The sequence below is a fragment of the Kitasatospora sp. NPDC038210 genome, assembly GCF_055600605.1.
This window is the reverse complement of record NZ_JBVJYK010000016.1, coordinates 1-114,417: the sequence shown is the minus strand read 5'-3', so window position 1 is coordinate 114,417 and position 114,417 is coordinate 1. Positions and strand designations below refer to the sequence as shown.

The following is a 114,417-nucleotide window of genomic DNA, read 5'->3' as shown; positions in this document are numbered from 1 at the left end:
TGTGGACGGCGCCGTCCACGTCGACGTCGATCAGGTCGAAGTCGGTCTCGTCCAGGTTCAGCAGGCCGTTGCGGATCGCGGGGGCGGTGGGACCGGGCGCGGCGAAGAAGTCGTCGCCGTCCCAGACCGCGCTCGTGGTGGGCGAGACGTCGACCGTCGGGTCCGATGGGTCGGCCGGCTGCCGACGGGGCAGCACGCGCAGTCGGCGAGCGGTCGACGCGTCGGGGATCCCGGCAGCCGGGAGTTCGAGGTCGATGATCAGGCCCAACCGGCGCATCAGCGCCGGGTAGTCGCCCAGGCAGGCCACGCACTGGTGGAAGTCCAGCAGCCCGGGCAGCTGGTCCGCCGACGGCAGCGGGGCGTCGGGGCGGGCCGGCCGGTCGTGGAAGTCTCGGAACGCGGCGACGGCATCGGCGGGCGCCGTGGGGGCCGTCGCCGCCGCCGTCGCCGCCGCCGTCGGCGCGCTCGGCCCCGGTTCGGCGGAGCGCAGAGCGATGCGCGGTTCCCGCTGCGGTTGCTCCGGCGGTGGCGACGGTGCCGGTGAGAAGCCGCAGGCGTCCAGGACCGGCAGCAGCCCGTTCGCTCCGTTGTCGGACACCGGCGGTGGCCCCGAGACCGAGTCGAGAGCGACATCCGTGTACAGCCGCCGGACCTGCTCCCGCAGCGCCCTGGCCGGGTACGAGCTCAGCCGGTGACCCGCGTAGTCGCGAAAGCCGGGGGTGGAGCTCACGGGCGTTTCGGGCGCGAACAGGGCGTCCCACAGGGCGGGTTGGAGCCGGCCGAGGGCCTTTAGGCCGTCGGCCACGACCGCGCCGTCGAGCTCCAGCGCGAAGGTGGTCGTCGTCAGACGGGACGGCCAGTTCTGCGCCCCCGTACCGCCGAGGTCGTGGAACGCGCCGAGTGTGCCGCGCGTTCCGTCCGCGGTGGTCAACCGGGGCGAGGCCACCACCGACAGGCGCAGCCGACGGTCGCCGCCCTCGCCGACGACGCCGTCGGGGACCGCGGTCCAGATCACTCGCTCGGGCACGGTGTGCCTCCTCACGCGAAGGCGTCGGCGTAGCTACGCCAGTCCGCTTCGGCGATCACGTCACCGAAGTCCGGGTCGCCCGCCGGGTCGGCGCCGCCGACGAGGACGCGTCGGACGGTGAGTTCCACCGACTCGCTGAACAGGGTGAGGTCGACCTTGATCGTGAGGGTGGCCGTGCCCTCCAGCCGGTCCGGGTTCGTCGCGTAGGTCAGGCCCAGGTAGAAGTCGATCGAGGCACTGACCAGGCCGAGGACCTCGACTTCGCCGCTCTGCCGCTGGTAGCCCGTCACCGAGGCCGCGCCGACCGGGGGAGCGTCGTAGCGGGCGTAGACGCCGATCATCATCGCGACGTTGCCGCCGGCCACCCCGAAGTCCAGGGCGACGGCCGCACCGACCTCCAGACTGGCCTCGACCGTCTCGATGCCGTCCAGCCCCAGGGCCAGTGCGAAGAAGCCTCCGCCGCCCAGGCCTTCGACGGTGACCAGGAACTCGTCGTGGCGGTCGCCGAAGGCGAACCGCAGGCTCGGCCGGTCGTCGGTGAAGGGCAGGTTCAGGCTGATGCCCAGTCGCACGTTCTCCAAGAGGAAGACGCCGAGGGGGACGGGTGGCAGCGGCAGGGAGTAGGAGGCCCGTACGCCCGCGGGGCTCACCTCGACGGCGGGTGCGGCGCCCACACCGCTGCCGCCGATGAGGTCTCCCAGGGCGGAGAAGAAGGAGAGTTCCGAGAACAGACGTACGGCGTGGTCCGGCAGTTCCACGCTCACGCCGGGCTTGCCGCCGTTCTCCGACCGGAACGTGAGGGCGTCGAACCGGACCTCCAGGACGCCCGCGAAGCCGACGGTGAAGTTGCGCAGTGTCGTGTGCACCGAGGTCCGGGGCGGGTCGGGGTTCGGCCCCAGTGACTGCTCGATCCGGGTGTGCAGCGAAAGGGAGATGGGTGCGCCGTCTTCCGACGGGCGCAGCAGCGGGCTCGTGCTCTCCACCTTCGGTTCCCAGTCCAGAGTGGTGACCACCGACGTGGCGGTGGTGCGGCTGAACATCTGCGGGAACTGCCGTGGTTCGAAGACGCCGGAGATCAGCCGGGCCAACGGCAGGGCGCCCATGAGCTTCGCGCTGTCGGCGAAGAACGCGGCCGGGTCGAACGTCCCGGCCGTGAGCGCGCCCGGGTCTCCGGCGACCGGACCGAGTGTCGACGACAGGCCAGTCACGGCCATGTTCGGTCTCGCCAGCACGGCCCCGCGCTCGGCGGGCAGCCGCACCTCCAGCGGCGGGGCGAGTTCGGCGAACAGGTGCGCGGGGTTGCCACCGGTGTCCGCCAGGAACGTCGGCGACGGCACGACGGTTGCCGGATCGGCGTTGCCGAGCAGCCGGTCGACCGCCGGGATCCGGACCTGCGCCGAGTCGAGGACCGGCAGGAACGGCGGCCGGCCGTGGCCGATGACCACGTCGAAGTCCAGCGAATCCGTGGTCAGCGTCGTGTCGCCGGGCCGGGCCGGGTCGCCCGGTGGCGCGAACGCGACCGGTGCGCCTCCGACGCGGGTGCGCCGCTGCACGGACGGGTCCGTCGGGTCACCGCTGCGGTAGTCGGCGCGGATCCTGGCCAGGGTGTCGGGGTCGTCGGCGAGTTCGAGGGGGACGAAGATCAGGGCCGCGTGGAAGTCGGTGTCGGTGTGCGTCCTGTCGGTCCCGATCAGGTGGAACGGGACGGTTCCCGGCGGTGTGGCATTCATGATCCAGAAGGGCGGGTCCGCGCTGTCGGGGGAGTCGCTGCGCCGGTCGATGTCGGGGAGCACCCGCGGGCTCGCCGGGGTGAACTGGGTCGCGATGCGCACGTCCGTGAACGGCATCTCCCTGCCGCCGTGGTCGTAGTCGTCGTCCGCGTAGTGCTTCACCGGTTCGCGGACCAGGAGGAAATGATGCTCCCGCAGCGCCGCCACAGGCCGGCCGGCGTTCTCGTCGATCGCACGGTCGGTGACGTCGATCCACGCGGCGCGGTGCCTGAACGGGAACAGCACTCCCTCCTGCGTGATGCGCACGAACTGGTCCCGCCCCAGGGTCGCCACGTGCTGCCACGTGCTGAGCGCGGGGTCGGGCCACTGCCCGTGCGCCCGGAGCCAGCCGCCCCGCGCGGAGAGCATCAGCTGGTCGATCTCGACGGGCGCGGTCACCGAGAGCCCGACGATGGTCCGGCGCTGGGCGGGCGTGGGCCGCAGGGCGGCGGCCAGGTCCGGCGGCGTGCCGGCCGGGTCTGGCGAGAACACCGCCCGCACGTAACGGTCCGCCGCCTGCTCCTCGTCGACGACCGGACGGCCGTCGGTGTCCACCGTCCTCACGCCGAGGCGGGTGTGCCACAACTCGGTGCGCCCGGCACGGGTGACCGGCTCGACGTCGTGGGCCCACCCACCGCCGGGGTGGGGGGAGAGCACCAGGTGGTACGGGAGTTCCAGCGCGGTCTCGGTCGGCTCCGGGGCAGCGGCACCGTGGTCGCCGGCCACGACGGCACCCCTCGGCTGCCGGGCCGCGGGAGGCAGGCTCGGCTCCAGGGACCGCCAGTCGAGCAGCGCCTCCAGCGTGAACGGGATCCGGTCGGTTCCCGGCGGCAGCCGGAAGGCGAGCCTGCTGGGCCCGGCGAGCCGGCCGAGCTGGGGTACCGGGAGCACCGCGCCGTCCGGGAGCACCGGCTCGGCCGCGTGCTGCGGCGGGAAGTGGACGACGACGAAGGCGTCCTGACCGGCCTGTTCCCGGACGAGCCACCCCGCCGACGGCCCGTCGGTCCGCAGCGTGAGATTGATCAGCTCGAACCGGACGGCCAGCAGGTCCCGGGAGCGCACCACGCTTCGTGAGAAGGGGGCCATGGGGTCCACCCCCGTCCGGGGGACGATTCCGAGTCGACAGCCCATTCGGAACGGCACGGCAGTTCCTGGGAAGAGGGCCGGTGTGCCGACGCACGGTTCCGCAGGCCCCGCGTCGACCCGGATGTCAGCCGACGGAGCGTGCGGCGGTGCTCACTCTCATGGTATCCACCGGCAGGCTTCGACGCACACGGGTGGACCGACGGCGGTGTCCTCCTTCCGCACCCGACCCCGCTCGGCCGCTCGGGTGTCAGCGGTGGGCGAGGGCGCGGGCGATGGCGCGGGCGATGGGTTGGCCGGTGTGGGACTCGAAGTAGGTGAAGGCCGGGCTGGGGTTGACCTCGAAGCAGTAGACGTCGCCGTCGTCGGTGAGCATCAGGTCGATGCCGGCCAGGTCCAGGCCCAGGGAGTCGGCCAGGCGCAGGCACCGGTGGGCCAGGTCCTCGGGCGGCTGCCAGGGGGAGAGTTCGGCGCGGCCGCCGTCGTGGTGGGCGTAGCGGTAGTCGACGCGGTCGGTGGTGATGCGGGTGGCGAACACCTCGTCGCCCACGGTGTGCACGCGGATGTCGGTACCGCGGACGCGCTGCTGGAACTGGACCGGGCAGGAGCGGATGAGGGGCAGTCGGGCGGTGGCCTCCCGGTCGAGGGCGTGCACGACGGACCGCTGGCAGCTGATCGACTTGTAGACCAGCTCGCCGTGGCGCTCCCCGAAGTCGTGGACCAGCTCGGGGTCGTTGGTGACCAGTGTCTCCGGCACCAGGAAGCCGGTCCGGCGGATCAGTTGGGCCTGGTGCGGTTTGGAGGCGTTCGACGCCGACGCGGCCGCCCGGTTCATCACCCGGCCGGGAGCGACTTCGATCCAGGTGCCCAACGCCTCGTGCCAGGCCCGGCACCGCTGCAGGACGTCCTCGTCCGGGCGGCGGGCCTCGGGGAGCCGCCGCCAGTCCATCAGCCGGGCGTAGATGCCGGTCACCTCGGCGCAGTCGACGGTTCCGCCGTCCGCCGTCAGCCGGCCCCGGACGCCCGCGTCGGTGGCTTCCAGCTCGAACGGCTGCTCCAGGAAACGCCGTTGGTGGAGGACGGTGTAGGGCAGGCCCAGGTCGTCGAGCGCGGCGATGACCCGGGCGATCGGCGTCTCGCTCGCGATGCCGCAGACGGCGATCATCGGGCCACCTCGGGGAGGGCGGGGAGCGCGGTGAGGTGGTCGAGCAGGCGGTCGAGGAACGGCTCGCCGCCGGAGCGGAGGTCGGGCAGTGGGCTCGCGCCGCCGAAGACCAGGCGGTGTCCGCCGTCCCGGTGCAGGTCGAGCCCGAGCAGGTCCGTGCCGGCGAGTCGTGCGAGGCGTACGCACGCCTGCTCGTCCTCGGCCGGGAGTGAGAGTGCACCGAAGACCCGGTCGCCGAGCACCAGGACAACGTCCGAGTCGGGCGCGGCCCGGTCCGGCTCGGGATCGGGGCTGCTGGAGATCCGCGCCGGCGGCACCGGCAGCCCGGCCCTCGCCGCGAGCACCGTCCACTCCGCCATCGAGCGCCAGGCTCCGCACAGGCCGGTCGCGCAGGGCCGGTTGACCGCGACCGGGGCGAGGCAGGTGAGCAGGCTGAGCAGCAGGGCGCTCAACTCCTCCTGGGCGTACAGCGCGTCGCCGTGCGTGTCGAAGGGCAGCAGCCCGAAGGGCGCCGCCGCCACCCGGTTGAGCACGCCCGAGACCTCCCGGCTGTCGAGGAGGCGGCCGTCCGGCAGGACGATCTCGAAGTCCGCCCCGCGCCGGCCGACGCGGTGCGCCGAGCGCGTGGAGCCGAGCAGCGCCTGCGGGGAGAGCAGCTCCAGCGGCTCCAGTCCGCGTTCGCACAGTCCCTCGTGGGCCCACAGCGCCGCCCGGTCGGCGGGGTCGCTGAGCACCAGCCACATGCGGGGCCTACCTCCGGCCCGGGTCGGCGTCGGGGTCCTCGTTCCCGAGGGCGCTGTCCGCGAGGTCGGGCCGCTGGTCGGCGGGGATGAAGTGTCCGGCGCCCGGACTGAACCCGGGAACGAAACCGCGACCGGACACCGGGTCGGATGGCGCGGGCGCGTGCGCCTCCAGTTCCTTGCCGACGTGGTCCTTGTGGCCGTCCTTGTCCTTGACGTCCTTCTCCTTGTCCTTGAAGTCCTTCCCTTCCTTCGTCACCTTCCGCCGTTCACGCGTGAGCTGGAACGTCTTGTCTCCCGCGACGGTGTCGTTGCAGTTCAGGGTGAAGGTCGCGGTCGCGGTGGGCGTGGCGAACTGGCCGCCGCCGGCGATCCTGATCACGATCCGGTCGCAGGTGTTGGTGGCCAGGCTGGCGGGGAAGCTGTGAAGCAGGAACCCGGCGCCCATGTCCGTGTCGGCCGATCCGCCGAACGTGAGCGTTCCCGGCCCGATGTTGGCGACGGGCACCACTTGGTCGGCCGTCGTCTCCAGGACGTTCACGTGCAGCGACGTGGCCATCTGGATCCGGGGCTGCCGGCCTTCGGCGTCGGACGGGGCCGAGGTCCAGACGAAGCCGAGCTCCTGCGGGTCGTTGTTGGTGATGCGCAGGTTCCAGGCGGAGACCCCGGGGTCGGAGACCTCCAGCTGCACCGTGAAGACGTCGGCGGCGTCCCTGGTCCAGGACGCGGTCGCGACGGTCTTGCCGGTCTCGTCGGGGACGGCCGCCTCGGCGGGTTTCTGCGGTACGGCCGTGATCAGCCCCTGGCCGGCCCGGAGTTCGATGTCCGGTGCCCTGCCGCGCAGCGGCTGGCAGTTCGGCCCGACGGCCACCACGTGCAGGAACCACGGTGACACCGTCGGGTCCACGTCGAAGGTGACCAGGCCGGTGGTGGCCTGCTTCGCGAGCCTGACCTGGCCGGTGTCGGGAAACATCTGGAATACCACCGTGATCGCCTTCTCTTGCTCTCTGACTGTCTGAAGCTCTGCGGCCCGGGGTGGCGACGGCGTCGGGCCGCTTCACCACGTGCCGAGCGGAACGATGTCGAGGAACACCGGTCGTCCGGTTCCGTCGCCGCCCGCCGGGACGGGCTGGGTCTCGAACTCCCGGACGACCAGGCGCTGTGGCCGTTGCCCGGTGTCGGGGAGGCTGACGGGGGCCGTGTGCCCGAGGACGGCCGTGGTCGTCAGGACGGTGGACCAGCCCGCGACGTCGGCCGTCGCCGGCACGCCCGCGTCCAGGACCTGGAGCTCGGTCCGGACGGTGTTCCCCGCGCCACCGGGGCCGAGGCCGTCCAGGACCACGGTGGCCTGCCCGGGGCTGCGGGTGACCGTCAGCCGCCGGTCGGGCGGCAGCTGGACGGGGTCGGTCAGGGCCACCTGCGACACGGCCGGCACATCGGTGACGGTGTGCGGCTGGTAGCGGGCCAGCGCGAGCCGGACGAACGGGAAGTAGGACGAGGACACCACCGGGGCGAGGTCGAGGTCGGCGTACCAGCGGTCCTCCTGGTCGTCGAACTCGACCTGGTACAGCCCGGCGTCGAGGACCCGCTGCAGCTCGGGGAGCGTCACCTGTGCCCACTGCGGTGCGTTGACCTGGGCGCGGGTGAGGGTGCCGGGCGGCGCCCCGGTGCCGCGGATCGGGTCGCGCCCGGCGACGCCGACGTAGCGCAGGGCCTCGGCGGGGGCCGGCGCGGTGGGGAAGGCGAGCAGTGCCAGGGCCTCGTCGTCGCCCGACGCGTACCAGGGCCGTTCGAGGAAGACCCGCAGACCGCCGCCGCGGCGCAGCCGGGTGAGCGAGCGCTGCCCGTCGACCGTCCGGCTCCAGCGGAACGTCGGCATGCCGTAGAGGAGTCGGGGTGCGGGGGGCCGGGCCGAGCTCGGCACGTCGGTGTCCGCGAGCGCACCGGTGGCGAGGCAGGCGAGGGGATCGGCCGCGAGCTGGCGCCCGAAGCAGTCCTCGAAGCGCGACACCGCCGTGACGGTGTAGCTCACCTTGTGGTGGCGGGTGTCGCCGAACTCCTGGCGGATCACCGGGAAAGCGTCCTTCGGCGGCAGGTGCTGGACCTCGTACGAGCCGACGTGCGCCATCCGTTCGTGCACCGCCGGCGGGGCGGGCGGGGCGTCGTCGTGGTCGGACCACTCGGCGTGGAGGTCGATCCGCCCGGTGCTGGGGATGTCGATCGCGAGGCCGCCCGTGCCGAGGACGGCGTCGTGGTCGCCGGGCTTGCGCTGGACGGTCAGCTGTCCGCCGGGGTCGGTCAGCGGCCGCTGCACCGCGTGGACCATGGTGACCGTGCGCGGCGGGGTGATCAGGCGGTTCTTCCCGTGCACGACGTCCTGGAAGGTGGCCGGGTTCACCGGGTCGACGCCCAGCCACAGGGCGATGCCGAGGTAGTTGACGTGCTCGTACGGCATGCAGGACGGGATGTCGAAGGTCACCTGCTCCGCGGGGCCGAGCCCGACCGAGAGGTGGCGGCGGTCGAGGTTCCGCACCGTGCAGCCGCTCGCGGCGGCCTCCAGCTTCACGGTCGCGGTCTGGCGGTCGGGCCAGTCGCCCTGCCAGACGGCGATCACCGACCGGTCGGAGGGGACGACGGGCCCGGGCTGCCCGTTGGGGCCCAGCGGCCGGGGCCGCGCGTTCAGGGCGATGAAGGCGCCGCTCGGGTCGGCCAGCCAGGGCAGCACCACGTCCGTCTCGGGCAGGGTGACGTACGGTGACGGAGCGCCGGATGCCGGGTCGGTTCCGACGGTCTGCGCACCCGGGACGTCGGTGAGCCCGCGGTCCGCCCGTTTGGCGGTCCCGAAGAGCCGGGTCACGTCGGCGGCGGACGCGGTGGGGCCGAGGGCCTGGTCGAAGGCGCCGTCGTACTGCAGGGCCAGGGCGAGCGAGCACTTCGGGGGCAGGAGGTGCCGCAGGTCGTAGGCGCGGTACCCGTGGTGGGCGGCGTAGTCGGCCACCGACACCCCGCGGTCGCTGCGGATGACCATGCGGTCCTGGCCGTCGCCGTCGTCGAACGCCCGGGTGGGCACGAGTTCCGGCGGGGGCAGCGGCTCGAAGCGCCGGTAGACGAGGTCGTCGCTCTGCTCCTCGACGGCGCCGACCTCCTCGGCGCGCAGGCCGCCTCCGGCCAGGTCGGCGATCCTGACCCGCAGCCGGTAGGAGCGGCCGAAGCGCAGCCGGGGCAGCGAGCCGAGGTCGCACGTCACGACCGCGTCGAGGGCCGGGGCGGCCGCCGCCGGCCGGGTGTCGCCGGTGGCCACGATCCGCTCGGGCCGCTGGGCGACCAGGCTCCAGCCGTCCCAGCGGGCCACCGTCTGGTGGAGGTACAGCACGTCGGCCGGGCCGGCGCCGGTGGCTGCCCCGCCGGGCCTGAGGTACCCCTCGTCCGGCAGCCCCGCCACGGTGGCGGGCCCGAGCGGCACGCCGCCGACGGTGTAGTGCACCCGGCGGCGGCACAGCGAGTGCCACGTCCTGCTGGTGCCGTCGTACACGTCCAGCCGGTAGCCGCCGAGGAGGGAGTCCGCCAGCAGCGCGGACGCCTGCAGGCCGGACGGCGTCGCCCGCTGCCGGGCCCGCTGGAGCTGCTTGCCGTGCTCCGTCTCGCGGCTCCGGTCGACGAGCGCGAACCCCATCGAGTGCAGGGCGGGCAGCGCGCCGGGCGGAGCGGTGTCGGCGACGGACGGCGGCGCGGACGCGGCGTCCGAGCGGGCGGCGCTCACCAGGCGCAGCGCGGCGCCGTCCACGTCGAAGGGCACGACCTCGAACCGGGCGTTCCCGGCGGGCGCGGCCTCGGCTCCGGTTCCCATGCCGGTTCCGGACAGGGGGAGCAGCCCCTGGCTGAAGCCGGTGGAGGTCGGCCCGTCGACGGAGGCCGGCAGGAAGCGCGCCCCGTTCAGCGTGTAGGCCGTGCGCGGCGACAGGTCGGTCTGGGTGGCGCCGGTCCAGCCCGGCGGCGGGTTCGGGTCCGGGCTCGGCCACCGCGGCACCGCCCGCAGCTCCGCCGGGTCGGCTCCGCCCAGCCGGGACGCCGGCACGGCGAGGTCCGTCAGCAGGCCGAGCGCACGCAGCACGACGGGGTGGTCGGCGAGGTGCGCGACGGTGTCGTGGAACTCGCGCTCGGGCGGCGCCGCGAGGCTCTCCGGTGGGCTGAACTCGGCGGCGCTGCGCCGGTAGAAGGCGTACGCCCGGGCGAGGGCCGGCTGGTCCTCGGCGGCGCGTGGCGCCCCGTCGCCGGGCGGCAGCAGGCCGGTCTGCCACAGGTCGGTGATCTCCCGCAGGTCGGCCCGGAGCCCGGCGTCGCGCTCCGGCGCCACGCCCCGGTGCACGGCGTGGGCCCGGGCGGTGGCGGTGTAGATGCCGCGCACCTCCGCGCCGGCCTCGCCGGTGGGGAACGCCCGGGTGTCCCGGCCGTCGTAGAAGGCGGCCCGGTACGGCTCGACCAGCGTGCCGCCGCCGAACAGCGCCTGCCAGGCGGCGAGTTGCTCGGCGGTCGAGAACCGCACGACCGTCCCGTCCAGCGCGGTGTACGGGACCGGCGACGCCGGTACGGACGTCCCGGCGCGGAACACGTCGAAGTGCAGGGCGGCGGACCGCTCCGGCCAGCGCTGCATCCCGAAGTCCGCCACCGTGAGCCGGGCCGTTCCCGGGCCGATCAGGCGCGGTGTCAGCAGCACCGAGAACACCGCCATCGGCTCGGACCCGCCGGCCGCCGGCGTCACCCGGCCGGCCGGGATCACCGTCCAGACGAACTGCCGCTCCAGGCCGGTCGACGACATGCGCTACTCCCCTGCGAACGCCTGGCAGTACGTCTGCCAGGGGAACGACGGCCCCTGCGGCCCGAGCGCCGCCTCGACCGACGACGGGTCCGGGCCGGCCGCCAGGGCCGGACCGGCGTGGGCCGCCGGGGCGGCGAGGTGCGGGGAGCCGCCGAAGCTCTTGTGGCACTCCAGCGTCACGGTCTTGGAGAAGAACGTCAGGTCCACCGTGATGACGAGCCTGGCCGAACCGCTCAGCACATTGGTGTCGGTGTCGTACGTCAGGCTGAGCGTCAGCTCGATCGACACGCTGATCAGCCCCAGCACGGAGACGCTGCCGCCGATCCGCAGGTAGCCGGTGATCTCGGTGTCGCGGCCGTTCTTGGCGAAGACGACGCCGCCGAAGACATGCACCTCCGCCGACGCGATGGCGAAGTCCATGGTGACGGCGGCGCCGAACTCGATCCCGCCGGTGAGCCGCTGCAGCCCGCTGTCCGGGCCACCGGCGCCGATTCCGAGTTCCAGGTACCCGCCGCCGCCGAAGCCGGAGACCGTGACCAGGAACGGCTTCTCCCGGGTGCCGAAGGCGAAGTCCACCGCGATCGGCCGGTTGGTCAGCGACAGCGTGACCGCGATCCGGATGGTGAGGTTCTGCAGACTGAACACCATCAGGCCGGCCGTCGGCACGGCCAGGGTGTACGACGCCGTGATCGCCGTGGCCGACACGTCGATCCGCGGGCCGCCGCGTCCCGCCTGCGGGATCAGGTCCTGCAGGGTGCGGAGGAACTTCAGCGTCCCGTCGAGTTCGACATCGGACAGGGTGACGTCGAGGTGCAGGCTCCGGCCGGCGTCGGCGGTGAAGACGACGGACGCGAAGGTGAGCGTGACGAGCGCGCCCGGGCCCTGCGCGGGGATCACCAGCCTGAACTTGTCGATCGTCCCGGTCGCGTGCATCTGCGGCTTGCCGCCGACCAGTTGCGCCAGCGCCTCGATGGACACCGACGACCCGGCGTCGGGGTAGAACGGCGCGACGGCCTTCTCCAGGGGCTGGCGCCAGGTGAGCTTCGCGGACGGGGTGTCCGTCCCCTCGCCGAGCCACAGCAGCTTCGGCTGGTCCTTGACGACGGCGATCAGGTCGCGCAGCGGGACGACGCCGAACAGCGTCGCGTCCGCGGCGAACAGCTTCGTGGGATCCTGCGGGAGCGCGTTTCCGACGGTGGGCCCGAGCGTGCGCGAGATCTGCGTCACGGTCATGTCGGGGGCGGCCAGCGACCCCGCGCGGGCCCCGGCGGCGCCGAAGTCGAGCGGCTTCGGGGTCACCAGGTCCAGCAGCGCGTCCGCCGGCGGCCGGCCCGGCGGGGTGTCGACGAGCGCCTTGGAGAGCGTCGCGGGCAGCGCCGGCGTCGGGCCCAGCAGTTGGCGGGCCGCCGGCAGCCCCACGGCCAGCTGGGTCACCTGCGGGTAGAAGCCCACCCCGGTGGGGGAGTGTCCCGCGCCGAGCCCGCCGAAGGTCATCGACTGCACCTCCTGCACCGCGCCCGCCGCGGCCTCGGTCCGCGACACCATGGCGAGCGGGATACGGCTGCCGACGTCCGAGACCGGCCGCCCCGGGCCCGCGAAGGCGCCCGTACCGGGACCGCCGCCGTAGATCCCGTCGAGGGCCGCGGCGTGCGCGGCGTCGGCGGCCGCGTCCTCCACGAACAGCAGCGGCAGGTGCAGTTCGACCTCCTGCTGCCCCGCGCCGGCCCGGAGGGTGAACACCACGGGTCCACCGCTGCGCCGCGGCCAGAAGCACCGCGGGGCGCCGGGCGACGCGCCCAGCGGGATCCAGGAGGCGTCGTCCAGCTCCGAGGCCTGACCGGGGTCGATCGTGACCCGCTGGAACGGGAAGCGCCGCTCGTGCGAGCCGCCCGCGCCGATGCCGTAGTCGTCGCGGACGGGCTCGGTGACGATCAGGAAGCTCTGTCGGTGCAGCGCGGCCACGGCGGGATCGGTGCCGTCGAACCGCCGGTCGGTGACCTCCACGTAGACCGCGCGGTGGCCGAACGGGAACAGCGCGCCCGTGGCGGCGACCTTGACGTGGAAGTCCCGGCCCAGCGCGGCGTCGTGGGCCCACTCCAGGTGGGGCCAGTGGGCGGAGGCGGAGAACCGGGCACCGTAGGCGCTCAGGATCAGCCGGTCGACCGCGACCGGGATGCCGGGGTTCTGGACCGCGGCCGCCACGATCTGGTCCAGCCAGGCGTCCAGGGGCGTGCCCAGGTTCGTAGCGCCGGGGACGGCGCGCAGGGGGCGCGCCGTCAGCCCGCCGGCCGGGTCGTGGACCCGGCTGTGCCAGAGCTCGGTGCCGCCACCGGTGCCGGTGGCTGGCCGGCTGCGGTGGGCGCAGCGCGGCTGCCCCTGCAGGGCGAGGACGAGGCGCCAGGGGAGTTCCAGTCGGGTCACCTCGTCCGCCGCCGAGGCCGCGGTGGTGACCAGGGGGAGGCGCTCCATCGCGTCGAGCAGGCCCTCCACGGTGAGGACGACCGGGTCCGGGCCGACGGCGAAGGACAGGGTGGACGGACCGGAGAGGTAGCCCTGGGGCGGCATGCCGGACTCCACCACGGTCTCGGCCAGGTGCTGCGGGGGCACCCCCACGATCAGGCGGCCGCCGCCCGGGTCGGGCACCAGCTGCACCGTGCCGTCGGGCCGGGTCTGCTCGTGCAGGCCCCGGCCCCGGAGGGTCAGGGTGACGAGGTCGTCCGGGCGCAGCACGGCGTAGCTGCTCGGGGCTGCGCTCGGCGCGGTGCCCGGGGCGGTGCCCGGTGTCGCGCCCGGTGTCGCGCCCGGCAGGTCGACCAGGTGCCACGCGGACCACGCGGTGTCGAACCGTCGGTGCATGAGGGCGGCCCCGGCCCAGACGGCGAGCACGTCGATCCGGCCGTCCCCGGACTCGACGGCGGTCAGCAGGGGGAGCCCGGTGCCGGGGGCGGAGAGGTCGCCGCCGAGGTGCTCCCAGCCGAGCCACGGGTCGAGGGCGGAGTGCCACAGGCCGCGGTCGCCGCCGAGGAAGACGTCGTGCTCCGTCGCGGCGATGCAGGTGGGGGAGTGGTCGAGCCCGTCGGGCAGGTCCCCGAGGCCCTCCCACGTCGGGGCTTCGTAGGCCGGGGCTTCGTCGGTCGGTGGTCCGTCGGCCGGTGGTTCGGTGACCGTGAAGTGGCCGCGGAGCAGGTGCCGTTCGCGGGTGTCCGCGACCAGGAGCACTCCCCGCGCGGCCTCCGCCACCGCTGCCTCCGCCACTGCGGCGACCAGCCCGGAGGCCCGGCCGCCGACGGGCAGCACGATCGCCCGGCCGGACGGCCGCCAGTGCACGACCTGCCGGTCCGGCGCGCCCGTCCACAGGAGGACGTGGACGTCGCTGCCCCCGGTCGTCACGACGGTGAATCCGGTCGGCGCGGAACCCTGGGGGAGCACACCACGGGGCAGTACGCCGCATGACGTCCACTCCGGCCGCTCCCCGCCCCGCCCCTCGCCGTCCAGGCGCAGGCGTAGCAGGTCGCCCTCGGCGCCGAGGGCGAAGACCTCGACCGCGCCGCCCTCGACCGCCGTCGCGTCCAACCAGCCGGATCCGAAGCCCGCGGGCGTCCCGGGAACCCCGGGACGCGGCTCCCCGGGCGAGGACCAGGGACTGCCGAGATCGCGCCACGCGCTCCAGGCGCCGTCGAACGTCCGGTGCCGCACCACGCCGTTCTGCGCGCCGACGAAGAGGTGCAGGTCGCCGTGCCCCGGGGAGCACAGGGCCAGGGCCCGCGCCGAGTGATCTCGCATGGGGTGCCCCCAGCATCCGACCGGCGACGGTCGGGGGTGCCGAACCTTCCGGCACCCGCCGGCCCTCGGTCTTTCCAGGCTATTCCTGCTTCGCCCACGCATCAATGTCGGTGACCGTGCGTAGGCTCCCCCCGCGATCGGCCCGTTCTTCCTGACAGACCGTAGTGGGACCGGCGTCGGTCGGGGGCGGACGGCCTCAGGTGCGGGTGTGGGTGCGGCCCCGGGCCGTGCCCGCCGGTGCCGTCCGCCCCCGTTCGGTGTACTCTCGCCCGAGAAGGAAACGGGGAGCATTCCCCGTTTCGTGTGGTCGGAGAGTCGGGGAGAGGAACGCCATGCGTGGGACGGCACTGGTACTTGGCGGCGGCGGACCGGTCGGCGGGGCGTGGCTGACCGGCGTCCTCGCGGGCCTCGCCGACGGCGGGATCGACCCGACCGCCGCCGACACCGTCATCGGCACCTCGGCCGGAGCCGTCTTCGGCGCCCGGCTCACCGGCGGCGAAGCCGCCCGCGAGCTGTACGAACGTCAACTGGCCCGGCTCGACCGGGTCGAGATGGGCGTCACCGTCGCGCAGACCCTGCGCTACCTGTGGGCGGCCCTCGGCACCCGCGACCCGGAACGCTCCGTACGGCGCCTCGGCCACGCCGCCCTGACCGCCCGGCCGGCCCCCGCCCACGACCTCCACGACACCGTGCGCACCCTGCTGCGCGACGCCACCGCCTGGCCCGCGCAGGCGCTGCGGATCACCGCCGTGGACGCGGAGACCGGACGCGTCGAGGCCTTCGACGCGCACTCCGGGCTCGACCTCGTGGAGGCCGTCGCCGCCAGCTGCGCCGTCCCCCTGGTCTGGCCGCCCGCAGCCGCCCTCGGGCGGCGGTGGATCGACGGCGGCACCCGATCCACCGGCAACCTCCAACTCGCCGCCGGCCACCGGCAGGTGCTGGCGCTCTCGCCCGTCCCCGCGGCCGTCGGGCCGCACCCCGGCGCCCGGCAACAGGCAGCGGAGCTCCGCGCCTCCGGCACCCATACCACCCTGATCACCCCGGACGCCGACGCCCGCCGCGCGATGGGACGCGACCTGACCGCCGACACCCGGCGCCCGGCCGCCGCCCGGGCCGGCCACCGGCAGGGCGCGGCCCTCGCCGCCGCGGTCGCCCGCACCTGGCCGGTGCAGGGCACGGCCGGAGGCTGAGCAGCGGTCAGGGGCGGGCCGTCACCCCTCTGTGCCCCACCCGCCCTGCCGTCGCCCACCCCACCCGCCCTGCCGTCGCCCACCCTGTCGCCGCCCGACCGTGATCGGCGAACCCAGCCGCCGTGTCGTCACCGACCGCCGTCGGTACCGGAAACCGGCCCGGGCCGTCCCCGGCACTGGGCAACGGCCCGGTGCTGCCCTACCGTCGGCCCCATGACGCCTCCCCTGCTCCACCGGCGCTGGCCGGAGCTGACCGGGACACTGCCGTACCTCCGGCTGGGCGACGCGCCGACTCCGGTGCGCCCGCTGGCCGGGCTCGGCTGCCGGTCCGCGGTGTGGCTGAAGGACGAGAGCGGGTACGGGCGCGGCGGCTGGGGCGGGAACAAGGTCCGCAAGCTGGAGTGGCTGCTGCCCGAGGCCCGCCGCCGGGGTGCCCGCACGGTCCTCACCGTCGGCGGGCTCGGCACCAACTGGGGCCTCGCGGCCGCCCTCTACGCCCGCGAACTGGGCCTCGACGTCGCCCTCGGCCTGATCGACCATCCGGTCGACGACCACGTCCGCGCCCAGCTGCGGCGGCTGCACGCCAGCGGCGCGAGGCTGCACTTCCTGCACACCAGGACCCGGCTGGTCCTCGCCGCGCCGTGGCTGTTCGTCCGGCACGCGCACGGCCTCACCCCGCCGTACTTCCTCCCGGCGGGCGGGTCCTCGCCGCTCGGGGCGCTCGGGTACGTCGAGTGCGCGCTCGAACTGGCCGAGCACGTGGCGGACGGCCTGCTGCCGGAGCCCGGGTGGATCGTGACGGCGGTCGGCTCGGGCGGTACCGCGGCCGGTCTGGCGCTGGGGCTGCGGCTGGCCGGTCTGCGCACCCGGGTGCTGGGCGTCGTGGTCAACGACACCCTCCGGCTGGACGGGCCGAGGCTCACCGCGCTGGCCCGGAAGTCGCTGGCGCTGCTCCGGGCCCGGGGCGCCCGCCTGCCGGGGTCGGAGCCCGGCCCGGCGGACGTGGTCACGGAGTACGGCTGGCTCGGCGCCGGCTACGCCCACCCCACCGCACCTGGGGCGGCGGCGCTCGACCGGGCGTCCGGGGCCGGCCTGGAACTGGAGCAGACGTACACCGCCAAGGCGCTGGCGGCGTTGTTGGAACTGGACGCCGCCGGGCGGTTCGGCGGGGGGCCCGTGGTCTTCCTCAACACCTTCGGCCCCAGGTGGCCGCCTGACGCCTGATGTCCGTCGGCACGGCGAAACGGCCGGCAGAACGCGGACGAGGCCCGGCACCCGTAGGGGCACCGGACCTCGTCCGACCGTGGAGCGCCAGGCCCGGGTCGCACGGACTCTTCCTACTGAAAGTAGGACGTGCTCTGGTAGCACCGCTGACGCCTGACGAGGAATGATCTCCCTCGCGACGAGAAGAACATTAGCAGGTCATCGGCCTTCTGATCGACCGCCACCGCCGCCGTCACCGCCGCCGTCACCGCCGCCGCCAGCCGGCTACAGGACGGCGGGCGCGAGCTCGTCGCCCAGCGGCCGGTCCCGGTCGATGTCGCCCATACGGCGGTCGGGTCGGCGCACGAGCAGGTACGCGAGACCGGCGAGGGTGACGGTGGCGACGCCCAGTGGTGCCGCCCAGACCTGGTACCAGGGCGCCCCGGCGGGGGCGAGGACGGCGCGCGGCCAGCAGATGTTGACCAGCTCGAAGCCGGTCCACAGCACCGCGAGCAGGTTGACGGGGGTGCCGAGGCGTCCGTACCCGACTGCGCCGGCGGGCGTCCAGGAGCCGCGCAGGCGGGCGGCCAGGGCGACGAGGCAGATCAGGAAGAACGGTGCGAAGATCGCCGCGCTGCCGAAGGTCATCAGGCTGCCGATGGCCGAGGTGCTCAGGCCCAGCGGCAGGGCGGCGCAGCTGATCAGCGTCGCCGCGACCAGGCCGCCGATCGGGGCCCGGCGCCCGTTGACCCTGCGGACCTGACGCGAGAACGGGAAGACGCCGTCCCGGGCGAGGGAGTAGAGCCCGCGCGCCGCGCCGCCCTGGGAGGCCATCAGGCACGCGGTGAAGCTGATCAGGACGACGAGGACGAAGGGCTTGTCGGCCCAGCCGCCGAACGCGTGGGTGACGGCGGTGGTCACCGGGTCCAGGTCCTGGCCGGAGACGACGTCGGCGGGGCTCGGGTGCGCGAGCTCGACCGAGACCGCGTTCAGGATGACGACGAGCCCGACGCTCAGCAGGGACCACCACATCGCCCGGGGCACCTGCCGGGCCGCGTCCTTGGTCTCCTCGGCCGTCGACACGCAGGCGTCGAACCCGACGAACGCCCACCCCGCGATGGCCAGGGCGGCGAGCAGTGCGCCGGTGCCGCCGATGCCGAGCCCGGTGGGCGCGTGCAGGAAGTCGGTCAGCAGCGAGAGGCCGTGCTGCCGGAAGACCAGCAGCAGGGTGAAGCCCACGAGGACGGAGGCGACCGCCTCGGCGGCGATGCCGAGGCTGACGAACCGGCGCAGGAGGTCGATGCCGTAGGCGTTGACGAGGGTGCAGAAGAGCACGAACCCGGCCGCGACGAGCACCTGCTCGGTGGGCGTCGGAACGGCGCCGAAGAGCGCGAAGAGCCAGGGCGAGGCGAGGTAGGCGACGGTGGTGTTGCCGAACATCACCGCGAACTGCCACATCCAGCCGGTCAGCCAGGCGAAGGCCGGGTTGGCCAGCCGCCGGCCCCACTGGTAGGCGCCGCCGGCCAGCGGCCACTGGGAGGCGAGCTCCGAGTAGACGGCCACGACCAGGCACTGCCCGAGCAGGCACAGCGGCAGCGCCCAGACCCAGGCGCCGCCGGCCACGCTCATGCCGACCTGCACGGCGGCGTACAGCCCGACGACGGGGCTGACCACGGCGAAGCCCATGGAGACGTTGCCGAGGACGCTCAGGCTGCGTCTGAGCTCCTGGCGGTAGCCGAGCGCGGCCAGCGTGTCGTCGTCGGACGGGGTGTTCTCGGCCATGCGGTGCGCCCTCCTGATAAAACTAACTTTGTTAGCAACTGTTGCTGGTCTGGCACGATAGCCGCAGGAAACGCAGAGCGGAAGAGGGGATTCCCCAGTGGGTCGACCGAGCAGGGCGCTGCTGACCGGCGAACGGATCGCACGGGCCGCGCTCCAGGTGGTGGACGAGGAGGGCCCCGACGGCCTGACCATGCGAGCGCTCGCGGAGCGGCTCGGAGTCAAGGCGGCCTCGCTCTACAACCACATCCAGAGCAAGGACGCCCTGGTCGACGCGGTCTCCGAACTGGTCAACGACGAGATCGACCACGTCCCGCTCGCCGACCCCGACTGGCGGGCCGGCCTCGCGGCGTACGCGCGCGGCTACCGCGCGGTCTTCCTGCGGCACCCCAACACCATCGCCCTGCTGGCCCGCCGCCGCGTCGAGGCCGACCGCGCGCTGCGCGGCTACGACACCCTGCTGGCCACACTCGGCCGGGCCGGCCTCGACCCGGCCGACGCGGCGGAGACCGCAGCCGCACTCGACTACCTGGTGCTGGGCTCCGCGCTGGAGACCTTCACCGCCGGCTTCACCCGGACACCGGACGCCTACCGGCCGGACTACCCCGCCCTCGCGGACTCCCTGGAAGCCTCCCGCGCCCGCGACGGCGCGTCGGAGCTGGACGACCGGGGCTTCGAACTCGGCCTCCGCCTCCTGCTCGACGGCGTCGAACACCGCGGACGCACCGCACCCGCCGGTACCGCACCTGCCGCCCGCATCCCGGACCCGACGGGCCGGTAGAGCCGGGCGGGCGGGACCGCCTGGCTGCCGGCGGTTGCTGTCAGGGGTGGTGGAGGGTGAGGTCGCCGTAGGCCCGCAGGGCGCCGGGCAGGTCCCCGGGTGCGGCCCGCAGCGTGGCGTCCAGGAAGGCCAGGGTGGCTCCGGCGACGACGCGCGGGCTCTCGGTGCGGCCCAGGGAGCCGACGATCGAGGGCACGGGCGGCAGGTACAGCGGGCCGTCCATGAAGGTGAGGTGGGCGGCGCCGGGGACGGTGAGCCGGTAGCTCGTCGCGGTGTCGGCGTCCAGGGCCGCGGTGAGCCGGGGCAGGTAGCGCGGGTCGGTTCCGGGGGTGACGGCCTGGGTGAGCGCGAGCGTCGGCTGGACGAGGGCGGGCGAGGCGGGGCCGTGGGGGAAGCCGTCCAGGTCGATGACGGCGTCGAACCGGTGGTCCTGCCGGGCCGCCTGCAGGGCGGCGGCGCCGCCCATGGAGTGGCCGGCCACCGCGACCCGGCCGGTGTCCAGGCGGCCGGTCAGCGGGTCGGCGTCCTCGCCCCGGTCGACGGCGTCCAGCCGGCTGAGGACGAAGCCGAGGTCGGCGGCCCGGACCGCCGTCCAGCCGGCCGCCAGTACCTCGTCCTCCTCCGTGTCACCGCTGGAGGCGGTCCCGCCGGTGATCGTCCGGCCGTCGGCGAGGACGACCGCGGCGGAGTCGTACGGGTGGTCGAGCGCGGCGACCACGTAGCCGTGGCTGGCCAGTTCCTCCGCCCAGGCGGTGTTCTGGGTGCGCACTCCACCCGACCCGGGAGAGAACAGGACGACCGGGAACCGGCCCCCGCCCCCGTCCACCGGGGCGTCGAAGACCGAGCGGCTGCGGGCACGGGGGACACCGTCGACCAGGAACCCCGGCAGACCGACGCCGCGGGCGAGGGCCTCGGAGACGGTGCGCGCCTCCTGCTCCGTGCGTCCGAGGTACCGGGCCCGCTCCGCGCCCGCCGGGCTCTTCTGCGCGGGGTACCAGAGCTGGACGACGACCGTGCGCAGGTCGGTCGGATCGGCGGTGAAGGTCTCGGGACGGCCGGGGTCGGTCCACTGCACCACGCGGGTGCCGACCGCGAAGCCGCCCGTCGGCTCGGGGAACACGGGTACGGGGAAGGTCCAGGCGGCCACCGGGCCCGTGGCGATCAGGCCGGCGCAGGCCACCGATCCCGGCAGCGCCAGCCACCAGCGGGCCCGCCACGCCGGCCGGCCGGTACGGCGGCGCAGCAGCGGAGCGAGGGCGAACGGCAGCGCGAGGGCGGCGCCCGCGAGGACGGGCAGCAGCTGCCAGCGGATCCCCGTCAGGCCGAGCACGATCGCCGACGGCACGAGAACCGCTCCCGCCGCGATCGTGACGCGCGGTCGGGCGGCGGGGGGAAGCCAGCGCGCCACCACCAGCGCGACGGCACCCAGCAGGGCGAGGATTTCCAGGGGGGACATCTGCGGTCCCTCGATGATCTCGGTCACCCGGTCATGCTCGGCGCCGGGCGTGCGCCGCCGCATCGGCCCCGGGTCGTCGCCGTGTGCGACCGCGGTCGCCATGCGTGGCGGCTCCGGTGCGACCGGAGCAGGGTTCGAGAGCGCCGGATCGGCGGCCGCGTTGCGACCCCGGGAGGTGGCGGGGCTCCTCCTGAGGTCGTATCCGGGCGTGGGGCGATCAGCCGGTGGGGGCATGCGCTCCCTGGGGCGCGCGGCCTACCGTGACCAGGCCGCGACGTGCCGCGGGTACGTGCCGGGCAGCGCGAGCGCGGGGCGTCGGTCCCGGACTCGACCCGGATCCGGTGGTACGCGGTGTCGGCCCCGTTCGGGGCCGGCCTGACGCCGGATCGACAGGGACGTGTGATGACCGAGGCGGCCGCGGAACCCGGCCAGGCCCGCCGGGTGCGGGTGCGGGTGCGGGAATGGGTGAGCGAGTGGGTGCGGTGGGCGGGGTCGGCCCCGCCGCCGGCGGGGTACGCCGGCTCGGCCTCCGCGCGAGCGGCCCGGCTGGTCAGGGCCGCCGGGCGCTGGAGCACCCGACTGCCGCCCGTGGTGTGGGACTCGCTGCTGCCGGCGCTCCTCCTCCTCAACGTCCTGACCACCCGCACACCGCGGGAGCTTCCGGTGGCCGGGGCCCTCACCGCCGCCCTCGCGCTGCCCCTGCTGTGGCGGCGCCGGGCCCCGCTGACGGTGTTCGCCGTCGTGGCCGCTGCGGCCTTCGTCCAGTGGCTGATGGACGTCCAACTGCCTGCGGACGTCGCCTTGTTGGTGGCCCTCTACACGGCGGCCGCGCATTCGGGCCGGCGCGGTGTGCTCGTCGCCGGTGCCGTCGTGGAGGCAGGGGTCCTGCTGGCCTGCCTGCGCTGGGCGGCGGACGGCGCCTTCCTGACCCCCTTCGTCGCGGTCACCGCGACGGCCGTGGCCGCCGCCGTCCTGGGGGTGAACGCGCGGACCACCCGGTCCTACCTCGCGGCCCTGGTGGAACGGGCCGCACGCCTGGAGCGGGAGCAGGAACAGCAGGCGCGACTGGCCGTCGCCGAGGAGAGGACGCGCATCGCCCGGGAGATGCACGACATCGTCACCCACAACCTGTCCGTCATGGTCGCGCTCACCGACGCCGCCGTCTATGCCCAGCACCGGTCGCCCGACCGGGCCACCGCCGCGATGCTCCAGATCTCCGAGACGGGCCGCCAGGCCCTGACCGACATGCGGCGCTCGTTGGGCATCCTGCGGACCGACGAACCGGACGCGGAGCGCCACCCGCTGCCCGGCCTCGCCCAACTGGACGCCCTCGCCGAGCAGATGTGCGCCACCGGGCTGCCGACCCGCCTCGACCTCCACGGCGGCCACGGCCACGTACCCGCCACCGCCCAACTCACCGTCTACCGCCTGGTACAGGAAGCGTTGACCAACACCCTCAAACACGCCCCCGCCGGCACGCGCGCGAACGTCCGGATCCACTGCGCGGCCGAGACCGTCACCGTGGACGTCACCGACAACGGCCCCTGGCCGCCGGCCCCCGGCGCCGCGCCGCTCGGTGCCGCGCCGCCCGGCCACGGCATCCCCGGCATGCGCGAGCGCGCGGCCGCCTACGGGGGGACGCTGCGGGCCGGACCGCTTCCGGGCGGTGGCTGGGGCGTGCACACCCGCCTGCTCCTCGGCAGCAGCGGAGCGGTGTCCGCATGACGATCCGCATCCTGATCGCCGACGACGAGGCGCTGCTCCGCATGGCCTTCGGCACGGTCCTGGACGCCCAGCCCGACATGACGCCGGTCGGCGAGGCGGCGGACGGCAGCCAGGCCGTACGCCTCGTCCGGGAGCTGCGCCCCGACGTCGTCCTCATGGACGTCCGGATGCCCGGGACCGACGGGATCGAGGCGACCCGACAGATCGTCAGGATCGCCCCGCAGAGCAAGGTGCTGATCCTCACCACCTTCGACCTGGACGAGTACGCCTTCGCCGGGCTCAACGCCGGCGCCTCGGGCTTCCTGCTGAAGAACACCAGGCCCGAGGAACTGCTCACCGCGATCCGCAACGTCGCCGCGGGCGACGCGGTGCTCTCCCCACGGATCACCCGCCGCCTGCTGGAGGACCTCCGGCCGCACATCCCCGACGGCGGCGGCACCCACCACGACGAGCGGCTGGAGCGGCTCAGCGGCCGCGAACGCGAGGTGCTCGTCCAGGTGGCCTGCGGCCTGTCCAACACCGAGATCGCGGCCACCCTGCACCTCGCCGAGGCGACCGTGAAGTCCCATCTGGGGCGGATCCTGCACAAGCTCGAACTCCGGGACCGGATCCAGGCCGTGATCTTCGCCTACGAGAACCGCCTCGTCCATCCGGCATGACCCCGTTCGCCCGGGACAGCGCCGGTCAACCGCGCCTCCCGGCAACGGCGTTGTCGGGGGTCCACCCCCGGAGGCCTCGACGGGAGGAGCACCGCGTGGCGGTCCGCCGTCCTTCCAGTGACATGTCCGCCCGGATCGCCCGTTTCCGTTCGGCGTGTCCACGCCGCCGGAATCCCTGTGCCACAAGAGGGCCGTTCCGCCGCCGTCAGGTGTCCTCCGGCGACGGCCCGGGGCCGGCCCCGGCGACGAGGTCCTCGATGTACCGCTTGAAGCGGCGCAGGTCGCCGCGGACCTGGACGCCGAGCACGCCGAGCTTGTCGGCGGCCTTCTCGGCGAAGCCGGTGGGCTGGAAGTCCATGGTCATCGTGACCCGGGTCCGGTCCGCGCCGAGCGCCTCGAAGTCGACCGTGCCGGTGTGCTTCACGCTCTCCCCGGTGGTCCGCCAGGCGACCCGTCCGTCGGGCACCCGCTCGATCACCTCGGTCTCGAACTCCCGGGACAGCCCGGCGATCCTGGTCCGCCAGTGCGCGTGGCGGTCGTCCAGCTGCCGGACCTCCTCCACGCCCTCCATGAACTTCGGGAAGTCCTCGAAGGTCGCCCACTGGTCGTAGACGACGCGGACGGGCACCTCCACGTCGATCGATTCCACCACCGTGCTCATCGGGCATCGCCTCTCCACGCCGTCCTGTCGGCCGACCCGCCGAGCGGCTGCCGAACGGCGGCGAACGCGCAGGCGGTGTCCCTGCCAATCTGGGCCGTGAGCCCGGTGGCGGCAACCGGCGCGCCGCCGGTCGCCCGGGCCGGGGTGCCCGGGCCGGGGCCGCGCGGGGGCGCCGGGACGCGCGGAAATCCGGTTGACCCGGGGGGAAGGATGGAACCGTGATCTCCGAGGAACGAGCGGTCGAGCTGGTCGAGTCCTACCTGGCGCGGGAGCTGCCGAACTGGTCGTGGGCGAGGCTGATTCCGGAGCTGGCCGTCTACGCCGTCGAGGAGCGGGCGGTCGGGTGGCTCGTCCACTGGACGTCGGCCGAGGGCGCCCGCGACCCCGCCAAGCGGGGGTTCCTCCACGGCGGCCCCTACCTGGTCGACCGGGAGGACGGGAGCATCCACTTCGTCCCCGGCTGCCTGTGGACCGACGACTGGGAAGAGGACTACCTCTGGGAGGTCAAGGGCTTCAGGGCGCCCGATCCCCTCGCCGCGGAAGTCCGCCGGCTCGCGAACACCGTCGGGCCCGCCGCCGCCATGCAGCACCTGCGCAGGCAGGCCCCGCGGGTGAGCCTGCAGGAGGCCAGGACCTATGTGACGGCCGTCCGGGACGGCGGCGAACCGTCCGAGGAGCTGGCGAGCCTCACCCGCCCGCCCAAGCAGGACGTGGGCCCGATCGAGACGCTGGCCGGCCCGGTCCGGTAGCAGCCCGGCCCGGCTGTCGCCCTCGCCGCGACGTCGCCCCGCCGCCGCCCCGCCGCGTCAGACGTCGGCGGTGCGGCCGGCGCTCACGGCCAGGTCGAGGTGGCGGGCGAGTTCGGGCAACTGCCGGACGGGGTCGCCAGCCGTGAGGGTGCGGGGCATCGCGAGGGCGATGGCGCCCACCGCCGCCAGGGCGAGACCCTCGCCGGCGGTCAGCCCGGGATCGTCGAGCAGCACCGCCCCGCTGAGCACCCGGGTGACCTCCTCGGGCACACCGCCGTCGAAGCCGTCCTCGTCGTCCAGGTCCCGGCCGCACGCGAGGACGGCGGCCGCGTACTCGGCCACCTGCCGTCGGCCGGTACGGGCGGCCAGCTCCGCCACCCACACCGCCGCGCGGCCGGCGGCCGCCGCCGCGATCACCGCCGCGGCCGCCACCTGTGCGCGCTGCCGCACCGCGGTGCGATCCGCCCCGGCACACTCCGCCGGGTCCTGCTGCGCACGGGCCACGCGGGCCGCCGCGTAGTCGGCCCGGTCGGCGGCGAACAGCACCAGCCCCGCGTCACCGCCGTCGCCGGGGCGCCTGCCGTCGTCGTGCGTGTCGTCATATTGCGTGTCGTCGTGCTGCCTGTCGTCGTGGTGCTCGTGGTCGTCGTCGTGCCGACCGCCGGGCAGGGGAGTCACATGCGTCATGCCAGGGTGAACTCACCAGCACCGTCGAGGTCACGCTCCGGCCGTTCGGACCAGTGGCGAACTGCCGTACGGCAGGTGGCTGGCGGGAGCCGGGTCGGGGGGCTCGCGGGCATCGCCGGCAGCAGCGGCCGGCGGCTGCTCAGGGCCGCGTGGAGGAGCCGCCCGAAAGCCGGGTCGCGGGAGATCTGGTCGACCGAAGCCGCGGCCAAGTCCCTTTCGCCCACGGTGACTTCCCCCCTCGTAGGCGTTCGCGGCGATCGTACGGAGCGGGGCCCGTACGCACCGGGGTGCGAGGCCCCCGGGCCGCCGAACCGTGCCCTACGCCGGGCCCGGCCCGCTGCCGGTCGGCTGGGCGGCCGGTTCCTCGGCGGTGGTCTCGGTCTGCACGCCCGGACGCAGGCCCACCACCGCCACCACGGCGGCGACCGCCATGATGACCGCCATCCAGTAGAGGACCGTCTGGGTGGCGTGGGCGAAGTCGACCCGGAAGAACTGGGGGATGTTCGCGGTGCTCCCGCCGCTCTGCGCCTGGGCCTGGGAGAGGTGGGCGGCGGTGGAGACCGCCTGGTCGTGCGGCAGGCCCTGGGCGACCAGGGAGTCGGTCAGCTGGGACCGCAGATCGGTGACCAGGACGGTGCCCAGGACGGCCAGCCCCAGGCTCGCCGCGTAGTTGCGGACCGTCTGGGTGATGCCGGTCGCCTCGCCGTAGGAGAGCCGTGATGCGCGGTTGACGGCGTCCGTGCTGGAGGGGCTGAGCATGAAGCCCATGCCCGCGCCGGCCAGCACGACGTCCCACTGCTGCTCGCTGAAGCTCAGCGTCGTCGCGTCGCCCGCCCACAGGTAGAACCCGAGCGCGGCCAGGACGCACCCGGTCACCACCGGCCGCTTCGCGCCGCCCCGGTCGAGCATGCGGCCGCCGATCTGCGAGGCGATCACGAACCCGATGAAGAAGTAGAGCAGGAAGACGCCGGCCTCCGAGGAGGAGTCGCCCAGCGCGATCTGCGCGTACTCGCTGGAGAAGAAGAACACCGGGACGAAGACCAGCATCGAGATGCCGAGCACCAGGTTCTGCACGGAGAACGCGCGGATGCGGAAGATGTCCACCTGGATCAGTGGCGAGGCGGTGCGCTTCTCGACGAGCACGAAGACGACCAGTAGCAGGACACCGGCCGCGATGCACAGGCCGATCGCCGGGTTCGACCAGCCCCAGACCTGCGACTGCTGGAACCCGAAGACGCTCAGCCCGACACCGCCGGCGATCAGGGCCAGGCCCCGGTAGTCCATGGGGGCCGGCCGGATGTCCGTCACCGGCTTGGAGATCGCGATCAGCACCAGCGCGATCGCCGCCACCGGCAGGTTCACCCAGAAGATGGCCCGCCAGGTCCATTCGGTCAGGTAGCCGCCGAGGACGGGGCCGATCGCGGTCAGACCGCCCGCGATGCCGAAGAACAGGGCCAGGGCCCGCCCCCGCTCGCGCAGCGCGAAGCTCTGCACCACGATGGCCAGCGCCGCCGGGAACATGATCGCGCCGCCGAGGCCCTGGACGGCGCGGAAGGTGACCAGCCACGCCTCGGCCGCGCTCCCGGTGGGGGTGAGGCCGCAGCAGGCCGAGGCGCCCGCGAAGACCAGCACGCCGAGGACCACCATCCTGCGGTGGCCGGCGGTGTCGGCGAGCCGGCCGCCGAAGGCGAAGAACGCGGCCAGGGTGAGCAGATAGGCGTTGACCGCCCACTGCACCCCGGTACTGGTCAGTCCCAGCTCGTGCTGGATGTTCGGCACGGCGATCGACACGATGGTCTGGTCGATGAAGGTCATCGCGACGGCGAAGATCATCGCCGCCAGCACCAGGTAGCGGGAGGATCCGCCGGCGGGAGCAGTCTTCACGGTTCGCTCTCCCTCCGGGGTGCGTCCGCGGCGGCTGCCGGCGGACCACCTGTGGGGCGGGCCCGCTCCCTGGGGGAGCAGGCCCGATTCCTGCCGTTCGTTCGGCGGCCCCATGCTAGCGACCGGTCCGGGAGCACGCCCGACGGCGCGCAGCACGGCCGCGTCCGCGATCGAATCGTCCTGCACACCCCGGGACCGCCGGGAGGCCGCGTCGCTACGCGGATCCCCGGCGTGCGAGGTGGACGACGACGTCGGCGTCGATCTCGACCGTCTCCGGCAGGGCCCGCGTGATCGCGTCGTAGGCCTGCTGCCGGGTCGACCGCGGCAGTTGGAGGTAGGCCGAGACGGTCGACAGGTAGCCGACGTACTCGGGGGCGCTCATCGTCAGGCGCCGTGGGACGACGGTCTGTCGGACGTCGACGAACAACGGGGAACGCTGCAGCTCGGTGCCCGGCCACTGCAGCTCCGCATCCGGCGCCGTCCCGTCGGGAGACGGTACGTCGTCGCTCTCCAGGAACGGCGCCCGGGCCGCACGCACGGACTCCTCGACGGCCGGGTCGGCGAGCTGGACCGGCCCGCCGAACGAGGCGAACACGCCCTCCGGTTCCAGCAGCGCGGCCACCCTGGACCACCGGCCCTCCGGGCGCGTCCAGTGCAGGGCCGCCGCCGCGTAGACCAGCCCGTACGCCTGACCCGGCCCCAGGTCCTCGAAGGAGGCCCGCACGGTCGTCACGTTCCCGGGCAGGTGCTTCCCCAGCTCGGCGAGCATGGCGGCGTCCGGCTCCGTCGCCGTGACCGCGACGCCGTGCCGGGCGAACAGCCGGGTCGCCTTGCCCGTTCCGGCACCGATCTCCAGCGCCGTCCGGACCGGGCCGCCCGCGTACGCCGTCACCACGTCGGCGAGCTCGTCGGGATACCCCGGTCGGTACCTCTCGTAGGCCTCCGCGATCGCGCCGAAGCTCAGTGCACGGGCAGCAGACATGCCGAGCATCCTGGCACGGCCGGGGCGGACGGCGCTCGGCAATGCCCTACGCAGGCTCCAGCAGGACGGCCGGCAGGGTGCCGTGCACGACCGTGTCCCGCGGCAGTGAGAGCCCGAAGAACGCGTCGACGACGCCCAGCGCGGTGCGGTGGACCTCCCGGCGGTTCCGCTCCGGGGCCGGCAGGCCGGCCGCGGTGAGCCGTTCCTGCAGCGGGGCGGCGGTTGCGGGGTCGCCGTCCACTTTCCGGTAGCCCCAGGAGCCGTCCAGGTGGAGGTTGAAGGCGCTCAGCAGCCGGCCGTCGTGGAAGGCCGCGAACTGCGGCGGGACCGGCTTGCCGTTCTCCTCCTCGTACTCCAGGACGAAGACGTGCGCGCCGTCGTGCGACACCGGGGCCGCTGAGTCGAACTCGCCCGGCCAGCCGCCGTACGCGACCGCGTACGTCCAGTCCTCGAACCGGCCGAGGCGCAGGCCGACGCCGTCGAATGTGCCGCCGTAGGTGTCCTCGATGAGGTCCAGGAGGGAGTCCCCCGTGTGCTCGCCGACCGCCACGGCGACGTGCTTCACGCCGTGCACGACCGCTGCGAGGCGGTCGGCGAGTTCCTCCACGGGGAGCCCGCGGGCGAGCACCACGTGGTAGCCCCCGAAGGCGATGGCCTGCGGAGCGGCGAGCCAGCTCGTTCCATCCGTCATGGCGCCCATCCTGCCCGGGCCCACTGACAAACCGGGCCCCGGTCCGCCGAGGCGGGCGTTCCCGTGCTCCCGGAACCCCGGCGGCGAGCGTTGCGCGCACCGTCACGCGGTGATGAGGTGGCGGGGTGACCGACCACCACGAGGACTCTGCCGTACGGCCGTTGACGCTGGCGTGGGCGCGTCGGCACCTGGAACCCGGTGAGCGGATCGTCGGGACCGCGGCGCTGCACGGCGGGATCACCGCCGAGGTGCGCAGGCTCACCGTCGGCACGCGGGACGGCGGCACCCGTCACCTGGTGCTGCGGAGCTTCGTCGGCCCGTCGTCCGCCGCGGGTGCCGAGGACTGGCTGAACCGGGAGGCCCGCGCCCTGACCCTGCTCGCGGGGACCGACGTGCCGGCCCCCGCGCTGGTCGCGGTCGATCCCACCGCCGAGCACTGCGAGCATCCGTCGCTCCTCATGACACGGCTGCCAGGCCGGACGGTCCTCGACGACGCCGGGGTGCGGACGCGCGTGGCGCTGCTGGCCCGCCAGTTGGTGGCGATCCACGCGGTGCGGCCCGCCGAGCGGCCCCGGGCGTACGTGGCGTTGACGACCGCCGAGACCGTCGTCGTCCCGACGGGCGCCGACGCAGCGGCGTGGGCCGCGGCGATCGACGTGATCCGCGGACCGGCGCCGTCGTACGAAGGGCGGTTCCTGCACCGGGACTTCCAGCCCGGCAACGTGCTGTTCGACGTGCCGCCCGGACGGCCGGAGGGCGCGCGGATCACCGGTGTCGTCGACTGGGCGACCGCCTCCTGGGGCCCGGCGGACCTCGATGTGTCGCACTGCTCCACCAACCTCGCGCTGCTGCACGGCCCGGCGTGGGGCCGGCGCTTCGCCGAGGCCTACCAGGAGGCCGGCGGCGTGTTGGCCGCGGCCGCGGGCGAGCGGCTGTACTGGCGGGTGCGGGACGCCCTGGCCTGCTCGGAGGAGGTGCGGGCGGTGGCACGGCCGTGGCGGGAGGCGGGCAGGACGGAGCTGACGACGCGAGCCGTGGAGGCGCGGCTGGACGCGTACGTCACCGCGCTGATGGACGGGTCGGGCTGAGCGGGAGGCGGTCCGGGGACCGGGTACCGGGGACCGCGCCGGCGGCGGCGGCGTTCCCCGGGGCGCCGGAAACGGGGGAGCGCCGGACCGGGCGGTCCGGCAGGATGGCCCGATGAGTTCTCACAGCCGGCACCGGCACTCCCGCTCGCGCCGCAGCGCGGGCGCCGTGGGGGCGTGACGCGTGCTGCCGTACGTCTACCAGGTCACCAAGTACGATCCCGCGGACCGCGACCAGCGGGGTTCCTACACCGGCGCGGAGGAGGCCGTCAGCGACCACGGGCCGGTCGAGGCCGCCTACCTGGAGGCGGTCGCCGCCTTCGCCGAGGACACCGGGGTGCGGCAGCTGGCCGTCCGCGAGCCCCAGGTCGCGCCCGGCTTCGTGCACTTCGGCCTGGAACCGGCGATCGAGGGCGGCGGCCTCGCGGGACTCTTCCCGTCCGACCTGACCGGCTACCACGACGGGGCACCCGTACCGCTGACGGTCGGCCTGGAACTGGTGCGGGCCATGCTCCGCGACAACGGCGCCTGGTGCCGCCTGGAGGTCGAGGACACCTTCGCGGTGCACGTCGGCTGGGACCAGTACGTGTACGTGGGCAGCGCCGTGCCCTGCGAGACGGCCCTCGCGCGCACCCGCGAACTGGGGCTCTTCCCCGAGCCGTTGGAGGCCTCCCCGTACGACGTGGAGCTCGACGAGTCCGGTGTGCAGCGCCCGGCCGACGACGACTTCTGGGCACGGGTGCGGGCGTGCGTGGCGACGGGCGAGGCGGCGCTCCTGGAGGAGATGCACCTCGACAACGCCTCCCGCTGGCACCGGCTCGGCGAGGGCTCCCTGGAGGCGGTGCGGGCGCGGCTGACCCCCCGCGCCCGGCTGGCGGTCTGGCCGGAGCTCTCCACCGACGTCGGCGCCGTCCTGGCCGCTCTCCCGGAGGACGGCCTGGTCGAGTTCGTCTGGGAGGAGCAGGACGGCCGGATCACCAGCGTGGTCGCCGACGAGGACGAGTTCCAGGCCGTGGCCGCCCGGGTCGCCGGTGCCCGGGCCGCCGCGCTCCTGTCGATGTACGTGGACGAGCGCACCCCGCTGTTCACGGCCGTCCTGCCCGACGACGACGGCGTCGTCCGCGCCCGGTGGGGGACCGAACCGACCCCGAGCGACCGGGCCTGGGCCTTCCTGAGGACCCTGCACCGCGGTCAGAGCGTGACCGGCACCGTCACCGGGATCGCCGACTCCGGCGTCACGTCCGTCGACATCGGCGGCTTCACCGCCACGATCGACCTTCCCGAGCTGTCCCGGCGCCCGGTCGACCACCCCGGCGACGTCGTCGCGGTCGGCCGGCAGGTCACCGCGGTGGTCCTCGACGTCGACCTGGTGCGGGAACGGGTGCCGCTGACGCTCAAGGCACTGCAGGAGGACCCGACGGGGCAGGACGCGCAGCAGGTGCGCCGTTCCGTCCCCGGAGGGGTCACCGGGCCCGGCCGTCCCGAATCCGAAGCACCAGCGTGGGATTGAGTTCCTCCGTGCCCGTGAAGCGCGGGGCCGGTGTCGTTCCGTTCCCCGGCGCGCCGTGCTCCGCCGGCGGGATCACCGGAGCGGGGACAGGGGCGGCCGGGCCGTCGGCGGTCCCCGGGGCCGCGAACACGGATGACGTGGCCATCGCGAGGTAGCCGGACCGGGTGCCTGCGACGAGAATGCCGCGGCCCTCCGCGAGTGCGCGCACTGCTGTCGCCAGGGGCAGGGTGCGCGCCGTCCGTGTGCCGGGGTTCCAGATCCGCACCGTCTGGTCGTCGGATCCGGTGGCCAGCCGCGGGGTGCCGTCGGGCGCTGTGAAGACCGCCATCGACCGCACCCCGCCCGTGTGGCCGGTGAGGGGTTCGCCGGCCTGGGTGCCGGTGGCCGGGTCCCAGATCCGTACCGTCCCGTCGTAACTGCCGGCGGTGGCCAGGCGCGGGGTGCCGTCGGGTGCCGTGAACGCCACCATCGACCGCACCCCGCTGGTGCGGCCGGTGACGGGCTCGCCGACCTGGGCTCCGGTGACGGGGTTCCAGATCCGCAACGAGCTGTCACCGGCGCTGGCCACGCGTGGGGTTCCGTCGGCTGCGGCGAACACCGCCACGGCGTACACCCAGCCGCCGTGGCCGGTGAGGGGCTCGTAGGCCTGGGTGCCGGTGGCCGGGTCCCAGATCCGTACCGTCCCGTCGAAGCTGCCGGCGGTGGCCAGGCGCGGGCTGCCGTCCGGCACCGTGAACGTCACCACCGATCGCACCGGTCCCTGGTGACCGGTGAGGGACTTGCCGATCTGGCTGCCGGTGGTGGGATCCCAGATCCGCACCGTTCCGTCGTCCGCGGCGGTGGCCAGGCGCGGGCGGCCGTCGGGTGCCGCGAACGCCACGACCGCGTTCACGGTGCTGCGGTGGTCGGCGAGGAGTTCGCAGTCCCAGGCGCCGTTGGTGGGGTTCCGGATCCACACCTTCTTGTCGTCGGCGGCGGTGGCCAGGCGCGGGGTTCCGTCGGCCGCGGTGAAGGCCACGACCGCGTTCACCGGGCTGTCGTGGTCGGTGACGGGATCGTTGGCGTGGGTGCCGGTGGCCGGGTCCCAGATCCGCACGGTTCCGTCCTCGCCGGCGGTGGCCAGGCGCGGGGTTCCGTCGGCCGCGGTGAAGGCCACGACCGCGTTCACCGGGCTGTCGTGGTCGGTGAAGGTCTCGCTGGCGTGGGTGCCGGTGGCCGGGTCCCAGATCCGCACGGTCCCGTCCTCGCCGGCGGTGGCCAGGCGCGCGGTGCCATCGGGTGCCGCGAACGCCACGACCGCGTTCACCAGGCTGCGGTGGCCGATGAGGAGTCCGCCGACCTGGGTGCCGGTGGCGGGGTCCCAGATCAGCACCGTCCTGTCGTCGGCCGCGGTGGCCAGGCACAGCGTGCCGTCGGGTGCCGTGAAGGCCATGACCGCGTGCACCGGACGGCTGTGCTTGGTGAGAAGTTCGCAGACCCGCGTGCCCGTGGTGGGGTCCCAGATCCGCACCGTCTTGTCCTCGCCGGCGATGGCCAGGCGCAGGGTGCCGTCGGCCGCCGCGAACGCCACGACCGCGTTCACCGGGCTGCGGTGGTCGGTGACGGGTCTGCCGGCCTCGGTGCCGGTGGCGGGGTCCCAGATCCGCACGGTCCTGTCGTCGCCGGTGGTGGCCAGCCGCGGGCTGCCGTCGGCCGCCGCGAACGCCACCACCCACCACACCGGGCCCTGGTGCCCGGCGAGGGGTTCGCCGGCCTGGAAGCCGGTGGTGGGGTCCCAGATCCGTACGGTCCCGTCGGCTCCGGCAGTGGCCAGCCGCCGGCTCCCGTCGGCCGCTGTGAAGACCATGACCGCGTTCACCGGACCCCGGTGTCCGGTGAGGGGTTCGCCGACCCGGGCGCCGGTGGCCGGGTCCCAGATGCGCACCGTCCCGTCGGCTCCGGCGGTGGCCAGCCGCAGGGTGCCGTCGGTTACGGCGAACACCACGACCGCGTTCACCGCGCCCTCGTGGCCGGCGAGTTGTAGGTGGAGCCGGCGCCGTTGCACGGCACCGGCGATCAGGACGGCGGCCGGATCGTGCCGTTTGCCGGGGCGTGTTTCGGCGGGGGGAGGGGTGCCCTGGATGTAGGTGGTCCCGAGCCTGCGCCACCACCGGCGCCACCCGGCGGCGCCGTCAGCCGGCTGGTCCGAGGTGGCGCTGCGGTGTGCCTCGTGCTGGTGCAGGACGGTTCCGGCGATGGCGGGCGGCAGTTCGTGCGTGGGCAGGCCGTGGCTGAGGGCGGCGGCGGTGATGCCGGCGAGGTCGAGGGAATCGAGGACGTCGGGGTGGTCGGCGAGGGTGCGGAAGGCTCCGTCGGCGTGGCCGAGGCGCGCGTGGGCGGCGAGGTGGTGGCGGACGTACGGGCTGAGGCCCGGCGACGGCGACGGGGTGTCGGTGCGGCCGTCGAGGGTGCGGCGGGCGTGGCGGGTGAGGGCGGTGGTCAGGAGGGCGTGGGCGTAGGCGCTGTCGGGGGCGCTGGTGAAGTGCTCGGTGAACGTTCGGTGCGCGAGGCGGTAGACGCTCTGGTCGTGTTCCTGGTCGAGGACGAGGTAGGGGGCGGCGTCGCGGAGCAGGGCGGGGATGCTGCCGCCGGTGTCGGCGGGGCCGGTGGCGAGGGCCGTGGCGGCGTGGGCCCAGATGCCGTCCTGGTCGGGGAGGCCGCGGCCCTGGGCGAGGCCGAGTGCGTGGAGCAGTGGGATGTACGCGGGGTCGGTGCGGTGGAGGCGTTCGAGGGCGCGGGCGAAGAGCTGGCGGTGGGTGCGGCCGACCAGGGGGGTGGGGTCGGTGATGAGCGCGGGGTCGTTCAGGAGTTCGTGGGCGGCGAGGCGGGCGTAGAGGAACTGCTGCGGTTCGGCGCCGCCGTGCTGGTGGTGGGTGACGAGGCGGTGGACGGCGCGGGTGATGTGCGCGTCGTCGGCGTGCAGGGTGCCCCGGCGTTTGGCGGTGTCGAGCTTGGCGCGCAGGTATCCGGCCAGGGCCTCCCGGTCCTGGCTGACCTCGATGCACTCGATGCGTCCTTCCGAGGCGGCTCCGGGGCCGGCCGGGCTGCTGCGGAGGGTGTCGAGGATGTCGGTGTCGGCGGGGGCGGGCCGGTCCGGCCCCTCCTGGGTGGAGCGGCGGGTGCCGATGACGACGCGGACCGCGGGCAGGGCCGCGAGGGGGCGCAGCAGGGTGCCGGCGATGGCGAGGGGCTGGTCGGCTTCGTCGAGCGCGTCGAACAGGAGGGTCAGCGGGGTCTGCCGGGTGCGCAGCCGCGCGATGAGTCGGGCGGCGAGGTCGGCGGGGGGCCGGCCGTCGCCGGCCTGCTCGGCGAGGTCGGTGAAGCCGGCTGCCTCGGCGACGAGTCTGAGCGTGCGGGGGAGGGTGAGGCCGGCGAGGTGGGTGACCAGGTCGAAGGGATCGTCGGGGCAGGGGGTTCCGTCCGGCAGGGGCCGGAGGTGGCCGTGGCGGATCAGGATGTCCCGCAGGTGGGTGCGGGTGTGCAGGAGGACGTGTCCGAGGAGGGCGGACTTGCCGGCGCCGGCCGGGCCGGTGACGACGAGGGCGCCGTGGTCGGTGGCGGTCAGCCAGTGGAGGATGCGGTCGCGTTCGATGGTGCGGCCGTGGAAGTACCAGGCGAGTTCGCCGAGTTCGGCGCCGGTGGCCTTGGGGAGGAAGTGACGCTGTTCGTCGGTGGGCAGCTGGTCGATGACCGCCTGGAGTTCGGCGAGCTGGTCCAGGGGCGCGGAGACGGCGGTGGCGATGTCGGGGGTGAGGCGTACGAGCTGGTCGTGGTGGTCGTCGGTCGTGTCGCCGCGGTAGCCGTCGAGGTCGTGGGCGAGCTGGAGGCCGAGCGTGGCGAGGCCGATGGCGGGCTGTCCGCGGAAGGTGACGGTCAGGGCCCGGTGGAGCGCGCGGGTGAAGGCGCCGAGTTCGGCGTAGCCCTCGGCGGCGGTGGACAGCAGCAGGTAGCGGCGGGCGTCCGGGTGCCGGGTGAGGAGTTCGGCGTGGACGGACTGGGCGAAGCGGCGGGAGAAGCAGGCGTCCAGGACGACGATCGCCCAGCTGCCCTCGGTAGCGGGGTGGAGCTGGCGGCTGCCGATGGCGTGGGCGACGTCGTGCGGGGAGACGCCGTTGCCGCTGCGGGCCGGGGTGCGGCAGTGGGCGAGGCTGTCGGCTCTGCCGTGGCCGACCCAGTAGAGCACCGTGTTGCCGCCGCTCGGGGTGCCGCCGTCTCCCGTCCAGGCGCCGAGCCGGTCCTCGACCGCCTGGCGGTCCCGCCCGTCCTCCGGGACGGCCCAGGCGTTGAGGCGCAGGCCGTAGGGTGCGAGCAGGTCGGCGACCGCCCGCACGTGGGTCTCGGTCTCCACGCGGGGCTGGTGCCGGTACGCGGTGAAGTTGACCGGGAACAGCTCGACGGCACGGTCGTCGTCGCCACCGGGCGGTGCCGGGTGCGGAGCGAAGGTGTGGGTGCGGGACGGGCCGGCCGGAGCACCGGGTGCGGTCATGGCGGGGCTTCCGGGTTCAGGCGTCGGGCGGGCTGACGAGGACGAGCTGGGACAGGGGAGCGTGCGCCCCGGTGTCCAGGACCACCCGGTACAGGTCGGGCGCCTCGGGGGTGAAGCGGGCGGTCAGCGTGCGGTCCGGGTCGCCCGGCCGGGTGGTGAGGGTGAGCGGGTGGCCGGGACGGCCGGTGGTGGCGCTGTGGACGGTGAGGCGCACGCCCGCCGGCGTGTCCAGGCCGGTGGCCCGCAGGACGAGGGGCTCGCCCCACGTCCCCCCGAGGCGGGGGGTGTCCAGGCCGGGCCCGTCCGCGTGGCCGTCGTCGGCGAGGTGGGCGCCCTGCGGGCGTTCCAGGGCGATGCGGCGCACCTGCCGCAGGACCTCGTCGTGACGCATCAGCATGCCGTGCTGGCCGAACACGTAGGTGACGGCCTCGGTGCCGACCCTGGCGGACGGCACGTGGACGGTGCCGTCGCCGGAGGCGTCGCGCCTGACCGGGATGCCGGTACGGGGATGGCGGAGGAGTTCGCGGTCGTCGCCGACGTCGAAGGCGTGCCGGCGGCCCACCGCGACCGCCCGGCCCGTGCGCGCGTCCTCGTCCAGGCTCTGCACGGTCGCCTGGGCCTCGCCGACGATCGCCCGGTGCCCGGGCAGCGCGAACCCGCTCGCGCGGTGGCGCGCGTGCTCGCCGAGGGAGCGCGCGGCCAGGTCCCCGTCGCCGCCGAACCGGGCGACGTCCGCCGGGGTGAGGCGGTCCACGTCCAGGCCGCGGTCCACGCACCGGTAGCCGGGCAGCAGGTCGTGGACGCCGGGCAGGGTCGCCGCCAGTGCGTGGACGCGCCGCACCATCCGGCCCGGCTTCGCCTCGGCCTGCAGGACGTTGAGCGCGAGGACCGCGTTCGCCGAGCCCAGGAACGGGGTCCCTACGGTGATCACCGCCCGGGTGTCGGCGGCCAGTTCCGGATCCTGCTCCAGCGCCGCCCGCACCACGAGCCCGCCCATCGAGTGGGCGGCGAACAGCAGCCGGGGCGAACGCTCGCCCGCTGCGCGCCACTCGGGCCGGGCGGCCACCTGCTCCCGCCACCGGGTGAGGTGCGCGCGGGCTGCACGGGCCAGCAGGGCCCCGTTGTAGGCGACGGCCAGGCGCCAGTCGTACGGGAACGGCGCCACCGCCTCCGGGGCCAGGGTGACGCCCTGCAGGGCCTTGCGCAGGTCGGTGTAGGGGTCGAGGCCCTGGAAGAACGGCAGCCAGCACGGCTTGGTCAGCAGTGCGGTGGCGCCGACGCGGGTCAGCGGGCCACGCCGGGCGGTGTCGGCGTCGGCGGCCCGCTCCCGGGGATCGGCGTGCAGCGCGGCCAGGCGCTCACCGCCCGTCAGCAGGTCGGTGAGCATCGCCGGGTCCACGCCCCACAGCGGGCGGCCCGTCGCGGTGTCCTGCAGGACGCTGCCCATGATGCCCGGCACGATGACGCACGCGTCCCTGGTCCGGTCGTCGAACACCGGCGGTGTCATGGCACGGCAGTACGGGTCGAAGCCGTCCCCCACAGTCCCCATGCCACCCGACCATAGAGCAGCACACCCGCCGCCCGCCGGGGCTTGGCGGAGAAAGCCCGTGGCGCCGCGGCCGACCGCGCGCGGTGCCGGCGAGCCCGGCCCGGGGGGCGGGGCGGTACACGCTGCGGACGGCGGCGACCAGGTGTCTGGCATGTTCTTGACGTTCTGTCGAGGTGACCCGCCCGGGCCGGGGTCGGCTGGGCGAGAATCGCTCTCCTTGGCACCGAGGTGCCATGTCGAAGCACCACTTGACTGACTGTTCACCACTGTGAAAGGCGAGGTTCAGAGATGAGTCTCAAGGCCAAGCTCGTTGCTGCCGCGACCCTGTCGGCCGCGGTCACCGCCGTTCTTGCCGCCCCGGCCGTCGCGGCCCCGGCTCCCGTTGCCCCGGTTGCTGCCGTTGCTCCCGTCGCTGCGGAGGCGAGCAGCAGCTCGGTGACCGAGGAGCAGTGGCTGGCCGACGTCGCCGCCGCGATCGCGCCCGCCCGCGCCTACGTCGAGCAGCGCGTCTCCCAGCCCTCGGGCGGGAAGCCGGCGATCGTCCTCGACATCGACAACACCAGCCTGGCGACGCACTTCCACCCGCTCGCGATGCCGGGCATGGCGCCGGTGGTGGAGCTCGCGCAGTACGCCCACTCGCGCGGGGTCGCGATCATCTTCGTCACCGCGCGGGTCGACTTCATGGAGGCCATCACCCGGTCCAGCCTGCAGAGCGCGGGCTACACCGTGGACGAGCTGCACGGGCGCGGCATCGGCGACCTCTTCAAGTCGGTGCAGCAGTACAAGACGGATGAGCGGATCAAGGTCGAGAACGAGGGCTACACGATCATCGCCAGCATCGGCAACAACTGGACGGACCTGAACGGCGGCCACGCCGAGCGGACCTTCAAGCTGCCGGACTACGACGGCCTGCTCTCCTGACCCACCTCGCCGGGGCGCTGCCCGGCCGGGGAGTGGGAAGTCGGCCCGGTCGACTTCCCACTCCAGGGCGCACGACGGGTCCGGGGCCCCGTGGTCCGGGCCGGCCGCGCCCTACTCGGCGACGCGCCTGATCCGGCGTACGTTCTCCCGCCCGCAGGTCGCGCAGACGATCCACTCGCACAGCCAGCCGTCCCAGGCGAAGGCCTCGCTCGCCCGGTTGCAGTCCTCCCAGCCGCAGAAGACGCAGTCCGCCTCCTCGCCCTCCGGGTACCGGAACGGGTGGAGGATCGGGCGCCCCCCGAGGTCGGGACGCCCCAGGAACCCGCAACCGGGGCACTTCCACCACTCGTTGGTGCCCCCGTACGCCCCGGCGCGGGTGGTCTCCCGGACCAGGTCCCGCGCGCACTGCGGGCAGGACCCGGGCAGGGCCTCGCCCGTCCGGTCCGTCCCGCCCGTTCCCTCCGACTCCCCGACTCCCACGCCGCTCTCCCCACCCCGGGCCGACACGTCCGCGGCACCAGCCTAGTCCGTGGGCGTCGCGGCGAGCCCGGTGCGGACGGGCTCATGTGCGGGCGGGGTGCACGGGCAGATGGGCGGACGGGCTCAGCGCCGCCAGCGGTAGACGGCGTCCCATTCCTCGGTGATCCAGGTGCCGTCGCCGACCGGCATCACGGTGTCGACCTCGGCCATCGGGTACTCGATGCGGCCGTGCAGGGCGCCGGTGGCGGGGTCGGCGAGCCAGTGGCTGTGCTCCCTCCAGCGCTCCTGGCCGAACACGTACACCGCGGCCTCGTCGTACGGGTTGTAGAGCGTCACCATCGCGGTGTCGTCGTCCACGAACCCGCTGAAGGTCGAGATCTGCGGGTCGTCGTGCACCGAGCAGTCGCCGGTGCCGGGGGCCGGGAAGTCGCTCAGGCCGAGCGTGGCGGTGACCCGGTACGAGGGGAGGCTGTGCCAGCTGACGTCCTGTCGCCTGCGGTCGACGGTCATGCAGCGGGCGTTCCGTGAGTCCGCGCCCAGGTACTCGCGCTCGTTCAGGAGCAGGTCGCCCCGGCCCGGTGGCAACTGCCGGCCCAGGACGATGCCACCGGACTCCCACCGCGCCTCGAAGTGCGTGGCCCCCGCCTGCCCGCCGGACACGGTGACGCCGCTGACCTCGTCGTTCTCGTCCCAGAGCAGGCTGACGAACCGCTCGTAGCCGCCGCACGGGAGCACACTCCGCGCCAGCACCGTTCCCGCGGCGTCCAGGGTGAGGATCAGGGTACTGTCGGACAGCCCGGAGGGGAGCCGCAACCAGATCCGGAGTTCCCGGTCGGCGCCGCCGGCCGAGCCGGAGAAGTCGAGGTAGCCCCAGCGGTTCACCTCCCACGTGCCGTACGGCTGTTGCCACAGCCCGGTGCCGTCCGGGGCGACCGCGACGTACTCCGTCCCGGCGCCGAAGACGGCGAACGAGAGGTCGGGAGCCACCCACTGCCGCGACCACCGGTTGGGCGTCGGGGCCGGGAACTCGGCTCTCAGCTCGGCCTGTTCCTGCAGTTCGTAGATGCGCAGCGACTCCGGGCTGCGGACCTCCAGCCGGGGAACGGGGCCGGTGGGGTCGAGGTAGCTGTGGGCACCGTCCCGGTCCGGGATCGCGTACTTGGCCACCAGCCGGGGTGTGATCGTCATACCCGAATCCTCTCGCGTCGGGCCGGTCTGATGACCGGCGCGCCCGCGTGAGCGCGGGTCCCGGGTCCCGGCGTCGGTCGACCGGTGCCGGACGGACACCGCCGCCCAGCTGTTCCACCCCTGGGCCCGAGCCGGTCCGGTGGGCTCTCCGTCGGCCGTCCGGACGGGGGCGTGGACGGCTCGCACGGGCCCTCCGGGTCGCCTACCACAGGCAAGGGACGCGTGGGTGGCGGGTGGTCGCGTGTCGGCGTTCGCGCGCCGGATGGCCCGGCAGGTGGCATGGTGGTGCGTCACAGGTGGGCGGTCCGCCGCGCCGGAGCGGTACCGTGTCGGCCGGTGGGTGGCACGACCTGCCCACCGGAAACGACTGTTGAGGAGAAGGCACCCCAGTGGCAACCGACTACGACGCCCCGCGAGACACCGGCGACGGAAGCAGCGACGAGAGCATCGAGGAGCTGAAGAGTCAGCGCGAGGACAAGCAGAGCTCCGTCGTCGACGTCGACACCGAGGGCGCCGAAGGCCTGGAGCTCCCGGGTGCCGACCTGTCCGGTGAGGAACTCACCGTCCGGGTCGTGCCCATCCAGCAGGACGAGTTCACCTGCATGACCTGCTTCCTGGTGCACCACCGCAACCAGCTCGCCGGCGAGGACAAGAACGGTCAGCCCATCTGCCGCGACTGCGCCTCCTGACGGCCGCCGGGCCCACGGGGCCCGGAGAGCCCGAAGAGGCCCGAGAGGGCCCCGTGAAGGCCGGTGAAGGCCCGAGGAGGCCCGTGAAGGCCCGTACGGGCCCGAGCGGCGGCCGCGGACAGCGGCATCGAAAACCGGACCGCCCGGGTGCCGACTCAGCAGAGTCGGCACCCGGGCGGTCCGGGGCGTACGCGGGGGTCCGGAGGCCGGACGCCCGCGTACGCGCGGTCAGGCGCTGACCCGTTCGGGCTGCTCCGCCCGGAGGCCGGCGGGCTGCTCGGCGGTGGCGGGGGTGTTCTCCCGGGGCGTGGGCAGCACGGCCATGATCAGGGCGGAGACCACGATGGTCGCGGCCCAGGCGAGCCCGTACTTGCCGACGAAGGTGTCGGACAGCGGGCCGGCGAACCAGTCGCAGCTGGTGAAGGCGAGGCCGATCAGCAGCGCGAGCACCCACGACACCATCGCCTGCCAGCAGAAGCCGCCGACGTACCAGTAGCGGCTGTTCCTGCTGGTGTCCATCAGCGCGTCGGCGTCGTAGCGCACCGCGCGCGACCGGCGCCGGAACATGTCGACGGCGTAGACGCCGATCCAGGCCGAGAAGGAGACGGCGAGCAGGATCAGGAAGGTGATGAAGGAGCCCAGGAAGCTCTTGGCGACCAGCATCAGCAGCAGGCCGCCGACCAGCGAGATCACGGCGTTGATGCTGACGGCCAGGGCGCGCGGGAGCTTGACGCCCATGGTCTGCGCGGTGAAGCCGGCCGAGTACATGGAGAGGCTGTTGATCAGCAGCATGCCCACGATCGCGGTCAGCAGGTAGGGCACGGCCAGCCAGGTCGGCAGCAGGTCACCGAGGAAGGAGACCGGGTCGGCGGCCTGCGCCAGGCCGGGGGAGGCCACCGCCATCACGGCGCCCATCAGCACCATCGGCACCATGACCAGGCCGGCGCCGGAGACCGTCACGCCGACGATCTTCTTGCCGGAGGCGGCGTGCGGCAGGTAGCGGGCGAAGTCCGGGCCGGTCGGGACCCAGCTGATGCCGCCGGCGGCGATGGTTCCGATGCCGGCGATCATCATCGCGGTGGTGCCGGCGGGCTTGGCGAAGACCTCGCTCCAGTCCATGGTCGCGACCAGGTAGCCCAGCACCAGGATGCTGAAGACGCCGAAGAGGTACGTCGACCAGGTGTTGCAGACGTTCAGCGCCTTGCGGCCCATGCCGGAGACCAGGAAGGTGCAGGCGACGAAGAGGAAGAGCGTGATGACGATCAGCGCGGTGTTGCTCTTCACCCCGAACATCAGGTCGAGGACGGTCAGCACGGCGTAGGCGCCGGTGACGGCGTTGATCGTCTCCCAGCCGAACCGGGCGATCCAGAGGATCGCGCCGGGGAAGAGGTTGCCGCGCACGCCGAAGGTGGCCCGCGAGAGGGTCGCGCCGGGCGCCCCGCCCCACTTCCCGGAGACCGACAGCACGCCGACCAGGCCGAACGAGACGAGCGCGGCGCACGCCGCGACGATCAGGACCTGCCAGAAGTTCAGCTGGTTGAGCACCACCAGGGCCGCGCCCATGGTGAGCAGCAGCACGCTGATGTTCGCGGCGACCCAGGTCGGGAAGAGCTCGCGGACTCTGCCCCGGCGCTCGTGGTCCGGGACGGGTTCGATACCGCGCGTCTCTATCGCGCCGTCGGCGGTGGCGGCGGTGGACGTGTTGTCCATGAGGGTGGCTCCGTGCGTGTGAAGCGGGAGATGAATCGGGCAAATGGAACATTTATGGAAGTCTCCGCGCGTAGCGCGGAAGTTGAGTTATCCTACCTTTGTTCTGGAGTGACCCGATTGATGCGGTTGCCCGCTAGGGATCGCACGCGATCGGGCAGGGGCGGCCCGCGATGCCGGCTCGGTGCCGGGGCCCCGGCCGGTGGCGTTCCGGGTGGCCGTGGGGCACTCCGTCCGACTGGCGGGATCTTGGCGACCTCAGGCGTTCACGCCACTCGTGGGGCGAGCCCGGGGACCGGAGGATGGAGCCGTCGCCGACCGGGGGAACCGGGTACGGCGCGCACCGGACCCCGTCCCGACCAGCCGGAACACGAGGTACTCGCATGTCCGCCACCGCTCCCGCCGTCGCCGCTTCCGTGGAGATCGCGTCCGCCGCCACCGCTTCCGCCGAGATCGGCGGCGCCGCGACCACCGGCGCCGTCCTGAGCGTGCCCGCCGCCGCCCCCGCCGAGGCCGCCGCCCACTTCGCCGCCCGGCTCGCCTTCGAGGCGGACGTCTCCGACGTCCACGCGGACCTGGTGTCCGGCGCGCCCGGCGTCGTGGTGGTCGACACCCGCAGCGACGCCGCCTGGGACCAGGGCCACATCCCCGGCGCCCTCCACATCCCCGCCGCGCGGATCGCCGAACTGGCGCCGCAGCTGATCGACCCGGCCCGGACCGTGGTCACCTACTGCTGGGGCCCCGGCTGCAACGGCGCGACCCGCGCCGCGCTCGCGTTCGCCCGCCTCGGCTACCGGGTCAAGGAGATGCTCGGCGGCTTCGAGTACTGGGCACGCGAGGGCTTCGCCTACGACTCCGCCACCGGCACCGAGCAGCGCCCCGTCGACGACCTGACCGCCCCGCGCTCGGGCATCTCCTGCGCATGCTGACGGACCCCGCCCGGCCGGCCGGCGCGATCCGCCCCGCCACCGTGGCCGACCTTCCGGCGGTGGCCCGGCTGTGCGCCGCCCACGCCGCTTTCGAGCGAGCCGAGCCGGTGCCCGCCGATCTCGCCGTCCGCCTGGAGCCCGTGCTGTTCTCGGCACGTCCGAGAGCGTGGTGCCTGGTCGTCGACCGGGGAGGTGAACTGATCGGCTACGCCACCTACTCCCTGGAGTTCTCCACCTGGCGGGCGGCCGACCACGTCCACCTGGACTGCCTGTTCGTCACCGAACCGCACCGGGGAGAGGGCTGGGGGAAGGCCCTGCTCGACGCCGTGCAGGACGCGGCAACGGTCCGCGGCGCGGCACACATCGAGTGGCAAACGCCCGACTGGAACGCCGACGCGATCCGCTTCTACGGCCGCGCGGGGGCGCGGGCCCGGCCCAAGGTCCGGTTCTCGCTGACCGCGGACCCGGCGGGCGTCCCGCCCCGGGCGTAGCCGTCGCCCGTAGCTCCGCCGACGGGTGCCGGGGCGTTGCCAGCGCACTGCCGGCGCTCTGCCAGCGGTCTGCCCGCGAGGTGCGGAACGGTCGGACGTGCCGGGCGGTACGCCGCGACCGAGGAGCGCGTTCGACCGCCCGGCCCGTTGACGAAAGGGCACCGGCATGACTCCTACCTCCCCTCCCCCCGGCCCCGCCGCAGGACCGCGCCCGCACCGGGCGTCCCGCACTGCGGCGCGGCGTACGGCAGCCGGGTGGCGGCTCGGCGCGGGCGCCGCCGCGGCCGCACTGCTGGCCGCGGTGTTCCCGGCGACGGCCCTGGCAGCGCCGGACACCGGGCCGGTGCCCCGCCTGACCTGGGAGAAGTGCGCGGACGGCTTCGAGTGCGCGACCGCCCGCGTCCCGCTCGACCACCACGACCCGCACGGCGCCGGGATCGACCTCGCTGTCATCCGGCACCCCGCGGAGGACCACGCGCACCGGATCGGCTCGCTGTTCTACAACCCCGGCGGCCCCGCCGTTTCCGGCACAAAGGCCCTGCCCGCGATGCTCGGCCGGTTCCCCGAAGAGGTGCGCAAGCGCTTCGACATCGTCAGCTTCGACCCGCGCGGCACCGGAGCCAGCACTCCCGTCCAGTGCTTCGACGACTCGCAGGACGAGCAGGCCCTGCTGGCGGGCACCGCCGCCGGCTACCCCGAGGGCGAGGACCAGCAGCAGGCCTGGAGCGCCGCCTACCGGCGGCTGGCCCGGCAGTGCGCGGACCGCAACCCCGCCCTGCTGCCGCACATCTCCACCGCGAACGTCGCCCGGGACATGGAGCGGCTGCGCCGGGCGGTCGGCGACCGGCAGCTCACCTACCTGGGCACCTCGTACGGCAGCTACCTCGGCGCCACCTACGCCAACCTGTTCCCCGGCCGGGTCCGCGCCATGATCCTCGACAGCGCACCGGACCCGGTCGCCTGGTCGACCGGCCGCGGCGGGCAGGGCGCCACCACGGGCACCCTGCTGCGCAACGGCAGCGACCTGGCCGCCGGCCGCGTCCTCGACGCGTTCCTCGACCAGTGCGGCCAGGCCGGCCCCCGGGTCTGCGCCTTCTCCGCGGGGACGGCCGCCGCCACCCGGGCCAGGTACGGCGAACTGCTCGCGCGGCTGCGCACCCGACCGGTCGCGCTCGGCGGGATGACCTTCACCGTCGGCTCGACCCTGGAGACCACGATCCTCTCCCTCTACGCCGCCGCCCCCGTCCCGGGTATCCCCGGGACCGGCTGGACCCAGCTCGGCGCGACGCTCGGCGCACTGTGGGCCGCCACCGAAGCGCCCGCCACGCCGACCGCACCACTGCCGCCCGTTGTCCACGAGTCGCCGGACCAGGTGCTCGCGGTGGCGTGCTCGGACAGCGCCGACCCGCCGGCCCGGGCCGACCACGCCGCCCTGGCCGCGCTCGCCCGAGCCCGCTCCGGCGAGGTCGGCCCGTACTTCGCCTGGGCCGACGAGCGCTGCGCCGACTGGCCCGCCCGGGACCGCGACCGGTACGACGGCCCCTGGAACCACCCGACCGCCCAGCCGGTCCTGGTCGTCGCCAACACCAGTGACCCGGCCATGCCGTACGAAGGCTCCCGCGCGATGGCTCGCTCGCTCGCCCGCGCCCGACTGCTGACCGTCGACGGCTACGGCCACACCGTGCTGGCCAACTCCAGCGACTGCGCCGCCCGGCACGAGACCCGCTACCTGGTCGAAGGTGTCCTGCCCGCCCCCGGGACGGTCTGTGCACCCGACCGGCAGCCCTTCGGCGGCTGACCGGGCACCGGCGCACTGGCTGACCGGGTTCCCGCCCGCTGGTTGACCGGGCACCCGCGCCCGCCGGCCGGCCGCTTACCCGCTCCGCCGGCTGGCCGCGCACCCGGCGGAGCGGGCGACGCGGCACGGCCGTGGTGGTCCGGAGGGTCCGTCAGCCCGCCTCCAGGACCAGCGACTCCGGCCGCGGCAACGCCAGGCCGCGCTCCCAGGCGGCCCGGAACCCGGCCTCCCCGAGGGCCTCGGCGCAGCCGTCCAGGACGGCCCGCAGCTCCGGATCGCCCGCGTCGTGGGCCCCGCGCAGGCCGTACGCCGCGCCCAGCGCGGCGGCCCCGCGCGCCGGGTCGCCGACGGCGAGGCAGTACTCGGCGTACCCCTCCAAGACGTCCGCCCGCACCGGCCGGTCGCCGCTGTCCGCGGCCAGCTCCAGGGCCCGCAGGTGCAGCGCTGCGGCCGCGTCCGGCGCGCCGCGCCGCCGGCGGGTCCGGGCCAGACCGGTGTGCAGCAGGGCGAGCAGGTGCAGCCGCGCCGGGGCGCCGGGACCGGTCGCGGGCAGCTGCTCCAGCCGCCGCAGCGTCTCCTGCAGGCCGTCCGCCGCCGCGTCCAAGTCGCCGGTCCGCCGGGCGAGTTCACCGAGTGCGTAGCGGGCGGCGGCCTGCAGGTGCGGGTCCCGGGCGCGGGCGGCGGCGGCCAGCGCGCGCTCCAGGTCCGCCCGGGCCGCCGCCGCCTCGCCGCCGCGCGCCCGCAACCGGCCCGACAGCAGCAGGAGCAGCGGCGCCTCGCCGCGACCGCCCATCTCGACGTCCCGTTCACCGGCCTCCGCGAGCGCCGCGAGTGCCTCGTCCGCCGCGCCGGTGACGGACAGCAGCGCGGCCAGCGTGACCAGGGCCATGGCCAGCCCCCAACGGTCGCCCAGGGCCCGGAAGTCGTCCACCGCGGTCCGCAGGCAGCGCTCGGCGCGCCCGATCCGGCCCGCGCCCAACTCGACCCGGCCGAGCACCAGTCGGGCGGCCGCCCGGACCCACTGGTCGGGATGCCCGCCGTACCGCTGCGCCGTCGCGCCCACCGCGCCCACCGCGCCCACCGCGCCCACCGCGCCCACCGCGCCCACCGCGCCCGGCGGGCTCGGCGCGTCCGGCGGGCTCGCCACGGCGAGCAGCAGCGAGGCGGCCAGGGCGACGGGGTGGTCGGACTGCTGCGCCGTGACCAGGGCCGCGCCCATCGCCTCGGGCGGGATCACGGCGTCGCCGGTCTCCCGGAGCGGCGCGGTGAGCTGCGCCAGGATCACGCACCGGGCGTGCACCTGCTCCAGGCCGGGCGGTGGGACGTAGCCGTGGGCGGCGAGGACGGCCGCCGTCCACTCGCCGGCCTCGCGGCCCTGGCCACGCATCAGCCACGGCCAGGCCCGTGCGGCCGTCAACCGCAGCGCGAACTCCGGTGGGCCGACGGCGACCGCCCGGCGCAGCGCCGCGTCCAGGTTGCCCTGTTCCGCGTCGAGCCGGGCCAGCAGGCCGGTCTGACCGGCCGTCCGCAGCCGGGGTTCGGCGTCCTCGGCGAGTTCCATGAAGCAGCGCAGGTGGGCGTCGCCGGTCCGGCCGTCCTCGCCGGCCTCGACGAGCCGTTCGGCCGTGTACGCGCGGACCGTCTCCAGCAGCCGGTAGCGCACCGGCCCGGTGCCCAGGCCGACGACCGTGGCCAGGGACTTGTCGACCAGGGACGCCAGCAGGTCCTCCACGGCCGTCGGGTCGGGCGCCGGCCCGCCCGGCCAGTGCCCGGCGCAGACCAGGTGCGCGTCCGGGAGGGTCGCCCCGCCGGCGAACACCGAGAGCCGGCGCAGCAGGACGCGCTCGTCCTCGTCGAGCAGCTCCCAGCTCCAGTCGATGACGGCGCGCAGCGTGCGGTGCCGGTCCGGAGCGGTGCGCGGGCCGCTGTCCAGCAGCCGGAGCCGGTCGTGCAGCCGCGCGGCGATCTGCCCGGGGCTCAGCGCCCGCAGCCGGGCCGCCGCCAGTTCGAGGGCCAGCGGGAGGCCGTCCAGCTCCCGGCAGATCCGGACGACCGGCTCGACGGTGTCCCGGTCCACGGCGAATCCGGGGCAGGCCGCGGCGGCCCGTTCGGCGAAGAGGGCGACGGCCGGGCACGCGAGCGCCTCCTGCACGGTGGCGCCGGGTTCGGGCACGGCGAGCGGCGGCACCGGCCACAGCACCTCGCCGGTCACGCCGAGCGGTTCGCGGCTGGTGGCCAGCACGGTGAGCCGGGGCGCGGCGGCCAACAGGCGATGGGTCAGCCGGGCGGCCTCCTCGATCAGGTGCTCGCAGTTGTCCAGGACGAGCAGGACGTCCCGGCCCTCCAGCGCCCGGACGATCCGGTCGACGGGGTCCCCGGCCGGCTCGCCGGTGGGCAGGCCGCCGGACAGCACCCCGGCGTCCGCCGGGTGGCAGACCGCCGTCAGCACGGCCTGGGCCGGCCCGTCCGGCCCGGCCGCGGCCGCGAGTTCGGCGACCCGTACGTCCGGTACGTCCGGTGCGCGGCGTGCGGCGTGTGCTGCCGGTACGGCGCCGGCGTGTGCAGCCTGTGCGGCCGTTGCGGCGGCGACGGCCAGCCGGGTCTTGCCCACGCCTCCAGGCCCCGTCAGCGTGACCAGGCGCGACCGGCGCAGCCGTTCCGCCACCGCCGTCAGTGCCTCGTCGCGGCCGACCAGGGCGGTGATCCACCCGGGCAGCGCAGTGCGCCCGGCCACGCTCGCGCCCGACGCCCCGGCCGGCCCCGGGGCGAGCGGCTGCGCGCCGGACAGCACACGCAGGTGGGCGTTCTTCAGTTCGGCGGACGGGTCGGCACCCAGCTCCTCCGCCAACGACCGCCGCGTCCGCTCGAACACCTCCAGCGCCGCCGCCTGCCGCCCGGTCGCGTGGAGCGCGCGCATCAGCCTGACGGCGGTCCGTTCGCGCAGCGGGTGGGCGACGCACAGTCCGGTGAGCTCGGCGACCAGGCGCGCGGGCGCGTCGGTCCCGCCGAGCGCGAGCAGGGCGTCGGCCCGGTCCTCGACCGCCGACAGCCGCAGCTCGGCCAGCCGGGCCGCCGGCGCCGCGGCGAACCCGACGCCTTCGGCGTCCGCGAACGGCGCCCCGCGCCAGAGTTCCAGCGCCCCGTCCAGCGACGCGACCGCCTCGGCGAACCCGCCCGCCGTCAGTGCCGCCCGTCCCGCCGCCGCCTTCTGCTCGAAGTCCCAGGCGTCCACGCTCCCGCGGGGCAGGTCGAGCAGGTACCCGGCGGGGTGCGAACCGATCACGGCCCGGTCGGCACCCAGCACCCGCCGGAGCCGGGAGACCAGGGACTGCAGGGCACCGGTCGGCTCCTCCGGCGGGGTGTCCCCCCAGAGGTCGTCCACCAGGCGCTCACGGGTGACCACGCGCCCGGGGTCGAGCGCCAGCCGGACCAGCAGCGACCGGAGCCGGGCCCCGCCGACCTCGAAAACCTCCCCGTCCGTACCCCGCACGACCTGAAGCGGCCCCAGAACGTTGATCCGCAAACCCGCCTGCCCCTCGTTCAGCACCGCCGACAACCAAGATCATTGTCCCGGTGGCCGACGGCAGTGACCCGACGGGGGTCCGACTCCCGCCCGGTGCCCGTTCGCGGGGACCGGTGTCACGCCTTCTCCCGGCGGACTGCCGACGTCGGCCGGCCGCGCAGAACTGCCGGGGGCGCCCCGATCGGCGGTCCGGGAAAACGGACTGCCGGGCAGTCCGGTGGGCACCTGTCATCGGCCCCGTGATGTCGAAGCCGCCAGGGTCGAATGCCGCGTCGGTCGCCGCGCTCTGTCAGCGCGCCTGTGACGCCTCGGTGGGCTGCGTGCTCGCCGCGGTCGGCTGTTCCTGCTGATAACGGGCGTTCTTCCCCGGCCAGTTCGGAGCGATGAACGGCGGGCGGTCGACCCGCTCGAAGCACCGCAGCAGGAACTCGGTGAACGGGCCGGCGGTTTCGAACCATTCGCCAGCTTCGCCCCAGACGATGATGCGCCAGTCGTCCGGATCCGCTTCCGAGGCCAGGAAGAAGTAACAGTCGGCGTCCTCGTCGCACCCCCACGCGATCAGACCGCCCTCCTCCGGGTGGAACGGCCACGGGAACAGCTCGGGATCCCGCTCGGCCGCCGCCCCCACCCCTGGCACCAGAGGCGCTCCGCCTCCTCCCGACTGCCGTCCAGCGGCCGGTCCACCTGCCCGTACCCGTCCACGGAGCCGGGCCCGTGGAGATCCAGAAAGGCCTTGAAGTCGGTCGGCAGGGCCAGCCCCAGGCACGCCTCCGACACCGACCACAGCTCGGGCCGCGCCCGCCCCCACCGCTCGGGCTCACCGAGCAGCTTCCTCAGCCTCTCCAACGCTGTGGCCGCCATGGCCTTTCCCCTCCGACGCGCGAACGATGCCGGGTGGCATCCTGCCCCCGGGGGCTGACACTCCCGCGATGGTCCTCGCCGTTCGGCGGCCCGCGCAGTGCGCAGCGATGGGCGGTCCGCATCGACGAATCCTCGTGTCCGCCAGCCAGTGGCTCGGCCCAGATCCTCGGCTCGGTATTTGATCTCCAGGGTGGGCCGGATCGCATTAGCCTGTCGGGGTGACTCGGACCGGTCGGTATCGATGGCGTACCCGTCTGCGCAGGTACCTGCCCTGGTACCTCGTCGAGCGAGGGCTCGGCGGCAAGGGCAGTAAGGATTGCGGAGCCCACGAGTGGTACAACCACGACGGTGCTGTGGCACTTTGCTACCACTGCGAGGTCGGTGAGCGTCCCTGGGCCGGAGCTTCCGGCAACGCCTGACCGCACTGGCGGGTCGACCGGGCGTGCGTCCGGGATCAGGCCGTTCCCAGGTTCTGATCTTGGAGGTGTTCGTGGGGCGGGCGTCGTCCACGAGTGTTCGTCCGGCTGGTGAGCCCGGAGGAGGGGCGGCGGCTTCAACGGATCGGCCGGACCATCGAGTTCGGGGCGCTTCGCTGCTTCGCGTTCGAGCCGGATGTCGCGGAGCGCTGCGCGGCCGCCCGGGCGTCAGGTCCGGGGCTGCAGCAGGGTGGGCCGGGGGATGCGGCTGATCACCGAGCCGATGAGGGTGCCGATGGAGACCCCGAAGACGGCCGACACGGCGGTGAGCAGGGCGTGCGCCCCGTTGGCGACCTCGATCTGTGCGGTGTTGAGCAGGCCGAAGGAACCCGGCACCACGACCCAGAACGCGGGCAGGTAGAGCACCTGCCAGGACGAGCCGCGCCGCAGCCAGTGCGCGACGGTGGCTGCCGCCGCGGCGGTGACCGCGCCGGCCAGACCGCCGATCGCCGCGCCGTTGGCGGAGGTCACGGTGACCTGGACGGCGGCCGTCACCGCGATCACCGCGACGATCCACGGGATGGCCGGCGGCGGGGTGTGCACGTTGATCACGACCCCGGCCACGGTGAGTGCCAGCCCCAGGCAGATCAGCCACCAACTCGGTGTGGCCACCTGGGTGTTGGCCAGGGCGGAGGCCGGAACGCCGGTGACGGTGCCGGCGGCCACCACGCCGGCGAGGAAGAGCGCCAGCTGCACGGAGCCGGACGCCAGCCGGGCGGTGCCGGCGCTGGCCGCACCCGCGGCGATCTCCGACAGTCCGGTCACCAGGAGGCTGCCCGGCAGCAGGATCGCCAGCGTCGCGACGATCGTGCGCAGCGGCCCGTCCAGCAGCGAGGCGCGGGCCGCACCCAGGACGAGGACGGAGACGAGGAAGCCGGCGGTGACCGGCAGCAGCGGCCGGAGCAGCGGCATCCGGCGGGCCGCCATGGTCAGGCCCACCACGATCAGGGAGCCGATCCCGGCGGCGACGACGTTCGCCGCCACGGGTTGCAGGTAGAGGCACAGCCCCACGCCGACCGGCAGCATCCCCAGGTCCGCGACCCAGCCGGGCCAGCGGGCCGGCGCCCGGCGGATCGCGTCCAGGTCGCGCAGCGCCCGGTGTCCGTCCAGGTCGCCCGCGCGCAGCCGGTGCACCACGTCGAGGAGGTCGGCCGTCTGCTCGAACCGCAGTGCGGGGCCGACGGGTTCGAACGCGGTCGCGTCGTCCGCGCTCAGCGAGACGAACAGCCCGGTGGTCAGGGCGGCCACCCGAACGTCGGGCGCGCCCAGCGCCCGTCCGAGACCGCGCAGCTCCTCCTCCACGTCGTGGACGGGCAGGCCGCCGCTCAACAGTCCTGCGCCGAGTTCGAGCAGGAGGCGTCGGCGCGGGTCGGCCGGGGCGTCGGCGCCCCGGCCGGGCGGAAATGTGCTGGACATGGCGGGTATGGTCGCATACCGCCCGCTTTCCGCCGCGTACGGGGGCGGCCGTGACGGTGGGGGCGGCCGTGACGGCACTGCGGACCCCGCGGTGGCGCAGCCGGCCCGAACGCCCGAGGCCTGGACCCCGGACGGCCTGGACGGCCGGTCCTGTCAGTGGCGGTTGTCGGCCTGCGGCGAGTCCGAGAGGTCGGCGAAGGGGAGGGTTCTGACGTGGGCGGAAACGGGTGGGCGGTGACCGGGCTGGGCTCCCGACGGCCGGCCCACGCGGGAGCAGTGGGACGCTTCGACATCGCAGCTGCTCGCCCCCGTCGGCCGCGCGATCGGCCGGTGCACGGTGCTGTACCGGGACGGCGAACCGGCCGAGGTCGCCTACTGGGGCTGCACCGCGGACTGGTGCAGCGCCGCGTTGATCCTTCGGGGGTCCATGCGGTTTCGAGTGGGCTGCCGTCGGAGGTCCGGCGGTAGGGCTTGGCGTCGTGTTCGTCGTGGGCCAGGACGAAGGCGGCGCTCGACGATGCCGACGAAGGGAACCTCGCGCCGCACGACATACTCCCGGCGGATTACTTCGGTACCTCGCGGGGGTGACGGACGACGCCGGAATGTTTGCACCCGCGGGCTGATTCGATGCGGAGCTGCGGAACCTAGCGTCTCCCCCATGAAACGCAATCGCCGTATCAGCGCCGTCGCGGCGCTGGCGCTCGCCGCCATCGTCACCGGAACCGGCGCCGGGTTCGCCGCCACGACCACACCGTCGGCCACACCGGTGGCCACGCACGCGTTCGACACCGCAGCGGCCACGGCCACGGCCACGGCCACGGCCACCGCGCCCACGCGGTCATTCCAGGGCGCGCTCCCCGCGCCGACGGGGCCCTACGCCGCGGGCGAGGACGTCATCCACCTCACCGACGCGAGCCGTCCCGACCCGTGGGTGCCGTCATCCGGCCCCCGTCAACTGACCGTCACGATGGTCTACCCGGCCGTCCCCGGGACCGGGACCCCGGCCCCGTACATGACCCTCGGCGAGGCAACCGGAGTCCTCCAGCGCCGGAAGCTGCCGGCGAGCTCCGGCGTCACCCCGCAGAACCTTTCCGGCGTCACCACGCACGCCTTCGACGGCGCGCGGCCGCAGAGCGGCAAGCATCCGCTGGTGGTCCTCTCAGCCGCGTACGAGAACCCGCGCATGACGCTCACCTCGCTCGCGACCGACCTGGCCAGTCACGGCTACGTCGTCGCGCTCGTCGGCCACACCTACGAGGACAGCGGCGAGACGCTGGCGAACGGCCAGACGTCGCCGTGCGCGATCTGCGATGGCCCGGCGGGGCTCGACTTCGACTCCGTCGCCGCCGGCCGTGCGCTGGACGTGTCCTTCGTGATCGACCGGTTGACGCACGGCAATAGCGCGTGGCGCCTGGCGCACCTCATCGACAAGCACGAGATCGGCATGGCCGGACACTCCATCGGCGGAGCGGCGGCCGCCGCCACGATGATCGCCGACCCGCGCGTACGGGCCGGAGTGAACATGGACGGCTCCTTCCACCCGGTCCCGACGCCCGGCCAGATCAACCGGCCGTTCCTCATGCTGGGCGCGGCCGACAACCTCTCGGCCGACGGCGACAACTGGGGGCACGCCTGGGCTGCCCTCGGCGGCTACAAGAAGTGGCTGGCGGTCGCCGGCGCCGACCACTTCAGCTTCAGCGACCTGGACCTGCTCCTGGAGGAGGCCGGGTTCCCGACGGCGCCCCTCTCCCCGGAACGCGGGGTGGTGATCACGCGCGAGTACGTGACGGCGTTCTTCGACCAGACGCTGAAGGGGATCCACGGTCCGCTGCTGGACGGACCCTCGCCGGACAATCCGGAAGTACTCTTCCAGCACTAGTGCGGCGCCGCGTTGGCACCGGCCTCGGGCGGCGCCCGGGGCCGGCTGCTCGATGCCCTCGGCGGTCAGCAGGGCCTCCGTCCATGCCACGGGCATGCGGGCGGAGGGAGCGCGACCGCCACCTCGTTGCCCCCGTCTCCAGGAGGGCGGTGGCGAGTCGTACGGTCAGCTGCTCAGGCCGGCCGGCGATCTCCAACGCTCCCCACGGCGTCCGCATCAGGCGGTGCAGGACGCGATCCGGAGCGGCCGGGTCGCGTGCCACCCCTTCGAGGATGTCGCGTCGGCCGCACCCGTGACCGCCGGTGGCTCCAGGACGCCGGACACTATCGGCCGGACGACGGCGCGTCGAGCTGCTCCGGACCGCCCTGTCGGGCGAGGGCCGCCGTCCACTGCGGGAACTGGGTCACCGGTACGGCGGACGGGGCGGTGGAGCCCGGGCGCTGCGCCGTGGCGGGGAGGAACGCGACGCGGCAGCGGCGGCACAACCAGGCTGCCCGCCACACCTGGTGGAGCTGTTGCCACTGCTCGTAGCTCTGCGGCCACCGGTCCGCCGTGGACGTGCGGCGGCTTCGGTGATCGAAGTGGACGGCGAGTCCGATGCCCAGCAGGACCGCCGCAACGAGCAGGGCGCCGTAGTGGTAGCCGACCCGGTACGCGGCGTCGGAGCCGGCGCCGTCGTCACCGGAGAGCAGGGTGCGCAGGCCCAACAGGCCGAAGAGGCCGGCCAGGACGAATAGGGTGATCGCGGCCCCGGTCGTGCCCCCGGGCTCGGGCGGCATCGACAGCAGCTCCCGGGTCGGCGGGTCGAGGGGCCGGTCGGCGTCCAGCAGGGCGTTCCGTACGGCGGCGGTTTCGTCCGCGGCCGCGCACGTCGGGCAGGTGGTGCTCATCGAGAGGTGGCTCCGGGGGTGAGGCGCGGCGTGCGGAGGGACACGTAGGACAGTATGGAGAACTGACTGATCATATGACCGGCCCCCGGGGCCTCGCCGCGCCCCGGCTCACCCGTCGGACGCCGGCGCCTCAGCCGGTGGCGCCGTCGGTGAGCTCACGGACGATGTCCAGGTGTCCCGCGTGACGGGCGTACTCCTGGAGGACGTGGAAGAGGATCCAGCCCAAGGTGGGCCGGGGGGTGCCGTCGTCCGGGAAACGGCCGCCGGCCGCGGCGACGGCCGACAGCGGCGTACCCGACACGATGGCCCGGGTGTGCTCGCCACCCGTGCGCAGCCCGGCGAGCAGGTCGGCGGCCGTCTCCTCGGGCCGGACGTGCCAGCGGCCCGCCGGGCCCCGGTCCCCCCAGGGCGCCTCGACCTGCTCGCCCCGGAAACCCCAGCGCAGCCAGCGCTGCTCCATGTGGACGAGGTGCTTCAGCAGTTCGAGCAGGGTCCACCCGGAGGGGAGCCGGCTGGTCCGCAGCTCCGGGTCGGACATGCCCTCGACCTTGGCGCTGATCACGGACCGGTAGTAGTCCAGGTAGTCCAGCAACAGTGTGGTCGGGTCGGACAGTTGCTTGTCGGGCTCGGGCAGCGAGAAGGTCATGGACCGAGTCTGCCACCGCGCCGGCCGGGCGCGCCGAGCGGCACCGTGGTGCGGAGTGGGCACCGGGTCGGGCGACGGCGCGCCGCCGCCGTCGTCCGCGAACGTGCGCGAACGTGCGCGAACGTCCGCGGAGCTCGGCGAGTTGCCGCGAAGGATAGGCTGCCGGGCATGACCCGGAACGCGACCGCTGCACCGACCCCAGGAGAACTGGTCCTCCTCGACTCCGCGGCGGTGGCCGAACGGGCGGTCACTGACGGGGAGTTCGCGGCCGCTGCGCACCGGATCCTGGCGGAGCTGGTGGCGGCGGGCGCCGCGCTGGGGTGGTTGGAGCCGCCGTCGGCGCAGGAGGTCGCGAGCCTGGTCGACCAGGTGCTGACGCGGTCGCGGGCCGGCGACGGAGCACTGCGGGCGGCCTACGTGGACGGGCAGTTGGCCGGGTTCGGCTACTGGCTGCGCCACCGGCGCCCGACCCACCGCCCGCACGCGGACCTGGAGAAGCTGGCGGTCTGCGCCGCCGCCCAGGGCCGCGGCATCGGGCGGGCGCTCACCGCGGCACTGATCGCGGACGCGCGGGCGGCGGGCATCGAGGTGCTCACCCTGGACGCCCGCGGCGACAACGCCGACGCGCTGCACCTCTACTTCTCCCTCGGCTTCACCGAGTACGGGCGGTTGCCGGACTACGTCGCCGTCGGGGAGCGCCGGTACGACAAGGTGTTCGCCATGCTGGACCTGCGTCACGCCTGACCCGTTGGGCCGACCGGTCAAGCCGCCCGGCCCCTCCCCGCCCGTGCGGGGGCGTCAGCCCCGCGGGTGGAGCGGTCCATCAGGCGGCCGGCGAACGGGGTGCAGACCATGGGCGCCGCGCCGACCAGGGCGATCGTTCCCACCGCCTGGGCGCCCAGCCCGTGGACGGGCCGGCGAGCAGGAGCGCCAGGCAGGTCCAGACCGCGGAGAACCCGACCAACACGGGGGTCCGCCTCCTTCGGGCCGGGGGGACCGGTTCCGGGTTCTGGACCGGAACCGGAGCCGGAACCGGAGTCGCCTCGGGCTCCGGCGCCGGTGCCGACACCGGTCCGGCCTCGGGTCAGCGGCCGAACAGCCGCCGCAGGCCGCGGCGTTCGGGCTTGTCCTGCCCGCGGCCGGTCGCGGCCGGGTGGGAGGCCGCGTGGACGGGCTCCGCTTCGGTCAGCAGCGTCACCACCGCGCTCAGGAATGCGGACAGGTCCGGTGCCGGGCCCGAACCGAGGTTGAGGTGGCTGCCGTTCGCCCACTCGCCGAGCACGGTGTAGGGCTCCCCGGTGAACGGGTTCATGGCGTGTTCGAGGGTGAAGTAGCGGCAGTGGTCCGCGCCGCCCGGCTGGACCACGGCGGTGTAGTACGCCTCCGCGGGTGCGATGGGCCGCGGCATGACGATCACCAGCAGCCGGTGCGGGCCCAGCGTGATCAGCTCCGCCTTCAGGCCGTCACCGGGCAGCTGCTGTCCGTCGGGCAGCCGCCCGCCGACGTCGTTCCAGAGGGAGGCGAACCCGGCGCTGAAGCCGTGGTCGGGTTCGTGGGCCAGCATCTTCGGCCCGAGGTCCCGGGCGAGGCCCGCGAGCACCCGGTGCGCGAACTGGTAGTGGTGCGGCCGGGGATCGTTCTCCACGATGTCCATGCGCGGAAGTATGCCGATCACACCGGGATCGGCGGAACCGCCTTTCCCGGTCCGTGATGCGGCGTCGCGCGAGGGGGCGGCCGCTGATCCGGGCGTCGGGAAAATCTTTTGCGCCGCCCCTGCAACCTCGCGGCCTGCCGCACGTCTTCGTTAGTGAGCGGTGGGGCCGACAGCCGGTTTCCCCCGTTCGCGTCGCAGTGCAGCCGCCCTGACGACGGTGCCCGGACGGCCGGGGCCGCCGGGGCGCGCTTCTCTTCCACAGTCATCGCCAGAGGTGGCTGCGGCATGCCCGCAGCCGTGTCCCGGGGGGAACCATGTCCGATCTCACCAGATCCTTCCCAGCTGACTCGGCTCAGCTGCATATGTAGATCACCTGCATATATAGTCACACGACACGAAGGTGCGTCCCGGCACGGGCCGCGCCGCGGTTCGGCACGCCTTCCGACGCCCCGGGTGCCGGGACGCCCGGGTGCCCGGGCATCCCGGCGGAGCCGAACCATCAGGGGAGGAAACAGAGTTCGATGCAGCAGCACAGCGCACCCAGCACGTCCGAACAGCCGAGCGGCGCTCCGGCCGCCACCGCCGTATCACCACCGACCACCCGCGCCGGACGACCCGTCGGCCGTCCCGTCGACAGCCCCACCGGCGGCCTCACCGACCGGCTCGCCGCCCGGGCAGTACGGCACTTCGGGGAGCTGCGCCTGCGCCCGTGGTTCTGGCCCGCCGCCCTGACCGCCGGGTACGTCGCCGAGCTGCTCTTCCGGCTCGTCCTCGCCCGGCACCTGAGCTACCCGTCCGTCCACCCCGACGAGGACTCCTACCTCGTCCTGGCCCGCGTCCTCGCCGGCCGGTCGACGACCGAGATCCCGGTCGGCGTGGTCATCCCCGGCGGCTACCCGCTGCTGATCTCACCCGCACTGCGCCTGGCCGACGACCCGGTGACCGCGTACCACCTGATCATGGGGATCAACGCCCTGATCAGCTCACTGGTCTTCCCGCTCGCGTACGTCGCCCTGCGCCGCCTCGGCCTGCGCCGGCAACTCTCCTATGCCTTCGGCGCGGTGACCGCGCTGCTGCCGCCGGTGGTCTTCTACTCGCAGTTCGTGCTGACCGACGCCGTCCTGCCCGCGCTGATCCTCGCCTGGCTGCTCTGCCTGCACGGCTGGCTCGCCGACGGCCCGCTGCGGCGCCGCGCCTGGCACGCCGTCGGGGCGGGCGCGGCCGCCGGCTACGCGATGGCCACGCACGACCGCGGCGGCGTGGTGGTCGCCCTGACCGCCGTGGTGTTCGTCGGGGTCCTCCTGCTGCGCTGGGCCCCGTGGCGCGCGACCGCGGCCGGCCTCGGGGCGCTCGGCCTCGGTGTACTGGGCGCCGAACTGCTGGCCGCCTGGCTGCACGCCCAGTTCACCGTCCAGAACAGCGACGTCGGCGGGTTCCTCTGGCGGGGCCTCACCGACCCGGAGGCCGCCCAGCGGACCCTCACCCGGACCGCGGGCCAGATCTGGTGCTTCATCGTCTCCACCTGGGGCATCGGCGGACTGGCCGTCACCGTCTGCCTGTTCGCGGTGTTCAGCCGTCGCTTCCCGCGGGCGCTGCGGATCACCGGCGGCGTGCTGGTGGCGCTGCTGGTCGGGACGGCGCTGGCGGCGGCGGCCGCTCTGCCGGACGACGGCCGCATCGACAACTGGGTCTACGCCCGCTACACCTCCTACCTCGTCCCGGCGGCCTTCGTCACCGGCTCCGCGGTCCTCGTCAGGTTCGGCCGCCGCGCCCTCGGCCGGACGGCGGCGGCGACGGCCGGGCTCACGCTGGTCCTCGCCGAGTTGGTGGTCCTGTCGGCCGGCAGCAAGCTGCGGACCCAGGTCTTCGTGCTCTGGGGCATGCCGGACGTCTCGTTCCTGTCCACCGACTGGGGCCGGCTCGCCCTGTTCCGGTCCAGCGCCGCCGCCCTCGTCATCCTCGGCGCGGTCGTGCTGATGCGGGCCACAGGGGGCCGCCCGGTGCTCTGGGCGATCGGCCTCTCGCTCGCCCTGTTCGCCGCCTTCGCCACCTCGACGATCACCGCCCAGGTCACCCAGCCGCACGCGAAGTGGCGCAAGGCCCAGGCCACCGGGTTCACCCGCGCCGCCGGACTGAAGCCGGACGACAACGTGGTGTTCGCCTGGGACCTCGACTGGTCGCTGCGCGCCACCCAGGCCTTCGAGGTCTACCGCGGCCGGGTCTGGTACCTCGACCCGCGGTGGCAGCCCGTCCCGGCGGAGGCGACCGTCGTGGTCACCCCGCTGCCGGCGCCGGGGCAGCAGCCCGAGGAGTACTGGCCCGGCCACCCGGCCGACTGGTACGTCGAGCGCGCCGACGCCGGACAGAACTGGGCGGTCTGGCACCGGCGTTGACCAGGTCGGCGGGCGGCCACCCGGCCACCCGGCCCGGCGCCCCGACCTGCGCGCAGGCGGGGGCAGTCCGGCCGGACCCGCCACCTCGCAGGCACGGTCGTAGTCGTCGTCCCCGTCGCCGATGACCATGCCCGACTCCGTGCAACCGTGCCACCGGGCCAGTGCGGACACCGGAACGGCTATCAGCGGGCCGCCCATCGACTCGACCCAGGTCAGCGGTTCGTGTGAGCCGGCGTCGTCGGCCTCAGCCTCAGCCTCAGCCTCAGCCTCAGCCTCAGCGTCGGCGGTGTCGTCGGCTTCAGGGGCGGAGGAGGAGAACGTCTTCACGACGCCAGTCTCCGCTCGGCCACTGACAACGAGCCTCCGCGGACGCTCACCGGCCCGACACCGGAGACCTGACACCGGAGACCTGGCACCTGCCGCCGAGGCGGCCCGTCCGCAGCCGTCCCGCTAATCGATGAGGTCGGGCCGCCAGGTGGTGGGCCGGTCGGGGTACACGTTCGCGGTGGGGGAGACGTTGTAGGCGGCGTCTGTGGCGTCGGCCGCGACCACCCGGCCGAGGCCCTGGTAGGCGAGGGGGACGGGCTCGCGCACGGTGGCGCAGTCGGCCGGCGGGGTGATCACGGTCGTCCCGGCGTCGAGGTCGATGACATGGGCGCCGGGCACTCCGGGGCAGGGGTAGATCTTCCCGGCGCGGGCGAACTCCAGCCGCACCTTGGCCCTGGTGGGCAGGCTCGCCCGGTTCGTCACCTTGAGGGCGATGGAGACGCGGTCGGCCTCCACCCGAACGCAGACCCGCCAGGTGACGACCCCGGGCCCCGGGAACGGGGCGCTGCAGCGGCTGTCCTCGCCCAGCGAGCCCTTCTCGACGCCGGGGCGCTCGGTCGGCGGCGCGGGTTGGCTCAGCGGCGGCTGCGAGGTCGGGTCGGTCGGCGGGCCGGCCGCAACGGGCGTGCCCGCTATGGCCGGTGTGCTCGGCAAGGGCGGGGCGCTCGCGGACGCCGTCGCGCTCGCGGAGGCCCTCGCACCGACTGGGGTTGATCCGCCGGCTGCGCCCCGCACGGCGGGCGGGCTCGCCGCGGTCCTCGTACTGGCGGCGTCGGCGGAGTCCTTCGCGGTGGTGGGGTCGATGCCGTTGCCGGCCAGGTAGACGGTGAGGGCGGCACAGGCCACCGCGATCGAGGCCAGCCCCGTGATCCGGCCGGCCGAGCGCCGGGCGCGCCCCGGGGTCGGCGCCGGCAGCTCCGCAGGGGCCGGATCCGGTTCGTCCTCCGGCGGCCCGCAGGGCCGGTCCTCCCCTCCTCCTTCCGGCCCGCGAGGCGCCGTCGTGCCGGAGCGCCGGGCGGTGTCGATCCGGTCCAGGCAGTCGGCGGCCCTCTCCCAGGCCACCACCAGTTCGCGGCGCTGCTCCGGCGTGAACCTGCCGCTGCCGACCATCAGATCGAGGACGGACGCCGAGGGCAGGGTGTGGCCGGACAGCACGCGGTGCCAGGTGCTCTTCCCGATCGGAGTACCGGCCTTGGCGGACCGGTTCTGCAGGGCGCGGCCCTGGAGGTCCAGTTCCGTCGTCAGGGTGGTCATCAGCTGCGTCCAGTCCTGGACGTCCGGCGGGTGCGGCACCGGGATGGCTCGCCCGCGCGTGGGCCTGGGGCCGGTCATCTGCCTCCTCCTCGGCAGCCCGGGCTGTCCCACAATCCCTGCGTTTCCGCAGGTCACGGGCGTGTGGGACAGCCCGTCGGGCAATGGGACAACTGGGACGGGCCCAGGCTACCGACGGGCCCGGACCGATGAGATCGTGATTGCCGTCGGCACTCGCCGACAGTCGCCAAGTTCCCAGCCCCGTCCGGGGTTTCCTCGTCATGCCCGGATCGGCGCATCATCCGAAGGAGTGAGCTCCCGTGAACCCGAGCCACCGCCGCGCCCTGCCCGTCGCCCCCGAGTCCCGCACTGCCCGCACCTCCTGGTCCCACGCGGCCGCCCGCACCGCCGCCGCGCTCACCGCCGCCCTCGTCGTCACCGGCGTCCTCGGCGCCGGCGCGGCCGGCGCGGCGACCCTCCCGTCCGCCGGCCAGCGCAGCGAACGGACCGTCGCCGACGCCCCCGCCACGCGGACCGCCGCCGCCCTCCGCGACCGGATCGTCTCGGTCGCCCGGGGTGAGATCGGGGTGCGGGAGGGCACTGCGGAGTGCAACAAGTACTTCCCGAACAAGAGCCACACCTGCAAGACCGGGTGGTGCGCGGCGTTCGTCGAGTGGACCTGGCGCGAGGCGGGAGTCAAGGAGGTGCCGAGCGACCTGACCGGCCGCGGTGTCGGCTACTGGGGCAAGCAGCACGGCCTGTGGCACCCCGTCGGCTCGGCCCACCCGCAGCCCGGTGACCTGGTGGTCTACGGGGAGCCGGCCAAGGAGACCCCGGGTGGCCACGTCGGCGTCGTGGTCGCCGTGCACGGCGACGGCACCCTCGACACCGTCGAGGGCAACTACAGCGACAAGGTCACCCTCCGCACCCACCTCAATCCCCGGACCGCCCGCGGCGGCGCCGACGACCTGCACGTCGCGGGCTACGTCACCCCGCCGAGCGCCTGACGGCCGTACCTCTGAACCTCTGACAGCCGTACCTCCCGCCCGGAGCCGCCACCACGGCGGCTCCGGGCTCCACCGCGTTCCGGGGGTCGCCGTCCCGCGGTCGTCGGGGTGGGTACGAACGGGCCGGGGGAAGGATCAGCGCACCGGCAGCGTCAGCGTGGCCGGGTCGGCCGTGGTGGAGCCGAAGGTCACCCGGGAGCCGAGGGGGGTCTCCCCGCCGTACAGGGCGTCCCGGGTGCCCAGCACCAGCGCCAGTCGGTGGCCGGCCGGCAGGTCGTAGGCGGTGGCGAAGAGCGGGACGTCCATCGTGAACGGCTGCCCGGGCGTGCGGTCGGACCAGCTCTGCGGCGCGTGCGAGATCAGCCGGCCGGCGCCGAGCGCGTCCACGTCGTAGAGGTAGGCGACGACCGTGCCCTGCGGGGCCGTCGCGGTGACCGTGGTGTGCACCCGGGCGACGCCGCGCAGCGACAGGCCCTGCGGGTACGGCCGGGACTGCCGGACCACGGCGGCCGGGCGGGCCAGCAGCGGGACGACCACGGTCGGCGGCTGGTGCACCGCCTGGTCGACCATCCCGGACAGCAGGGCGACCCCGCCGCTCGCGCCGGAGGGGGTGTTGCCGAGCACGGTGGTCCGCCAGTCCGCCGACACCTGGTCCCCGGCGGTGTCGGCCCCGAGGGTGTCGGCGCCGACCGTGAGGTGTTCGGTGCGGGAGCTGACGGACTGCCAGTCGGCGTGGTCCTCGGGTGTGCCGGAGGGGCGCACTTCGAGGTGGACCGGTTGCGTTCGGCTGCCCGGAGCCGTGCCCGGGGTGGTGTCCGGGGTGGTGTCCGGGGCCGGGGCTCCCTTGACGTACCGGTCGAGCCACGCGCGCGCGCTGTTCCAGGTGGCGTTGTCCAGGCCGAGCAGTCCGGTGAACTCCTGGCTGGCGTGGTCGCCCGGGCGCAGTTCGAGGCTCTTGGGGACGGTCAGCCGCTGGTAGAAGTCGGTGACCTGGCTGGGGTTGAAGAAGCTGTCGCCCCAGGCGTTGGCCATCAGGACGGCGGTCCCGTTCGCGTTGATCCGGTCCAGGTAGCGCGCCGGGGAGCGGGTGTCCGCCCAGCGGATGACCCCGGGGAGGTCGCGGTCGGCGAAGAGGTCGTCCAGGACCTTGGCGAACTCGGGGCTCTTGCGGCCGGTCGGGGCCTGGATGCCGGCGAGCACGGCCGCGGCCTGCAGGTGCCGGGTCTGCCCGCTGTAGAGCGAGTCGGTGAGGTCGGCCCAGCCGCTGAGCGAGGCGACGGCCTTGATCCGCGGGTCGGAGGCGGCGCCGAGCAGGGTCAGGCCGCCGCCCAGCGAGAGCCCCACCATGCCGATCCGGTCCGGGTCGGCCGGGGTGTGTGCGAGCGCCCAGTCGATCACCGCGGAGATGTCCGCGACGTCCTTGGGCCCGGCGACGTCGACCTCCCCGCCGGAGCCCCAGAAGCCCCGCACCGTGTAGGTGACGACGACGTACCCGTCGGCGGCGAGCGCACGGCCCTGGGCGACGTACTCCAGGTCGTTCTGCCCCCAGCTGGCCGGCTGCACCAGCAGCGGGTGGCGCCCCTGCGGACCGGCTCCCGGCGCGCCGGGAGCGGGTGTGAACACGTCGGCCTTGAGGACGACGCCGTCGCGCATCGGGACGTCGGCCAGGCAGAACGATCCCGTACCCGCTGCGGCCGAGGACGGCGCCCGGGCGACCGCGGGTCGTGCCACGGCGGGCTGTGCGACGGCGGCCCCGCCGACGGTGAGCGCCGCCGCGAGGACGGCACTCGCCGTCCGGCGTCCACGGCTGGGGGTGGGTCGTTCCATCACGTGCTCCATCTGTGCTCGAACTGCTCGACTGCCGGAGCGTAGCGATCTGATGAGCACTCAGAGGAGGTGGTGATCAGCCAAATTACCAGCCAGTAACACCCGTCGGGCCGTGGTGCGTGCGCGGGAGCGACAGGTCGCATCCGGCAGGGTCCGGCCAATCCTTCGGACTCCCGTGGACCGCTTGACCCATCCGAAGAGCGTGCTCGACAACGTGACGCACGAGCCGAGCGTGCTCACCGTCAGGTACTTCACGATCGCCGTCAATTGACACCCACCGCCGCACGTTCCGCGCCTGACGCGCCTGACGCGCCTGATGCGCCTGACGCTTCCGTGCGGAATCGCGGGAACCGCGGCCGGGACGAGCGGCGAAGCGCAGTACCATCCCAGGTCGGGACGGTGTGTGTGGCATCCGGAAGGGAAGGGCGGGCGCATGGCGGGCGGTGCGTGGCCGGAGCTCCTGTCGCACTCCGGGCAGTTGACCGCGCTGTACACCGAACTGCCGCCCCTGGAGGGGCTGGTCCTCCGGTCGGTGCAGCTGAACCCGCGCGGGGCCGGCGTCACCCTGCGGGTCGAGTTCCCCCGCTTTCCCGATCTCGCCCCGCACGCCTGGACGGACGCGGGGTGCGACCGGTTCGAGGCGCAGGTCGAGTTCATGGGCGTCGAGGAGGACCTGCGGATGCGGGGCGTTCCCGACGGCACCGTGGTCGACGTCGGGTTGAGCCCGTTCCTGCGGGAGTGGGAGCGGCGGATCGCGGTCGGGGTGAGCGGTCGCGGGTTCTCGCTGGACTTCACGGCGCACGCCGCGCTCAAGGTGGGGCACCTCAACGCCTACTGCTCCAGCGACGCCGAACCGTACGCGGCCGAGCGGTGGTTCGTGAGCCCGCTCGACCGGCGCCTGTACGGCAGCGCGCTGCCGCCCACGACCGCGAAGATGTTCTATGAGTGACCGCGACCGGCAGGGTGACCGTGACTGGTCCGCGGAGGTGGCGAACCCCGGGACGGTCCGCGAGGTGCTGGGCGCACCGCCGCCCCCGCTGAGCGACTACGACCTGGACTCCGTCCTCGTCGACGAACGCGAAGCGTCCGTCACCTTGAGGTTCTCCGCCTTCGCCGTCCCTGCGGGCGCCGCGGAGCTGTGGCGGGAGCGCGGCCACAACGCGGTCGAGTTCGTGCTGGTCTGCACCGGCGTGACGGACTTCGCGGTGGACGCGTGGTCGGGCTGGCCCACGACCCGCGCCACGCTCACGGGCAGGAGGGTCGTGCTCTCCGGGCGGGGCAAGCACGTGTCCTTCGCGGCGGCCGGGATCCGCGCCGAGCCGCCCGTCGGATGGCTCCGGAGCCGGTTCGAGTGAGATGCGGCGAGGGCCGAGGGGACGCCCCTCGGCGCTCGCCGTTTCGCACTCCTCAGTACTCAGGCCTCAGCCGTTGCCACCGGCCCCTCGGGAGCCGTCGCGGCGGGTCAGTGCCAGTTGCTGATCCTGACGTCGCGCGGCGCGGGCTCACCCGTGCCGGTCTCCAGCATGCCCTTGAGGCTCATCAGGAACGTGGCCCACTTGGTGCTGCAGTGGTACATGAACTCCACCGGCTCCCTCCAGCCCTCGTGCCGGAACAGCACGATGGTGAAGTCGTCCTCCTGCTTGAGGTCGAAACGGACCCGGGTGCCGATCCACTCCTCCGGGCCGTCGATGACCTCCCAGAGCACGTGGTGGCCGGGCTCGGCTTCCAGGACCTTCATGTCGAAGCCTCCGGGAGGGCCGAACCGGAACCGGACCACGCCGCCGACGCCGGCCTCGCCCTCCGTGTCCTCGGTCCACCAGCCCGTGAGTCCGTCGACGGTGGTCAGGGCCGTGTAGACGGCATCCGGGGACGCCGTGACTCCGATCCGGTGCAGGATGTCCGCCATGGCGGTACCCCTCTCTCGTACGGGCGCCCGTTCCCGGGCGCGTTCGTTCCTCGGTGCGTGCCTTTGTCCGTGCCTTCGTGCGTTCCTCGGCGCGTGCTTTCGTGCGTCCCGTCGTGCGTTCCTCGGTGCGTGCCGGCTCAGCTCTCCCGGCCGCTGTCCCGGTCGCGCTGGACGGCCTCGGCGATCCGCTTGATGCGGTGCAGCCGGGCATCCCAGGCGGCGCCGACCGACGACAGCTGTGCGACGGCGCGGGCGAGTTGGGCCTCGTCGACCTCGTACCGGCGCTCGCGTCCGGACGGCGTGCCGTGGACGAGCCCGACGCGGCCCAGTACGCCCAGGTGCTTGGCGACCGCCTGCCGGGTGACCGGGAGTTGGTCGCTGAGGGTGGTCGCCGTCCCGCCGCCGGTCAGGAGCAGGTCGAGCATTCGCCGCCGGATCGGGTCTCCGACCGCCGACCAGAGCTCGTCGTCGATGACGGGGCTCACGGCCGCGTCCCCATCCGGGCCGCGTACGTGACGAGGCGGGGCAGGAAGTGGTCCCAGCCGCGGGCGTGGTCGAGGTACGCCTCCTCCAGGACGGCTGCCTCCCAGCCCTGCTCCCGGAACCCCGTCTCGGTGAACCGCAGCAGCGTGCCGCCGTCCGACGGGACCAGGTCGAAGGTGACCAGGAACGAGTTGTCCGGCGTCGCGGGCTCGCCTTCGCCGTGGGCCCAGCGGAAGCTGAACCGCCGGGGCGGGTCGGCCTCCACCACCGTGAGTGGGACGACCTTCACGTCCGGTGTCCCCGCACCGAACGAGACGGACCCGGTGGCTCCCGGGACCGGCTTGACGTCCGCTTCGTCCGGCCACCACTCCTGCAGGTGCTCGGGCGTGCTGATGACCTCGTAGACCACCTCGGGTGTGGCCTCGACGCGGATCTCCCGCTCGATGCTGCCGTACTCCATCCCGCTCTCCTCTCCAGCGCTTTCGCAACCTTTGGTTGCGTATAACGGTAGGCCGCTTCGCCGAAATGTGCAACCTTTGGTTGCTCTATAAGAGCTCTGGGAGTCTGCCCGGACCCAGCCCGAGGCCGGCGCGGATATTCGACTGCCCGTTGTCGTGCTCCCGTTCTACGCCGGTGACGCGCAGGCGGCGGGCGTGGGCGAACCTCGGCGACCCGGTCGCGGCCGAGGAGGCCGCCCGCGCCGCCCTCGCCCTGCTGGACGTCCCGACGACGCCTGGGAGGAGCTGCTCGTCATTGCCAAGGCCCTGCGAGCCCGCGGCGCCGACGACGAACTCGCCGCCTTCCTGGCCGACCACGACCTGACGGAGGAGCACCTCGGCGACTGACGCACCGACCGGGCGGCGGCCCACCCCGGCCGCCGCCCGCCGCTCGCCGCACGTTGCCCGCCGCGCGCTGCACGTTGCCCGCCGCGCCGATGCCCGTCGTACTCCGCCGCGCACCCACGGCCTGAGTCCGTATCGGGCTGCGGCGGTCGGGCACGTCCGGCTGCGCGCGATCATCACATGTGACATCAGTCACACGTGTCACATTGAGGGACCATCAGCTTTCCTTTGCAAAACCCATACCTGCAGGCCACATTCGCAACGCGACGTCCCGAACGGGCCCGGGCGCCGTCGGAAACGATCTGGCTACCGGGCGAGGATTGGCCCTAGCCTGCCCGCCATGTCCCAGAACACGAACACTCCCGGCTTCCCCGGCCAGCCGGCCGCTCCGGCCGGCGACTCCGCCAGGATCCAGCGTCAGGTGCAGCAGCAGGCCGGCGTCGGACCGGTCTACGGTGGCGGCGGCACCCTCTTCTCCGAGCCGGTCCTGGTGGTGAACCAGAAGGCCAAGCTGATCGAGCTGACCAACGAGTACGCGGTCTTCGACCAGAACGGCGGCACGCTGGGCTCGGTGGTCCAGGTCGGTCAGAGCGGTCTGCGCAAGCTGATACGGCTGCTCACCTCCCTCGACCAGTACCTGACCCACAAGCTGGAGATCCGTGACGCGCAGGGCGCCCCGGTGCTGCTGCTGACCCGCCCGGCGAAGCTCATCAAGTCGCGGGTGATCGTGCAGCGTCCGGACGGCCAGGAGGTCGGCCAGATCATCCAGCAGAACGTCATCGGGAAGATCAACTTCGCGCTGGAGGTCGGCGGCCGGAAGGTCGGCGCCATCAAGGCGGAGAACTGGCGGGCCTGGAACTTCTCCATCGTCGACGAGACGGACACCGAGATCGCCCGGATCACCAAGACGTGGGAGGGCCTGGCGAAGACGATGTTCACCACGGCCGACAACTACGTGCTCCAGATCCACCGCCCGCTCGCCGACCCGCTGCTCAGCCTCGTCGTGGCGACCGCGCTGACCGTCGACACCGCGCTGAAGCAGGACGCCCGCGGCCTCGGCTAGCCGCAACCCGCACGGCTGCACCGCGTACGGCTGCAGCCCGCACGTCGTCCGGAGCCCCACCCCCGACCAGGCCGTTTCCTGGGGGCGGGGCCCTCCGGCCGCGCCCAAGCTCCCCTCACCCCCCAGCCAGGAAAGCAGTTCATGCTCTACGTGTTCCTCGCCGTGCTCGCGCTCGTCGCGGGCAAGGTCCTCGCCTCGCGGATCTCCCGGGCCCGGCGGACCCGCCGGGAGGCCGAGCTGCGGCGCAGCCTCGTCCCCCGCGACCAGCTGGTGCTGCACGGCGACGAGCCGTCCGCCGAGTTGGCGGCCGTGCTCGGTGCGGCCGGGGCCGGTGACTGGCGCCCGGTGGCCGCGTACCTGGCCGAGGCCGACGGTGACGGCGACGCGTACCGGCGCTGGATGCGGATGGCGCCGCTGAGCGCGGCGGCGGCGAAGGATGACCACTGGCTGCGGGCGTGGCGCGAGGAGGAGCCGCGCAACGCGACGGCCGTCCTGGTGCAGACCGACGCGCTGGTGCAGCTCGCCTGGGAGATCCGCTCCGACCTGTACGCCTCCGAGGTGTCGCAGGAGCAGGCGCGCGGGTTCCACCGGGTCCTGCGCGAGGCCGAGCAGGTCGCGCTGGAGGCCGTCGAGCTGGCGCCGGCCGGGGACCCCAACCCCTGGGTGGCGCAGATCGCCGTCGCCATGGGGCTGGGCCGGTCGCACGAGGACTTCCGCGCGCTCTGGGCCGAGGTGGTGGCGCGTGACCCGCACCACCTGCGGGCGCACGAGGGCGCGCTGCAGTACTGGTGCGCCAAGTGGCACGGCAGCCACGAGCTGATGCACGCCTTCGTCGACACCGCGATCGCCGACGCACCGGCCGGCAGCCTGCTGACCGTGCTGAAGGTGCGGGCGTGCTTCGAACAGATCACCCGCGACAAGACGGGGGCGGCCGCCTACCGGACCCCGGAGTTCACCGCGGCCGTGGACGCCCTGCTGGCCGACCTGGCGCAGGCCGACCCGGCGCACCCGCAGCTCCAGTCCGCCCGCGGCTGGGCAGCCTGGTCGCTGACCATGAACCTCCGGGTGGCGCAGGCGCTGGAGCTGTTCCGGCTGATGGGCCCCGAGGTGGCCGGTCCCTGGCGCTCCTACGACGATCCGCAGCAGGCCTTCGACCGGATGCGCGAGATCACCGTCCAGGCGATCGCCCGGGCGAAGACCTGACCCACCGCGCGGTCACCCGGTCGGCCCGGGGCCGGCGAGGCGCCGGCGAGGTGCTCGAAGAACTCGTCGAGCAGGCGGAAGAGTTCACTCATGGCGTTCTGGAACATCGAGGACTGCCACGCCGGATTGCGTCGGTCCGGTCGGGTCGATGACGCGGTCTCCCAGCCGTCCTCGGCGTCCGGTACGTCGATCAGTTCCGTCACGTCGGACAGTCGACCAGCAGTCGGCCGCCCGTCGCCCGCGGGTCGCTTCGTCGTCGAGCCCGGTCCGGTCCGGTCCGTTCACGGAACCCGGTCGGAGCGGTTCCTCACGGATCCGCCTGCACCGGGCCGGGTACGGGGTGCTAGAAATCCCTGGTGGACGATCACTCCGAGCCCTCGACCCTGCGCGTCTTCGTGGCGCTGGCTCCGCCCGACGACGCCAAGGACGAGTTGGCCCGCGTCCTGCAGCCCGCCTACCAGAGGTACCCGCGGCTGCGGTGGAACCGGATCGAGGACTGGCACATCACCCTGGCCTTCCTCGGCGAACTCCCGTCCACCGCAGTGCCGTTGCTGCGTTCGGTGCTGGTGGGCCGGGCCGCCTCTCACCCCGCCCTGCAGCTGAGCCTGTGCGGGGGCGGCCACTTCGACGACCGACTGCTGTGGAGCGGCATCGGCGGGGACCTGGAGGGACTGCACCTGCTCGCCGCGGACGTCCGGGAGCTGGTCCGGTCCTGCGGGATCGAGTTCGGCGGGCGCCCGCTGCGGCCCCATCTGACGCTCGCACGGGCCCGCCGCGACGATCCCACCAGCGTGCCCGAGGTCGCCGCCGGGCTCACCGACTTCGTGGGCCGACCGTGGCTCACCGAGCGTCTCCACCTGGTCGGCAGCAACATCGGCCGCGGGCCGGGGCCGATCCACTACCGCGACATCGAGTCGTGGCGGTTCGGCACCGCAGTCCGCCCCGGGGAGGACGGCGCCCCCGGCGAGCCGTAGCCCCGGGCGCCCTCGCCACACCCGGCTGGACCGCCGTCACGCCGCCGTCACACCGCCTCGGACCGTCGGCAACGGGAGCGTGTCGGCCCCCTCGTCCAGCATGGCGTGCAGCGCCTTCCTCGTATGGGCTTGTTGAAGGGCCCGGGGCCGGGAAGGCGCAGGACGGCCGGTACCAACTCCTATCTTGGGCCGGCCGTCCGTCCCCTCTTCTGCGACCGCTCCGTTCGGCACTCCGGCCGTCGGTCCTCCGAGTGATCCCCGGCACAGGGGCTCGCCTTCCCAGCGGTGGTGATGATCACTAAGGTGTGGAAGCTGTGAGCATGCGTGAATCCGGTGACGATCTGTGGGACGAGTTCGTCAAGGACTTCGAGAAGAACAAGGCCGCGCGGGAGCCGAGCGCCGCCGAACGGGCCCCGCAGCCGGAGCGTCGACGCTCGCGGCGTCGGCTGCTGCTTCCGGTGGCCGCCGTCCTGCTGGCTGCCGCCGGCGCCGCGGCGTACCTGCTCCGGCCGTCGGACCCGGCGTCGGCAGCGGCCGCACCCGCGCCTGCGCCCGCCCCGGTGTCGTCCGCGCCCTCGGCACCGGCGGTGACGCCGCCGACCGTTACCCCCTTGGCGGCGGCCTCGGCGGCGGCCGATGCTCCGGCCTCGGCCATCCCGCTGACCGTCTTCCCGGCGCAGGTGCAGGGGTACACGCTGGTGGCGGCCGTGGCGCACCCCACCTGCACCGGCGCGAACACCGTGGCGCCGACCCTCGCCGGGTGGATCACCCAGGGCCACGGCTGTCTCGGCGTCAATCTGGTGCTGTACAGGGACGCCGAGGGCAACCAGTACAACCTGGCGCTGTTCACCATGAAGGACCCGCTCGACAGCCTGCACCTGGTCACCCAGCTGGGCGCCCACCCCGAGGCTCGCGAAGTCGGTGTCCACATCCCGCCCAAGGACTCGGGCCTGCCCCGGCTGCCGGCCGACAGCGGCTTCGTGCAGGACTTCGCGTCCTACGGGCACGGCTTGCTCGTCGGCTCGGCCCAGTGGTCCGACGGCCGGACGGCGGACTTCGACAAACTGGTGCAGCAGCTCTCGCCGTTGACCGACGCCGTCATCAAGAACGTCCCCGCCTGACGGAGCACCATGTGAGCACCGTGGGCCACCCTGAAGGGCCTCGCAGCGCCCTGACCGCCTTGCCCGGGCCCTGGGCCGGGAATCAATCCCGGCCCAGAGCGAGCACCGTGACTGGTCGTCAGCCGTTTCGGTCGGCGCTGCGGTACGAGCCGGCAGCGATGGGCCATTCGTTGTGGTAGATCTTGAACGGCAGGTCCTTCTCCAGCAGCGGGGTGCCGAAGACGGCGATGCGCGCCATCAAGGCTCCGTTCACGTCGAGCCCGCCGTAGAGGCCGGCCGTACCCTCGACGACCGGCTTGGCGCCACTGCTGTCGACGGTGACCGAACCGTCCACCGACGCCCGCAGGTACGGCTCGACGCTGGCCTTCACGCCCACCGTGTCGTAGAGGGCGACCGAGCCCTCGGCGACCAGGCCGGCGCGGACGTCGGCCCGGCCGGAGAACGTGGCCTTGACCGGAGTGACCTTGGTGCTGACGGGCTCGGTGGTGCTGGTCCAGCCGCCCGCCCTGGTGTAGTCGGAGTGGACGGCCCACGCGCCGTCGATGCTCTGGGTGGTGTCGACGGTGACACTGCCGTCGGCGCTGATCGCGGCGTACACGGTGACGTTGAGGGTGATCACGACCGGGACCGGGCCGACCATCACGGTGGGGGCGGCGGTGAGTGTGGCGATCGGCATCCTGACCGGGCCGGTGGAGCCGGTGAGGCTCGCCGTGAGGTGCCAGTCCGCGTGCGCGCCGAGGTCGAAGCCGATCCTGGCCTGCTCGGGGCGGAGGATGCCCCGGGAGCCCTGGTAGGAGAACTCGACGCTGGGGTCGAGTTCGATCGAGCCGGTCAGGGCGGCCTTGGCCCCACCGGGCAGCGCGATGCTGTCGCTCGCGTTCAGTTGAAGTGCTGCTGAGGCCGAGCCCTGGCCGCCGTCGGCCTTCGGGACGTAGGAGGCCTTGAGGTCCTTGACCCGCGGGGTGACCTGGATCTTGCGCGGGTCGAGGGCGCTCTTGACGTTGGCCCAGGTGTCGCCGAGGAGTTCGGAGATGGTGGCCGGGCGGGTGCTGACCGCCACCTTCCCTGCGCCGACGGACTTGACCTCGGTGATCGCCAGCAGCGCACCCTGCGGCGCGGCGGCCGATGGCGGGCTGTCGATGACCTGGCCGACCCGGACGGCAGCTGTGGCGGCGGCACTGGCGCTCGGGCTCGGGGCGTTCCTACCGGTGTCGGCGACGGCGAGCACGGCCTTGCCGGTGCCCTTGTCGTAGGAGTCGAGCTTGAGGCCGGGCGCACCGTCCGCGCCGGCCGTACCGGCCACGACGGGTGCGCCGGCCGTACCGGCCACGACCGGCGTGCCGGCCGGGGACGGACTCGCGGGCGAAGGGACGGGCCCGTTCTGCGGCGAGACGCTCCTCGGCGCCGACTTCGGCGTGACCGGCGTGACCGGTGGGAGGGGTGCGGCCGGGGCGACCGACGGGCCCGCCGACGCGTGGTCGGCGGCCGGGGTCACCAGCGTGACCTTCGGGTCATCGGCGGGTGACGGGGAGAGCGGCGCGGCAGCCTCGGTCGGGGCGAGCAGGGCCGGGGCCGCCGCCGCGGCGGGGTCGGCGGGCGGGGCTGCCGGTGCCGTGTGGTCGCACGCGCTGAGCAGCAGCACGGCGGATGCGGTGAGTACGGGCAGGGTGCGGGTGCGCATGGACAAACGGAGGATCACCTTCGGCGTCAGGCGGACAGGGAGGACCGCGGGCATGCGCGGATCTCGGGCGCATGCCCTGGGTGGCGTCGGCAAGCTCCACCCGGACGGGACGACCCCGGCCGACTGCCGGCGGAGGTGGAGGGGGCCGGGCTGAAGAAGGTCGAGATCCGCCGTCGACCAGGCTTCAGGCCCCCGAAGTCGGAACCAGTGGATCTTGCCTGGCCAGAACGTACACCAGTCGGCATGTACAGCCCAAGTTCGGGAGGCTGACGAGGCGCCAGGGGCGGATTCGCGCGCTCCGGGGGCGCTCGTCCCCTCGGTGTCGTTCGCCGCGCACGCGCCCCCGCGCGCAGCTGGGCGGTGTGCAGGGGATTCCCGCCGTCCGCATTGCGCGACCCGTGCCGCCGGGTGTAAATACCCGTTACTTTGTAATTCACCGTCAGAAAACCGAAGGGGAGGGGACATTGACGCTCGACCTGAGACGTCAGGGGTCTGTCGAGGAGGACATGGTCTTCTTCGCGATGCCGTACGGCGACAAGGAGTTGCCCAACGGCAACACGGAGAACTTCGACGACCTGTACGAAGGACACTTCGAGGACTGGATCAGGAACTGGGACCTCCGCGCCGAGCGCGCCGACAAGGTCGCCGGGACCACCGAGAGTGCGATGGACGTCGCCTGGTCCGGGATCGACCGGGCCGGGATCGTGGTGGCCGACCTGTCCGTTCCGTCGACGTCCGTGGCCATGGAGCTGGCCTGGGCGCTGTGCCTGCGCAAGCGGTTGGTGGTGATCGCCCACAAGGGTGCCCTGGTCCCCAGCAACGCACTGGGGCAGTTCCGAGTGGTGTGGTACGAGTGGAGCGTGCGGGGCCTGTTCGAGCTGCGCACCAGCCTGCAGTCGGAGATCGAAGCCCTGCGCCGGCAGCGCCGTGAGCCGGAGATGGACCTGCGGCCGTACATGCCGGAGGACCGCCAGCGCGCCAGGGCCAAGGTCGAGGAGGTCGGCGAGGACCACATCAGGGTCCGCGACGTCCGCAACCCGCGCCGGATCGCCGAGATGCACAAGCGGGACGTCGGCTACCACGAGACCATTCCGGACCAGATGTCGCAGCGCTACCACGTCGGCCGGGACATCCCCGGCTTCTTCGTGTACCGGGACAACGTGCTGGTCTTCACCCAGCAGGAGGGCGAGGACCCCTGGGACACCTGGGAGCGGACCTACCAGCGCGGTTCCGTGTTCACCGCGCGGGTCCACCTGGTGAACAACGCGGGCGTCTGGGTCGAGTTGCCCGGCGGCGGCCGCTCCCGGCTGCGACAGCACGAAGCGGTCGGGCTGAAGGAGGGCGACGAGGTGCCCGTGGTGATCCGGTGGGTCGACCGGGTGCGCCAGCGGATCGAGATCGGTGCCGCGAACCAGCCCGCGACCCCTGCCGTTCCGGGGCCGACCCCGTCGCCGGACGACTACCCCAGGCCCGGAGAGCGACAGGGTGCCACCGTCGCCGTCGTCAACGAGTCCTTCGTTCTGGTGACGTTGGACGACCACCCCGAGCTGCCGACACTGGCCCTGCTGCACGTGCGGCGGATGTCGCCGTCGCTGCGCGAGGACCTGGAGGCGGGCCGGGTGACGGAGGGGCGCCGGGTCGTGGTCGACGTCGAGGAGGTCGGCCCTTCGCGCACCAAGCCGGGCCGGACCGACATCCGGGTCCGCGAGGTGGAGGGCGAACTGCCGCCGGAGAGCGGGACGGTCGCGGAGGCGGCGGCGTGGTGATCCCCGGCCAGGCGCCGTCCGTCGCCCCGACCCCGCTGGACGCGCGGCTGTGGAACAGCCGCGTCGGCGTGCAGGACTACGCTTCGGCGGGCGAGAAGTACCAGGCGGCCGTCCTGGAGCAGTACAAACTGTACGTGGAGATGGCGGACCGGATCAGTGCCCGCCGGAGCCTGACCAACACCTTCTTCCTGACCGTCAACGCGGCCCTGCTGACTGCGGTCGGCACCGTCCGCGTCAACGTCCTGCACGGGCTGCCGACCTGGGGGCTGGTGGTCGCCGGGCTGGTGGCAGTGGGCCAGTGTGCCGCCTGGATCCTCCTCATCGCCTCCTACCGGCAGCTCAACCGGGCCAAGTACCGCGTCATCGGGGCGCTGGAGCAGCGGCTTCCGGCCCGCGCCTACGATGCCGAGTGGGTGGAGCTCGGGGACGGGAAGACGATCCGGCAGTACCTCCCGCTCACGCTGGTGGAGCTGTGGATCCCGGTGCTGTTCCTGCTCTTCTACGTCACCGCCGGTGCCGTGGCGGTGAACCTGGCCTGACGGTGGGGCCGGGCGGCGGCGCGCCCGGGCCCGGGTCCGCTACCGTGCTGAAGTGGACACGATCCCGGGTCGGTACCATACGACGCATTCGAACGTGCAATCGTCTGGGCCTGGGAAGAGCGGGAAGATGAACACGCTGACGCGACGCGACCGGCTCCGCCTCCAGATGTCGGAGGACGTCAGGGCCGTTGCCCGGGACATCATTGCGACGCGAGGGGTGGACGCCCTGAGTCTCGCGGAGATCGCGCGACGGGTGAGCGTCACGCCGGCGGCGCTCTACCGGCACTTCGAGAACCTGGCGGACATCGTCCGGCACGCGGCCCGTGACATCGTCGCCGACCTCGCGCTCGATCTGCAGGCGGCGGTCGACGCGGAGTCCGAGACCGACTTCGCGGCCCGGCTGATCGCCCCCACCCGGGCTTTCCGCCACTGGGCCCTGGTCCACCGCCAGGAGTTCAACCTGCTGTTCGGGACGCCGACGGCCGCGGCTGCGGACGCGCAGACGGACATGAGCAGCGACTGGGTCCGTCGGCTCTCCGATGTCTGGGGCCCGGTGTTCGTGCAGCTCTGGAACGCCCGCCCCTATCCGGTCCTGGCCGACGACGAACTGGAGCCGCTGCTGCGGCAGCAGATGGCGGCGTACCGCGCGGCGACCGGAGTGGACATGCCGCTCGGCGCGCTGGTCGTGATGCTCTCCTGCTGGCGTTCGATCTACGGCCAGGTGGCGCTGGAGGTCTTCGCGCACTTCGCGCCGCTGATCGTCGATCAGGAGCCGATGTTCGAGATGCTGATGCGGGACCTGATGGACCGGATGGGCCTGGGGGCGGACTACCGGCCGCCGTCGTGACGGACGGACGCCCGCGCCCGGGGCCCGGTTCCGCAGGAACGGTCGAGGGGCCCGCTCCCGGCCGACCCGATCCGTGCTGAACTGCCTTGCCCCGGTGCTATGTTCAAGCTGTCCGGCTCGTAGTCCGCAGGAACCTCGGGGGCCACCCATGACCGACCGCGACACCGGCACCGACCGCGCCCGCGAGCAGGCCACCCGGGCCCTGCTCGCCGAATACGCCGCCGGAGCCCGCGAGTTCACCGGCCGGACGTTCACCGGGCTGCGCCTCGGCCAGGAGGACCTCAGCGACGCCGTCTTCGTCGACTGCGAGTTCGACGACTGCGTCCTCGCCCTGGGTGCCTTCGACCGCTGCGAGTTCCGGGGCTGCCGCCTGCGCCGCATCAACGCCATCCAGGCCTCCTTCGTCGAGGCCCGGTTCCTGCACTGCGACCTCGAAGAGGCGGCCTTCCGCGCCGCCGACTTCTTCAAGGCCACCTTCCGCGGCGGGAGCTTCGGCGGCAACTACCGCGAGGCCTTCTTCGTCCAGGCCGTCTTCGACGAGGTCACCTTCCTCGGCGCCCGGTTCGACGACGCCCACTTCGGGTTCAACGTCTTCTCCGATGCCAAACTCGTCGCCACCACCCTGGATCCGGTGGTCGTCGACGGGCTCTGCCGGATCGACGAGCGCACCATCTCCACCTCCTTCATCCTCAACAGCCGCGCCCTGGACGTGGCCCGCGAGCAACTCCACGACGACCGGGCGGTCCGGGAGCTGACGCGCGACCTCGCCGGGCTGGAACGGTTCTTCGTCCGGGCCGGGGCCGACCCGGACACCGTGCGCGCCTACCGCGACACCGCCCGCGGCGCCCGCGAGCCGGCCCGCCCCAGCGTCTTCATCAGCTACAGCGCGGCCGACGAGTCCTTCGCCACCGAGCTGCGCGACCAGCTGGAGGCCAACGGCGTGGACACCTGGTTCGCCCCGCACGACATCCGCGGCGGCCGCACGATCCTGGAGCAGGTCACCGAGGAGATCCAGCGGCGCGGTCGGATGATCCTCGTGCTGTCCGAGGCCAGCATGGCCAGCAACTGGGTGGCCACCGAGATCGGCCGGGCCGTACGGGCCGAGCGCGAGAGCGGGACCCGCAAGCTCTTCCCGATCCGCATCGTTCCCCACGAGCGGCTGCTGCGCTGGGAACTCTTCGACGCCGACGCCGGCTACGACGTGGCCCGCACCATCCGCGAGTACTACATCCCGGACTTCTGCGACGACGGCCTCGCCCTCCACCAGTCCGTCAGCCGCCTGGTCCGCGACCTGCGGGAAGGGTGAGGACGCTCCGAGCCCGCGGGAAACCCGTCGAACTCCACTGACAGCAGGTGTCAGGGGAGCGTCCCTAGCCTGCGACGCATGGACAACAGCACCGGCTTCGGCTTCCTCACCGGCACCTACGACGTCGTCAACCGTTGGCGCAAGGACTTCCTCGACCCTGCCGAGGGCGACGACCACTGGGAGGAGTTCCCGGGCCTCACCCGCGCCTCGGCCCACTTCGACGGGCGGGCCAGCTTCGATGAGATCGACTTCCCGACCAAGGGCTTCGCGGGGCTGACCCTGCGGCTGTACGACCCGGCCGCCGACGCGTGGTCCCTGTACTGGGCGAACGGGCGCGCCGGCGTCCTCTTCCCGCCCGTCACCGGCCGGTTCGGTCCGGACGGCACCGGCCTCTTCCACGGCGACGACGAGTACGCCGGCCGGAAGGTGAAGGTCCGCTTCGTCTGGTCCGGGATCACCGCCACCTCCGCCCACTGGGAGCAGGCGTTCTCCGTGGACGACGGCCGGACGTGGATCACCAACTGGCACATGCAGATGACCCGCCGCGAGGACTGACCGGCGCGCACGGCCCCGCCGCCGCAGCACACGGCCCCGCAGGGGCGGCACCGATGGCGCTCCGGGAACCGGTCCCGGGGGTGCCTAGCCGATCGCGATGACGGGGTGGTCGGCGGGGTCGATCCACTGCATCGTCCTGGCCATGAAGGCGGCGGGGACGGCGACGCAGCCGGCCGTGGCGCCGGCCTGCGGGCCGAGGTCGTGGAGGAAGATGCCGGCGCCGCGGCCCTTCACCACCGGGGCGGTGTTGAAGTCGATGACCAGGGCGTTGTCGTACTGGACGGGGTAGTTGACGAGGTGTTCGCTGCCGAGCGGCCCCTGTTCGGTGAGGTGGAAGCCGCCCTCGGTGTCGGTGCGCATGCGGTTGTAGTAGGCGGAGGACGGGTCCTGGACCCACCAGTCGTGCGGGGTGACGTGGTGGTAGGGCATCCTCGTGCCCGGGTCCGGCGCGATGCCGAAGGCCTGGGTCAGGGTGTACGTGCCGGTAGGTGTGGTCCCGGTCCCCTGGACACGGGTGGCTCCGTCGTGCAGGCCGCCGGAGCCGATGCGCGCGTCGGCGGTGGAGTCGAGGGCCCGCCAGAAGCCGCCCTGGCGGGCCCACAGGGTCACGGTGGCACGGGTGCCGTCCGCCTTGACCGTGATCACCTGGTCGGCCGGGCCGGTCGCCACCGGCACCGGGAACGGTCCGTTGCCCGTCCCGACCTGGGCGGGGCCGGCACCGGTCAGGGTGACGGCGGCGCCGAGCGCGAGGGCCACGCTCGTGCGACGGAGTGCCGAACGGCGGCGGTCGGCGGGGAGTGTCCGGGAGACGGCCATGGCGGGGCCCTTCTGGTGTGGACGGCACGGGCGGGCGGCGGGACGAGGCAGCGGACCCTCTGCGGGCGAAGGCGTCACTCCGGGTGGTCCCGACCACGCAGGGCCATGATCGGCTCGCGGGGGCACCCGCGCCAGCACCGACACCGGCGGGCCCGGGTGGCCGGGGCCCGACGGGCGGGACACAATCGTCGGGGCGGCGCGTGACCCGCCACGCCGCCGGTGGGACGACGTACTCGACCAGGAGGCGACAGTGACCGGTGTGACCAGCGCCGATCTACTCGTAGACGCGTTCGACCGGATCCGTGACACGGTTGCCGACGTGGTCGACGGCCTGACCCCCGAGCAGCTGGCGTTCCGGGTGCAGGACTCGGCCAACTCGATCGCCTGGCTGGTCTGGCACCTCACCCGGGTGCAGGACGACCACCTCGCCGACGCCACCGACCGCGAACAGGTGTGGACCGCCGACGGCTGGGCGGGCCGGTTCGAGCTGCCGTTCGCCGCGGCCTCCACCGGCTACGGGCACCGACCCGCACAGGTCGCGAAGGTCATCGCCACCGCCGACCTCCTCCTGGGCTACCACGAGGCCGTCCACGCACGGACCGTCGACTACGTGCGCGGCCTCGACAACCGCTCCCTCGTCCGGATCGTCGACGAGGCCTGGCAGCCCCCGGTCACCCTGGGGGTGCGTCTGATCAGCGTGATCTCCGACGACCTCCAGCACGTCGGCCAGGCGGCCTTCGTCCGCGGCCTGCTGCCCCGGCACTGAGCCCCGGTGCGGCAGCCCGGCGCCGACAGCCCGGGCGCGCGGCACAACCACCACCGACGGGCTCGGCCGAAGCGGTCACTCCTCGCCGGCCCCGGGGCGTGGTCGGTCCTCAGTGCCGGTCGGACTCCGGGCCGGCGAGCGGTACGGGCGGCCGGGGGCGACGGCGGGGCTGGGCTCGACGGCGGGGAGGGCCGAGAGCACGGGCTCGGCGGGTGCGAGGGGGCGGCGGGTACGGGGTCGGTCCCGGCTCGTCGAGGCCCGGGACGGGCGGTACGACGCGGAACGCGCCGGTGGCGAGTGCCTCGTCCGGCGCCCGGCTCGCGGTCCCGGTCCGCCGTGGTCGACGGCAAACGCGAAGACGGACCCGGCTGCCACGAGATCGTGGAACCGGGTCCGTGCGTCACGGCCCTGGGGCCGGCGGGTCAGCAGCCGCTGAGGATGTCGATCGCGACGACCTGCGAGCCCAGCGACCAGCCCTGACCGGGGTAGAGCCGGTCGATGAAGCCGGAGTTGTACTTCAGCAGGGCGCAGTCGTCGTGGCGGGCGTTGGTGACGTAGGCGGCGGACCGGGTCAGCGAGCTGGTGTTCTGCCAGCCCTGGTCCTTGTACATGGTGAGGATGTTGCCGTTGCCGTCCTCGAAGCACACGTACGGCCAGGGGCAGGAGGCCGCGGAGGCCGTCGGCGCGAGCGCGAGCGTGGAGGCAATGAGCGTTCCGGCGAGGCCGAGAGCGGCCGTGATCTTCTTCATCAGTTCTTCCTCATCGATGGGTACCGCTGCTGCTGGCCTTCGTCCGGCGCCGCCGGCCCGGGGAGTGGGGCGGCTGCCAGGGGTGTCGCCGATCGGGGTCGGGTACTGTGTGGCGCCCACGGGCTGTCATCATGTACACGTCTATCGATCGGGTGAAGGGGGAGGGCTCAGGCGGGGGGCTGTCGAACGTCTCGTCGGGTGTCCGTGTCGTGGTGCCGCGGACGGGCTGTCGAGATGGGCACAAATGTACGCGCGCGGGGCGCGGTTGATGCCGGCTCTGCTCGGCGCCCGGGCCCCGTAGACGGTGTCTCACGTCGACGACCTGCGGTTTGGGACGGCGGCGGACGTGAACTGGAGACGTCTCAAACCGTCGGCGCGGAGGCGTCGCCGGTACTGCGGTCGGGGCGGCCGACCGGGGCGGCATTCCCCCGCTCCGGCCGCGTCAGGGACGCTCGACGTACTGCAGGACACCGCCGAGGGAGAAGCAGAGCGCGCCGGTGAGGGTGCCCCAGTTGGCGATGTCGGAGTTGACCAGGCTGTCGGTGGCCGGGCGGGTGTAGGCGGCGAGTGCCGAGACCATGAACAGCACGGAGCCCAGCTGGTTCACGGCGACGATCCACCAGCCCAGGCTGCGGCGGCGGATGCAGGGCCGGCCGTGGCAGATCTCGGCGAAGGCGAGGTGGCCGGCGATCAGGAAGAGCAGGCAGCCGATGACGTCGGGCGTCCAGATCAGCCGGTTGACCTGCCGGACGCTCAGCCCCTGCAGGAAGGAGAAGACCAGGTTGACGCCGAACACGAGGGTGCCGGTGAACAGCACGAACGCGCTCAGCCAGTCGACCCGCGTCGGCTCGTAGCTCCACCAGCGCCACGGGCGGGTGACCAGCCGGCCCTCGCCGCCCGGCACGTGGCGGGGGGCGTTGACGACCTGGAGGAGCGAGACGAAGCCGCCGGTGTTGAAGAAGAGCCCGCCGGCGAAGTAGATCGAGGCGCAGGTGGTCGCGTCGCCGGAGCCGAACTGCGCGACGGCGGCGCCTGCGGCGAAGAGCGCGCCGCCGATGACGAAGGCGGTGGCGGCGATGACGTTGAGCCGGCGCAGCCGGGCGAGGGCGGTGTCGTCGGCGCTGGTGGGCCGGGGTGCGGCCGCGCCGGGCGGGTGGACGGCGAGGATGCCGCGGCGCCGTGCGGGCCGTGACTCCCACACGGCGGTGCCGCCGCCGGGCGGGTGCCAGGTGAGCCGGGTGGTGAACGGTCCCGCGCCTTCGGCGCGCTGCTCGGGCTGTCGTCCCACGAGCCGAGACTAGACGCCCGACGGACCGTCCGCCGAGCGCAACGCCGTACCGCGGACGGCCGTCCGCCGGGACCGGCAGCCGCAGCCGCAGCCCACGAGTCCGAGCGTGCCGCAGCCGGACGGATCCGCTCGCGCCCGCCATGATCGGAGGACGGATGCGCACCGGCCACCGGCCGCCGCTCGGCCCGGCCCGCGCCGCCACCAGACCCAGGCCCGTACGACCCGGACTTCCCGGGCGGGCCGGACCCCGAGGGGATGCCCATGCCGCCCGGACCGCCGACCGAGGACGCGGCAGCGCCGCAGAACCCCTACGAGATCGTCCGCAACCGCGGGTACGTGGCGGTGCTGGTGATCTCCGCACTGCTCGGTGTCCCGGTCTCGGCCGGCGCGTTCGGCTTCCTCGCGCTGGTCACCGAGCTCCAGTCGCTGGTCTACACCGACCTGCCGAAGAGTCTCGGCTTCGCCGGCACCCCCGACTGGTGGCCGATCCCGCTGCTCGCGGTGGCGGGCGTGCTGGTCGCCCTGACGATCCGCCACTTGCCGGGCGGCGGCGGCCACAGGCCGGCCGAAGGACTCAAGACCGGCGGCACGCCGTCGTTCGCCTCGGTGCCCGGAGTGCTGATCGCCGCGGTCGTCTCGCTCAGCCTGGGGGTCGTCCTCGGCCCGGAGGCCCCGCTGATCGCGCTAGGCGGCGGGCTCGCGGTCGGTGCCGTCCGTGCGCTGAAGCGGGACGCCCCGCCCAGCGCCGTCTCCGTGATCGGCGCGGCCGGCAGCTTCGCGGCCATCAGCGAACTGCTGGGCTCCCCCCTCATCGGCGCCTTCCTCCTGATGGAGGCGTCCGGGCTGGGCGGCCCGATGCTGGGCGTGGTGCTGGTCCCCGGCCTGCTCTCGGCGGGCATCGGGTCGCTGATCCTCACCGGACTCGGCAGCTGGACGGGCCTGGGCACGTACTCGCTGGCGCTGAACCAGGTGCCGGCCGCCGGCCGGCCGACCCTCGGGGAGTTCGCCTGGGCGGTCGTCGCGGGGGTGGCCGCCGCGCTGCTCGGCGAGGCGATCCGGCGTTCCGCGCTCACCCTGCAGGGCGTGGTGGACCGCCGCCGGCTGCCGCTCACCGTGCTGATGGGCGTCGCCGTCGGCGTGATCGCGTTCGCGTACGCGGAGATCACCGACCGGCCGGTCAGCGGTGTCCTGTTCTCCGGGCAGGACGCGCTCGGGCCGCTGCTGGACGGCGCCTCGGGCTACACGGCCGCGACCCTCGTCGTGCTGCTGCTGTGCAAGTCGCTGGCCTACTGCGCCTCCATGAGCGCCTTCCGCGGCGGCCCGGTCTTCCCGGCCGTCTTCGCGGGCGCGGTCGGCGGGCTCGCCCTCAGCCACCTTCCCGGCCTGGGCACCACCGCCGGATTCGCGGTGGGGATCGGCGCGATGACGGTGGCCATGCTGAAGCTGCCCATGACCGCCGTCCTGCTGGCCACGCTGCTGCTCGGCCAGGCCGGCCTGACCGTGATGCCGCTGGTGATCGTCGCGGTGGTGGTCTCGTACGTCGGCACGCTCCGGCTCGCCCGGCTCCCCGCCGCTCCGCCGCCGCCGCCGGACGTGCAGCCGCCGGCGCAGCCGAAGGCGCCCGCGGCCTGAGTCCTGACCGGGGGCGGGCGTTGCCCAGGGGATGCGGCGGGATGCGGCGGACGGCGTAGGCCCGCAGGCCGGGACCTCGGTTCTGCCCGTAGTGTCCGATTCGGAGGATCCGAGGACGATACGAGAGGTGACCGGTGGCTCTCCACAACGCACAGGAGCCGGCGTCCGATGCGGCCGTCGACATCTTCGCCTCACCACTGAGCGAACACCCCCTGCCCAAGCGGGCCATGCCGGACATCCCGGCGCCGCCGCAGGTGGTATTCCAGCTGCTGCGCAACGAGCTCCTGCTGGACGGCAACGCCGCGCAGAACCTCGCCACCTTCTGCACGACCTGGACGGACGACGAGGTCCGCCGGCTGATGGACCTCTGCCTGGACAAGAACATCGTCGACAAGGACGAGTACCCGCAGACCGCCGAGATCGAGTCGCGGTGCGTGAACATCCTCGCCGACCTCTGGCACGCCCCGGCCGGCTCCGGCGAGTCCAACGCGGTCGGCTGCTCGACCACCGGCTCCAGCGAGGCGGCGATGCTGTGCGGCCTCGCCCTGAAGTGGCGCTGGCGGGACCGCCGGAAGGCGGCGGGCCGGTCCACGGAGCGGCCGAACCTGGTGTGCGGCCCGGTCCAGGTGTGCTGGGAGAAGTTCGCCCGGTACTTCGACGTGGAGCTGCGCCAGGTGCCGGTGGAGCCCGGGGCGACCGGACTGCAACCGCACCAGCTGCGCGAGTACGTCGACGAGAACACCATCGGCGTGGTCGCGATCCTCGGGGTGACGTACACCTGCACCTACGAGCCGGTGGCGGAGATCGCGGCCGAGCTGGACCGCCTGCAGGTGGAGACCGGCCTCGACGTGCCGCTGCACGTGGACGCGGCGTCGGGCGGGTTCATCGCGCCGTTCCTCCACCGCGACCTGGTCTGGGACTTCCGCCTGCCGCGGGTCGCCTCGATCAACGCCTCCGGCCACAAGTACGGGATGGCCCCGCTGGGCGTCGGCTGGGCGCTGTGGCGGGACCAGGCCGCGCTGCCGGACGGGCTGGTCTTCCACGTCGACTACCTCGGCGGCGACATGCCGACCCTCGCCCTCAACTTCTCCCGGCCGGGCGGCCAGGTGGTCACCCAGTACTTCATGTTCCTGCGCCTGGGCCGCGAGGGGTACCGCCGGGTGTACCAGGCCTGCGCCGACACCGCGCAGCACCTCGCCCGGCAGATCACCGAGATGGGCCCCTTCACCCTGCTCTACGACGGCGTCGGCGCCCTGCCCGCCGTCTCGTACACCCTCACCGACCCCGACTCGGTCGGCTGGAGCCTCTACGACCTCTCCGACCAGCTCCGCATGCGCGGCTGGCAGGTCCCCTCCTACCCGCTGCCGCCGGACCGCCAGGAGACCGTCATCCAGCGCGTCCTGGTCCGCCACGGCGTCGACCGCGACGAGATCGAGCTGCTCGCCGACGACATGCGCCGGGCCATCAAGATCCTCGACCAGGGCCGCCCCCACGACCGCGACCGCGTCGGCTTCCACCACTGACGGCCCCACCGGGCACGCCCCCGCCGCCCCGGCAGGCAACGGCGGGGGCCGAGGGCGACGACGGGCGTCAGTCCGGGGTGTGCCGGGCTAGGGCGAGGAAGCCGGCGGCGGCGGCCAGGCCCGTCAGGGCGCAGGCACACCAGAGGGCCGTCAGGAAGATCGCGTGTTCGGGGATCAGCACCGAGCTGACGTCCGTCAGCAGGCTGCGCATCAGTATCACCCGAGCCGGTCCACTCGCGGCCAGGACTTCAGCCGGCACCACCGCCCGTCCCCCGCCGCCGACCCCGGCCCGGGCCCCGGTCGGGGTCGACATCGCATCCGGGCTCGTCCGGCCGTTCGGCCCGCGGGCCTTAGCGGCGCAGGAAGGTTCCGCCGTCCAGGATCCAGAAGCCGGCCGGGACCGCGCCGCACCTGGTGACCGCGGAGTGCATCGCGGGGTCGGTCCGGCCCCAGCCGACCCGGCCCTGGTGCTGCTCGTCGGTCGGGTAGAAGGTGAGGCCGGCCTCGGGGTGCCGGCCCTCGTCGAAGAGGTACGGCTCGCCCCCGAGCGGGGTGATCACGGTCCGCGAGATCGGCCCCGTCACGGTGACGGCGCCGTTCCCGTCGACGGTCAGACAGTCGACGTCGAACTCGGCCCGGACGGTGCCGCTCGTCTCGAAGACGTGCTGCACCACGGCGTGCCCCCGGGCGTTGCCGTCGACCGTACGGGCGCTGACCCACGCGGTGAGCCGCTCGCCCGGGTTGGGGCCCGGTCCGTGCTCGTTGAGCAGGGTCCAGCCGTCCAGCGCGAGGTGCCGGGCCGGTACGGGGGCGGCCGACGCGGTCGCCGCCGAGGCGGTGCCGGCCGTCCCGGCCGCGAGGGCCGCGACCGCGGTGGCGAGCGCGACGGCGGTGGTGAGCTTGCGCATGGTCGATCCTCCGAGGGGAGAAGGGAGTCGGGCCGTTCCCGACGTCCTCCAACCTCCCAGTGCACCCCCGGTCGTGGCCTCCGCCGCAGGGAGGGAACCGACTCCCCCCGCGGGGGAGCCGTTCCTCCTCCGCTCGGCCTACCGCCGTGCCGTGCCGTGCCGTGAGGCCCGCGGACCGCGATGTCCGTCCCATTGCCTAGGCTGGGGCCAAGTCGATGATCAAGGGGGCAGGGCTGTGCGGATCGAACGTCACCAGGTGGACGAGGCGCGGGTGCTGGAGGCCGGCGAGGACTTCGTGAACCGGATCGGGAGGCAGGTCCACTCCTACTCCCGCGCCGGCCTGATGACCACCACCGAGTGGCAGCTGATCGCGGACTCCTTCCTCGACTACCTCGGCGCCCTCTCCACCACCCGGCCCGACCTGGACTCCGCCGAGGCCGAGGCGGTCCTCAAGGACGCCTGCGAGGCCGCCGCCGGCGCGGTCTCCTTCGCCGCCTACTACCCGGTCGACAGCTTCCACGTCTTCCTCGACTACCCGAACTTCGGGATGAGTTACGACCCCGAGTACGGGGAGGACCGCGACCCCCGCCACCGGGTCACCGCGCGGGAGTGGCTCGACGCCTTCTGCCTCGCGATCGTCGCCGACAGGGTCTCCCCGCACGGGGAGGCATTCGGCTGGGCCCGTCAGCTGATGCCCGACGAGCCGGTCACTCCCGCCCTCGAACTCGTCGACGCCTTCGTGGCCCACTTCTTCGAGGAGGGCGACTTCCCCGCCCCCGTGGAGCCGCAGCCCGGCCTGCGCGCGCTGCGCGCCCTCACCGACGGGGACCGCGAGGCCTTCGACGCCGCCCTGCTCGCGCTCCTCCAGGACGGCCCGCACGGCACCGGGCCCGCAAGCCTCCTGCCGCTCGTCCCGATCGCCCTCGCCGCCCGCGCGTACCGCACCCACGGCTGGACCCCGGCGGTCGACACCCACTACCTCCCCCACGCCCTGGTCACCGGCTTCGAGACCCCCGGCCCGCGCGTCCACGGCCTCGGCCGCGACCCGCGCCCCGACGCCGTCGCCCGGCTCGCCGCCGGGCCCGTCGACGTCGACCGGCCGAGCCCGGCCCTGCCCCTCAGCCCGGACAGCGAGGCGCGGTTCGAGCGGCGCACCGCGGAGGCCGTCACACCGAAGGAGGGCGAGCCGCTGGACGCGTGGGAGCTCACCGGCGCGCTGCGCTACCAGACCTACCTCCTCGCGGCGCGCGCCTCGCAGTCCGCCGACGCCACCGACGCCCAGCTCGCCAACCTGCGGCTCGGCTCCCGGCTGGGGGCCGCCGTGTTCCGGGCCGCCCTCGCCGAGCCGGGCACCGAGGCCGAGGTGACGATCGACGGCCGGACGCTGCGGCTCGCCGCCAGCCGGGACAGGGACTTCGGCCCGGTCTTCTGGGGGACGGCCCTCTCCTACGCCCTGATCACCGGCAGCCCCGAGGACCTCGACCCGCTCGTCCAGGCCGGCCCCACCATCGCGGCCGAGGACCGCACCCCGTTCGCCCCGTACCGCATCGCCCTGCACGACCACCTCCGCGGCGCCGACCCGCTCCCGGCCACCGAGCGGGCCCTGAAGGAGGTGGAACGCACCCGGGACCAGGGCTTCCTGCCGCCCCCGGTGGTCCTCTTCTCCCAGCTCGTCCGGGGCGACGAGACCAGCTTCAACCTCGCCCTGCTGGACGCCCTGGAGGCCCACCGCGACCACCACTCCGTCGCCGACCGTGCCACCGACTTCGGCGCCGCGCTCAGCCTGGACGTCCTCGCGCTGGCCTGCCACGCGCGCCGCAGCCGCGGCTGGGCCGTCCACGTCCGCTCGCCCTACCTCCCGCCGCGCCTGCTCGCCGCGGCCGGGGCCGGGGCCGTCTGACGCGGGGTCCGGGCCCGTCCCGTCCCGACGCGTGCCGCCCGGGGCTTTGTATCCGTCGTGCATCAGGGAGCGCTTGATCGGGCATCGGTGCCGGTGGCACGACGGGTATGTCCGAATGTCTGCTGTATCGTCCCTTCACGTTCCGCCCCCGCCCCGGCGGCCGTCCGAAGAGGAGCCATCCGCCCGTGTCCGACACCCGCCCGATCCGCGTGCTGCTGGTGGAGGACGACGAGCTGATGCGGCGCGCGTTCACGGTCGCGCTCGAACGGTACGGGTACGAGATGACGGCCGCGGCCGACGGGCTCACCGGGCTTGAGCTGTTCCGGGACGGGGGCTTCGACCTGCTGGTCCTGGACGTGATGCTGCCCGGCCTCGACGGGATCGGGCTGTGCCGCCGGGTGCGGGAGACCAGCCTGGTGCCCGTGCTGATGATGTCCGCGCGCGGTGACGGACTCGACGTCGTCGCCGGGCTGGAGGCCGGGGCGGACGACTACGTGGTCAAGCCGGTCGACACCTTCGTGCTCGTCGCACGCATCCGCTCGCTGCTGCGCCGCGCGACGTACCCGCCGCTCCCGGGGCCGGAACCGGCCGTGCCCGCCGCGGAGGCCCTGGCCTTCGGGGACCTCGTCATCGACACCGCCGGCATGGAGGTGTCCGTCGCCGGCGCGCCCGTGGCGCTGACCCCGACGGAGCTGAAGGTGCTCCTCGAATTCGCCGCCCGCCCGGGCGTCGTGCTGGAACGGCACACCCTGCTGCGCGACGTCTGGGACTACGGCTGGGACGGCGACAGCCGGGTCGTCGACCTGTGCGTGCAGCGGCTGCGGCGGAAGCTGGGCCGGGACCGGATCGAGACGGTCCGCGGCTTCGGCTACAAGCTCAGGCGCTGAGCCCGGTGCGACCGCTTCGCGGGACGCGAACGGGCCGTCCGAGTCGTCCGGGCCGTCCGGACCGTACGCGCCGTACGTCGCTCCGGTGGAAGATCGCCGCGCTGGCCGCCCTCACCGCCTGCCTGGTCGCGGCGGCCGTCGGCGTCCTGGTGCACCTGTGGACCGCGCAGGACATCCGCAGCCGCGCCGACGCCCGGGCCTTCAACACGGTCTACTCGGCCGTGGACGTCTACCGTCGCACCGGCGCGCTCGTGGACGGCGCCGCGCTCGACCCGCCCGACCTGCCCGCCGCGCTGCGCGCCCCCGCCGACGACGACCGGCACACGGCCTACGACGGGAGCGTCGACGGGAACCTCGGGCCGAGCGTCTGGGGCGCCCAGCGCACTGCGGGGCCGGGCAGCCCGGTGCTCGCCGTCCGGATCAACATGAGCCCCGAGCTCCACACCCTGGACCGGCTCGACGTGATCGTGACGCTGGCCTCGCTGATCGCGCTCGGGGCCGCCGTACCCGTCGCGGTGTACGGGGCCGGGTTGCTCGCGCGGCGGTTGCGGCGCGTCTCCGAGACCGCGGGCCGGATCTCCGCCGGGGACCTCGACGCCCGCACCGGGCCGACCGGGGGCCGCGACGAGGTGGCCGACATCGCCACCGCCGTCGACCTCATGGCCGACAGTCTCGGCCGACGCCTGGGCGCCGAGCGGCGGTTCACCGCGGACGTGGCCCACGAGCTGCGCACCCCCGTCGGCGGCCTGATCGCCGCCGTCGACCTGCTCCCGCCGGGCGAGACGGAGGACCTGCTGCGCGACCGGGTACGGGACCTGCGCGGTCTGGTCGAGGACCTGCTGGAGATCTCCCGCCTCGACGCCGGGGCCGAACAGCCGGTCCGCGCCCGGGTGCCGCTCGGCGCCGTCGTCGCGGAGGCGGTCGCGCGTACGGGCCTCGACGCCGAGGTCACCGTGGAAGGGGGCGGCTCGGACGACGGGGAAGGCGCTGCCCACGGGGATGGCACGGTCGGCGGGGACGGTACGGCCGACGGCGAGGGCACGGGCGGCGGCGAGGGCTCCGGGTACGTGGAGACCGACCCGCGCCGACTGGAACGCATCGTCGGCAACCTCGTCGTCAACGCCCACCGCCACGGCGCCGCCCCGGTCACGGTCGCCGTCATCGGACGGACGGTCGTCGTGCGCGACCACGGTCCCGGCTTCCCGGCGGACCTGCTGCTCCACGGCCCGCGCCGCTTCCACACCGGCGCCCGGGAGCGCGGCTCGGGCCACGGCCTCGGCCTCACCATCGCGTTCGGCCAGGCCCGGCTCCTCGGCGCCGGACTGCGCCTGGACAACGCCCCGGACGGTGGCGCCGTCGCCACCCTGTCCCTGCCGCCGGACTGACGGCCGGGCAGCCACCCCACGGCAGGCACCCCCCGACGGCCGGCGGCCCCCCGACGGCCGGCAGCGACCCGCCCGACGGCCGTCCGACAGCGCGGCCGCCGAACCGATACGCACCGGAGCGGCGGCCGATACACGCCGGCCGGGGGCTCCGATACGTTCCCCGGACATCCTTCGACGTGCAGTTCCCGCACCGAGGAGGAAGCCCCCCGTGACCGTCGACCCCCTGGCCCTGAGCCACACCCCCGGCATCGCGGCCGCCACGACCGACCTGACGAAGGTCTACGGTGCCGCCGACACCCGCGTCACCGCCCTGGACGGCGTGAGCATCGGCTTCCGGGAGGCCGAGTTCACCGCGATCATGGGCCCGTCCGGCTGCGGCAAGTCCACCCTGCTGCACTGCGCCGCCGGTCTCGACACCCCCACCTCCGGCTCGGTGCGCATCGGCACCACCGAGCTCGGCACCCTCGACGACCGGCAGCTCACCCGGCTGCGCCGGGACCGGCTCGGCTTCGTCTTCCAGGCCTTCAACCTGCTGCCGACCCTCACCGCGCTGGAGAACATCACCCTGCCGCTCGCCCTCGCCGGGCGCGCCCCCGACCCGCACTGGCTGGACCGCGTGGTCGCCATGGTCGGCCTCGCCGAGCGGCTCGGCCACCGGCCCGCGCAGCTGTCCGGCGGGCAGCAGCAGCGCGTCGCCGTCGCCCGGGCCCTGGCCGGGCGGCCCGCGGTCGTCTTCGCCGACGAGCCCACCGGGAACCTCGACACCCGCACGGGGACGGAGGTCCTCGGCTTCCTGCGCGACTCCGTCCGCGAACTGGGCCAGACCGTGGTCATGGTCACCCACGACCCCGTCGCCGCCTCGTTCGCCGACCGGGCGGTATTCCTCTCCGACGGCCGCCTGGTCGACGAGATGGTGCGCCCCACTCCCGACCGGGTGCTGGCGGTCATGCAGCGCTCCGACGCGCGCGCCGCCGCCCGTTGACCCCGGAACCGTTGACCCCGGAACCGTTGACTCCCGAACCGTTGACTCCCGAACCGCTGACCCCCCGACCTCGCCGACTCCCCAGGAGGACGACCGTGTTGAGAATGGCTGTGCGCAACGCCCTGGTGCACAAGGCCCGGCTGGCCATGACCGTGTTCGCGGTGTGCCTCGGTGTCGCGTTCGTGTCCGGGACCCTCGTGTTCGCGGACTCCACCGCGGCGGCCCACCGCGCCGCCGCCTCAAGGGACTTCGCCGACATCGCGGTCACCGTGACGGCCAGGGAAGCCGGGCCCGGCGCCGCCGCAGGGCAGCAGCCCGGCGTGCTCGACGACCTCCTCGCGCGGACGCTGGCCGACGTCCCCGGCGTCGCGGCCGTCCGGCCGACCGCCGACGGCTCGGCCGTCCTGAACGCCGCGGACGGCACCCCGCTGCGGGTCGGTGCGCGGTGGGCGAACCAGGCCGCCGCCTACGTCCCGCGCACGAACGGCACGGACGGCACGGACGGCCGCTACCCGCTGGTGGCGGGCCGGGGCCCGAAGGACGGCAGCGAGATCGCCGTGGACCGCGGCACGGCCGCCGCCGGCCGGTTGAAGCTCGGCGAGCCGGTCACGCTCGCCACCGACGGGCCGGCGATGACCAAGCGACTCGTCGGCATCGTCACCACCGACGACACCCGGGTGACCGCCGGTGGCACCCTCGTCCTGTTCGACCGGGCGACCGCCCAGCAACTGTTCGCCACCCCGGGCCACTACACCGGAATCGACCTCGCCGCCGCGCCCGGCACCGACCCGTCCGAGCTCGCGCGCCGCGTCGCCGCCGTGCTCCCCGCGGACCGTGCCGAGGTCACCACCGGCGCCGCCCAGGCCGCCCAACAGGCCGTCCTCGTCGGCACGTTGACCCGCGGCTACGAGAAGCTGCCGCTGGTCCTCGCCGGGGTCTCGCTGTTCATCGCCTCGTTCCTCATCGTCAACACCTTCACCATGCTGGTCGCACGGCGCACCCGGGAGGTCGCGCTGCTGCGGGCGATCGGCGCGCAGCGCCGCCAGGTGGCGCGCTCCGTCCTCCTGGAGGCCCTGCTGGTGGGGCTCCTCGCGTCGGCGGCCGGGTTCCTGCTCGGCCTCGGCATCGCCTCGTTGCTGCCCGGCCTCCTCGGCGGCGATCTGCCGCGCGGCCCCCTGGCGATCGGCCCGGATTCCGTCGTCGCGGCGCTGGCCGTGGGGGTGGGCGTCACGTTGCCCGCCGCGTGGCTGCCGGCCCGGCGGGCAGCCAGGGTCGCACCGATCGAGGCGCTGCGGACGGCCGAACAGCCGCCCGCGGGCCGACTGCGCCTGCGCACCGCGGCGGGCCTCGCCCTGGCCGTCCTCGGCGCCGCGCTGCTGGTGTCGCTGCGAAGTGCCAAGGACGCCTCGGAGGGGAACCTGCGGAGCGCGATGCTCGGCTGCGCCCTCCTGGGCGGTGGCCTGATCACGCTCGCGCCGGTACTCGCCATCCCGGTGGTCCGGTCGTTCGGACGGCTCACCGGCCGCTTCGGCGTCGCCGGGCGACTCGCCCGCGAGAACGTGCTGCGCGACCCGCGGCGCACCGCCGCGACCGCCGCCACGTTGATGATCAGCACCGCGCTGGTCACCGGGCTCGCCACCATCGGCAACTCCGCCGCGCGGGCCCTCGACCACCGGGCGGCGGCCGGGCTGGTCGCCGACTACGTGATCGGTTCCCGCTCCACCACCGACGGCGTGGACGCGGCCGCCGTCCGGCGGGTGGCCGAGACCGCAGGGGTGCGGGCGGCGAGCGGCGTCACGGACTCCACCCTGGTGGCCGGCGGAACGGTCCTGCAGGTCGCGGGGGTCGACCCCGACGCGCTGGGCACCGTCGTACGGCTCGACGTGACCAGCGGCTCCGTCCGGGACCTCGGTCCGGGCCGGATCGCCGTCTCCGCCACCGTCGCCCGGGAGCGCCACCTCAGCCCCGGGGACCGCCTCGACGCCCGCATGGGCCGCGCCCAGGAAGCCCGCCCGTACACCGTCGTGGGCGTCTACCGGGACAACCCGACCGCGCTCGACGTGCTCGCCGGCCGCGCCGAGGTGGCGCCCGACAGCTACCTGCCCGGCTCCGTCCAGCGGATCCTCGTGCGCACCGACAGCAGCTCGAAGGCGATGGAGGAGCGGCTGCGCACCGCCGTCGGCAACAGCCCGCTGCTGAAGGTGCAGGACCGCGACGGGTTCGTCCGCGAGGCCGCCGGCACCATGGGTGACCTGCTGGCCGTCCTGTACGGAATGCTCGCGGTCGGCGCCGTGATCGGCGCGCTCGGCATCGTCAACACCCTGGCCGTGTCGGTCGCCGAGCGCACCCGCGAGATCGGCCTCCTGCGGGCCGTCGGCCTGGACCGCGGGGGCGTCCGGCGGATGATCCGCCTGGAGGCGGTGACCATCGCCGCGTTCGGCACCCTGCTCGGGCTGGCCGCCGGACTGGCCGGCGCCTGGGCCGTCGGCCCGCTGGCCACCGGCGCGGTCGAGCACTACGCCATGGCACTGCCCTGGGGGACGCTGCTCCTGGTGTGCGCCGCCTCGCTCGTGATCGGCGCCCTCGCCGCCGCGGTCCCGGCCCGTCGCGCGGCCGCGCTCGGCCCCCTGACGGCGACCGCGCGGGGGTGAGGCACCCTGCCTCGGCCCCGGTCCGGGGGCGGTTTCCCGAACGGTCCGGCGAGGCCGGGCAACGCGCACGGGCTGAAGCATCGTCATGAGTCGGGGACGGCGCCCCCGCTCCACCCGGAGCGGGGGCAGGCTGACGTCAGGATGCTCGCCACCGCCGGCGGCGGCACCTCCTACGGGGTCAACCCGGTCAAGGACTGGGTCGCCAAGGCCGTCCCCCCGACCGCCGTCGAGTACTACGAGCAGCCGGGCGGCCGGCACAGGACCGTGGACTTCGGGAAGCTGATCCCGATGGGACCGGAGTGGCTCACCAAGAATCTCACCGTTCCACAGAACGACAGTTGACGGTACGTCAGACCGACGGACGGCCGCCATCGGTGGGGATGGGCGGGCGGCCCGGGCCGCCCGCCCATCCCTCGGCGCGGTGAACGGCCATCGGGTCGGTGCCGGTCAGGTCGGCGCCGGCGGCCCACAGGCGTGCCGCGGCCGTGGCGTCCGTGAGGTGGTCCCAGAGGGGTTCGATCCTGGGTGCACCGCGCAGCCCGAACGCCCGGGGGCTCCACATCTGGCCGCCGCGGACGCCCGGGTCGAGGACGGCCCGGACAGCGGACCACGCGGCGGCGTCCTTGCCCTGGACGACGAGGCCGAGCGGTAGGTGGCGCAGCCGCTCGCCGGTGGTCCGGACGTGGACGGGCGGGCGCGAAGGGGTGAGGGAGTCGAGTGCGCCGCCGGGGTGAACGAGCACGCTCAGCGTCGTGCTGCCGGCGGCGCGCAGGCGGCGGTCGAGTTCGACGGCGAAGAGCATCTGGGCCAGCTTGGACCGCGCGTAGGCGCGCTTGGGCCGGTAGTCGCGCGTGCTCTGGAGATCGTCGAGGTCCAGGCGTTCGGACTTGGCGGCGAAGCTGCCGGTGGTGACGATCCGGCTCCCCGGGGTCGCCATGAGCAGGGGGGCCAGGTGGTGGGTCAGCGCGAAGTGGCCCAGGTGGTTGGTGGCGAACATCAGCTCGTGGCCGTCCCTGGTCTCGCGCCGCGGCGGATGGTCGAGCGCCACCCCGGCGTTGTGGACGACCGCGTCGAGGCGGTCCAACCCGAGCGCGTCCACGGAGGCCGCGAGCGAAGCGTGGTCGGCCAGGTCCAGGGGCACGTGCCGCACCCTGGCGCCGGGGACGCGCGAGCCGATGGAGGCGATCGCGGCCTCGGCCTTCGCCCGGTCGCGGCTCCCGAGGACGACCGTGGCCCCGGCACCGGCGAGCTGCTCGGCGACGAAGTACCCGATCCCCGCGTTGCCGCCGGTGACCAGGACGTTCCTTCCTGCTGCGGGAGGCAGTCGGTGGACGTCCCACCGCGAGGCCCGGGACGCGGAGGGTACGGAGGGCACGGGGGAAGTGGTGGGCATGGCGGGCTCCCGGAGGCTCGGAGTGGTCTGGCCGTGGGCGGGCCCGCACCTGCTCGGCGGTCCGCGTCCGGCTCCCACGGTCTCGTCGGTGGCTCACAGCCCGCCGACAGGTCGCTGTCCCCGCTGACAGCCGGCCGACACTCGGCCGACAGCGCGCGGCTCGGTCCGGCTCGGCGCGGCCCCCGCGCGGCTCGGTCCGGCTCGGCGCGGCCCCCGCGCGGCCCGGCCCGGCGTGCAGAGTGCCCCCGATTCCTCGGGCGCGTACGGACGGGCGGCCGCGGAACGGGGGTCCGGAGCGACCCCTTCCGGATGGCATGTCCGCGGCCGGAAAATCCCAGGTCAAAGCCTTGTTCGTGGCCGGTTCGCGGGTCTAGCATTCCCGGCACGGCGGCCCCACCGCAGTCGGGCCGCCGAGCAGCCGCGCCCCCCGTCACCGCGGCTGGCCTCCCACACGGCCGGGGCCTCGCGAGTCACCCCCATCGCTCGCGAGACCCCGGCCGGTCGGCCCGACCGACACGGCCGTGGGACTCCCGGGACCCCGGGGCCGGGCTCAGGAACTCGGCCCCGCCGGGGCTGCGCCGGTGGTCGCGGCTTCGTACAGGGCGCGGGTGACGGAGCCGAAGTAGGCGCTGTAGGAGACCTGACGGGTGTTGCCGCCGATGTGGTAGCCGCCGATGGTCCCGATCACGGCCCAGCCGCCGGGCCGGGGCACCAGCATGGGCCCGCCCGACGTCCCGCCGACGAAGCCGTCGCACGCGATGCGCACGAAGGTGCCGGGATCCGCGGGGTCGTCGCTGGCCCACCGGGTGGTCCGGCTCAGGCACTCCAGTGGCCGCTGCGAGGCGGCCGGGTACCCGATCATCCGCACCGCAGCGTGCCGGTGGCCGGAGCCGGTGAGCAGCTCGACCGCGCCGACCGCGTCCTCGATCCGCCGGCCGTCCCGGTCGGGCTCGGTCCTCGCGAAGCCGAAGTCGTACGCGGCCCCGGCGTGCGGGCCCCGGTCGTAGTACTCCTGCGGGACGTAGACGCCGCCGGTCCTGACCGGGAAGATGCCGAACGGCGCGAGTCCGTCGTGGTACTGCGGAACGAATCCCAGGTGCCGCTTGGGGGAGGTGCCGGAGGATCCGGTGAGGCAGTGCCCGGCGCTCAGCACGAGGTCGTGGCCGGGGCTGCGAACCACCGAGCCGGTGCAGGTGCGGTGCGTCCCGACGGCGTCGGTCCAGAAGAACGTGCCGGTCTGCGGCATGCCGTCGAAGCTCCTGCTCGGGGGGACCAACTCGCCGGGCCGGGGCCCGTCCGCCGTGGCCGGTGTGCCCGGTGCGGCGGAGTCGGGGCCGACGGGCCGCGCGGCCGCCATGCGGGCCGAGGTCCAGTACCTGCCGAGCTGCTCCGCGACCGGATTGCCCGGGTGCGGGGTTGCCGCTGACGTGGTCGGGGCGAGCCCGGCACCCAGCGCCAGGGCGGAGGCGACCGCCGCGGCCCGTCTGACGGCTCGTGTCCGCCGTGCGGACGAGGGCGCCCGGCCGTGTCCCTCGACCGGTGTGGGCTCTGGCTCGGAGCCGGTGTCGAGCGGGGCGGGAATCGGCAGCCGGGGCGGCGGAGGGATCGTCATGCCGGTGCAACCCCCGCAGGACGGGCCCGGTCACGGGCACGGCCACGCCGCCGTGCGGCCTCGGGCGTACGGGAGGTCCTCGGTCCTCGCTTGGCGTCGGCCCGAACCGCGGTGAATGATGGTGGACGGGACCCTTGTGCATGTGTGGAACTCGTGGACGGGAGTCACGTCATGACGGACATCGTGTTTGCCAACGTCAGTAATCCGATCACTCCGGACATTTCCATCATTCACGATGACGATTCTTTTCGCGTTCAATGGTCTGCACGCAACATCAGCAACCATGACATCGCCGCCTTCGTCGACCGTCTGGTCATCCAGAGCATCCCGGAAGGATGCCCGGGATCCGACAGCGTCGATCACGACACCGTGTTCGACAGCGACGTGGACGGGGCCGCGAGCGACTTCTCCGAACCCGACCTGCCCGCCGGTACGGCGGGGCCGCTGATGAACCCCTCGGTGGGACCGTTCGCGGCCGGGGACTACCGGCTCACCGTCACCCTGGCCAACGATCTCGGCGTGGGATTCACCACGTTCGTGTGCATCAAGGTCGTGGCCCACGTCGCGGCGGGTGCCACAGCCGGGTGAGCGGCCGACCGAATCCGTGATCCGTGATCCGTGATCCGTGATCCGTGATCCGTGATCCGTGATCCGGGATCCGTGTCCGGGGCCGCGTGCACGTGTTGCCGACCCGTACGCGGACTGCCTCACCGGGACCGGCACCGGAACCGGCCACGGAACGTGGCGCTCGGCGGCGCGAAACGGACCGGACCAGCGGTGATCACAGCGGGTGGCCGCACTCCGCGTGTTCGCCCGCCGGGGACGCCGGATCCGGCCTCCCCGCAGGGGAGTTGGCGCGGCGTCGGCGGGCGGTGAGGCCTATGGTGGGAGAAAGGACCGGCATGCGCGCGGGCCGACGCCGTCTTCGGCTCGTGCCAGGGGCGCCGTGCGGTCGACGAACGGCGGCGTGCCGGCGGAAAGGGCACTCCGATGAACGGCGACAGCAAGGAACAGCGGGACCTCTCCCCGCACTCGTTCACGCCGAGACCGGGCTCCGAACCGTCGGGCGACAACCTGACCGTGCTGGTCGGTTACGTCGGCGCCGGGCCCACGGACGACCTCATCCGGCTCTACGCCGATGTGACCCTGGCGAGCTACTACGAGTTCGCCGCCGACGACGTGGTCCGCACCGCGTCGGTCGACCCGGGCAACGCCGACAGCCCCCGGCGGCTCTGGATCAGGGACGCCGCCCAGGTCCGCCTGGTGCGGGTCAACCAGGTGACCGGTCCGGCGGCGTTCCTCCAGGGGCGCCTGCGCAACCGGTTCGCCTCCCGGCTGGTGTCCCGGGCGATCCACCAGAAGGAGCCGGAGTCCGACCCGTTCTGGACGTGCCCCACCGAGATCTCGGTCACCGAGGCGACCACCGGCACCTGGCCGTGCTCGGGCACGGACGTCTGGCCCCAGTGCCCCGACTGCTGCTGAGCGGGATCGGCCAGGCCATGCAGGTGCCGGACGTTGCGCAGGTGCCCGACCGGGTCGCCCCCACGGCGCTGGGCACGGTCGACGAGCTGGTGGCAGCAGGGGTGTTGAGCGCGGACGAGGTCGTCGACACCGGCCTGGCCCTTGAGGTCGGCGCCCGACGCAACCGCAATCTGGTGATCACGCGGCCCGACGGCAGCGGATACTTCGTCAAGGTGCCCAACGAGCAGTCGCCCATGAGCCGGTCGACGCTGCGCTCCGAGATCGACTTCTACCGCGCCGCCACCGGGCGGGGCCACCCCTTCGACGCCCTGCTCGTACGGCTGGTGCACGCCGACCGGGAACGGCCCCTCCTGGTCCTGGAGTTCCGCCCCGAGCACCGTGGACTGGGCGACATCGTCCGGGAGCGCCCGGCCGGGGAGTTCCCCGTCTCGCTCTACCAGGAGACCGGCCGCCTGCTCGGCGAGCTCCACGCGGCCGGCCCGGACTGGACCGCGGCACCCACGGCACCACCCGAGGTGGCTCCGGTGACCGACTACGGCCGCCCCGACCCGTGGCTGCTGTGCACCGCCAGCCGCGGCACGCTGATGCTGGTGGAGATGGTCCAGAGTTCCTCCGAACTCAGCTCGGGGCTCACCGAGTTGGTGAGTCGCTGGCGGCCCGGAACCGTCGTCCACGGCGACGTTCGGGCCGCCAACGTGCTGGTCCGCCCCCGTGGGCCCCGTCCCGGCACCGCCCGCCCCGGCGCCGCCCGTGGCCGGGACATCCGGCTGGTGGACTGGGAGCTGTGGCACCTGGGCGACCCGGCCCAGGACCTGGCAGGGCTGGTCGAATCGGTCGTCCGGGCGGCCCTCGGTCCCGTCCTCGATCCCGCCCCCGCCGCACCGCCGTCCCGCCCGACCGGCACGGGCCCGCCCCCGACCGGACCGGGAGTCGCCGCCGCAGGCCTCGTCCTGCAGGTCACGTGCCGCGCCGTGTGGCGGGCGTACCTGTCGGTGCGCCCGTCGACGGTGACGGCGCAACGGGACCTGGCCGCCCGGACCGCGGCGTTCACCGCGGCCCGACTGGTCCAGACCCAGGTCGAGGAGGCCGGCCGCAGCGAGGCCGTGTCCGTCGGCGGCTGCGCGATGCTGGAGATCGCGGCCAACATCTTCACCGACCCGGACCGGGCGGCGACCGAGTTCCTGGCCCTCACATGACCACGGGCACCACGGTGGCGCTCCATCCGGACCTGACGGCGCTCACGCTGGCGGTCACCATCCCGGATGCGGAACGGGCCCACGTCGGTGGCACACCGGCCGGTCCGGGCCAGGCCGCGGAGCTGCCCGCGGGGCGGCCCCCCGGGCGGCCCCCGGGGCAGGGCGACCGGGTGGAGGACCTGGCCTCCGCGCTCTACTGGCGCTGCTACGTCCGGCCGAGCGGCCGGCTGGAGCCGGGGATCGTCGACGCCGACCTCGCCGGGCGGTTCGCCGCCGCCCTGAGCGCCGCCGTCCCGGACGACTGGGTGTGGGAGCGGGGCTGGCGGCTGGTCGGGGCGGGCCCGGACGGCCGGGTGCAGGTCCGGAGCAGCGGCGTCGTGTACTGGACGGCGCCCGCGCGGGTCCGCGCGCTCCCGGCCTCGGAACGCGGTGGCCCGGTCGATGCCGCGCCCGACGAACCCGCGCTGCCGGCCGTCGGTGACGCCTGTCTGGTCCTCGCCCCCCGCGTCCGGCGCAACCTCCTGACCGGCTTCCACACGGTGACCGGCTCCGACCCCGGAACGGCCGCGGACCAGGCCGCCGGACTGGTCCGCCTCTACTGGCACCTGCGGGACGGCGGCGCCCCCGCCCTGCTCGACGCCCTGCGCACCGGCCTCGACTCCGCGGCGGTCCCGTTCACGCTCAAGGTCCTGCGCGACCCCTCGCGGTACGCCCGGGCGGACGCCGGAGTCCTCTACCTCCCCCGGACCCGCTACCCCGAGGCGCTCCCCGTCCTCCGCAGCGTCCACCGGCGCCTGGCACCGGACCTGCGGGCCGACCCGCCGCTGCTCACCCTCCGCCTCGACCACGGACTGGGACTGGCCGAGGACCCGGGCCCGGGCACCAGCTTCGGCCGGCACCGCTGCCGGCTGGTGGCGGACGCACTGTGGCGGCTGTACGACGAGGACGGCCCGCAGGGCCCCACCCGCCCGGAGCGGGCAACCGCAGCCGTGGCAGCGGAGTTCCGGCGCCGCGGTCTCGACCCCCTCGCCCCCCACCTGGCCGCGAACTCACGCACCGGCTACGAGTGGCCCGGCCAGGGTCGCCGGCCCGGACCCCGCGGCCACCGGCCGGGACCGCCGGGCAGCGCCGGACCGTCGCCCAGCGCCGGACCGTCGTCCAGCGCGAGACCGTCGTCCAGCGCGAGACCGTCGCCCAGCGCAGGGCCACCAGGCAGCGCAGCGCCACCGCCCCGTACCGCCGACCCGGACGCCCTGCTCGCCACCGCCCGCCGCATCGGCCGGTCGATCTGCGCCGACGCCCGCTGGGAGTCCACCCGGACCCGCTGCACGTGGATCGCGCGCACCCTCACCGGCCGCGTCGGCCCGAACGCCTTCGCACCGCGGTCGGGCACGCTGGGCCCCGACCTCTACTCCGGCACCGCCGGCACCGCCCTGTTCCTGGCCGAACTCGCCGTCGGCACCGGCGAGGAGGAGTTCGCCCGCACCGCACACGGCGCGCTGGCCGCGGCCCTCGCCGCCGCACGACGCCCCACCCGCTCCACCCCGGCCCCACCCGGTCTGTACACCGGCCTGACGGGCGTGCTCCTGGCCGCCGCACGGATCCGACGACTGCTCGGCGACGCCCCCGGCACCGGTCCCGTCGAGCCGCTGCTCGACAGCCTCGTCGACGACCCGGACGGCGACGCCGAGGACGACCTGATGGCCGGGCGGGCCGGAGCCGTCCTCGGTCTCCTGCAACTCGCAGGGGCACCCGGCTGGCGCCAGCCGGGCCCGGCCCTCGCGCGGGCGGAATCACTCGGGTCCGCGCTCCTCGCCCACGTCACCGCGTCCGGGCCAGCCGGACGGAACCGGACGCCGGACACACCCCCGTGGACGGGCCTGTCCCACGGCGCGGCCGGTGTCTCGCTGGCCCTCATGGCGCTCGCCCGGAGCACCGGGGACCGTACCCTCCTGCGGGCCGCCCGCGACGGATTCGCCGCCGAGGACGGCCAGTTCGACCCCGCGGCCGGGAACTGGCCCGACCACCGGGAACGCCCCTACGACACCACCGGCGGCCCGGCGTTCATGGTGGCGTGGTGCAACGGCGCCCCCGGAATCGCCCTGACCCGCCTGCGCGCCGAGGAACTGGACCCCGAACGGCGCGCCGCCTACCGCCACTCCACCGAGGCCGCGTTGGCCACCACGCTGAGCACCCTGCAGCGACGGATCGCGCTCGTCGACTCGGACGCCACCCTCTGCCACGGCCTCGCGGGGCTGATCGACGTCCTGTGGACCGCCGGCCACCTCCTCGGCCGCCCGGACCTCCTCGCCGCAGCGCGCGACGCCGCGCTGCGCCTGGCCGGGCGTTCCCTCGACGAGCTGCGCTCCGGCTCGCCGGGCGGCGCCGACAGCCCGTCGCTCATGATCGGGTCCGCCGGGATCGGGCACCTCCTCCTGCGCGTCGCCGGTCCGGCGGCCGTACCGTCCGTCCTCCTCGGCCTCTGGGACACGGCTGCGGGCACGGGCACGGGCACGGCCACCGCCACCACCACGGCCACGCGCACGGTTCCGCGCGGCGGGAGCCGGCCGGGGGACGGCTGAGGAACAGGGCCGCGAGGCTACCGGGCCTTCGCCTTCGTGTAGGACGCGGCGCTGAGGGCCCAGGCGATGAGCGGGCCGTGCTCCTCCCGGGCGCGAAGCGGCTCCGGTACGGCAGCTCGGGCGGCAGGCGTTCGATCAGCGCGGGAAGCGCCTGCTCCATCGGCACATGCGTACTCGGGTGGGTGTGACCCTCTCCTCCGTCGGCCCGCTCTCCTCCGTCGGCCTGCTCCCCGGCCGACGGCGGCCGGGCCGATGCGCGACGCGCCGACGGCAGTGCGGCGGGACCGCCGTACCGGCCGTCAGCATGGCGGGTGTGAGGACTGCGCTGCGCTGTGTGGTTGCCCTGGTGCTGACCGCGGCCCCGGCCGGCCTGGTCGTCCCGCCCGCCGGGGCGGAGCCGGTCGGGGCCGGGGCCGCGTCCGGCTGGGCGGCGCTCGCGCCCGGGGTGGCGTACCGGGAGCTGACGGTGCGTACCACGCACGGCAGCGCGCGGGTGTACGCCGTGCGGGCCGACCTGCGCCGGCCGGGCGTGCGGGCGGACCTGCTCTTCCCGGGCGCGGTGGCCGCCCGTGCGCCGCTGACCGTACTGGCCGGCGCACGCCGGGCGGTGGCGGCGGTGAACGGGGACTTCTTCGACATCAGTGAGGACCAGCACCCGGGCGTCGAGGCCACCGGGGCGACCTCCGGGCCGGCCGTGTACCGGGGCCGGGCGTTGAAGGCGGCCGTCCCGGAGGCGCAGCGCTTCGGCTGGCAACCGCCGCCGGGTGACACGGCCGAGGACGTGCTCGGGGTCGGTGTGGACGGGGTGGCCCGCCTGGGCCGCCTGGTGCTGCAGGGCCGGCTGCGGGCCGCGGGCGGCGGTGCCTGGCCGCTGGGCGGGCTGAACCAGTACGCCCTCCCGGTCGGTTCGATCGGCGTGTTCACCTCCGACTGGGGCGCGGTCTCCCGGGCCCGCGCCGCATGCGGGAGCGACGAGTCGCGGAAGGCCCCCTGCACGTCGGACACCTGGGAGGTGACGGTCCGCCGGGGCCGGGTGGCGGCGGTCTCCGCGACCCCGGGGGCGGGCCCGATCCCTGCGGGGAGCACCGTGCTGCTCGGCCGCGAGGCGGGCGCCCGCGCGCTGGCGGGCCTGCCCGTCGGCACGCCGGTCGCCGTGGACTACCGGCTCGCGTCGAGCGGGCCGGTGCCCTTCCGCTTCGCGCTGGGCGCCCATCGGCTGCTGCGCGGCGGGGAGGCGCCGGCCGGGTTGGACGACACGGTCGCCGAGCCGCGCAGCGCGCTCGGCCTCGCGGAGGGCGGGCGGGTGCTGACGCTGTTGTCCACCGACGGACGCGAGGGCACCTCCACCGGCCTGACGCTGACCGAACTCGCCCGGACGGTGCGTGACCTCGGCTGCCCGGACGGCGCCTACCTGGACGGCGGCGCCTCCGCCACACTCGTCGCCCGCGACCGGGCCACCGGCGAGCTGACGGTGCGCAACCACCTCGACCACGGCCGGGAGCGCCCGATCCCCAACGCCCTGGGCATCCTCGCCGGGTAGCGCCGGGTAGCGCCGGGTCCTCCGGCCTCACCGCCCGCCGCTCGGGCTGCCGCTCGGGCCGTCGTCGTGCTGCCCACCGGCGTCCGGGTCGATCGATCGCCCCCTGCGGGATCCTTCGGGCGAGGTGTTCAGTTCTGATCGAATGGTCTATCTTGTGCTCATCTTCAAGCACCATCAAGCATCTTCATGCAACTTTGCGCAGGAGACTCGATGTCACACGTCGCCGCTGAGATCGCCAGCCAGCCCGCATGCTGGTCCCGGGCACTGGAGTCGAGGCCCGAAGGCCTCCCCGAACCCGGAGAGCGCGTCGCCGTCCTGGGGTGCGGTACCTCCCTCTACATGGCGCAGGCCTATGCCGAACTGCGCGAGGGTGCGGGCCTCGGCGAGACCGACGCCTTCGCCGCCTCCGCCTTCCCGGGGAGCCGCCGCTACGACCGGGTTCTCGCGATCACCCGCTCCGGCACCACGACCGAGGTGATCGACGCCCTCCGGCGGACGTCGCAGACCCCGACCGCGGCGATCACGGGCGACCCCGACACCCCCGTCACCGCTGCGGCCGACACCGTCGTGGACCTCTCGTTCGCCGACGAGAAGTCCGTCGTGCAGACCCGCTTCGCGACCACCACCCTGGCCCTGCTGCGCGGCCACCTCGGCCTCGCCGCAGCCGACCTGCCCGACCAGGCCCGCCGGGCCGTCGACCGGGAGCTGCCGGAAAGCGCTGTCACTGCCGAGCAGTTCACCTTCCTCGGCACCGGCTGGACGGTCGGCCTCGCCCACGAGGCGGCCCTCAAGCTTCGGGAGGCCTCGGGGAGTTGGACCGAGTCCTACCCGGCCATGGAGTACCGGCACGGCCCGGTCAGCATCAGCGCGCCCGGACGCGTCGTCTGGTTCTTCGGCGAGCCGCCCGCTGGCCTGCTCGACCAGGTCCGCGCCACGGGCGCGACCGTCATCGGCTCCGACCTCGACCCGCTCGCCGAGCTGATCCGCGCCCAGCGGCTCGCCGTCGCCCTGGCCGGCGCGCGGGGCCTGGACCCCGACCGGCCGCGCAACCTGACCCGCTCGATCATCCTCGCCCAGCCGTGACCGTCATCGCCCTCGACGTCGGCGGGACGGAACTCAAGGGTGCCGTCGTCGCCGACGACGGCACCGTGCTGCAGTCCGAGCGCTGGCTGACCCGGCCCGACCGCGGCCCGGGGGCCGTCATCGACACCGTCCTCGGCTGCGCCGCCGAGCTCGCCGACCTCGCCCGCCGCGCGGGCACACCGCCCAGGGCGGCCGGTCTCGCCGTTCCGGGCCTGGTCGACGAGGCCGCCGGGACGGTCCTGCGGGCGGTCAACGTCGACTGGCACGACGTCCCGATCCGGCAGTGGCTCGCCGAACACCTCGGCCTGCCCGTCGCGTTCGGCCACGACGTCCGCGCCGGCGGCCTGGCGGAGGCCCGCCTCGGCGCCGGCCGCGGCAGCGACTCCTTCCTGTTCGTCCCGGTCGGCACCGGCATCGCGGCCGCCGTCCTGCACCACGGCAGGCCCGTCACCGGCGCCCTCGGGGCGGCCGGCGAACTCGGCCACCTCGTCGTCCGGCCCGGCGGCGACCCCTGTGCCTGCGGCGGCCGGGGCTGCCTGGAGACCGTCGCCTCCGCCTCCGCCGTCGCCCGCCGGTACGCACGGCTCACGGGGCGCCGGGGGACCACCGCCGAGGAGGTGCACCGCCGTGCGCACGGCGGCGAGCGCGAGGCCGCACGGATCTGGGCGGAGACGGTCGACGCCCTGGCCGACGGCCTGGCCGCCGCCACCGTCCTGTTCGACCCCGAACGGATCGTCATCGGCGGAGGACTGGCCGCGGCCGGCGAGGACCTGCTCGGCCCGCTGCGCTCCTCGTTCGCCGAACGCCTGGCGTTCCGGCCGCCGCCCCGACTGTTGCGGGCCGAACTCGGCCACCGCGCGGGGAGTCTCGGCGCCGCCCTGCTCGCCCTCGACCTCGCACCCGGAGGCCCCCGGTGATCCTCACCGTCACGCTCAACCCGGCCGTCGACGTCACCTACCACCTCGACCGGGTGGCGCACCACGGCAGCAACCGCGTCGACGCGGTGGCCGAGCGGGCCGGCGGGAAGGGCGTCAACGTCGCCCGGGTGCTCGCCGCGCTCGGCCGCGACACCGTGGCCACCGGCCTCGCGGGCGGCGCCACCGGCGAGGCCCTGCGCGCCGACCTCGCCACTGCCGGACCGCGCGACGAGTTCGTCACGGTCGACGGGACGACCCGGCGCACCGTGGCGGTGGTCGAGGCCGCGGCCGGGGACGCGACCGTCTACCTGGAACCGGGGCCCGTCGTCAGCGCCGACGAGTGGGTCCGCTTCACCGCCCGGTACCGCCGGCTCCTGCGCACCGCCGAGGCCGTGGTGCTCTCCGGTTCGCTGCCCGCCGGCGTCCCCCCGGACGCCTACGGCACGCTGGTCGCCCTCGCCGCCGAGGCCGGTGTCCCGGCCGTCCTCGATGCGCAGGGCCCCGCCCTGCGCGCGGGGCTGGCCGCCGGCCCCGCGCTCGTCAAGCCCAACGCGGCCGAACTCGTGGCCACCGCGGGCCCGGTGACCCCGCTCACCGGTGCCCGGATGCTCCGCGCCGCCGGTGCCCGGGCCGTCGTCGTCTCCCTCGGCCCCGGCGGGCTGCTCGCCAGCACCCGGGACGGCGACTGGCGGGCCCGCCCACCGCAGCAGGTGCACGGCAACCCGACCGGCGCCGGGGACTCCGCCGTCGCGGCCCTCACCCTCGGCCTGGTCGCCGGCACGCCCTGGCCTGACCGACTCGCCCAGGCGGTCGCCCTGTCCGCGGCCACCGTCCTCGCCCCGCTCGCCGGCAGCTTCGATCCGGCCGACCACCGACGGCTGCTCCCGCTGGTCACGGTGCGGCCCGTGTACCCGCCGAGCACGCCCCCGCCCCCGCTTCCCCCCTCCCCCCAAGGAGAGCCATGCCCCTCGTAGCCACCGGCTCGATCGTCGAGCCCGCCACCCGCGGCCGACACGGAGTCGGCGCCTTCAACGTCATCCAGCTCGAACACGCCGAGGCGATCGTGGCCGGCGCGGAGCGGGCCGGAGCGCCGGTCATCCTGCAGATCAGCGAGAACGCCGTCCGCTACCACGGCGCGCTGGCCCCGATCGGCCGGGCCACGCTGGCCGTGGCCCGGGCCGCCGACGTGCCGGTGGCGGTCCACCTCGACCACGTGACCTCCGCCGACCTGGTCCGCGAGGGCGTCGAACTCGGCTTCACCTCCGTCATGTTCGACGCCTCGACGCTCGACTACGAGGCCAACGTCCGGGCGACCGCCGACGTCGTGTCCCGCTGTCACGCGGAGGGCGTGTGGGTCGAGGCCGAACTCGGCGAGGTCGGTGGCAAGGACGGCGTCCACGCCGCCGGGGCCCGTACAGACCCGGGCGAGGCGGCCGCCTTCGTGGCGAGCACCGGCGTGGACGCGCTCGCCGTCGCGGTCGGCAGCTCGCACGCCATGCTCACCCGCGACGCCGTCCTCGACCTTGAGCTCATCGCCTCCCTCGACAGCGCCGTCCCCGTGCCCCTGGTGCTCCACGGCTCCTCCGGAGTCGCCGACGACCACCTGGCCGCCGCCGTCGAACACGGCATGACGAAGGTCAACATAGCCACCCACCTCAACAAGGCGTTCACCACCGCCGTACGGGCCTGCCTCGACGGCCGCCCTGACCTGGTGGACACCCGCCACTACCTGGGCGCCGGCCGCGCCTCCGTCGCCGCCGAGGTCGCCCGCCTGCTCGGCGTGCTCCGGGCTTCCTGAGCGGAGCGGCGCGAGCCGCGCGCCGCCGTGCGTCGCTGTGCGGCCCCCGAGGGGAAGGAGGAGGTCCCGGCCGGCGCTCGGGAGCCGACGGCCCGGGGCGCGCGGAGCGAACGGCCGGGGACGCGCGGTGCGGTCGGCCGACGTCCGGAAGGCCGTTGGAGTGACTGGAGCGTCACCTTCGGAGGCTGGGGGCGCAAGGTGTGGTGCGATGCCCACGTGAGATCCGGGGGCCGGGCTCGGGACGCGACGCCCGCCCCGGGGCCGTGGACCACGGAAGGGAACCCCCATGCTGCTCCGCGCGCTGGCCGCCACCGGTGTCGCCGCATCATTGTTCGGCTCGTCGGGCCTGGGCGGCAGCCCGCACCCGCCGCCGGTCCCGATCGTCATCGACAGCGTGACGGCCAACGGCTCCGGCTGCCCGACGGGGACGGCCGCCGTGAGCGTGTCCCCCGACAACACCGCCTTCACCGTCACCTACAGCAAGTACCTCGCCCAGGTGGGGCCCGGGTCGTCGCCGACCGACTACCGGAAGAACTGTCAGCTCAGCCTCGTCGTGCACGTCCCGGGCGGCTACACCTACGCGGTCGTGTCCGCCAGTTACCGCGGCTTCGCGTCACTGGCGCCGGGCGCGTCCGGGATCCAGCGGGCCGGCTACCACTTCCAGGGCAGCAACCGCACCACCAACTCGACCCACCGTTTCGACGGCGGGTTCAACGACGACTGGGAGGTGACCGACAGCGTGGACGTCCGCGCCCGCGTCTTCGCCCCCTGCGGAGCCGAACGCAACCTCGACATCAACACCGAACTGCAGGTCGATCAGGGCACGTCGAGCCCGAGCGCCACCAGCTTCATGGAGATGGACTCGACGGACGGCAGCATCACGTCCGTGTACCACCTGGCCTGGAAGCGGTGCCGGTGAGCTCCTGACGCTGCGTTCCCCGCTGACGGCCGCCCTGCCGGACCCGTGGTCCCGGCAGGGCGGCCGTCGCGGTACGAACGGCAGCTGTTCGGCGGCCGGCGTCAGGTGTCGGTTGCCGCGGTCGAGGCCGATGGCGGGTTACCCACTGGCATGCGGTCGGCGGCGCCCGGCAGGATGCCGCCATGACGACGAGCGGGGCCCCCGGGACGGCGGCCGAGGCGGTGCGGGAACTGCGCGGGATCGCCCACTGGTGGGTCGACGGCCGGCACGCCGAGCCGGAGTTCCTGATGCAGGCCGCGCTCCGCGCCCTGGCCGCCGGCGTGGACACCCCGTCGCTGTGGCTCCTCGCCTGGCTGCTCAGCGGTGAGGAGGACCAGGCCCCGGACCTGTTCGGCCGGGTGATGGACGAGCTCGGGTTCGGCCTCCACCCGCTCGGGGAGCACGAGGACTACTGGCAGGGCCGGCTGGCTCTCGCCCGCTGGTGGGCCGCCGAGATCGTCGGGGGGTGGCTCGACCCCCACGAGGGGGCCGTGCTCATCATCGAGAACGTCGCCGAGGCCTACGGGGCGTGCGAGGAGCTGGCGCCGATGGTCGACGCGGTGGTGACGTACACGACCCAGGGCCGGCCGCAGCTGCCCCCGGACGAGATCACCGCGCACCTGACCCGGGCCGCCGGTGAACTCCTGGTCCGCATCCCGCCCCCGCCCGGTCTGCTCTGAGGTCAGGGCCCGGAACCCGGCGAAGCGACCGAAGCGACCGAAGCGACCGAAGCATCGGGGCCGTCCAACGGTACGCTCCGTGGCCGACCGCCGGTGAGCAGCGCACCGCGGGACCGCTCCCGTACGGTCCTGCCCTCGCGGGGTGGTGCGGGTGCATGGCAGCCTGGAGGTGGAGTCTCCGGGCAGGTCGCCCGTGCGGGTGACACGGTGCTTTCGAAGGAGTCCGTGCCATGGCTGGTAGCACCACGGGCAGTGGCAGTGGCAGTGGCAGTGGCAGTGGCAGTAGTGGCGGCACGGTCGAGCGTGCGTTCGCCGGCGGGCTGACCACGTTCGCCGGGATCATGCTGATCTTCGGCGGCATCATGGCGGTGTTCCAGGGGATCGCCGGCATCGCGCGCGACGACCTGGTCGTGGTCACCAAGGACTACACGTTCTCGATGAACAGCACGGGCTGGGGATGGATCGACCTGGCCCTCGGCGTCGTCCTCGTCCTGGCCGGGACGGCGCTCGTCGGGGGCGGGAGTGCCGTGTGGGCGCGGGTCGTGGGTGTCATCGCGTCCGGGCTCGCGATGATCGCCAACTTCGTCTGGCTCCCCCACTACCCGTTCTGGGCGATCGTTCTGATCGCGATCAACGCCTTCGTCATCTGGGCGCTGTGCGTCGGGACGACCAGAAGACTGAGCTGAGCTGACAGCCCACCGGCCCGGCCCACCGTGCACCGCGGCCGCCCCGCCGCCGACCGCCCCCGCCGCCGGTCGATCGAGGTCAGAGCGGCGAGAGGAGGCAGAACTCGTTGCCCTCCGGGTCGGCCAGGACCGTCCAGGAGATCGCGGACCGGTCGACGCCGGGGTCGGTGGCACCCAGGGCGAGCAGCCGCGCCTCCTCCGCGGCCGGGTCGTCACCGCGGTAGGGGCGGACGTCGAGGTGGACGCGGTTCCACCCGCTCTTGGTGTCGGGGGTACGGAGGAACTCCAGGTAGGGGCCGACGCCCAGGGCGGAACGCATGGTCGCGTGGTCGTCGGTGACCTCGTGCAGCGTCCAGTCCATCGCCTCGCCCCAGAACCCGGCCATCGCCCGCGGGTCGGCGCAGTCCACCACCACCGCGGCGATCGGCCCGGTGTCCTGGTGGACCGGCCGGGGATCCAGGACGCAGAACTCGTTGCCCTCCGGGTCCGCCATGACCGTCCAGGGGACGTCGCCCTGACCGATGTCGGCGGGCCGCGCACCGAGCTCCGTCAGGCGTGCGACCAGCTCCGCCTGGTGCGCGGCCGAGGTGGTGGCCAGGTCGATGTGGACCCGGTTCTTGACCGTCTTGGGTTCCGGGTGGGCGATGATGTCGATGCAGACGGCCACCGGGTCGGGGTAGGCGAAGCCCACGGGTTCGAGGTTGGTCACGCCGGGTGCCTCGCTGTCGATGCCCCAGCCGAGCGCCTCCGCCCAGAACCGGCCGAGCGCAGCGTCGTCCTGGGCCTTCATGTTGATCTGTACGAGTCGGGTCGCCATGCCCAAGATCATATGACCCGCCGTCGGCCCAGGGGGCGGTCACGGCCGGAAGAGCCTCAGCCGGCCCGGTCCTCGGGCCCGGGCGCCGGTCAGGCGTCGAGCACCTGGCCGTGCCGCTTGACGACCGGGCCCTCCGTCGACCACGGGAACTCGATCCAGTCGTCCGTCCGCTTCCACACGTACTCGCACTGCACGAGGGAGTGCGACTTCTCGTAGATGACGGCGGACCGCACCTCGGCGACGTGGTCGAGGCAGAAGTCGTGCACCAGCTTCAGCGTCTTGCCCGTGTCGGCGACGTCGTCGGCGATCAGGACCTTCTTGCTGGTGAAGTCGACCGCCTGGGGGACGGGCGCCAACATGACCGGCATGTCGAGGGTGGTGCCCACGCCCGTGTAGAACTCGACGTTCACGAGGTGGACGTTCTTGCAGTCCAGCGCGTACGCCAGACCGCCCGCCACGAACACCCCGCCGCGGGCGATGCTCAGGATGAGGTCGGGCTCGTACCCGTCGGCGGCGATCGTCTGCGCGAGTTCGCGCACCGCCCGGCCGAAGGTCTGGTAGTCCAGGGTCTCGCGCACGTCAGTCACAGTGTCCAGTGTCCTCGGCAGGTGGTCGGGCGGCGAGCTGCGGCGCGCCGAGCCGAGGTCACAGCGGGACACCCGCCGGCCCCGCGGCCTTCCGGAGGAGGCCTTGATCGAGACACACGGCCTCGCGTCGATGACGGACGGGGGCTGATCCGGTGGACCGCGGCCACTGAGCAGGCCGTTCACGCCGGTGACCGCCTGAACGCCCGTACGGCGGCGGGCCCTCCGGCGGCCGGCCGCGCCCCTGCCCCGGCCGGGGCGCGGCCACCGGCTCAGGGCGCGGTGGCCTCCCAGGCCGCCGCGATCATCCGGAAGACCTCGTCCACCGTGGCCCCGGGATCGTCCGCCTGGCAGGCCAGCGCGTAGGCGTCGATGGCGAACCGCGCGGTCGCCCGGCAGGCCGTCGCACTGCGGGACAGGTGGGGATCGGCGGCCAGCGCCGCTGCCAGCGCCTGCGCGTGCCGCAGACCCATCGACTCCTCGTACTCCCGCAGGGCGGGCGATCCCTCGATCATGCGCCGGACCGGGGCGCTGCCCTCCGCGGTGCAGTGACCCACCAGGGCCCGGACTTCGCGGTGCAGCGCCTCGATGAGCGGATCGTGCGGGCCGCGGTCGGTGACGGCCCGCGTGAGGCGCCGCTCGAAGTCCTGGTCGCGTTCGAACACCAGGGCCTCCTTCGAGGCGAAGTGGGCGAAGACCGTGGTGACGGCCACATCGGCCTCGGCCGCCACGTCACGGATGCCCACGGCGTCGTACCCGCGTTCCAGGAAGAGCTGCAGCGCGGTGTCGGCGATCTTCCGGCGGGTCGCGGCCTTCTTGCGTTCCCGGCGTCCGGGCGGCTCGGTCATGCCGTGACACTACCAGGTACGAATCACTAACCGTTGCGAAACACTATCCGTTAGGGCTATTTTCGGCTGCATGAGGAAAATCAGCTTCGCCGAGTTCGGCGGTCCCGAGGTCCTGCACCTGGTGGAAGCCGAGGAGCCCCACGCGGGCCGCGGCCGGATACGCATCGCCGTACGGGCGGCCGGGGTGAACCCCGTCGACTGGAGGATCCGGGAGGGCCAGGTCCTGGGAGCCCATCCGGTCACGCTGCCCGCCGGGGTCGGGCTGGACGCCGCCGGCCTGGTGGACGAGGTCGGCGAGGGCGTCGAAGGGGTCGAGATCGGCGACCGCGTGTTCGGCGAAGGCACCGACACGTACGCCGAGTTCGCCGTGCTGTCCGCCTGGGCCCGCATGCCCGCAGGACTGACCTTCGAGGAGGCGGCCGGGTACCCGTCAGTGGTGGAGACCGCGCTGCGCGTCATCCGCGAGGTCGGCGTGCGGCCCGGGCAGACGCTGCTGGTCAGCGGCGCGTCCGGCGGCGTCGGCTCAGCGGTGCTGCAGATCGCCCGCGAGCGCGGCATCACGGTCATCGGCACGGCCGGGGCCGCGAACCAGGACTACCTGCGCGGCCTGGGCGCGCTCGCCACGACTTACGGCGAAGGCTGGGCCGAACGGGTGCGACACCTGGGCCGGGTCGACGCGGCCCTCGACCTGGCCGGCTCGGGCGTGATCCCCGAACTCGTCCAACTGACCGGGGACCCGCGCAAGGTCGTCTCCATCGCCGACCTCGGCGCCCCGCAGCTGGGCGTCCGCTTCTCCGGCGCGGCCGGGAGCGTACCGGACGCGCTCGCCGAGGCCGTCGACCTCATCTCCCGGGGCAGGCTCCACATCCCGGTCGAGAAGTCCTACCCGCTCACCGAGGCCGCCGCGGCGCACGCCGACAGCCGGGCCGGCCACACCCGCGGGCGCCGGGTCCTGGTCATCTGAGCCCCCGCCCGCCCGGTGCCCCCGCAGCGCCCCGGGGCATGACCGGCCCCGGGGCGCCGCGCTGCGCCCGCCGGCTCCCGCGCCGCGCCCGCCCGCTCGCGGGCCTCAGCGCTGCTCCTCCGGGCGGCCCGGGACCTCCCAGCGGGTGTGGAAGGTCCCGTCCCGGTCGACCCGGTGGTAGGTGTGCGCGCCGAAGAAGTCCCGCTGGCCCTGCACCAGCGCGGCCGGCAGGCGCCCCGCCCGCAGGCCGTCGTAGTAGGCGAGCGCGGTGGCGAAACCGGGTGCGGGCACCCCCAGCTGGACGGCCGCCGAGACGACCCGCCGCCAGGCCGACTGCGCGGAGCCGAGCGCCTCCTGGAAGTGCGCGTCGGTCAGCAGCGTGGGGCGCTCCCGGTCGGCCTCGTACGCAGCCCTGATCCGGTCCAGGAACCGGGCCCTGATGATGCAGCCGCCGCGCCAGATCGTGGCCATCGCGCCGGGGTCGATGTCCCAGGAGTACTCCGCACTGCCGGCCTGGATCTGATTGAAGCCCTGGGCGTAGGCCACCATCTTCGAGGCGTACAGGGCCTGTTCGACGTCCTCCGCGAACCGGTCCGCCGCCGCGCTGTCGAGCCAGGTCTCGGTGGGGCCGGGCAGGCTCCGGCCGGCCCGGCGCAGCGGCACGCTGCCGGACAGCGCGCGGGCGAAGACCGCCTCGGCGATCCCGCTCACGGGCACGCCGAGGTCCAGCGCGCTCTGGACCGTCCAGCGGCCGGTGCCCTTCTGCTCGGCCTGGTCGAGCACCACGTCGACGAACGGCTTGCCGCTCGCCGCGTCGGTGTGGGCGAGGATCTCGGCGGTGATCTCGATCAGGTAGGACTCCAGGCGTCCGCCGTTCCAGGCCCGGAAGACGTCGGCGATCGCGGCGGGCTGCAGTCCGGCTCCGTGCCGCAGCAGGTCGTACGCCTCGGCGATGAGCTGCATGTCGGCGTATTCGATCCCGTTGTGGACCATCTTGACGAAGTGGCCGGCGCCGTCCGGCCCGACGTGGGTGCAGCAGGGCTTGCCGTCGACCTCGGCCGCGATGTCCTCCAGCAGCGGCCCCACGAGCCGGTAGGCCTCCGGCGTGCCGCCGGGCATGATGCTCGGGCCCTCCAGCGCACCCTGCTCGCCGCCGGAGATCCCGCTGCCCACGAAGTGCAGTCCGCGTTCCCGCAGGGCCGCCTCGCGCCTCCGGGTGTCGGGGAAGTGCGCGTTCCCGCCGTCCACCAGCACGTCGCCCGCGTCGAGCAGCGGCACCAGTTCGTCGATGACGGCGTCGGTCGGCGCCCCGGCCTTGACCATGATCACGATCAGCCGGGGGCGTTCCAGGGCCGTGACGAACGCCTCCGTGGTCTCGGCGCCCACGAAGTCGCCCTCGTGCCCGAACTCCTCCAGCAGTGCCGCGGTCCGCGCCCACGTGCGGTTGTGCACGGCCACGCGGTGCCCGTGGCGGGCGAAGTTCCGGGCCAGGTTACGGCCCATCACGGCCAGGCCGGTGACGCCGATCCGGGCCGGTGCCTGTGCGGTCATGGCGGGCCTTAAGAATGTTGGGCGGTCCGGGAGGACCGGGTGTGGCTGATGGCGTGGTTGCCCTTGATGGCTCCAGGAGAATGGCCGCCCGGTCCTCCGGG

The 114,417-nt window shown here is 74.2% G+C and carries 94 protein-coding genes and 1 pseudogene (1 of these 95 only partly in view); 51 read left to right on the top strand and 44 right to left on the bottom strand.

What is annotated here, in order from left to right:
- From ACZ7KX_RS29360 to ACZ7KX_RS29330, 7 genes are all read right to left on the bottom strand, one after another.
- Positions 1-1,027 carry the start of an Ig-like domain repeat protein gene (locus ACZ7KX_RS29360; protein WP_470329090.1) on the bottom strand. Its footprint begins 3,563 nt before the window's first position, so the window shows 1,027 of its 4,590 coding nt (coding positions 1-1,027); it begins with the start codon at positions 1,025-1,027; the stop codon falls past the left edge of the window.
- A gap of 11 nt (positions 1,028-1,038) precedes the next feature.
- The gene (locus tag ACZ7KX_RS29355; RefSeq protein ID WP_470329089.1) at positions 1,039-3,882 is read right to left on the bottom strand and encodes a thioesterase domain-containing protein; all 2,844 of its coding nucleotides are present in this window, start codon (positions 3,880-3,882) and stop codon (positions 1,039-1,041) included.
- A gap of 247 nt (positions 3,883-4,129) precedes the next feature.
- The gene (locus tag ACZ7KX_RS29350; protein WP_470329088.1) at positions 4,130-5,044 is read right to left on the bottom strand and encodes an MvdC/MvdD family ATP grasp protein; all 915 of its coding nucleotides are present in this window, start codon (positions 5,042-5,044) and stop codon (positions 4,130-4,132) included.
- Positions 5,041-5,787 carry a hypothetical protein gene (locus ACZ7KX_RS29345; RefSeq protein ID WP_470329087.1) on the bottom strand — a complete coding sequence of 249 codons (747 nt, stop codon included), beginning with the start codon at positions 5,785-5,787 and terminating at the stop codon, positions 5,041-5,043. Before ACZ7KX_RS29345 ends, ACZ7KX_RS29350 begins: the two co-directional genes overlap by 4 nt.
- A gap of 7 nt (positions 5,788-5,794) precedes the next feature.
- Positions 5,795-6,757: a hypothetical protein gene (locus ACZ7KX_RS29340; RefSeq protein ID WP_470329086.1), complete on the bottom strand. Its 963-nt coding sequence runs from the start codon at positions 6,755-6,757 to the stop codon at positions 5,795-5,797.
- An 84-nt stretch (positions 6,758-6,841) separates the two neighbouring features.
- Positions 6,842-10,600, bottom strand: coding sequence for a hypothetical protein (locus tag ACZ7KX_RS29335; RefSeq protein WP_470329085.1), 3,759 nt, complete (start codon positions 10,598-10,600; stop codon positions 6,842-6,844).
- 3 nt (positions 10,601-10,603) lie between these two features.
- Entirely contained in the window at positions 10,604-14,383 is a 3,780-nt protein-coding gene (locus ACZ7KX_RS29330; RefSeq protein ID WP_470329084.1) for a hypothetical protein, read from the bottom strand.
- Between the two features lie 332 nt (positions 14,384-14,715).
- Here ACZ7KX_RS29330 and ACZ7KX_RS29325 point away from each other — a divergent pair, with 332 nt between their 5' ends.
- Complete coding sequence (locus ACZ7KX_RS29325; protein WP_470329083.1) at positions 14,716-15,573, top strand: patatin-like phospholipase family protein; 858 nt, start codon at positions 14,716-14,718, stop codon at positions 15,571-15,573.
- 213 nt (positions 15,574-15,786) lie between these two features.
- Positions 15,787-16,797, top strand: a complete 1,011-nt coding sequence (locus tag ACZ7KX_RS29320; RefSeq protein ID WP_470329082.1) for a pyridoxal-phosphate dependent enzyme — start codon at positions 15,787-15,789, stop codon at positions 16,795-16,797.
- A 264-nt stretch (positions 16,798-17,061) separates the two neighbouring features.
- Here the strand turns inward: ACZ7KX_RS29320 and ACZ7KX_RS29315 are convergent, their stop codons facing one another.
- Positions 17,062-18,558 (bottom strand): APC family permease, encoded by a 1,497-nt coding sequence (locus tag ACZ7KX_RS29315; RefSeq protein WP_470329081.1) that lies wholly within the window; start codon positions 18,556-18,558, stop codon positions 17,062-17,064.
- Between the two features lie 97 nt (positions 18,559-18,655).
- Between ACZ7KX_RS29315 and ACZ7KX_RS29310 the strand changes: the two genes are divergently transcribed.
- The gene (locus tag ACZ7KX_RS29310) at positions 18,656-19,336 is read left to right on the top strand and encodes a TetR/AcrR family transcriptional regulator C-terminal domain-containing protein (protein ID WP_470329080.1); all 681 of its coding nucleotides are present in this window, start codon (positions 18,656-18,658) and stop codon (positions 19,334-19,336) included.
- 40 nt (positions 19,337-19,376) lie between these two features.
- Here ACZ7KX_RS29310 and ACZ7KX_RS29305 read toward each other — a convergent pair whose 3' ends face one another.
- Positions 19,377-20,855, bottom strand: a complete 1,479-nt coding sequence (locus ACZ7KX_RS29305; protein WP_470329154.1) for an alpha/beta hydrolase family protein — start codon at positions 20,853-20,855, stop codon at positions 19,377-19,379.
- 339 nt (positions 20,856-21,194) lie between these two features.
- On the opposite strand from ACZ7KX_RS29305, the gene ACZ7KX_RS29300 reads away from it, so the two are divergent.
- Positions 21,195-22,517 (top strand): sensor histidine kinase, encoded by a 1,323-nt coding sequence (locus ACZ7KX_RS29300; RefSeq protein ID WP_470329079.1) that lies wholly within the window; start codon positions 21,195-21,197, stop codon positions 22,515-22,517.
- Positions 22,514-23,176: a response regulator transcription factor gene (locus ACZ7KX_RS29295; RefSeq protein WP_350520532.1), complete on the top strand. Its 663-nt coding sequence runs from the start codon at positions 22,514-22,516 to the stop codon at positions 23,174-23,176. Before ACZ7KX_RS29300 ends, ACZ7KX_RS29295 begins: the two co-directional genes overlap by 4 nt.
- A gap of 205 nt (positions 23,177-23,381) precedes the next feature.
- Here ACZ7KX_RS29295 and ACZ7KX_RS29290 read toward each other — a convergent pair whose 3' ends face one another.
- Positions 23,382-23,837, bottom strand: coding sequence for an SRPBCC family protein (locus tag ACZ7KX_RS29290; protein WP_470329078.1), 456 nt, complete (start codon positions 23,835-23,837; stop codon positions 23,382-23,384).
- 218 nt (positions 23,838-24,055) lie between these two features.
- Here ACZ7KX_RS29290 and ACZ7KX_RS29285 point away from each other — a divergent pair, with 218 nt between their 5' ends.
- Positions 24,056-24,586 carry a YrhB domain-containing protein gene (locus ACZ7KX_RS29285; protein ID WP_470329077.1) on the top strand — a complete coding sequence of 177 codons (531 nt, stop codon included), beginning with the start codon at positions 24,056-24,058 and terminating at the stop codon, positions 24,584-24,586.
- Positions 24,587-24,643: 57 nt separating this feature from the next.
- Here the strand turns inward: ACZ7KX_RS29285 and ACZ7KX_RS29280 are convergent, their stop codons facing one another.
- From ACZ7KX_RS29280 to ACZ7KX_RS29265, 4 genes are all read right to left on the bottom strand, one after another.
- A complete protein-coding gene (locus tag ACZ7KX_RS29280) occupies positions 24,644-25,273 on the bottom strand; it encodes a hypothetical protein (protein WP_470329076.1) in 630 nt (209 codons plus the stop codon).
- A 318-nt stretch (positions 25,274-25,591) separates the two neighbouring features.
- Positions 25,592-27,106, bottom strand: coding sequence for an MFS transporter (locus tag ACZ7KX_RS29275; protein WP_470329153.1), 1,515 nt, complete (start codon positions 27,104-27,106; stop codon positions 25,592-25,594).
- Between the two features lie 265 nt (positions 27,107-27,371).
- Entirely contained in the window at positions 27,372-28,139 is a 768-nt protein-coding gene (locus tag ACZ7KX_RS29270; RefSeq protein ID WP_470329075.1) for a class I SAM-dependent methyltransferase, read from the bottom strand.
- A gap of 46 nt (positions 28,140-28,185) precedes the next feature.
- On the bottom strand, positions 28,186-28,830 hold the full coding sequence (locus ACZ7KX_RS29265) for a DUF6461 domain-containing protein (RefSeq protein ID WP_470329074.1): 645 nt from the start codon (positions 28,828-28,830) through the stop codon (positions 28,186-28,188).
- A 125-nt stretch (positions 28,831-28,955) separates the two neighbouring features.
- Between ACZ7KX_RS29265 and ACZ7KX_RS29260 the strand changes: the two genes are divergently transcribed.
- Positions 28,956-29,918: a phosphotransferase family protein gene (locus ACZ7KX_RS29260; RefSeq protein ID WP_470329073.1), complete on the top strand. Its 963-nt coding sequence runs from the start codon at positions 28,956-28,958 to the stop codon at positions 29,916-29,918.
- Between the two features lie 181 nt (positions 29,919-30,099).
- Positions 30,100-31,425 (top strand): S1 RNA-binding domain-containing protein, encoded by a 1,326-nt coding sequence (locus tag ACZ7KX_RS29255; RefSeq protein WP_470329072.1) that lies wholly within the window; start codon positions 30,100-30,102, stop codon positions 31,423-31,425.
- Here ACZ7KX_RS29255 and ACZ7KX_RS29250 read toward each other — a convergent pair.
- Entirely contained in the window at positions 31,379-35,950 is a 4,572-nt protein-coding gene (locus tag ACZ7KX_RS29250) for an AAA family ATPase (RefSeq protein ID WP_470329071.1), read from the bottom strand. The two genes, ACZ7KX_RS29255 and ACZ7KX_RS29250, sit on opposite strands and share 47 nt — an antisense overlap.
- Positions 35,951-35,966: 16 nt before the next feature.
- Complete coding sequence (locus ACZ7KX_RS29245; RefSeq protein WP_470329070.1) at positions 35,967-37,499, bottom strand: lipase/acyltransferase domain-containing protein; 1,533 nt, start codon at positions 37,497-37,499, stop codon at positions 35,967-35,969.
- Positions 37,500-37,787: 288 nt separating this feature from the next.
- On the opposite strand from ACZ7KX_RS29245, the gene ACZ7KX_RS29240 reads away from it, so the two are divergent.
- Positions 37,788-38,420, top strand: a complete 633-nt coding sequence (locus ACZ7KX_RS29240) for an HAD family acid phosphatase (protein ID WP_470329069.1) — start codon at positions 37,788-37,790, stop codon at positions 38,418-38,420.
- A 111-nt stretch (positions 38,421-38,531) separates the two neighbouring features.
- Here the strand turns inward: ACZ7KX_RS29240 and ACZ7KX_RS29235 are convergent, their stop codons facing one another.
- Both ACZ7KX_RS29235 and ACZ7KX_RS29230 read right to left on the bottom strand, forming a co-directional pair.
- Positions 38,532-38,900 carry a hypothetical protein gene (locus ACZ7KX_RS29235; RefSeq protein WP_470329068.1) on the bottom strand — a complete coding sequence of 123 codons (369 nt, stop codon included), beginning with the start codon at positions 38,898-38,900 and terminating at the stop codon, positions 38,532-38,534.
- A 123-nt stretch (positions 38,901-39,023) separates the two neighbouring features.
- Positions 39,024-40,088 carry a hypothetical protein gene (locus tag ACZ7KX_RS29230; RefSeq protein WP_470329067.1) on the bottom strand — a complete coding sequence of 355 codons (1,065 nt, stop codon included), beginning with the start codon at positions 40,086-40,088 and terminating at the stop codon, positions 39,024-39,026.
- Between the two features lie 389 nt (positions 40,089-40,477).
- Here ACZ7KX_RS29230 and ACZ7KX_RS29225 point away from each other — a divergent pair, with 389 nt between their 5' ends.
- The gene (locus ACZ7KX_RS29225) at positions 40,478-40,777 is read left to right on the top strand and encodes a DUF4193 domain-containing protein (RefSeq protein WP_396545587.1); all 300 of its coding nucleotides are present in this window, start codon (positions 40,478-40,480) and stop codon (positions 40,775-40,777) included.
- 228 nt (positions 40,778-41,005) lie between these two features.
- Here the strand turns inward: ACZ7KX_RS29225 and ACZ7KX_RS29220 are convergent, their stop codons facing one another.
- The gene (locus tag ACZ7KX_RS29220; RefSeq protein ID WP_470329066.1) at positions 41,006-42,487 is read right to left on the bottom strand and encodes a purine-cytosine permease family protein; all 1,482 of its coding nucleotides are present in this window, start codon (positions 42,485-42,487) and stop codon (positions 41,006-41,008) included.
- A 380-nt stretch (positions 42,488-42,867) separates the two neighbouring features.
- Here ACZ7KX_RS29220 and ACZ7KX_RS29215 point away from each other — a divergent pair, with 380 nt between their 5' ends.
- The 3 genes from ACZ7KX_RS29215 (at position 42,868) to ACZ7KX_RS29205 (ending at position 45,702) form a co-directional block, all read left to right on the top strand.
- Complete coding sequence (locus ACZ7KX_RS29215) at positions 42,868-43,413, top strand: rhodanese-like domain-containing protein (RefSeq protein WP_470329065.1); 546 nt, start codon at positions 42,868-42,870, stop codon at positions 43,411-43,413.
- Positions 43,407-43,904, top strand: coding sequence for a GNAT family N-acetyltransferase (locus tag ACZ7KX_RS29210; RefSeq protein WP_470329064.1), 498 nt, complete (start codon positions 43,407-43,409; stop codon positions 43,902-43,904). Before ACZ7KX_RS29215 ends, ACZ7KX_RS29210 begins: the two co-directional genes overlap by 7 nt.
- Positions 43,905-44,070: 166 nt before the next feature.
- Positions 44,071-45,702 (top strand): alpha/beta hydrolase, encoded by a 1,632-nt coding sequence (locus ACZ7KX_RS29205; RefSeq protein ID WP_470329063.1) that lies wholly within the window; start codon positions 44,071-44,073, stop codon positions 45,700-45,702.
- 151 nt (positions 45,703-45,853) lie between these two features.
- Here the strand turns inward: ACZ7KX_RS29205 and ACZ7KX_RS29200 are convergent, their stop codons facing one another.
- From ACZ7KX_RS29200 to ACZ7KX_RS29190, 3 genes are all read right to left on the bottom strand, one after another.
- On the bottom strand, positions 45,854-49,192 hold the full coding sequence (locus ACZ7KX_RS29200) for an AfsR/SARP family transcriptional regulator (RefSeq protein WP_470329062.1): 3,339 nt from the start codon (positions 49,190-49,192) through the stop codon (positions 45,854-45,856).
- Between the two features lie 322 nt (positions 49,193-49,514).
- Entirely contained in the window at positions 49,515-49,853 is a 339-nt protein-coding gene (locus tag ACZ7KX_RS29195; protein ID WP_470329061.1) for a hypothetical protein, read from the bottom strand.
- 877 nt (positions 49,854-50,730) lie between these two features.
- Positions 50,731-51,978, bottom strand: coding sequence for a threonine/serine exporter family protein (locus tag ACZ7KX_RS29190; protein WP_470329060.1), 1,248 nt, complete (start codon positions 51,976-51,978; stop codon positions 50,731-50,733).
- A 658-nt stretch (positions 51,979-52,636) separates the two neighbouring features.
- Between ACZ7KX_RS29190 and ACZ7KX_RS29185 the strand changes: the two genes are divergently transcribed.
- The gene (locus ACZ7KX_RS29185) at positions 52,637-53,857 is read left to right on the top strand and encodes an alpha/beta hydrolase family protein (protein ID WP_470329059.1); all 1,221 of its coding nucleotides are present in this window, start codon (positions 52,637-52,639) and stop codon (positions 53,855-53,857) included.
- Between the two features lie 323 nt (positions 53,858-54,180).
- On the opposite strand, the gene ACZ7KX_RS29180 is transcribed toward ACZ7KX_RS29185, so the two are convergent.
- Together ACZ7KX_RS29180 and ACZ7KX_RS29175 are read right to left on the bottom strand one after the other, a co-directional pair.
- Positions 54,181-54,747 carry a hypothetical protein gene (locus ACZ7KX_RS29180; protein ID WP_470329058.1) on the bottom strand — a complete coding sequence of 189 codons (567 nt, stop codon included), beginning with the start codon at positions 54,745-54,747 and terminating at the stop codon, positions 54,181-54,183.
- Positions 54,748-54,877: 130 nt separating this feature from the next.
- Complete coding sequence (locus ACZ7KX_RS29175; RefSeq protein WP_470329057.1) at positions 54,878-55,393, bottom strand: DinB family protein; 516 nt, start codon at positions 55,391-55,393, stop codon at positions 54,878-54,880.
- Positions 55,394-55,561: 168 nt separating this feature from the next.
- On the opposite strand from ACZ7KX_RS29175, the gene ACZ7KX_RS29170 reads away from it, so the two are divergent.
- Positions 55,562-56,137: a GNAT family N-acetyltransferase gene (locus ACZ7KX_RS29170; RefSeq protein WP_470329056.1), complete on the top strand. Its 576-nt coding sequence runs from the start codon at positions 55,562-55,564 to the stop codon at positions 56,135-56,137.
- 340 nt (positions 56,138-56,477) lie between these two features.
- On the opposite strand, the gene ACZ7KX_RS29165 is transcribed toward ACZ7KX_RS29170, so the two are convergent.
- Positions 56,478-57,047: a hypothetical protein gene (locus ACZ7KX_RS29165; protein WP_470329055.1), complete on the bottom strand. Its 570-nt coding sequence runs from the start codon at positions 57,045-57,047 to the stop codon at positions 56,478-56,480.
- Positions 57,048-57,568: 521 nt separating this feature from the next.
- Here ACZ7KX_RS29165 and ACZ7KX_RS29160 point away from each other — a divergent pair.
- On the top strand, positions 57,569-59,440 hold the full coding sequence (locus tag ACZ7KX_RS29160) for a DUF1428 domain-containing protein (RefSeq protein WP_470329054.1): 1,872 nt from the start codon (positions 57,569-57,571) through the stop codon (positions 59,438-59,440).
- Between the two features lie 69 nt (positions 59,441-59,509).
- Here ACZ7KX_RS29160 and ACZ7KX_RS29155 read toward each other — a convergent pair.
- Both ACZ7KX_RS29155 and ACZ7KX_RS29150 read right to left on the bottom strand, forming a co-directional pair.
- A pseudogene (locus ACZ7KX_RS29155) lies at positions 59,510-59,767 on the bottom strand (Imm21 family immunity protein); the annotation flags it as partial.
- A 123-nt stretch (positions 59,768-59,890) separates the two neighbouring features.
- Positions 59,891-61,099, bottom strand: coding sequence for a hypothetical protein (locus ACZ7KX_RS29150; protein ID WP_470329053.1), 1,209 nt, complete (start codon positions 61,097-61,099; stop codon positions 59,891-59,893).
- Positions 61,100-61,338: 239 nt separating this feature from the next.
- On the opposite strand from ACZ7KX_RS29150, the gene ACZ7KX_RS29145 reads away from it, so the two are divergent.
- Complete coding sequence (locus ACZ7KX_RS29145; protein WP_470329052.1) at positions 61,339-62,025, top strand: CHAP domain-containing protein; 687 nt, start codon at positions 61,339-61,341, stop codon at positions 62,023-62,025.
- A 135-nt stretch (positions 62,026-62,160) separates the two neighbouring features.
- On the opposite strand, the gene ACZ7KX_RS29140 is transcribed toward ACZ7KX_RS29145, so the two are convergent.
- A complete protein-coding gene (locus ACZ7KX_RS29140) occupies positions 62,161-63,852 on the bottom strand; it encodes a CocE/NonD family hydrolase (RefSeq protein ID WP_470329051.1) in 1,692 nt (563 codons plus the stop codon).
- 433 nt (positions 63,853-64,285) lie between these two features.
- Here ACZ7KX_RS29140 and ACZ7KX_RS29135 point away from each other — a divergent pair, with 433 nt between their 5' ends.
- The gene (locus ACZ7KX_RS29135; RefSeq protein ID WP_470329050.1) at positions 64,286-64,801 is read left to right on the top strand and encodes an Imm50 family immunity protein; all 516 of its coding nucleotides are present in this window, start codon (positions 64,286-64,288) and stop codon (positions 64,799-64,801) included.
- A complete protein-coding gene (locus tag ACZ7KX_RS29130) occupies positions 64,794-65,207 on the top strand; it encodes an Imm50 family immunity protein (protein ID WP_470329049.1) in 414 nt (137 codons plus the stop codon). Before ACZ7KX_RS29135 ends, ACZ7KX_RS29130 begins: the two co-directional genes overlap by 8 nt.
- 107 nt (positions 65,208-65,314) lie before the next feature.
- On the opposite strand, the gene ACZ7KX_RS29125 is transcribed toward ACZ7KX_RS29130, so the two are convergent.
- The 3 genes from ACZ7KX_RS29125 to ACZ7KX_RS29115 all read right to left on the bottom strand — a co-directional run bounded on the left by ACZ7KX_RS29125 (position 65,315) and on the right by ACZ7KX_RS29115 (position 66,701).
- Positions 65,315-65,758 (bottom strand): SRPBCC family protein, encoded by a 444-nt coding sequence (locus tag ACZ7KX_RS29125; RefSeq protein ID WP_470329048.1) that lies wholly within the window; start codon positions 65,756-65,758, stop codon positions 65,315-65,317.
- A 137-nt stretch (positions 65,759-65,895) separates the two neighbouring features.
- Positions 65,896-66,243 (bottom strand): ArsR/SmtB family transcription factor, encoded by a 348-nt coding sequence (locus tag ACZ7KX_RS29120; protein ID WP_470329047.1) that lies wholly within the window; start codon positions 66,241-66,243, stop codon positions 65,896-65,898.
- On the bottom strand, positions 66,240-66,701 hold the full coding sequence (locus ACZ7KX_RS29115) for an SRPBCC domain-containing protein (RefSeq protein ID WP_470329046.1): 462 nt from the start codon (positions 66,699-66,701) through the stop codon (positions 66,240-66,242). Before ACZ7KX_RS29115 ends, ACZ7KX_RS29120 begins: the two co-directional genes overlap by 4 nt.
- A gap of 154 nt (positions 66,702-66,855) precedes the next feature.
- On the opposite strand from ACZ7KX_RS29115, the gene ACZ7KX_RS29110 reads away from it, so the two are divergent.
- The 3 genes from ACZ7KX_RS29110 to ACZ7KX_RS29100 all read left to right on the top strand — a co-directional run bounded on the left by ACZ7KX_RS29110 (position 66,856) and on the right by ACZ7KX_RS29100 (position 69,349).
- The gene (locus ACZ7KX_RS29110; RefSeq protein ID WP_470329045.1) at positions 66,856-67,086 is read left to right on the top strand and encodes a hypothetical protein; all 231 of its coding nucleotides are present in this window, start codon (positions 66,856-66,858) and stop codon (positions 67,084-67,086) included.
- A 202-nt stretch (positions 67,087-67,288) separates the two neighbouring features.
- Complete coding sequence (locus tag ACZ7KX_RS29105; protein ID WP_470329152.1) at positions 67,289-68,146, top strand: LURP-one-related/scramblase family protein; 858 nt, start codon at positions 67,289-67,291, stop codon at positions 68,144-68,146.
- Between the two features lie 141 nt (positions 68,147-68,287).
- The gene (locus ACZ7KX_RS29100) at positions 68,288-69,349 is read left to right on the top strand and encodes a hypothetical protein (RefSeq protein WP_470329044.1); all 1,062 of its coding nucleotides are present in this window, start codon (positions 68,288-68,290) and stop codon (positions 69,347-69,349) included.
- On the opposite strand, the gene ACZ7KX_RS29095 is transcribed toward ACZ7KX_RS29100, so the two are convergent.
- Positions 69,274-69,552 (bottom strand): hypothetical protein, encoded by a 279-nt coding sequence (locus tag ACZ7KX_RS29095; RefSeq protein ID WP_470329043.1) that lies wholly within the window; start codon positions 69,550-69,552, stop codon positions 69,274-69,276. The genes ACZ7KX_RS29100 and ACZ7KX_RS29095 overlap by 76 nt on opposite strands.
- Before the next feature lie 153 nt (positions 69,553-69,705).
- Between ACZ7KX_RS29095 and thpR the strand changes: the two genes are divergently transcribed.
- A complete protein-coding gene (gene thpR / locus ACZ7KX_RS29090; RefSeq protein WP_470329042.1) occupies positions 69,706-70,323 on the top strand; it encodes an RNA 2',3'-cyclic phosphodiesterase in 618 nt (205 codons plus the stop codon).
- A 314-nt stretch (positions 70,324-70,637) separates the two neighbouring features.
- Positions 70,638-71,444, top strand: coding sequence for a hypothetical protein (locus ACZ7KX_RS29085; RefSeq protein WP_470329041.1), 807 nt, complete (start codon positions 70,638-70,640; stop codon positions 71,442-71,444).
- A gap of 118 nt (positions 71,445-71,562) precedes the next feature.
- On the opposite strand, the gene ACZ7KX_RS29080 is transcribed toward ACZ7KX_RS29085, so the two are convergent.
- On the bottom strand, positions 71,563-73,125 hold the full coding sequence (locus tag ACZ7KX_RS29080; protein ID WP_470329040.1) for a hypothetical protein: 1,563 nt from the start codon (positions 73,123-73,125) through the stop codon (positions 71,563-71,565).
- A gap of 464 nt (positions 73,126-73,589) precedes the next feature.
- Here ACZ7KX_RS29080 and ACZ7KX_RS29075 point away from each other — a divergent pair, with 464 nt between their 5' ends.
- The 5 genes from ACZ7KX_RS29075 (at position 73,590) to ACZ7KX_RS29055 (ending at position 78,138) form a co-directional block, all read left to right on the top strand.
- On the top strand, positions 73,590-74,891 hold the full coding sequence (locus ACZ7KX_RS29075) for a hypothetical protein (RefSeq protein ID WP_470329039.1): 1,302 nt from the start codon (positions 73,590-73,592) through the stop codon (positions 74,889-74,891).
- Positions 74,885-75,430 (top strand): RipA family octameric membrane protein, encoded by a 546-nt coding sequence (locus tag ACZ7KX_RS29070; RefSeq protein WP_470329038.1) that lies wholly within the window; start codon positions 74,885-74,887, stop codon positions 75,428-75,430. The genes ACZ7KX_RS29075 and ACZ7KX_RS29070 overlap by 7 nt, the downstream gene beginning before the upstream one ends.
- 127 nt (positions 75,431-75,557) lie before the next feature.
- Complete coding sequence (locus ACZ7KX_RS29065) at positions 75,558-76,277, top strand: TetR/AcrR family transcriptional regulator (protein ID WP_470329037.1); 720 nt, start codon at positions 75,558-75,560, stop codon at positions 76,275-76,277.
- A gap of 148 nt (positions 76,278-76,425) precedes the next feature.
- A complete protein-coding gene (locus ACZ7KX_RS29060) occupies positions 76,426-77,583 on the top strand; it encodes a toll/interleukin-1 receptor domain-containing protein (protein ID WP_470329036.1) in 1,158 nt (385 codons plus the stop codon).
- Between the two features lie 78 nt (positions 77,584-77,661).
- On the top strand, positions 77,662-78,138 hold the full coding sequence (locus ACZ7KX_RS29055; RefSeq protein ID WP_470329035.1) for a hypothetical protein: 477 nt from the start codon (positions 77,662-77,664) through the stop codon (positions 78,136-78,138).
- Positions 78,139-78,222: 84 nt separating this feature from the next.
- Here ACZ7KX_RS29055 and ACZ7KX_RS29050 read toward each other — a convergent pair whose 3' ends face one another.
- A complete protein-coding gene (locus ACZ7KX_RS29050) occupies positions 78,223-78,954 on the bottom strand; it encodes a L,D-transpeptidase family protein (protein ID WP_470329034.1) in 732 nt (243 codons plus the stop codon).
- Positions 78,955-79,213: 259 nt separating this feature from the next.
- On the opposite strand from ACZ7KX_RS29050, the gene ACZ7KX_RS29045 reads away from it, so the two are divergent.
- On the top strand, positions 79,214-79,720 hold the full coding sequence (locus ACZ7KX_RS29045) for a mycothiol transferase (protein ID WP_402802717.1): 507 nt from the start codon (positions 79,214-79,216) through the stop codon (positions 79,718-79,720).
- 422 nt (positions 79,721-80,142) lie between these two features.
- Here ACZ7KX_RS29045 and ACZ7KX_RS29040 read toward each other — a convergent pair whose 3' ends face one another.
- Both ACZ7KX_RS29040 and ACZ7KX_RS29035 read right to left on the bottom strand, forming a co-directional pair.
- Positions 80,143-80,469, bottom strand: coding sequence for a hypothetical protein (locus tag ACZ7KX_RS29040; RefSeq protein ID WP_470329033.1), 327 nt, complete (start codon positions 80,467-80,469; stop codon positions 80,143-80,145).
- 442 nt (positions 80,470-80,911) lie between these two features.
- On the bottom strand, positions 80,912-81,757 hold the full coding sequence (locus tag ACZ7KX_RS29035; protein ID WP_470329032.1) for a hypothetical protein: 846 nt from the start codon (positions 81,755-81,757) through the stop codon (positions 80,912-80,914).
- 261 nt (positions 81,758-82,018) lie between these two features.
- On the opposite strand from ACZ7KX_RS29035, the gene ACZ7KX_RS29030 reads away from it, so the two are divergent.
- Positions 82,019-83,389, top strand: a complete 1,371-nt coding sequence (locus tag ACZ7KX_RS29030) for a chloride channel protein (RefSeq protein WP_470329031.1) — start codon at positions 82,019-82,021, stop codon at positions 83,387-83,389.
- Between the two features lie 134 nt (positions 83,390-83,523).
- Positions 83,524-84,912: a glutamate decarboxylase gene (locus ACZ7KX_RS29025; protein ID WP_470329030.1), complete on the top strand. Its 1,389-nt coding sequence runs from the start codon at positions 83,524-83,526 to the stop codon at positions 84,910-84,912.
- 67 nt (positions 84,913-84,979) lie between these two features.
- Here the strand turns inward: ACZ7KX_RS29025 and ACZ7KX_RS29020 are convergent, their stop codons facing one another.
- Positions 84,980-85,123 (bottom strand): hypothetical protein, encoded by a 144-nt coding sequence (locus tag ACZ7KX_RS29020; protein WP_470329029.1) that lies wholly within the window; start codon positions 85,121-85,123, stop codon positions 84,980-84,982.
- A 139-nt stretch (positions 85,124-85,262) separates the two neighbouring features.
- Positions 85,263-85,820: a hypothetical protein gene (locus ACZ7KX_RS29015; RefSeq protein ID WP_470329028.1), complete on the bottom strand. Its 558-nt coding sequence runs from the start codon at positions 85,818-85,820 to the stop codon at positions 85,263-85,265.
- A gap of 235 nt (positions 85,821-86,055) precedes the next feature.
- Here ACZ7KX_RS29015 and ACZ7KX_RS29010 point away from each other — a divergent pair, with 235 nt between their 5' ends.
- The 6 genes from ACZ7KX_RS29010 (at position 86,056) to ACZ7KX_RS28985 (ending at position 93,967) form a co-directional block, all read left to right on the top strand.
- A complete protein-coding gene (locus ACZ7KX_RS29010) occupies positions 86,056-87,720 on the top strand; it encodes an immunity 49 family protein (RefSeq protein WP_470329027.1) in 1,665 nt (554 codons plus the stop codon).
- 236 nt (positions 87,721-87,956) lie between these two features.
- The gene (gene cseB / locus ACZ7KX_RS29005; protein WP_470329151.1) at positions 87,957-88,607 is read left to right on the top strand and encodes a two-component system response regulator CseB; all 651 of its coding nucleotides are present in this window, start codon (positions 87,957-87,959) and stop codon (positions 88,605-88,607) included.
- Positions 88,608-88,699: 92 nt separating this feature from the next.
- Positions 88,700-89,992 carry a sensor histidine kinase gene (locus ACZ7KX_RS29000; RefSeq protein ID WP_470329150.1) on the top strand — a complete coding sequence of 431 codons (1,293 nt, stop codon included), beginning with the start codon at positions 88,700-88,702 and terminating at the stop codon, positions 89,990-89,992.
- A 208-nt stretch (positions 89,993-90,200) separates the two neighbouring features.
- Positions 90,201-90,974: an ABC transporter ATP-binding protein gene (locus ACZ7KX_RS28995; RefSeq protein WP_470329026.1), complete on the top strand. Its 774-nt coding sequence runs from the start codon at positions 90,201-90,203 to the stop codon at positions 90,972-90,974.
- A 104-nt stretch (positions 90,975-91,078) separates the two neighbouring features.
- A complete protein-coding gene (locus ACZ7KX_RS28990) occupies positions 91,079-93,625 on the top strand; it encodes an FtsX-like permease family protein (RefSeq protein WP_470329025.1) in 2,547 nt (848 codons plus the stop codon).
- 141 nt (positions 93,626-93,766) lie between these two features.
- Complete coding sequence (locus tag ACZ7KX_RS28985; RefSeq protein WP_470329024.1) at positions 93,767-93,967, top strand: hypothetical protein; 201 nt, start codon at positions 93,767-93,769, stop codon at positions 93,965-93,967.
- Between the two features lie 7 nt (positions 93,968-93,974).
- Here the strand turns inward: ACZ7KX_RS28985 and ACZ7KX_RS28980 are convergent, their stop codons facing one another.
- Complete coding sequence (locus ACZ7KX_RS28980; RefSeq protein ID WP_470329023.1) at positions 93,975-95,018, bottom strand: SDR family NAD(P)-dependent oxidoreductase; 1,044 nt, start codon at positions 95,016-95,018, stop codon at positions 93,975-93,977.
- 550 nt (positions 95,019-95,568) lie between these two features.
- Positions 95,569-96,264 carry a trypsin-like serine peptidase gene (locus tag ACZ7KX_RS28975; RefSeq protein WP_470329022.1) on the bottom strand — a complete coding sequence of 232 codons (696 nt, stop codon included), beginning with the start codon at positions 96,262-96,264 and terminating at the stop codon, positions 95,569-95,571.
- 537 nt (positions 96,265-96,801) lie between these two features.
- Between ACZ7KX_RS28975 and ACZ7KX_RS28970 the strand changes: the two genes are divergently transcribed.
- The 12 genes from ACZ7KX_RS28970 to ACZ7KX_RS28915 all read left to right on the top strand — a co-directional run bounded on the left by ACZ7KX_RS28970 (position 96,802) and on the right by ACZ7KX_RS28915 (position 109,552).
- Positions 96,802-97,218, top strand: a complete 417-nt coding sequence (locus ACZ7KX_RS28970; protein ID WP_470329021.1) for a hypothetical protein — start codon at positions 96,802-96,804, stop codon at positions 97,216-97,218.
- Positions 97,219-97,620: 402 nt separating this feature from the next.
- Positions 97,621-98,112, top strand: a complete 492-nt coding sequence (locus ACZ7KX_RS28965) for a hypothetical protein (protein ID WP_470329020.1) — start codon at positions 97,621-97,623, stop codon at positions 98,110-98,112.
- Entirely contained in the window at positions 98,094-99,308 is a 1,215-nt protein-coding gene (locus ACZ7KX_RS28960) for a phosphotransferase (protein ID WP_470329019.1), read from the top strand. The genes ACZ7KX_RS28965 and ACZ7KX_RS28960 overlap by 19 nt, the downstream gene beginning before the upstream one ends.
- A complete protein-coding gene (locus tag ACZ7KX_RS28955; protein ID WP_470329018.1) occupies positions 99,305-101,890 on the top strand; it encodes a lanthionine synthetase LanC family protein in 2,586 nt (861 codons plus the stop codon). The genes ACZ7KX_RS28960 and ACZ7KX_RS28955 overlap by 4 nt, the downstream gene beginning before the upstream one ends.
- 304 nt (positions 101,891-102,194) lie before the next feature.
- A complete protein-coding gene (locus ACZ7KX_RS28950; RefSeq protein WP_470329017.1) occupies positions 102,195-103,430 on the top strand; it encodes a phosphodiester glycosidase family protein in 1,236 nt (411 codons plus the stop codon).
- Positions 103,431-103,640: 210 nt separating this feature from the next.
- Complete coding sequence (locus ACZ7KX_RS28945) at positions 103,641-104,513, top strand: SIS domain-containing protein (protein ID WP_470329016.1); 873 nt, start codon at positions 103,641-103,643, stop codon at positions 104,511-104,513.
- Entirely contained in the window at positions 104,510-105,430 is a 921-nt protein-coding gene (locus ACZ7KX_RS28940; RefSeq protein ID WP_470329015.1) for an ROK family protein, read from the top strand. Before ACZ7KX_RS28945 ends, ACZ7KX_RS28940 begins: the two co-directional genes overlap by 4 nt.
- Positions 105,427-106,404 (top strand): 1-phosphofructokinase family hexose kinase, encoded by a 978-nt coding sequence (locus tag ACZ7KX_RS28935; protein ID WP_470329014.1) that lies wholly within the window; start codon positions 105,427-105,429, stop codon positions 106,402-106,404. Before ACZ7KX_RS28940 ends, ACZ7KX_RS28935 begins: the two co-directional genes overlap by 4 nt.
- Positions 106,392-107,228, top strand: a complete 837-nt coding sequence (locus ACZ7KX_RS28930; protein ID WP_470329013.1) for a class II fructose-bisphosphate aldolase — start codon at positions 106,392-106,394, stop codon at positions 107,226-107,228. Before ACZ7KX_RS28935 ends, ACZ7KX_RS28930 begins: the two co-directional genes overlap by 13 nt.
- Before the next feature lie 289 nt (positions 107,229-107,517).
- Complete coding sequence (locus tag ACZ7KX_RS28925) at positions 107,518-108,147, top strand: DUF4360 domain-containing protein (protein WP_470329149.1); 630 nt, start codon at positions 107,518-107,520, stop codon at positions 108,145-108,147.
- Positions 108,148-108,329: 182 nt separating this feature from the next.
- The gene (locus ACZ7KX_RS28920) at positions 108,330-108,866 is read left to right on the top strand and encodes a hypothetical protein (RefSeq protein WP_470329012.1); all 537 of its coding nucleotides are present in this window, start codon (positions 108,330-108,332) and stop codon (positions 108,864-108,866) included.
- 230 nt (positions 108,867-109,096) lie between these two features.
- Entirely contained in the window at positions 109,097-109,552 is a 456-nt protein-coding gene (locus tag ACZ7KX_RS28915; RefSeq protein WP_470329011.1) for a DUF7144 family membrane protein, read from the top strand.
- Between the two features lie 79 nt (positions 109,553-109,631).
- On the opposite strand, the gene ACZ7KX_RS28910 is transcribed toward ACZ7KX_RS28915, so the two are convergent.
- From ACZ7KX_RS28910 to ACZ7KX_RS28900, 3 genes are all read right to left on the bottom strand, one after another.
- Positions 109,632-110,369, bottom strand: a complete 738-nt coding sequence (locus ACZ7KX_RS28910; RefSeq protein ID WP_470329010.1) for a VOC family protein — start codon at positions 110,367-110,369, stop codon at positions 109,632-109,634.
- 89 nt (positions 110,370-110,458) lie between these two features.
- Complete coding sequence (locus ACZ7KX_RS28905; RefSeq protein WP_350526097.1) at positions 110,459-110,956, bottom strand: phosphoribosyltransferase; 498 nt, start codon at positions 110,954-110,956, stop codon at positions 110,459-110,461.
- Positions 110,957-111,225: 269 nt separating this feature from the next.
- Entirely contained in the window at positions 111,226-111,801 is a 576-nt protein-coding gene (locus ACZ7KX_RS28900; RefSeq protein WP_470329009.1) for a TetR/AcrR family transcriptional regulator, read from the bottom strand.
- Positions 111,802-111,871: 70 nt separating this feature from the next.
- Here ACZ7KX_RS28900 and ACZ7KX_RS28895 point away from each other — a divergent pair, with 70 nt between their 5' ends.
- On the top strand, positions 111,872-112,765 hold the full coding sequence (locus ACZ7KX_RS28895) for an NADP-dependent oxidoreductase (protein ID WP_470329008.1): 894 nt from the start codon (positions 111,872-111,874) through the stop codon (positions 112,763-112,765).
- A gap of 105 nt (positions 112,766-112,870) precedes the next feature.
- On the opposite strand, the gene gndA is transcribed toward ACZ7KX_RS28895, so the two are convergent.
- Positions 112,871-114,316 (bottom strand): NADP-dependent phosphogluconate dehydrogenase, encoded by a 1,446-nt coding sequence (gene gndA, locus ACZ7KX_RS28890; protein WP_470329007.1) that lies wholly within the window; start codon positions 114,314-114,316, stop codon positions 112,871-112,873.
- Positions 114,317-114,417: the final 101 nt, after the last annotated feature.

Bases quoted from the DNA above. Each gene is read 5' to 3' on its own strand.
- ACZ7KX_RS28900 (WP_470329009.1), bottom strand. From the start codon at position 111,801: ATGACCGAGCCGCCCGGACGCCGGGAACGCAAGAAGGCCGCGACCCGC.
- ACZ7KX_RS29125 (WP_470329048.1), bottom strand. From the start codon at position 65,758: ATGGCGGACATCCTGCACCGGATCGGAGTCACGGCGTCCCCGGATGCC.
- ACZ7KX_RS28975 (WP_470329022.1), bottom strand. From the start codon at position 96,264: ATGCCGCAGACCGGCACGTTCTTCTGGACCGACGCCGTCGGGACGCAC.
- ACZ7KX_RS29330 (WP_470329084.1), bottom strand. From the start codon at position 14,383: ATGCGAGATCACTCGGCGCGGGCCCTGGCCCTGTGCTCCCCGGGGCAC.
- ACZ7KX_RS29165 (WP_470329055.1), bottom strand. From the start codon at position 57,047: ATGGACATCGTGGAGAACGATCCCCGGCCGCACCACTACCAGTTCGCG.
- ACZ7KX_RS29290 (WP_470329078.1), bottom strand. From the start codon at position 23,837: ATGAGCACGGTGGTGGAATCGATCGACGTGGAGGTGCCCGTCCGCGTC.
- ACZ7KX_RS28955 (WP_470329018.1), top strand. From the start codon at position 99,305: ATGACCACGGGCACCACGGTGGCGCTCCATCCGGACCTGACGGCGCTC.
- ACZ7KX_RS29340 (WP_470329086.1), bottom strand. From the start codon at position 6,757: ATGTTTCCCGACACCGGCCAGGTCAGGCTCGCGAAGCAGGCCACCACC.
- ACZ7KX_RS28965 (WP_470329020.1), top strand. From the start codon at position 97,621: ATGAACGGCGACAGCAAGGAACAGCGGGACCTCTCCCCGCACTCGTTC.
- ACZ7KX_RS29040 (WP_470329033.1), bottom strand. From the start codon at position 80,469: ATGAAGAAGATCACGGCCGCTCTCGGCCTCGCCGGAACGCTCATTGCC.
- ACZ7KX_RS29295 (WP_350520532.1), top strand. From the start codon at position 22,514: ATGACGATCCGCATCCTGATCGCCGACGACGAGGCGCTGCTCCGCATG.
- ACZ7KX_RS29130 (WP_470329049.1), top strand. From the start codon at position 64,794: ATGAGTGACCGCGACCGGCAGGGTGACCGTGACTGGTCCGCGGAGGTG.
- ACZ7KX_RS29335 (WP_470329085.1), bottom strand. From the start codon at position 10,600: ATGTCGTCGACCGGCCTGGAGCGGCAGTTCGTCTGGACGGTGATCCCG.
- ACZ7KX_RS29215 (WP_470329065.1), top strand. From the start codon at position 42,868: ATGTCCGCCACCGCTCCCGCCGTCGCCGCTTCCGTGGAGATCGCGTCC.
- ACZ7KX_RS29250 (WP_470329071.1), bottom strand. From the start codon at position 35,950: ATGACCGCACCCGGTGCTCCGGCCGGCCCGTCCCGCACCCACACCTTC.
- ACZ7KX_RS28970 (WP_470329021.1), top strand. From the start codon at position 96,802: ATGACGGACATCGTGTTTGCCAACGTCAGTAATCCGATCACTCCGGAC.
- ACZ7KX_RS29185 (WP_470329059.1), top strand. From the start codon at position 52,637: ATGAAACGCAATCGCCGTATCAGCGCCGTCGCGGCGCTGGCGCTCGCC.
- ACZ7KX_RS29205 (WP_470329063.1), top strand. From the start codon at position 44,071: ATGACTCCTACCTCCCCTCCCCCCGGCCCCGCCGCAGGACCGCGCCCG.
- ACZ7KX_RS29305 (WP_470329154.1), bottom strand. From the start codon at position 20,855: ATGCGGCGGCGCACGCCCGGCGCCGAGCATGACCGGGTGACCGAGATC.
- ACZ7KX_RS28990 (WP_470329025.1), top strand. From the start codon at position 91,079: ATGGCTGTGCGCAACGCCCTGGTGCACAAGGCCCGGCTGGCCATGACC.
- ACZ7KX_RS28945 (WP_470329016.1), top strand. From the start codon at position 103,641: ATGTCACACGTCGCCGCTGAGATCGCCAGCCAGCCCGCATGCTGGTCC.
- ACZ7KX_RS29015 (WP_470329028.1), bottom strand. From the start codon at position 85,820: ATGCGCAAGCTCACCACCGCCGTCGCGCTCGCCACCGCGGTCGCGGCC.
- ACZ7KX_RS29210 (WP_470329064.1), top strand. From the start codon at position 43,407: ATGCTGACGGACCCCGCCCGGCCGGCCGGCGCGATCCGCCCCGCCACC.
- ACZ7KX_RS28950 (WP_470329017.1), top strand. From the start codon at position 102,195: ATGGCGGGTGTGAGGACTGCGCTGCGCTGTGTGGTTGCCCTGGTGCTG.
- ACZ7KX_RS28895 (WP_470329008.1), top strand. From the start codon at position 111,872: ATGAGGAAAATCAGCTTCGCCGAGTTCGGCGGTCCCGAGGTCCTGCAC.
- ACZ7KX_RS29020 (WP_470329029.1), bottom strand. From the start codon at position 85,123: ATGCGCAGCCTGCTGACGGACGTCAGCTCGGTGCTGATCCCCGAACAC.
- ACZ7KX_RS29055 (WP_470329035.1), top strand. From the start codon at position 77,662: ATGGACAACAGCACCGGCTTCGGCTTCCTCACCGGCACCTACGACGTC.
- cseB (WP_470329151.1), top strand. From the start codon at position 87,957: ATGCGGCGCGCGTTCACGGTCGCGCTCGAACGGTACGGGTACGAGATG.
- ACZ7KX_RS29190 (WP_470329060.1), bottom strand. From the start codon at position 51,978: ATGTCCAGCACATTTCCGCCCGGCCGGGGCGCCGACGCCCCGGCCGAC.
- gndA (WP_470329007.1), bottom strand. From the start codon at position 114,316: ATGACCGCACAGGCACCGGCCCGGATCGGCGTCACCGGCCTGGCCGTG.
- ACZ7KX_RS29175 (WP_470329057.1), bottom strand. From the start codon at position 55,393: ATGACCTTCTCGCTGCCCGAGCCCGACAAGCAACTGTCCGACCCGACC.
- ACZ7KX_RS29180 (WP_470329058.1), bottom strand. From the start codon at position 54,747: ATGAGCACCACCTGCCCGACGTGCGCGGCCGCGGACGAAACCGCCGCC.
- ACZ7KX_RS28910 (WP_470329010.1), bottom strand. From the start codon at position 110,369: ATGGCGACCCGACTCGTACAGATCAACATGAAGGCCCAGGACGACGCT.
- ACZ7KX_RS29080 (WP_470329040.1), bottom strand. From the start codon at position 73,125: ATGCGCACCCGCACCCTGCCCGTACTCACCGCATCCGCCGTGCTGCTG.
- ACZ7KX_RS29030 (WP_470329031.1), top strand. From the start codon at position 82,019: ATGCCGCCCGGACCGCCGACCGAGGACGCGGCAGCGCCGCAGAACCCC.
- ACZ7KX_RS29220 (WP_470329066.1), bottom strand. From the start codon at position 42,487: ATGGACAACACGTCCACCGCCGCCACCGCCGACGGCGCGATAGAGACG.
- ACZ7KX_RS29160 (WP_470329054.1), top strand. From the start codon at position 57,569: ATGCAGCAGCACAGCGCACCCAGCACGTCCGAACAGCCGAGCGGCGCT.
- ACZ7KX_RS29230 (WP_470329067.1), bottom strand. From the start codon at position 40,088: ATGACGATCACACCCCGGCTGGTGGCCAAGTACGCGATCCCGGACCGG.
- ACZ7KX_RS29320 (WP_470329082.1), top strand. From the start codon at position 15,787: ATGACGCCTCCCCTGCTCCACCGGCGCTGGCCGGAGCTGACCGGGACA.
- ACZ7KX_RS29150 (WP_470329053.1), bottom strand. From the start codon at position 61,099: ATGACCGGCCCCAGGCCCACGCGCGGGCGAGCCATCCCGGTGCCGCAC.
- ACZ7KX_RS29300 (WP_470329079.1), top strand. From the start codon at position 21,195: ATGACCGAGGCGGCCGCGGAACCCGGCCAGGCCCGCCGGGTGCGGGTG.
- ACZ7KX_RS29240 (WP_470329069.1), top strand. From the start codon at position 37,788: ATGAGTCTCAAGGCCAAGCTCGTTGCTGCCGCGACCCTGTCGGCCGCG.
- ACZ7KX_RS29265 (WP_470329074.1), bottom strand. From the start codon at position 28,830: ATGACGGATGGAACGAGCTGGCTCGCCGCTCCGCAGGCCATCGCCTTC.
- ACZ7KX_RS29345 (WP_470329087.1), bottom strand. From the start codon at position 5,787: ATGTGGCTGGTGCTCAGCGACCCCGCCGACCGGGCGGCGCTGTGGGCC.
- ACZ7KX_RS28980 (WP_470329023.1), bottom strand. From the start codon at position 95,018: ATGCCCACCACTTCCCCCGTGCCCTCCGTACCCTCCGCGTCCCGGGCC.
- ACZ7KX_RS29065 (WP_470329037.1), top strand. From the start codon at position 75,558: ATGAACACGCTGACGCGACGCGACCGGCTCCGCCTCCAGATGTCGGAG.
- ACZ7KX_RS29135 (WP_470329050.1), top strand. From the start codon at position 64,286: ATGGCGGGCGGTGCGTGGCCGGAGCTCCTGTCGCACTCCGGGCAGTTG.
- ACZ7KX_RS29270 (WP_470329075.1), bottom strand. From the start codon at position 28,139: ATGTCTGCTGCCCGTGCACTGAGCTTCGGCGCGATCGCGGAGGCCTAC.
- ACZ7KX_RS29140 (WP_470329051.1), bottom strand. From the start codon at position 63,852: ATGGAACGACCCACCCCCAGCCGTGGACGCCGGACGGCGAGTGCCGTC.
- ACZ7KX_RS29275 (WP_470329153.1), bottom strand. From the start codon at position 27,106: ATGATCTTCGCCGTCGCGATGACCTTCATCGACCAGACCATCGTGTCG.
- ACZ7KX_RS28930 (WP_470329013.1), top strand. From the start codon at position 106,392: ATGCCCCTCGTAGCCACCGGCTCGATCGTCGAGCCCGCCACCCGCGGC.
- ACZ7KX_RS29355 (WP_470329089.1), bottom strand. From the start codon at position 3,882: ATGGCCCCCTTCTCACGAAGCGTGGTGCGCTCCCGGGACCTGCTGGCC.
- ACZ7KX_RS28920 (WP_470329012.1), top strand. From the start codon at position 108,330: ATGACGACGAGCGGGGCCCCCGGGACGGCGGCCGAGGCGGTGCGGGAA.
- ACZ7KX_RS29060 (WP_470329036.1), top strand. From the start codon at position 76,426: ATGACCGACCGCGACACCGGCACCGACCGCGCCCGCGAGCAGGCCACC.
- ACZ7KX_RS29050 (WP_470329034.1), bottom strand. From the start codon at position 78,954: ATGGCCGTCTCCCGGACACTCCCCGCCGACCGCCGCCGTTCGGCACTC.
- ACZ7KX_RS29325 (WP_470329083.1), top strand. From the start codon at position 14,716: ATGCGTGGGACGGCACTGGTACTTGGCGGCGGCGGACCGGTCGGCGGG.
- ACZ7KX_RS29115 (WP_470329046.1), bottom strand. From the start codon at position 66,701: ATGGAGTACGGCAGCATCGAGCGGGAGATCCGCGTCGAGGCCACACCC.
- ACZ7KX_RS28915 (WP_470329011.1), top strand. From the start codon at position 109,097: ATGGCTGGTAGCACCACGGGCAGTGGCAGTGGCAGTGGCAGTGGCAGT.
- ACZ7KX_RS29315 (WP_470329081.1), bottom strand. From the start codon at position 18,558: ATGGCCGAGAACACCCCGTCCGACGACGACACGCTGGCCGCGCTCGGC.
- ACZ7KX_RS29170 (WP_470329056.1), top strand. From the start codon at position 55,562: ATGACCCGGAACGCGACCGCTGCACCGACCCCAGGAGAACTGGTCCTC.
- ACZ7KX_RS29350 (WP_470329088.1), bottom strand. From the start codon at position 5,044: ATGATCGCCGTCTGCGGCATCGCGAGCGAGACGCCGATCGCCCGGGTC.
- ACZ7KX_RS28985 (WP_470329024.1), top strand. From the start codon at position 93,767: ATGCTCGCCACCGCCGGCGGCGGCACCTCCTACGGGGTCAACCCGGTC.
- ACZ7KX_RS29280 (WP_470329076.1), bottom strand. From the start codon at position 25,273: ATGACGCATGTGACTCCCCTGCCCGGCGGTCGGCACGACGACGACCAC.
- ACZ7KX_RS29245 (WP_470329070.1), bottom strand. From the start codon at position 37,499: ATGGGGACTGTGGGGGACGGCTTCGACCCGTACTGCCGTGCCATGACA.
- ACZ7KX_RS29100 (WP_470329044.1), top strand. From the start codon at position 68,288: ATGCTCTACGTGTTCCTCGCCGTGCTCGCGCTCGTCGCGGGCAAGGTC.